Source organism: Bradyrhizobium sp. CCBAU 11434, assembly GCF_028128895.1.
Classification (GTDB): domain Bacteria; phylum Pseudomonadota; class Alphaproteobacteria; order Rhizobiales; family Xanthobacteraceae; genus Bradyrhizobium; species Bradyrhizobium zhengyangense.
Genome location: NZ_LBJX01000102.1, coordinates 167508 through 280767, shown reverse-complemented (window position 1 = coordinate 280767; position 113260 = coordinate 167508). Strand labels below are relative to the sequence as shown.

General features: G+C 64.6%; 109 protein-coding genes and 2 tRNA genes (2 of these 111 only partly in view). 63 read left to right on the top strand and 48 right to left on the bottom strand.

Annotation, left to right across the window (positions count from 1 at the left end; all coding sequences use genetic code 11):
• From nusA to pnp, 7 genes are all read left to right on the top strand, one after another.
• Positions 1 to 472, top strand: partial view of a transcription termination factor NusA gene (nusA, locus tag XI06_RS38610; RefSeq protein WP_128948735.1) — the 3' portion only. 1139 nt of this gene lie to the left of the window's left edge; the window shows 472 of its 1611 coding nt (coding positions 1140-1611); its start codon lies off the left edge, out of view; it ends in the stop codon at positions 470 to 472.
• Positions 473 to 495: 23 nt separating this feature from the next.
• On the top strand, positions 496 to 1179 hold the full coding sequence (locus XI06_RS38605; protein ID WP_237860628.1) for an RNA-binding protein: 684 nt from the start codon (positions 496 to 498) through the stop codon (positions 1177 to 1179).
• Positions 1180 to 1249: 70 nt separating this feature from the next.
• Positions 1250 to 3940 carry a translation initiation factor IF-2 gene (gene infB / locus XI06_RS38600; protein ID WP_271607718.1) on the top strand — a complete coding sequence of 897 codons (2691 nt, stop codon included), beginning with the start codon at positions 1250 to 1252 and terminating at the stop codon, positions 3938 to 3940.
• 156 nt (positions 3941 to 4096) lie between these two features.
• Complete coding sequence (gene rbfA, locus XI06_RS38595) at positions 4097 to 4552, top strand: 30S ribosome-binding factor RbfA (protein WP_237871816.1); 456 nt, start codon at positions 4097 to 4099, stop codon at positions 4550 to 4552.
• Entirely contained in the window at positions 4549 to 5664 is a 1116-nt protein-coding gene (truB, locus tag XI06_RS38590) for a tRNA pseudouridine(55) synthase TruB (RefSeq protein ID WP_237860635.1), read from the top strand. The genes rbfA and truB overlap by 4 nt, the downstream gene beginning before the upstream one ends.
• A gap of 2 nt (positions 5665 to 5666) precedes the next feature.
• Positions 5667 to 5936: a 30S ribosomal protein S15 gene (gene rpsO, locus XI06_RS38585; protein ID WP_028133641.1), complete on the top strand. Its 270-nt coding sequence runs from the start codon at positions 5667 to 5669 to the stop codon at positions 5934 to 5936.
• A gap of 377 nt (positions 5937 to 6313) precedes the next feature.
• A complete protein-coding gene (gene pnp / locus XI06_RS38580; RefSeq protein WP_237860637.1) occupies positions 6314 to 8470 on the top strand; it encodes a polyribonucleotide nucleotidyltransferase in 2157 nt (718 codons plus the stop codon).
• A gap of 80 nt (positions 8471 to 8550) precedes the next feature.
• Here pnp and katG read toward each other — a convergent pair whose 3' ends face one another.
• Entirely contained in the window at positions 8551 to 10710 is a 2160-nt protein-coding gene (gene katG, locus XI06_RS38575; RefSeq protein WP_271607717.1) for a catalase/peroxidase HPI, read from the bottom strand.
• A 113-nt stretch (positions 10711 to 10823) separates the two neighbouring features.
• Between katG and XI06_RS38570 the strand changes: the two genes are divergently transcribed.
• The 3 genes from XI06_RS38570 (at position 10824) to XI06_RS38560 (ending at position 12884) form a co-directional block, all read left to right on the top strand.
• Positions 10824 to 11750: a hydrogen peroxide-inducible genes activator gene (locus XI06_RS38570; protein ID WP_128948741.1), complete on the top strand. Its 927-nt coding sequence runs from the start codon at positions 10824 to 10826 to the stop codon at positions 11748 to 11750.
• Positions 11751 to 11826: 76 nt separating this feature from the next.
• Complete coding sequence (locus XI06_RS38565) at positions 11827 to 12291, top strand: GNAT family N-acetyltransferase (RefSeq protein WP_271607716.1); 465 nt, start codon at positions 11827 to 11829, stop codon at positions 12289 to 12291.
• Positions 12288 to 12884, top strand: coding sequence for a glutathione S-transferase family protein (locus XI06_RS38560; RefSeq protein WP_237860645.1), 597 nt, complete (start codon positions 12288 to 12290; stop codon positions 12882 to 12884). The genes XI06_RS38565 and XI06_RS38560 overlap by 4 nt, the downstream gene beginning before the upstream one ends.
• On the opposite strand, the gene fabI is transcribed toward XI06_RS38560, so the two are convergent.
• From fabI to fabA, 3 genes are all read right to left on the bottom strand, one after another.
• Positions 12881 to 13681, bottom strand: coding sequence for an enoyl-ACP reductase FabI (gene fabI / locus XI06_RS38555; protein ID WP_237860647.1), 801 nt, complete (start codon positions 13679 to 13681; stop codon positions 12881 to 12883). The two genes, XI06_RS38560 and fabI, sit on opposite strands and share 4 nt — an antisense overlap.
• Before the next feature lie 139 nt (positions 13682 to 13820).
• The gene (fabB, locus tag XI06_RS38550; protein WP_271607715.1) at positions 13821 to 15044 is read right to left on the bottom strand and encodes a beta-ketoacyl-ACP synthase I; all 1224 of its coding nucleotides are present in this window, start codon (positions 15042 to 15044) and stop codon (positions 13821 to 13823) included.
• Between the two features lie 40 nt (positions 15045 to 15084).
• On the bottom strand, positions 15085 to 15606 hold the full coding sequence (gene fabA, locus XI06_RS38545; protein WP_271607820.1) for a bifunctional 3-hydroxydecanoyl-ACP dehydratase/trans-2-decenoyl-ACP isomerase: 522 nt from the start codon (positions 15604 to 15606) through the stop codon (positions 15085 to 15087).
• A 351-nt stretch (positions 15607 to 15957) separates the two neighbouring features.
• Here fabA and irrA point away from each other — a divergent pair, with 351 nt between their 5' ends.
• Positions 15958 to 16446 carry an iron response transcriptional regulator IrrA gene (gene irrA, locus XI06_RS38540; protein ID WP_237860651.1) on the top strand — a complete coding sequence of 163 codons (489 nt, stop codon included), beginning with the start codon at positions 15958 to 15960 and terminating at the stop codon, positions 16444 to 16446.
• Positions 16447 to 16484: 38 nt separating this feature from the next.
• On the opposite strand, the gene XI06_RS38535 is transcribed toward irrA, so the two are convergent.
• Complete coding sequence (locus XI06_RS38535; protein WP_237860653.1) at positions 16485 to 17015, bottom strand: SH3 domain-containing protein; 531 nt, start codon at positions 17013 to 17015, stop codon at positions 16485 to 16487.
• A gap of 326 nt (positions 17016 to 17341) precedes the next feature.
• Here XI06_RS38535 and XI06_RS38530 point away from each other — a divergent pair, with 326 nt between their 5' ends.
• Positions 17342 to 18343, top strand: coding sequence for a 2-hydroxyacid dehydrogenase (locus XI06_RS38530; protein ID WP_237860655.1), 1002 nt, complete (start codon positions 17342 to 17344; stop codon positions 18341 to 18343).
• A gap of 37 nt (positions 18344 to 18380) precedes the next feature.
• Positions 18381 to 19217, top strand: coding sequence for a hypothetical protein (locus XI06_RS38525; RefSeq protein ID WP_237860657.1), 837 nt, complete (start codon positions 18381 to 18383; stop codon positions 19215 to 19217).
• Between the two features lie 3 nt (positions 19218 to 19220).
• On the opposite strand, the gene XI06_RS38520 is transcribed toward XI06_RS38525, so the two are convergent.
• A complete protein-coding gene (locus tag XI06_RS38520; protein ID WP_237860659.1) occupies positions 19221 to 20030 on the bottom strand; it encodes a HesA/MoeB/ThiF family protein in 810 nt (269 codons plus the stop codon).
• 89 nt (positions 20031 to 20119) lie between these two features.
• Here XI06_RS38520 and XI06_RS38515 point away from each other — a divergent pair, with 89 nt between their 5' ends.
• Both XI06_RS38515 and XI06_RS38510 read left to right on the top strand, forming a co-directional pair.
• Positions 20120 to 21481: a serine protease gene (locus XI06_RS38515; RefSeq protein ID WP_271607714.1), complete on the top strand. Its 1362-nt coding sequence runs from the start codon at positions 20120 to 20122 to the stop codon at positions 21479 to 21481.
• Between the two features lies 1 nt (position 21482).
• Positions 21483 to 21995: a hypothetical protein gene (locus XI06_RS38510; RefSeq protein WP_237871823.1), complete on the top strand. Its 513-nt coding sequence runs from the start codon at positions 21483 to 21485 to the stop codon at positions 21993 to 21995.
• Between the two features lie 6 nt (positions 21996 to 22001).
• On the opposite strand, the gene ggt is transcribed toward XI06_RS38510, so the two are convergent.
• Positions 22002 to 23681: a gamma-glutamyltransferase gene (gene ggt, locus XI06_RS38505; protein ID WP_271607713.1), complete on the bottom strand. Its 1680-nt coding sequence runs from the start codon at positions 23679 to 23681 to the stop codon at positions 22002 to 22004.
• Between the two features lie 244 nt (positions 23682 to 23925).
• Between ggt and XI06_RS38500 the strand changes: the two genes are divergently transcribed.
• A complete protein-coding gene (locus XI06_RS38500) occupies positions 23926 to 24666 on the top strand; it encodes a ParA family protein (RefSeq protein ID WP_271607712.1) in 741 nt (246 codons plus the stop codon).
• A gap of 264 nt (positions 24667 to 24930) precedes the next feature.
• Here XI06_RS38500 and mutM read toward each other — a convergent pair whose 3' ends face one another.
• The gene (mutM, locus tag XI06_RS38495; protein WP_271607711.1) at positions 24931 to 25812 is read right to left on the bottom strand and encodes a bifunctional DNA-formamidopyrimidine glycosylase/DNA-(apurinic or apyrimidinic site) lyase; all 882 of its coding nucleotides are present in this window, start codon (positions 25810 to 25812) and stop codon (positions 24931 to 24933) included.
• Positions 25813 to 25893: 81 nt separating this feature from the next.
• Between mutM and ubiE the strand changes: the two genes are divergently transcribed.
• From ubiE to trxA, 15 genes are all read left to right on the top strand, one after another.
• Positions 25894 to 26655: a bifunctional demethylmenaquinone methyltransferase/2-methoxy-6-polyprenyl-1,4-benzoquinol methylase UbiE gene (ubiE, locus tag XI06_RS38490; RefSeq protein ID WP_271607710.1), complete on the top strand. Its 762-nt coding sequence runs from the start codon at positions 25894 to 25896 to the stop codon at positions 26653 to 26655.
• Positions 26652 to 28226 (top strand): 2-polyprenylphenol 6-hydroxylase, encoded by a 1575-nt coding sequence (ubiB, locus tag XI06_RS38485; RefSeq protein ID WP_237860673.1) that lies wholly within the window; start codon positions 26652 to 26654, stop codon positions 28224 to 28226. Before ubiE ends, ubiB begins: the two co-directional genes overlap by 4 nt.
• Positions 28227 to 28297: 71 nt before the next feature.
• Positions 28298 to 29758: a bifunctional phosphopantothenoylcysteine decarboxylase/phosphopantothenate--cysteine ligase CoaBC gene (gene coaBC / locus XI06_RS38480; protein WP_271607709.1), complete on the top strand. Its 1461-nt coding sequence runs from the start codon at positions 28298 to 28300 to the stop codon at positions 29756 to 29758.
• Positions 29755 to 30213 (top strand): dUTP diphosphatase, encoded by a 459-nt coding sequence (gene dut / locus XI06_RS38475; RefSeq protein ID WP_237860677.1) that lies wholly within the window; start codon positions 29755 to 29757, stop codon positions 30211 to 30213. The genes coaBC and dut overlap by 4 nt, the downstream gene beginning before the upstream one ends.
• Positions 30214 to 30329: 116 nt before the next feature.
• A complete protein-coding gene (locus tag XI06_RS38470; RefSeq protein WP_271607708.1) occupies positions 30330 to 30728 on the top strand; it encodes an MAPEG family protein in 399 nt (132 codons plus the stop codon).
• A 3-nt stretch (positions 30729 to 30731) separates the two neighbouring features.
• Complete coding sequence (locus tag XI06_RS38465) at positions 30732 to 31442, top strand: SDR family NAD(P)-dependent oxidoreductase (protein ID WP_271607707.1); 711 nt, start codon at positions 30732 to 30734, stop codon at positions 31440 to 31442.
• A gap of 25 nt (positions 31443 to 31467) precedes the next feature.
• Positions 31468 to 32145, top strand: coding sequence for a cupin domain-containing protein (locus tag XI06_RS38460; protein WP_237860684.1), 678 nt, complete (start codon positions 31468 to 31470; stop codon positions 32143 to 32145).
• Positions 32146 to 32155: 10 nt separating this feature from the next.
• Positions 32156 to 32755 carry a TetR/AcrR family transcriptional regulator gene (locus XI06_RS38455; protein ID WP_237871839.1) on the top strand — a complete coding sequence of 200 codons (600 nt, stop codon included), beginning with the start codon at positions 32156 to 32158 and terminating at the stop codon, positions 32753 to 32755.
• A gap of 188 nt (positions 32756 to 32943) precedes the next feature.
• Complete coding sequence (locus XI06_RS38450; protein WP_237871841.1) at positions 32944 to 35448, top strand: sensor histidine kinase; 2505 nt, start codon at positions 32944 to 32946, stop codon at positions 35446 to 35448.
• On the top strand, positions 35445 to 36977 hold the full coding sequence (gene tsaE, locus XI06_RS38445) for a tRNA (adenosine(37)-N6)-threonylcarbamoyltransferase complex ATPase subunit type 1 TsaE (RefSeq protein WP_237871843.1): 1533 nt from the start codon (positions 35445 to 35447) through the stop codon (positions 36975 to 36977). The genes XI06_RS38450 and tsaE overlap by 4 nt, the downstream gene beginning before the upstream one ends.
• An 89-nt stretch (positions 36978 to 37066) precedes the next feature.
• Complete coding sequence (locus XI06_RS38440; RefSeq protein WP_237860693.1) at positions 37067 to 37384, top strand: PilZ domain-containing protein; 318 nt, start codon at positions 37067 to 37069, stop codon at positions 37382 to 37384.
• 125 nt (positions 37385 to 37509) lie between these two features.
• Positions 37510 to 38232, top strand: a complete 723-nt coding sequence (locus tag XI06_RS38435) for a nucleotidyltransferase family protein (RefSeq protein WP_237860695.1) — start codon at positions 37510 to 37512, stop codon at positions 38230 to 38232.
• Positions 38233 to 38322: 90 nt separating this feature from the next.
• The gene (addB, locus tag XI06_RS38430) at positions 38323 to 41466 is read left to right on the top strand and encodes a double-strand break repair protein AddB (RefSeq protein ID WP_237871845.1); all 3144 of its coding nucleotides are present in this window, start codon (positions 38323 to 38325) and stop codon (positions 41464 to 41466) included.
• Positions 41460 to 44969, top strand: coding sequence for a double-strand break repair helicase AddA (addA, locus tag XI06_RS38425; protein WP_271607706.1), 3510 nt, complete (start codon positions 41460 to 41462; stop codon positions 44967 to 44969). Before addB ends, addA begins: the two co-directional genes overlap by 7 nt.
• Before the next feature lie 69 nt (positions 44970 to 45038).
• Entirely contained in the window at positions 45039 to 45359 is a 321-nt protein-coding gene (gene trxA / locus XI06_RS38420; protein WP_007598398.1) for a thioredoxin, read from the top strand.
• 53 nt (positions 45360 to 45412) lie between these two features.
• Here trxA and XI06_RS38415 read toward each other — a convergent pair whose 3' ends face one another.
• The 6 genes from XI06_RS38415 to trpA all read right to left on the bottom strand — a co-directional run bounded on the left by XI06_RS38415 (position 45413) and on the right by trpA (position 50393).
• Complete coding sequence (locus XI06_RS38415; protein ID WP_237860701.1) at positions 45413 to 45889, bottom strand: MarR family winged helix-turn-helix transcriptional regulator; 477 nt, start codon at positions 45887 to 45889, stop codon at positions 45413 to 45415.
• Complete coding sequence (locus tag XI06_RS38410) at positions 45886 to 46311, bottom strand: SRPBCC family protein (protein WP_237860703.1); 426 nt, start codon at positions 46309 to 46311, stop codon at positions 45886 to 45888. Before XI06_RS38410 ends, XI06_RS38415 begins: the two co-directional genes overlap by 4 nt.
• 79 nt (positions 46312 to 46390) lie before the next feature.
• Complete coding sequence (locus tag XI06_RS38405) at positions 46391 to 47131, bottom strand: metallophosphoesterase family protein (RefSeq protein ID WP_271607705.1); 741 nt, start codon at positions 47129 to 47131, stop codon at positions 46391 to 46393.
• A 33-nt stretch (positions 47132 to 47164) separates the two neighbouring features.
• Positions 47165 to 48508: a bifunctional folylpolyglutamate synthase/dihydrofolate synthase gene (locus XI06_RS38400; RefSeq protein ID WP_237860706.1), complete on the bottom strand. Its 1344-nt coding sequence runs from the start codon at positions 48506 to 48508 to the stop codon at positions 47165 to 47167.
• On the bottom strand, positions 48505 to 49446 hold the full coding sequence (gene accD, locus XI06_RS38395) for an acetyl-CoA carboxylase, carboxyltransferase subunit beta (RefSeq protein WP_237860709.1): 942 nt from the start codon (positions 49444 to 49446) through the stop codon (positions 48505 to 48507). Before accD ends, XI06_RS38400 begins: the two co-directional genes overlap by 4 nt.
• 110 nt (positions 49447 to 49556) lie before the next feature.
• Positions 49557 to 50393 (bottom strand): tryptophan synthase subunit alpha, encoded by an 837-nt coding sequence (trpA, locus tag XI06_RS38390; RefSeq protein ID WP_237860711.1) that lies wholly within the window; start codon positions 50391 to 50393, stop codon positions 49557 to 49559.
• Positions 50394 to 50465: 72 nt separating this feature from the next.
• Between trpA and XI06_RS38385 the strand changes: the two genes are divergently transcribed.
• Positions 50466 to 50810, top strand: a complete 345-nt coding sequence (locus tag XI06_RS38385; protein WP_237860713.1) for an endonuclease domain-containing protein — start codon at positions 50466 to 50468, stop codon at positions 50808 to 50810.
• Between the two features lie 79 nt (positions 50811 to 50889).
• Here XI06_RS38385 and trpB read toward each other — a convergent pair whose 3' ends face one another.
• The 8 genes from trpB to aroA all read right to left on the bottom strand — a co-directional run bounded on the left by trpB (position 50890) and on the right by aroA (position 58897).
• Positions 50890 to 52107 (bottom strand): tryptophan synthase subunit beta, encoded by a 1218-nt coding sequence (gene trpB, locus XI06_RS38380; protein ID WP_237860715.1) that lies wholly within the window; start codon positions 52105 to 52107, stop codon positions 50890 to 50892.
• Entirely contained in the window at positions 52104 to 52763 is a 660-nt protein-coding gene (locus XI06_RS38375; RefSeq protein ID WP_237860716.1) for a phosphoribosylanthranilate isomerase, read from the bottom strand. The genes trpB and XI06_RS38375 overlap by 4 nt, the downstream gene beginning before the upstream one ends.
• 65 nt (positions 52764 to 52828) lie before the next feature.
• Complete coding sequence (locus XI06_RS38370; RefSeq protein ID WP_237860718.1) at positions 52829 to 53221, bottom strand: lipopolysaccharide assembly protein LapA domain-containing protein; 393 nt, start codon at positions 53219 to 53221, stop codon at positions 52829 to 52831.
• Positions 53222 to 53291: 70 nt separating this feature from the next.
• Positions 53292 to 53597 carry an integration host factor subunit beta gene (locus XI06_RS38365; protein WP_007598410.1) on the bottom strand — a complete coding sequence of 102 codons (306 nt, stop codon included), beginning with the start codon at positions 53595 to 53597 and terminating at the stop codon, positions 53292 to 53294.
• Between the two features lie 182 nt (positions 53598 to 53779).
• Positions 53780 to 54760, bottom strand: a complete 981-nt coding sequence (gene sppA / locus XI06_RS38360; protein WP_271607704.1) for a signal peptide peptidase SppA — start codon at positions 54758 to 54760, stop codon at positions 53780 to 53782.
• A gap of 190 nt (positions 54761 to 54950) precedes the next feature.
• Complete coding sequence (gene rpsA / locus XI06_RS38355) at positions 54951 to 56657, bottom strand: 30S ribosomal protein S1 (protein WP_254127247.1); 1707 nt, start codon at positions 56655 to 56657, stop codon at positions 54951 to 54953.
• Positions 56658 to 56924: 267 nt separating this feature from the next.
• Positions 56925 to 57563, bottom strand: coding sequence for a (d)CMP kinase (cmk, locus tag XI06_RS38350; RefSeq protein WP_237860722.1), 639 nt, complete (start codon positions 57561 to 57563; stop codon positions 56925 to 56927).
• Entirely contained in the window at positions 57560 to 58897 is a 1338-nt protein-coding gene (gene aroA, locus XI06_RS38345) for a 3-phosphoshikimate 1-carboxyvinyltransferase (RefSeq protein WP_271607703.1), read from the bottom strand. The genes cmk and aroA overlap by 4 nt, the downstream gene beginning before the upstream one ends.
• A gap of 160 nt (positions 58898 to 59057) precedes the next feature.
• Between aroA and XI06_RS38340 the strand changes: the two genes are divergently transcribed.
• The 3 genes from XI06_RS38340 (at position 59058) to XI06_RS38330 (ending at position 60026) form a co-directional block, all read left to right on the top strand.
• Complete coding sequence (locus tag XI06_RS38340; RefSeq protein ID WP_128959501.1) at positions 59058 to 59465, top strand: TIGR02300 family protein; 408 nt, start codon at positions 59058 to 59060, stop codon at positions 59463 to 59465.
• A gap of 90 nt (positions 59466 to 59555) precedes the next feature.
• Positions 59556 to 59631: transfer RNA gene (locus tag XI06_RS38335), tRNA-Ala, on the top strand.
• Between the two features lie 158 nt (positions 59632 to 59789).
• Entirely contained in the window at positions 59790 to 60026 is a 237-nt protein-coding gene (locus XI06_RS38330; protein ID WP_237860726.1) for a GIY-YIG nuclease family protein, read from the top strand.
• A 7-nt stretch (positions 60027 to 60033) separates the two neighbouring features.
• On the opposite strand, the gene XI06_RS38325 is transcribed toward XI06_RS38330, so the two are convergent.
• Entirely contained in the window at positions 60034 to 60492 is a 459-nt protein-coding gene (locus tag XI06_RS38325; protein WP_237860728.1) for a MarR family winged helix-turn-helix transcriptional regulator, read from the bottom strand.
• A 158-nt stretch (positions 60493 to 60650) separates the two neighbouring features.
• On the opposite strand from XI06_RS38325, the gene XI06_RS38320 reads away from it, so the two are divergent.
• The 11 genes from XI06_RS38320 to XI06_RS38270 all read left to right on the top strand — a co-directional run bounded on the left by XI06_RS38320 (position 60651) and on the right by XI06_RS38270 (position 72330).
• Positions 60651 to 61076, top strand: coding sequence for an organic hydroperoxide resistance protein (locus tag XI06_RS38320; protein ID WP_237860730.1), 426 nt, complete (start codon positions 60651 to 60653; stop codon positions 61074 to 61076).
• A 171-nt stretch (positions 61077 to 61247) separates the two neighbouring features.
• Positions 61248 to 62450, top strand: coding sequence for a CaiB/BaiF CoA transferase family protein (locus tag XI06_RS38315; RefSeq protein WP_271607702.1), 1203 nt, complete (start codon positions 61248 to 61250; stop codon positions 62448 to 62450).
• Between the two features lie 219 nt (positions 62451 to 62669).
• Positions 62670 to 63986, top strand: coding sequence for a sn-glycerol-3-phosphate ABC transporter substrate-binding protein UgpB (gene ugpB / locus XI06_RS38310; protein ID WP_271607701.1), 1317 nt, complete (start codon positions 62670 to 62672; stop codon positions 63984 to 63986).
• Positions 63987 to 64052: 66 nt separating this feature from the next.
• Positions 64053 to 64934: a sn-glycerol-3-phosphate ABC transporter permease UgpA gene (gene ugpA / locus XI06_RS38305; RefSeq protein WP_237860736.1), complete on the top strand. Its 882-nt coding sequence runs from the start codon at positions 64053 to 64055 to the stop codon at positions 64932 to 64934.
• A 2-nt stretch (positions 64935 to 64936) separates the two neighbouring features.
• Positions 64937 to 65785 carry a sn-glycerol-3-phosphate ABC transporter permease UgpE gene (ugpE, locus tag XI06_RS38300; protein WP_271607700.1) on the top strand — a complete coding sequence of 283 codons (849 nt, stop codon included), beginning with the start codon at positions 64937 to 64939 and terminating at the stop codon, positions 65783 to 65785.
• A 4-nt stretch (positions 65786 to 65789) separates the two neighbouring features.
• On the top strand, positions 65790 to 66875 hold the full coding sequence (locus XI06_RS38295; protein ID WP_271607699.1) for a sn-glycerol-3-phosphate import ATP-binding protein UgpC: 1086 nt from the start codon (positions 65790 to 65792) through the stop codon (positions 66873 to 66875).
• A 233-nt stretch (positions 66876 to 67108) separates the two neighbouring features.
• Positions 67109 to 67534: an Hsp20 family protein gene (locus tag XI06_RS38290; protein WP_212235616.1), complete on the top strand. Its 426-nt coding sequence runs from the start codon at positions 67109 to 67111 to the stop codon at positions 67532 to 67534.
• A gap of 51 nt (positions 67535 to 67585) precedes the next feature.
• Complete coding sequence (locus tag XI06_RS38285; protein ID WP_128948788.1) at positions 67586 to 67858, top strand: DUF1150 family protein; 273 nt, start codon at positions 67586 to 67588, stop codon at positions 67856 to 67858.
• Positions 67859 to 68054: 196 nt separating this feature from the next.
• The gene (locus tag XI06_RS38280) at positions 68055 to 68717 is read left to right on the top strand and encodes a TetR/AcrR family transcriptional regulator (protein ID WP_271607698.1); all 663 of its coding nucleotides are present in this window, start codon (positions 68055 to 68057) and stop codon (positions 68715 to 68717) included.
• Positions 68714 to 71401 carry a molybdopterin-dependent oxidoreductase gene (locus XI06_RS38275; RefSeq protein WP_271607697.1) on the top strand — a complete coding sequence of 896 codons (2688 nt, stop codon included), beginning with the start codon at positions 68714 to 68716 and terminating at the stop codon, positions 71399 to 71401. The genes XI06_RS38280 and XI06_RS38275 overlap by 4 nt, the downstream gene beginning before the upstream one ends.
• Positions 71398 to 72330, top strand: coding sequence for an FAD binding domain-containing protein (locus tag XI06_RS38270; protein ID WP_271607696.1), 933 nt, complete (start codon positions 71398 to 71400; stop codon positions 72328 to 72330). The genes XI06_RS38275 and XI06_RS38270 overlap by 4 nt, the downstream gene beginning before the upstream one ends.
• Before the next feature lie 30 nt (positions 72331 to 72360).
• On the opposite strand, the gene XI06_RS38265 is transcribed toward XI06_RS38270, so the two are convergent.
• The 3 genes from XI06_RS38265 to XI06_RS38255 all read right to left on the bottom strand — a co-directional run bounded on the left by XI06_RS38265 (position 72361) and on the right by XI06_RS38255 (position 76075).
• Positions 72361 to 73899: an AMP-binding protein gene (locus XI06_RS38265; protein ID WP_271607695.1), complete on the bottom strand. Its 1539-nt coding sequence runs from the start codon at positions 73897 to 73899 to the stop codon at positions 72361 to 72363.
• 203 nt (positions 73900 to 74102) lie between these two features.
• The gene (locus XI06_RS38260) at positions 74103 to 75233 is read right to left on the bottom strand and encodes a DUF5938 domain-containing protein (protein ID WP_237860750.1); all 1131 of its coding nucleotides are present in this window, start codon (positions 75231 to 75233) and stop codon (positions 74103 to 74105) included.
• Positions 75234 to 75271: 38 nt separating this feature from the next.
• On the bottom strand, positions 75272 to 76075 hold the full coding sequence (locus XI06_RS38255; protein ID WP_237860751.1) for an SDR family NAD(P)-dependent oxidoreductase: 804 nt from the start codon (positions 76073 to 76075) through the stop codon (positions 75272 to 75274).
• A 278-nt stretch (positions 76076 to 76353) separates the two neighbouring features.
• On the opposite strand from XI06_RS38255, the gene XI06_RS38250 reads away from it, so the two are divergent.
• On the top strand, positions 76354 to 76992 hold the full coding sequence (locus XI06_RS38250) for a TetR/AcrR family transcriptional regulator (RefSeq protein ID WP_271607694.1): 639 nt from the start codon (positions 76354 to 76356) through the stop codon (positions 76990 to 76992).
• A gap of 15 nt (positions 76993 to 77007) precedes the next feature.
• Here the strand turns inward: XI06_RS38250 and ptsN are convergent, their stop codons facing one another.
• From ptsN to XI06_RS38210, 8 genes are all read right to left on the bottom strand, one after another.
• Entirely contained in the window at positions 77008 to 77469 is a 462-nt protein-coding gene (gene ptsN, locus XI06_RS38245) for a PTS IIA-like nitrogen regulatory protein PtsN (protein WP_008141251.1), read from the bottom strand.
• Positions 77470 to 77693: 224 nt separating this feature from the next.
• A complete protein-coding gene (gene hpf / locus XI06_RS38240; RefSeq protein WP_237860755.1) occupies positions 77694 to 78293 on the bottom strand; it encodes a ribosome hibernation-promoting factor, HPF/YfiA family in 600 nt (199 codons plus the stop codon).
• A gap of 84 nt (positions 78294 to 78377) precedes the next feature.
• Positions 78378 to 80003 carry an RNA polymerase factor sigma-54 gene (gene rpoN / locus XI06_RS38235; RefSeq protein ID WP_271607693.1) on the bottom strand — a complete coding sequence of 542 codons (1626 nt, stop codon included), beginning with the start codon at positions 80001 to 80003 and terminating at the stop codon, positions 78378 to 78380.
• Between the two features lie 90 nt (positions 80004 to 80093).
• The gene (lptB, locus tag XI06_RS38230; protein WP_237860761.1) at positions 80094 to 81107 is read right to left on the bottom strand and encodes an LPS export ABC transporter ATP-binding protein; all 1014 of its coding nucleotides are present in this window, start codon (positions 81105 to 81107) and stop codon (positions 80094 to 80096) included.
• A gap of 237 nt (positions 81108 to 81344) precedes the next feature.
• On the bottom strand, positions 81345 to 82064 hold the full coding sequence (locus XI06_RS38225) for an LptA/OstA family protein (RefSeq protein WP_237860763.1): 720 nt from the start codon (positions 82062 to 82064) through the stop codon (positions 81345 to 81347).
• A gap of 5 nt (positions 82065 to 82069) precedes the next feature.
• Entirely contained in the window at positions 82070 to 82795 is a 726-nt protein-coding gene (gene lptC / locus XI06_RS38220) for an LPS export ABC transporter periplasmic protein LptC (RefSeq protein WP_237860765.1), read from the bottom strand.
• A gap of 153 nt (positions 82796 to 82948) precedes the next feature.
• Positions 82949 to 83563 carry a ribonuclease D gene (locus XI06_RS38215; RefSeq protein ID WP_237860766.1) on the bottom strand — a complete coding sequence of 205 codons (615 nt, stop codon included), beginning with the start codon at positions 83561 to 83563 and terminating at the stop codon, positions 82949 to 82951.
• Between the two features lie 100 nt (positions 83564 to 83663).
• Positions 83664 to 84989, bottom strand: coding sequence for a UbiA family prenyltransferase (locus tag XI06_RS38210; protein WP_271607692.1), 1326 nt, complete (start codon positions 84987 to 84989; stop codon positions 83664 to 83666).
• Between the two features lie 256 nt (positions 84990 to 85245).
• Between XI06_RS38210 and XI06_RS38205 the strand changes: the two genes are divergently transcribed.
• Positions 85246 to 86517, top strand: a complete 1272-nt coding sequence (locus XI06_RS38205) for an MFS transporter (protein ID WP_271607691.1) — start codon at positions 85246 to 85248, stop codon at positions 86515 to 86517.
• A gap of 117 nt (positions 86518 to 86634) precedes the next feature.
• Here XI06_RS38205 and XI06_RS38200 read toward each other — a convergent pair whose 3' ends face one another.
• The 3 genes from XI06_RS38200 to XI06_RS38190 form a co-directional block, all read right to left on the bottom strand.
• The gene (locus XI06_RS38200) at positions 86635 to 86835 is read right to left on the bottom strand and encodes a type II toxin-antitoxin system RelE/ParE family toxin (RefSeq protein WP_237860772.1); all 201 of its coding nucleotides are present in this window, start codon (positions 86833 to 86835) and stop codon (positions 86635 to 86637) included.
• Positions 86836 to 87045, bottom strand: a complete 210-nt coding sequence (locus tag XI06_RS38195) for an addiction module protein (protein ID WP_271607690.1) — start codon at positions 87043 to 87045, stop codon at positions 86836 to 86838. It lies immediately after the preceding gene.
• A 230-nt stretch (positions 87046 to 87275) separates the two neighbouring features.
• Positions 87276 to 87362 (bottom strand) — tRNA-Leu (locus tag XI06_RS38190).
• Between the two features lie 138 nt (positions 87363 to 87500).
• Between XI06_RS38190 and XI06_RS38185 the strand changes: the two genes are divergently transcribed.
• A complete protein-coding gene (locus XI06_RS38185; RefSeq protein ID WP_237860776.1) occupies positions 87501 to 88466 on the top strand; it encodes a complex I NDUFA9 subunit family protein in 966 nt (321 codons plus the stop codon).
• Between the two features lie 42 nt (positions 88467 to 88508).
• On the opposite strand, the gene XI06_RS38180 is transcribed toward XI06_RS38185, so the two are convergent.
• The 3 genes from XI06_RS38180 to XI06_RS38170 form a co-directional block, all read right to left on the bottom strand.
• Positions 88509 to 89249, bottom strand: a complete 741-nt coding sequence (locus XI06_RS38180) for an SDR family oxidoreductase (protein WP_271607689.1) — start codon at positions 89247 to 89249, stop codon at positions 88509 to 88511.
• A gap of 3 nt (positions 89250 to 89252) precedes the next feature.
• Positions 89253 to 90578: an FAD-binding oxidoreductase gene (locus XI06_RS38175; RefSeq protein ID WP_271607819.1), complete on the bottom strand. Its 1326-nt coding sequence runs from the start codon at positions 90576 to 90578 to the stop codon at positions 89253 to 89255.
• 92 nt (positions 90579 to 90670) lie between these two features.
• Positions 90671 to 91477 carry an undecaprenyl-diphosphate phosphatase gene (locus tag XI06_RS38170; RefSeq protein ID WP_237860782.1) on the bottom strand — a complete coding sequence of 269 codons (807 nt, stop codon included), beginning with the start codon at positions 91475 to 91477 and terminating at the stop codon, positions 90671 to 90673.
• 169 nt (positions 91478 to 91646) lie between these two features.
• Here XI06_RS38170 and XI06_RS38165 point away from each other — a divergent pair, with 169 nt between their 5' ends.
• From XI06_RS38165 to XI06_RS38155, 3 genes are read left to right on the top strand one after another with little or no spacing between them, the layout of a single operon-like run.
• Positions 91647 to 92339 (top strand): glutathione S-transferase family protein, encoded by a 693-nt coding sequence (locus tag XI06_RS38165; RefSeq protein WP_237860784.1) that lies wholly within the window; start codon positions 91647 to 91649, stop codon positions 92337 to 92339.
• Positions 92288 to 93469 carry a tRNA epoxyqueuosine(34) reductase QueG gene (gene queG / locus XI06_RS38160; protein WP_271607688.1) on the top strand — a complete coding sequence of 394 codons (1182 nt, stop codon included), beginning with the start codon at positions 92288 to 92290 and terminating at the stop codon, positions 93467 to 93469. The genes XI06_RS38165 and queG overlap by 52 nt, the downstream gene beginning before the upstream one ends.
• Positions 93470 to 93513: 44 nt before the next feature.
• Entirely contained in the window at positions 93514 to 94302 is a 789-nt protein-coding gene (locus XI06_RS38155) for an acyl-CoA thioesterase domain-containing protein (RefSeq protein WP_271607687.1), read from the top strand.
• A 3-nt stretch (positions 94303 to 94305) separates the two neighbouring features.
• Here XI06_RS38155 and XI06_RS38150 read toward each other — a convergent pair whose 3' ends face one another.
• A complete protein-coding gene (locus XI06_RS38150) occupies positions 94306 to 94773 on the bottom strand; it encodes a nuclear transport factor 2 family protein (protein ID WP_271607686.1) in 468 nt (155 codons plus the stop codon).
• A 73-nt stretch (positions 94774 to 94846) separates the two neighbouring features.
• A complete protein-coding gene (locus tag XI06_RS38145) occupies positions 94847 to 95647 on the bottom strand; it encodes an alpha/beta hydrolase (RefSeq protein WP_271607685.1) in 801 nt (266 codons plus the stop codon).
• A gap of 251 nt (positions 95648 to 95898) precedes the next feature.
• Between XI06_RS38145 and infC the strand changes: the two genes are divergently transcribed.
• On the top strand, positions 95899 to 96438 hold the full coding sequence (gene infC / locus XI06_RS38140; RefSeq protein WP_148778009.1) for a translation initiation factor IF-3: 540 nt from the start codon (positions 95899 to 95901) through the stop codon (positions 96436 to 96438).
• Between the two features lie 62 nt (positions 96439 to 96500).
• Here the strand turns inward: infC and XI06_RS38135 are convergent, their stop codons facing one another.
• Positions 96501 to 96899, bottom strand: coding sequence for a hypothetical protein (locus XI06_RS38135; protein ID WP_271607684.1), 399 nt, complete (start codon positions 96897 to 96899; stop codon positions 96501 to 96503).
• A gap of 274 nt (positions 96900 to 97173) precedes the next feature.
• Between XI06_RS38135 and rpmI the strand changes: the two genes are divergently transcribed.
• Together rpmI and rplT are read left to right on the top strand one after the other, a co-directional pair.
• Complete coding sequence (gene rpmI / locus XI06_RS38130) at positions 97174 to 97374, top strand: 50S ribosomal protein L35 (protein ID WP_027535561.1); 201 nt, start codon at positions 97174 to 97176, stop codon at positions 97372 to 97374.
• 90 nt (positions 97375 to 97464) lie between these two features.
• Complete coding sequence (rplT, locus tag XI06_RS38125; protein ID WP_027561620.1) at positions 97465 to 97824, top strand: 50S ribosomal protein L20; 360 nt, start codon at positions 97465 to 97467, stop codon at positions 97822 to 97824.
• Between the two features lie 11 nt (positions 97825 to 97835).
• On the opposite strand, the gene XI06_RS38120 is transcribed toward rplT, so the two are convergent.
• Entirely contained in the window at positions 97836 to 98249 is a 414-nt protein-coding gene (locus XI06_RS38120; RefSeq protein ID WP_271607683.1) for a hypothetical protein, read from the bottom strand.
• Positions 98250 to 98399: 150 nt separating this feature from the next.
• Between XI06_RS38120 and pheS the strand changes: the two genes are divergently transcribed.
• Genes pheS through XI06_RS38105 form a run of 3 tightly spaced genes read left to right on the top strand, consistent with a single transcriptional unit; the run spans position 98400 to position 102677 of the window.
• Complete coding sequence (gene pheS / locus XI06_RS38115) at positions 98400 to 99482, top strand: phenylalanine--tRNA ligase subunit alpha (protein ID WP_271607682.1); 1083 nt, start codon at positions 98400 to 98402, stop codon at positions 99480 to 99482.
• The gene (pheT, locus tag XI06_RS38110) at positions 99479 to 101887 is read left to right on the top strand and encodes a phenylalanine--tRNA ligase subunit beta (RefSeq protein ID WP_271607681.1); all 2409 of its coding nucleotides are present in this window, start codon (positions 99479 to 99481) and stop codon (positions 101885 to 101887) included. The genes pheS and pheT overlap by 4 nt, the downstream gene beginning before the upstream one ends.
• Positions 101888 to 101906: 19 nt before the next feature.
• Complete coding sequence (locus tag XI06_RS38105; protein ID WP_271607680.1) at positions 101907 to 102677, top strand: sulfite exporter TauE/SafE family protein; 771 nt, start codon at positions 101907 to 101909, stop codon at positions 102675 to 102677.
• 4 nt (positions 102678 to 102681) lie between these two features.
• Here XI06_RS38105 and XI06_RS38100 read toward each other — a convergent pair whose 3' ends face one another.
• Positions 102682 to 104070: a flavin monoamine oxidase family protein gene (locus XI06_RS38100; RefSeq protein ID WP_271607679.1), complete on the bottom strand. Its 1389-nt coding sequence runs from the start codon at positions 104068 to 104070 to the stop codon at positions 102682 to 102684.
• A 189-nt stretch (positions 104071 to 104259) separates the two neighbouring features.
• On the opposite strand from XI06_RS38100, the gene XI06_RS38095 reads away from it, so the two are divergent.
• Positions 104260 to 105219 (top strand): YiiX/YebB-like N1pC/P60 family cysteine hydrolase, encoded by a 960-nt coding sequence (locus XI06_RS38095; protein ID WP_237860808.1) that lies wholly within the window; start codon positions 104260 to 104262, stop codon positions 105217 to 105219.
• 39 nt (positions 105220 to 105258) lie between these two features.
• Here XI06_RS38095 and XI06_RS38090 read toward each other — a convergent pair whose 3' ends face one another.
• Entirely contained in the window at positions 105259 to 105534 is a 276-nt protein-coding gene (locus tag XI06_RS38090; protein ID WP_007598521.1) for a metal-sensitive transcriptional regulator, read from the bottom strand.
• A 50-nt stretch (positions 105535 to 105584) separates the two neighbouring features.
• On the opposite strand from XI06_RS38090, the gene XI06_RS38085 reads away from it, so the two are divergent.
• Together XI06_RS38085 and nikR are read left to right on the top strand one after the other, a co-directional pair.
• Positions 105585 to 108041: a heavy metal translocating P-type ATPase gene (locus XI06_RS38085; protein ID WP_271607678.1), complete on the top strand. Its 2457-nt coding sequence runs from the start codon at positions 105585 to 105587 to the stop codon at positions 108039 to 108041.
• A gap of 180 nt (positions 108042 to 108221) precedes the next feature.
• Positions 108222 to 108671 (top strand): nickel-responsive transcriptional regulator NikR, encoded by a 450-nt coding sequence (gene nikR, locus XI06_RS38080; RefSeq protein ID WP_237871917.1) that lies wholly within the window; start codon positions 108222 to 108224, stop codon positions 108669 to 108671.
• Between the two features lie 167 nt (positions 108672 to 108838).
• Here the strand turns inward: nikR and XI06_RS38075 are convergent, their stop codons facing one another.
• A complete protein-coding gene (locus XI06_RS38075) occupies positions 108839 to 109783 on the bottom strand; it encodes a hydroxymethylglutaryl-CoA lyase (RefSeq protein ID WP_237871919.1) in 945 nt (314 codons plus the stop codon).
• Positions 109780 to 110955 (bottom strand): CoA transferase, encoded by a 1176-nt coding sequence (locus XI06_RS38070; protein ID WP_237871921.1) that lies wholly within the window; start codon positions 110953 to 110955, stop codon positions 109780 to 109782. The genes XI06_RS38075 and XI06_RS38070 overlap by 4 nt, the downstream gene beginning before the upstream one ends.
• A gap of 104 nt (positions 110956 to 111059) precedes the next feature.
• On the opposite strand from XI06_RS38070, the gene XI06_RS38065 reads away from it, so the two are divergent.
• Both XI06_RS38065 and XI06_RS38060 read left to right on the top strand, forming a co-directional pair.
• Positions 111060 to 111992: a LysR family transcriptional regulator gene (locus XI06_RS38065; protein ID WP_271607677.1), complete on the top strand. Its 933-nt coding sequence runs from the start codon at positions 111060 to 111062 to the stop codon at positions 111990 to 111992.
• Between the two features lie 182 nt (positions 111993 to 112174).
• Positions 112175 to 113260, top strand: partial view of an MFS transporter gene (locus XI06_RS38060; RefSeq protein WP_237860823.1) — the 5' portion only. Its footprint extends 330 nt past the window's final position; the window shows 1086 of its 1416 coding nt (coding positions 1-1086); it begins with the start codon at positions 112175 to 112177; the stop codon falls past the right edge of the window.

Here is a 113260-nt window from a genome sequence, read left to right as displayed (position 1 = left end):
GTCCGAAGGCTTCACCTCGGTCGAGGAACTCGCGATGGTGGACCTCAAGGAACTCGCCGGCATCGAGGGTTTCGACGAGGAGACCGCGCAGGAGCTCCAGAGCCGCGCCCGCGAATATCTCGATCAGCAGGAAGCCGAGATCGAAGCCCGCCGCAAGGAACTGGGCGTCGAGGACGCCGTGAAGGACGTGCCCGGCGTGACCTCGAAGATGCTGGTGAAGTTCGGCGAGAACGACATCAAGACGGTCGAGGACCTCGCCGGCTGCGCCACCGACGATCTGGTCGGCTGGACCGAGCGCAAGGAAGGCGGCGAGCAGACCAAGTTCGCCGGTGCGCTCGACGGCCTCGGTATCTCCCGCGACGATGCGGAAGCCATGATCATGCAGGCCCGCGTCAAGGCCGGCTGGATCACCGAGGCCGATCTCGCCAAGCCGGCCGAAGAGGCTGACGCGGCCGAAGATCAGCCGGCTTAAGGGCGAAGGAGAATGTCGCCCGGATGCTTGCCAGCACTGACAGCGAACTTGACCATGGACCGCGGGCCGAAAGGTCCGCGACCATGCGCATGTGCGCGGTCAGCCGCGAGGTCCGGCCGATCGACGAGCTGATCCGCTTCGTCGTGTCGCCCACCGGCGATATAGTTCCCGATCTCAAGCGCAAGCTGCCCGGGCGCGGCATGTGGGTGACCGCTTCGCGCGAGGTGGTTGCGGAAGCCGTGCGGCGTCACCAATTTAGCAAAGCCTTCAAGCGCGAGCTGCGCACTCCCCCGACGCTTCCCGCCGACATCGAGGCGCTCCTGGTCCGGAGCGTGGCCGAAGCCCTTGGAATTGCCGCCAAGGCGGGCCAGATCGTCGCCGGCTTCGGCAAGGTCGAGAGCGCCCTTAGGGAGGGCACGGTCGAGGTCCTGATCCACGCCAGCGACGGGGCCGCGGACGGAATCCGCAAATTGGACGTGCTGGCACGGCAAAATGCCGGAAATCGCGGTAACAGGCCGCAGATTCCCGTCATCAGCGCCCTGAAATCGGTAGAATTGGATTTGGCACTTACCCGGTCAAATGTGATACATGCTGCCCTGCTCGCGGGCCCGGCGAGCAAGTCATTCCTGTCACGTAGCCAGATGCTGGTCCGATACCGGATGGCGGACGCTGACAAGACTGCCGAAAAGCCCGGCCAGGATTTCTGAGAGACACGACGACCCGATAGGATGGTGCGGAAACGCACAACACTGAATAAATCAGGATTAGGACTGCTGAATGGTTGATACCAAGACCCCTGACGACAAGAAGCTGAGCGTTCCGAGCAAGACGCTATCGCTCAAGCCGCGCGTCGAAACGGGCACTGTGCGCCAGAGCTTCAGCCATGGCCGCAGCAAGCAGGTCGTGGTCGAGAAGCGCGGCAAGCGCCGTATCGACGGCACCCCTGAGCCGCAGGCCCCGACGGTTGTTGCAAAGCCGGCGCCGGCTGCGCCCACGCCCGCCCCGTCACGCCCGGCGCCGCCGCGCAACTCTGGCTCCGGCGTCGTGCTCCGCACGTTGACCGAGGACGAGCGCTCCGCTCGCGCCAGCGCGCTCGCCGACGCCAAGGTTCGCGAAGTCGAAGAGCGCCGCCAGGCCGAGGAAGAGGCCCAGCGCCGCGCCGTCCGCGAGGCCGCCGAGCGCGCCGAGCGCGAAGCCGCCGAATCCCGCCGCAAGGCCGAGGAAGAGCGTCATCGTCACGAGGACGAAGCCAAGCGCAAGGCCGAGACCGAAGCCAAGAAGCGTTTTGGCGAAGGCGAGCAGCCGGCAGCCGGCGCGCGTCCCGCCGCAGCAACTTCAGCCCCGGCGACCAGCGCGCCGCGCCCCGCGCCGACCGTGACGCGACCGGGAGCGACGACCGCCGCTCGCCCGGCCACCACCACAACCTCGCGGCCGGGCGGCCCCGTGGGTCGCGCTCCCGCCGTTGCTGCCGGACCGGACGAGGACGATGGTCCGCGCCAGATCCGTCGCGGCCCCGGTGGCGCCGCGCGTCCTGTGGTCGCGCCCAAACCCACCCATAAGCCTGGCCCGCAGAAAGAGCGCGGCCGCCTAACCGTCGTCACCGCGCTCAATGCCGACGAAGTGCGCGAGCGTTCGATCGCCTCGTTCCGCCGCCGCACCCAGCGCCTGAAGGGCCACGTCTCGAATGAGCCGAAGGAAAAGCTGATCCGCGAAGTGATCATTCCGGAAGCGATCACCATCCAGGAGCTCGCCAACCGCATGGCCGAGCGCGCGGTCGACGTCATCCGCATGCTGATGAAGCAGGGCGCGATGCACAAGATCACCGACGTGATCGACGCCGACACCGCGCAGCTGATCGCGGAAGAGCTCGGCCACACCGTCAAGCGCGTTGCCGCGTCGGACGTTGAAGAGGGCCTGTTCGACCAGGTCGACGATTCCACCGACACCGAGACGCGCTCGCCTGTGGTGACCGTGATGGGTCACGTCGACCACGGCAAGACCTCGCTGCTCGACGCGCTTCGTCATGCCAACGTGGTCTCCGGCGAAGCCGGCGGCATCACCCAGCATATCGGCGCCTACCAGGTTCTCTCGCCCGAGAGCGGCAAGAAGATCACCTTCATCGACACGCCGGGCCACGCCGCGTTCACCGCGATGCGCGCCCGCGGCGCCAAGGTCACCGACATCGTCGTTCTGGTGGTCGCGGCCGATGACGGCGTGATGCCGCAGACGGTCGAAGCCATCAACCACGCCAAGGCGGCACGCGTGCCGATCATCGTTGCCATCAACAAGATCGACAAGCCCGACGCCAAGCCGGAGCGCGTCCGCACCGAGCTGCTTCAGCACGAGGTGCAGGTGGAATCGTTCGGCGGTGAAGTCGTCGACGTCGAAGTGTCCGCCAAGAACAAGACCAATCTCGACAAGCTGCTCGAGATGATCGCACTCCAGGCCGACATCCTCGACCTCAAGACCAATTCGGAGCGTCCGGCCGAAGGCACCGTGATCGAAGCCAAGCTCGATCGCGGCCGAGGTCCGGTCGCGACCGTGCTGGTCCAGCGCGGCACGCTGCGCGTCGGTGACATCATCGTTGCCGGCGCCGAAATGGGCCGTGTCCGCGCGCTGATCTCGGATCAGGGCGAGACGGTGCAGGAAGCCGGTCCGTCGGTACCGGTCGAGGTGCTCGGCTTCAATGGTCCGCCGGAAGCCGGCGATCGTCTCGCGGTGGTCGAGAACGAAGCCCGCGCCCGTCAGGTCACCAGCTACCGCGCGCACCAGAAGCGTGAGAACGCGGCTGCCTCGATCTCAGGCATGCGCGGCTCGCTCGAGCAGATGATGTCGCAGTTGAAGACGGCGGGCCGCAAGGAATTCCCGCTGATCATCAAGGCCGACGTGCAGGGCTCGCTGGAAGCGATTCTCGGTTCGCTGGAGAAGCTCGGCACCGACGAAGTCGCCGCTCGCATCCTGCATGCCGGCGTCGGCGGCATCTCTGAATCCGACGTGACGCTCGCGGAAGGTTTTAACGCCGCGATCATCGGCTTCTCGGTTCGTGCGAACAAGGAAGCTGCTGCCGCCGCCAAGCGCAACGGCATCGAGATCCGCTACTACAACATCATCTACGACCTCGTGGACGACGTGAAGAAGGCGATGAGCGGCCTGCTCGCGCCGACCTTGCGCGAAACCATGCTGGGCAATGCTTCGATCCTGGAGATCTTCAACATCTCCAAGGTCGGCAAGGTTGCCGGCTGCCGCGTCACCGACGGCACCGTGGAACGCGGCGCCAATGTGCGCCTGATCCGCGACAACGTCGTCGTGCACGAAGGCAAGCTGTCGACGCTGAAGCGCTTCAAGGACGAAGTGAAGGAAGTCCAGGCCGGTCAGGAATGCGGCATGGCCTTCGAGAACTATCACGACATGCGTGCGGGTGACGTGATCGAGTGTTACCGCGTGGAGACGATCCAGCGCTCCCTGTAAGTCCAAATCTTACCGAAGCGCCCGGATCTTTTTGAGCTGAAATTGCGGGAGTGCGATGGCCGGATTTTTTCCGGCCATCCAGGCTCCATTCGTTTCAACAGGACAAATGACAATGCTCGTGTCCCAAACGCGGGCACGATGAGGTGATTTTCGACCATGCCGCGCCATCATCAGAAAAAGAGTTCCGCGCCCGGCGGCTCGCAGCGCCAGCTGCGCGTCGGCGAGCAGGTTCGCCACGCGATAGCCGATATTCTGGCGCAAGGCAGTGTGCATGATGCGGACCTCGAAGGTCACATCATCACCGTGCCGGAGGTGCGGATGTCTCCCGATCTGAAGCTCGCGACAATCTACGTGATGCCGCTTGGTGGACGCGACACCGAGCTCGTCATCACTGCGCTCGATCGCAACAAGAAATTCCTGCGCGGCGAAGTCGCGCGGCGCGTTAACCTGAAATTTGCACCTGACCTTCGCTTTCGCGTCGACGAACGATTCGACGAAGCGGAACGGATCGAGAAGCTTTTGCGAACACCTGCGGTGCAGAAGGACTTGGACAAGGATCTGGACAAGGATCTGGAACAGAATCCGGATTCGGATCGGGAAGAAGAACAATGATCATGGACCCCGCACACGGCACGATCGCCAGCGAAGAGCCCGATACGCGCGACGTGCAGAATAACTTTGCTGATGTCGGCGGCAACGCCCAGCCGCATCAGGAGGCGCGTCGCGTCAACAACGATCCGCGCGCGAACAAGCAGAAGGGCAATCAGGTGCGCCGCGATCGGCGCGACGTGCACGGCTGGGTCGTGCTCGACAAGCCGATCGGCATGACCTCGACGCAAGCTGTTGCCGTGCTCAAGCGCCTATTCAATGCCAAGCGCGCCGGCCACGCCGGCACGCTCGATCCGCTCGCCTCCGGCGGCCTGCCCATTGCACTTGGAGAGGCCACCAAGACGGTTCCCTTCGTCATGGACGGCCGCAAGCGCTACCGCTTCACCGTGTGCTGGGGTGAGGAGCGCGACACCGACGACATCGAGGGACAGGTCACTGCAACGTCGGACCAGCGCCCGACCCGTGAGGCCATCCTGGCCCTGCTGCCGCGATTCACCGGGGTGATCGAGCAGGTTCCGCCGCGCTATTCCGCGATCAAGGTCCAGGGCGAGCGCGCCTATGACCTCGCCCGCGACGGCGAGGTCGTGGAACTGGCGCCCCGCCCGGTCGAGATTCATCATTTAACCCTTGTAGATCAACCGGATAACGACCGGGCTGTGTTCGAGGCCGAGTGCGGCAAGGGAACCTATGTCCGGGCGCTCGCCCGCGATATGGGCCGGATTCTCGGCACTTACGGCCATATTTGCGCGCTTCGGCGGACCCTGGTCGGCCCATTCAGCGAAAATGACATGATTCCGCTGGATCAGCTGGAGGCTTTGTGCGATAGAGCCGCGTCCGGCGAGGGAAGCCTCGCCGACGCGCTGATGCCCGTTGAGACCGCGCTGGACGACATCCCGGCACTGGCCGTCACTCGGGCTGATGCGGCAAGGCTCCATCGGGGCCAAGCCGTTTTGTTGCGCGGACGGGATGCGCCCACAAGTAGCGGCACAGTCTATGTCACGGTGGCAGGCCGTCTTTTGGCGCTTGCTGAAGTTGGCAATGGCGAAGTCATCCCCAAGCGTGTGTTCAACCTGACCGGCTTGACTGCCTCAACCGGTCGCAACGAGAGAAATTGACGATGTCGATTGCCGCAGAACGCAAAGCGGAAGTCATCAAGACGAATGCCACCAAGGCCGGTGATACCGGTTCGCCCGAGGTTCAGGTCGCGATCCTGTCGGAACGCATCAACAACCTGACCAGCCATTTCAAGACCCACGTGAAGGACAACCATTCGCGTCGTGGCCTCTTGAAGCTGGTTTCGACCCGCCGCTCGCTCCTCGACTATCTGAAGAAGAAGGACGAGGCGCGGTACAAGGCGCTGCTCGAGAAGCACAACATTCGTCGCTAAGAGTTCTTGCGCGCGCCACTGGCGCGCGTTTTAGCGTGGTTTCGAGCGAAAGCGCTTATTTCAGGGTTTTTGATCGAGGCTCACGCGTACCGTCCGGTGCGGGCCAATGGTGCTTCGCATCCGGGAGCACGATCAGCGAAGACCGCGATTCGGTGTTCGCAGTCGTGCCGACTGACAGTCCAGCAGCAATCCGGCGGCTGGGCGCAACGGGCAAGGTGCCCGTATGACCCGAAAGGATGGACGCCATCCGACATCCAAAGACCATGGCAGGATCGCAGGACGCTGATCACCCGCTCCGATCAGCGTCCTGCAATCTTGACATGGTTTTTGTTTTTCGAGCCGTCCCTTCTTTCGAGAACCCATGAAAGAAGACCTCTATGTTCAATAAGCATTCAGTCGAAATCGACTGGGGCGGACGCCCTCTCAAGCTCGAAACCGGCAAGATCGCACGCCAGGCCGACGGCGCTGTGCTCGCCACCTATGGCGAGACCGTGGTGCTCGCCACCGTCGTCGCGGCGAAGGCGCCGCGTGAAGGCGTCGACTTCCTGCCGCTGACCGTCGACTACCAGGAAAAGACCTACGCAGCTGGCCGCATTCCCGGCGGCTATTTCAAGCGCGAAGGTCGTCCGACCGAGAAGGAGACGCTGGTCTCCCGCCTGATCGACCGTCCGATCCGTCCGCTGTTCGTCGACGGCTGGCGCAACGAAACCCAGGTGATCGCCACCGTGCTGTCGCACGATATGGAGAACGATCCTGACATCGTCGCGCTCGTGGCCTCCTCCGCCGCGCTGACCCTGTCCGGCGCGCCCTTCAAGGGCCCGATCGGCGCCGCCCGCGTCGGCTTCGCCAATGACGAATTCATCCTCAACCCGACGCTCGACGAGATGGTCGACACCCAGCTCGACCTCGTCGTTGCCGGTACCGCCGACGCCGTGCTGATGGTGGAATCGGAGGCCAAGGAGCTGAACGAAGACATCATGCTCGGCGCCGTGATGTTCGGTCACCGCCACTTCCAGCCGGTCATCAACGCGATCATCGAGCTCGCCGAGAAGGCCGCCAAGGAGCCGCGCGAAGTCACCGTCATCGACAACGCCGCGCTCGAGAAGGAAATGCTCGGCCTCGTCGAGGCGGAGCTGCGCACCGCCTACGCCATCCCGGTCAAGCAGGATCGCTACGCCGCGGTCGGCAAGGTCAAGGAAAAGGTGATCGCCCACTATTTCCCCGAAGGGCAGGAGCCAAAGTACGACAAGCTGCGCATCAGCGCCGTGTTCAAGGAGCTCGAAGCGAAGATCGTTCGCTGGAACATCCTCGACACCGGCAAGCGCATCGACGGCCGTGACAGCAAGACCGTGCGCAACATCATCGCCGAAGTCGGCGTGCTGCCGCGCGCGCACGGCTCGGCGCTGTTCACCCGCGGTGAGACCCAGGGCCTGGTCGTGACCACGCTCGGCACCGGCGAGGACGAGCAGTACATCGACGCGTTGTCGGGAACGTACAAAGAGACGTTCCTGCTGCACTACAACTTCCCTCCCTACTCGGTCGGTGAGACCGGGCGCCTCGGCGGCACCAAGCGCCGCGAGATCGGCCACGGCAAGCTGGCCTGGCGCGCGATCCACCCGGTGCTGCCGCCGCATCACGAGTTCCCGTACACGATCCGCGTGGTCTCCGAGATCACCGAGTCCAACGGCTCCTCGTCGATGGCTTCGGTCTGCGGCGCCTCGCTCGCGTTGATGGACGCCGGCGTGCCGTTGAAGCGGCCGACCGCGGGCATCGCGATGGGCCTGATCCTCGAAGACAAGCGCTATGCGGTTCTCTCCGACATCCTCGGCGACGAGGATCATCTCGGCGACATGGACTTCAAGGTGGCGGGTACCGAACAGGGCATCACCTCGCTCCAGATGGACATCAAGATCGAGGGCATCACCGAGGAGATCATGAAGGTCGCCCTCGGCCAGGCCAAGGAAGGTCGTATCCACATCCTCGGCGAGATGGCGAAGGCGCTCACCAACGCGCGCGCCGAGCTCGGCGAATACGCGCCGCGCATCGAGACCTTCAAGATCGCCACCGACAAGATCCGCGAAGTGATCGGCACCGGCGGCAAGGTGATCCGCGAGATCGTCGAGAAGACCGGCGCCAAGGTCAACATCGAGGACGACGGCACCGTGAAGGTCGCCTCCTCCGACGGCGAAGCGATGAAGGCCGCGATCAAGTGGATCAAGTCGATCGCATCCGATCCGGAAGTTGGCCAGATCTATGACGGCACCGTCGTCAAGGTGATGGAGTTCGGCGCCTTCGTGAACTTCTTCGGTTCGAAGGACGGTCTCGTTCACATCAGCCAGCTCGCGGCCAACCGCGTGCAGAAGACCTCCGACGTCGTCAAGGAAGGCGACAAGGTCAAGGTCAAGCTGCTCGGCTTCGACGATCGCGGCAAGACCCGCCTGTCGATGAAGGTCGTCGACCAGACCACCGGCGAAGACCTCGAAGGCAAGGGCGGCGAGGGCGAGAAGGCCCCGCGCGAAGCGGCCGGCGAGTAATCGCTCCAAGTCAACGTCAGAAACACGAAGGGCGGCCTTTCGGCCGCCCTTTTTGTTTGTCGCTTGCTGTGTTGTTGGCGTCACGCCGCGATGTCGAACCGGTCGAGGTTCATCACCTTGGTCCAGGCCTTGGCGAAATCCTTCACGAACTGCTCCTTGGAGTCGGACGTGGCATAGACCTCGGCGTAGGCGCGGAGTTGCGAGTGCGCGCCGAAGATGAGATCGACGCGCGTGCCGCTCCACTTCACCGCATTGGTCTTGCGGTCGCGCCCTTCGTAGGTGCCGTCGGCCGCCGGCGTCCATTGCGTGCTCATGTCGAGCAGGTTGACGAAGAAGTCGTTCGTCAGCGTTCCCACCTTGGAGGTGAAGACGCCGTTCTTCGACCCGTTCGCATTGGCGCCGAGCACGCGCAGACCGCCGACGAGCGCCGTCATTTCAGGTCCAGTGAGCCGCAGAAGCTGCGCGCGGTCGACGAGCGCCTCCTCCTGTTGCATGAACTGCTGACGCTTGCCGATGAAGTTGCGGAAACCGTCGGCCCGCGGCTCCAGCGGAGCAAACGAAGCTACATCAGTCTGCTCCTGCGACGCGTCCATGCGGCCCGGCGTGAAACCGACCTTGATGTCAACGCCGGCATCCTTGGCGGCCTTCTCGACCGCAGCAGTGCCGCCGAGAACGATCAGGTCGGCAAGCGAGACCTTCTTCGCACCAACGCTGAACTCCTTCTGGATCGCTTCGAGCTTGCCGAGCACCTTGGAAAGCTGGGCCGGCTGGTTGACCTCCCAGTCCTTCTGCGGAGCAAGACGGATGCGCGCGCCATTGGCGCCGCCGCGCTTGTCCGAGCCGCGGAACGTCGAGGCCGAGGCCCAGGCAGTTGAGACCAGCTCGGAGACCGACAGACCCGAAGCCAGGATCTTGGACTTCAGCGCCGCGATGTCCTGATCAGACACCAGCTCGTGGTTCACGGCCGGGATCGGATCCTGCCAGATCAGCGTCTCCTTCGGCACCAGCGGGCCGAGGTAGCGCTGGATCGGCCCCATGTCGCGATGAGTCAGCTTGAACCAGGCGCGGGCGAAGGCGTCGGCGAACTGATCGGGATGCTCGAGGAAGCGCCGCGAGATCTTCTCATAGGCCGGATCCATGCGCAGCGAGAGGTCGGTCGTCAGCATTGTCGGCCGATGCTTCTTCGACTTGTCGAAGGCATCAGGAATGATCGCGTCAGCACCCTTGGCGGTCCACTGGTTCGCACCACCAGGGCTCTTCGTCAGCTCCCATTCGTACTTGAACAGGTTCTCGAAGAAGTTGTTGCTCCACTTCGTCGGCGTCGTGGTCCAGGTCACTTCGAGGCCGCTGGTGATGGAATCACCGGCGAGGCCCGAGGCGTGCTTGCTCTTCCAGCCGAGGCCCTGATCTTCCAGCGCGCCCGCTTCCGGCTCGGGACCAACCAGCGACGGATCGCCCGCGCCATGGGTCTTGCCGAAGGTGTGGCCGCCGGCGATCAGCGCGACGGTCTCTTCGTCGTTCATCGCCATCCGGAAGAAGGTCTCGCGGATGTCCTTGGCCGCGGCGACCGGATCCGGCTTGCCGTTCGGGCCTTCCGGATTGACGTAGATGAGACCCATCTGCACCGCGCCGAGCGGCTCGGCGAGCTGGCGTTCGCCGCTGTAACGCTCATCGCCCAGCCAGGTGCCTTCCGGACCCCAATAGAGCTCTTCCGGCTCCCAGACGTCGGCGCGACCACCGGCAAACCCGAACGTCTTGAAGCCCATCGACTCCAGCGCGACGTTGCCGGCGAGCACCATCAGATCGGCCCAGGAAATCTTGCGGCCGTATTTCTGCTTGATCGGCCAGAGCAGCCGGCGCGCCTTGTCGAGGTTGGCATTGTCAGGCCAGGAGTTGAGCGGAGCGAAACGCTGCTGACCGGCACCGGCACCGCCACGGCCATCGGTGATGCGATAGGTACCCGCGCTGTGCCAGGCCATGCGGATCATGAGACCGCCATAGTGGCCGAAATCAGCGGGCCACCATTCCTGCGAATCCGTCATCAAAGCGGTGAGGTCCTTGATGACCGCGTTCAGGTCGAGCGTCTTGAATTCCTTGGCGTAGTCGAACGCCTCGCCCATCGGATCGGACAGGCTGGAATTCTTGTGCAGCATGTCGATGCTGAGATTGGTGGGCCACCAGTCGCGGTTCGCTGGCACGCGTTTGCCGCCCGAAAACGGGCACTTCGAAGTGTCGTCCATGAATACCTCCTCTGGTGGCGTCCGACTGCGCCATTGACCCGGTCAAACCACTGTAAGCGTCGCGAACGATCAGGGGAAGTTGACTTTAATGATCGCTGCGATAGGATTTTCTGATGATCAACCTGACGCTGCGCCAGCTGCGATATTTCGACGCATTGGCGCGCCACGGTCATTTCGGCCGCGCCGCGGAGTCCTGTTCCATCTCGCAGCCGGCGCTGTCGATGCAGATCAAGGAACTCGAGGAGGCGCTCGGCGGGCTGCTGCTGGAGCGCAGCGCCCGACAGGTCGCGCTGACCCGGTTCGGCGAGGAGCTCGCACAGCGCGTCCGCGACATCCTGCGTTCGGTCGATGAGCTCGGCGATTTCGCCCGCGCCTCGCAGGACCGTTTTGCGGGTCGGTTGCGGATCGGCATGATCCCGACGATCGCGCCGTATCTCCTGCCCAAGATCACCAAGAACCTGACGCGCATGCATCCGGAGCTCGACATCCGTGTGCGCGAGACGATGACGCCGCGGCTGATCCAGGAGCTGGTCGAAGGCCGGCTCGACACCGCGATCGTGGCCCTGCCGGTCTCCGAGCCCTCGCTCACCGAGGTCGCGCTGTTCGAGGAAAAATTCCTGCTGGTGCGGCCGGGCACGGATGCGGGCACTCCAGCGCCGTCGCGAGAGATGATGCGCGAGATGCGGCTGTTGCTGCTCGAGGAGGGCCATTGCTTCCGCGACCAGGCGCTGTCGTTCTGCAACATGCAGTCTGCGCCGCCGCGCGAGATGCTGGATGCGAATTCGCTGTCGACGCTGGTGCAGATGGTCAGCGCCGGCATCGGCGTCACCCTGATTCCGGAGATGGCGGTGTCAGTGGAGACGCGATCGGCGTCGGTCTCGCTGTCGCGCTTCCGCGACCCCGAGCCCTCACGCACCATCGGCATGGTCTGGCGTAAAACGAGCCCGCTGGCGCGGCAACTGCTGCAAATCTCCGAAGTGGTGTGCCTGTCCGCCGGCAAGGCACGCCCGCGGCAGGCCGCACGCGGCCAGAAGGCCTGAGGCTGGTATATTCCGAGACAGCTGGGATCATTGTAATGACATCCCCCGCGGCGGGGAGATCGAACCGAGAGCGCCAATGCCTGATCTAATCATCCGCCCCGCCCGTGCCGAGGAATATGACGAGATCGGCCGCGTCTGGATGGAGAGCTGGGTCTCGACCGGACTTGGCGAAGCGAGCGAATTCCTGCTGGCTAATTTGCGGGCGCGCATCCGGCGCGAGATCGAGAACGGCTCGAGCCTGTTCGTTGCCGACGACCATGGCACCATCGCCGCGATGCTCGCACTGCATCTGGCAAAGCTCTATCTCGACATGCTGTTCGTCGGACCCGCCTATCAGGGGCAATCGCTCGGCCGAAAGCTGCTCGCCTTCACGCGCACGCAAATGCCGGACGAGATGTATCTGCGTTGCGTCCGCGAGAACGAAAAGGCCTGGCGCTGGTACGAGCGCGAAGGCTTTGTGTTCGAGAAGGAGGAGATCGAGCCATCGAATGGGTTTATGATGAAGTATTATCGATGGAAGAAAAACGGAGGCCCGCCATGATCAGGCTCTATTGGTCGCCCCGCTCGCGTTCGTTCTCGACGCTCTGGCTGATGGAAGAGAGCGGGCTGCCCTATGAGCGCGTGCTGACCGACATTTCGACGGGCGCGCAGAAAGCGCCGGACTATCTGAAGATCAATCCGATGGGCAAGGTGCCGGCACTCAGCGACGGCGATGCCGCGCTCGGCGAAGCCGCTGCGATTTGCGCCTATATTGCCGACCGCTATCCGGAAACGAAGCTGGCGCCCGCGACCACCGACCCGCGCCGCGCGCGCTATCTGCAATGGCTGTTCTTCTCGCCCAGCTGCATCGAGCCGGCGATCATCCAGATCTTCACCAAGATCGAGGTGCCGACCTCGACCGCCGCCTGGGGCAGCGCGACGCAGGTCTTCGACGTACTGGAAGCGGCGCTCGAAAAGGGGCCGTGGATTCTCGGCGAGGAATTTTCCGCCGCCGACATCACGATCGGCGCGGGGCTGAATTTCGCGGTGCGCCTGTTCAAGATGGTGCCGTCGCGCCCGGCCTTCGACGCCTACATCGCGCGCTGCATGGCGCGTCCGGCGTTTCAGCGCGCGGAGAAGATTGCTGCGGGTTAGCCTTCGGCCTTCAAATCATCCGGCCGCGGCATCAGCACGATGTTGTAGCCGGAATCGACATAGTGGATCTCGCCGGTCACACCCCCCGAGAGATCAGACAGCAGATACAGCGCCGAGCCGCCGAGCTCGTCGAGCGTGACGCCGCGGCGGAGCGGCGAATGCTTCTGCATGAAGGCGAACATCGCGCGCGCCTCGCCGATGCCGGAGCCGGCCAGCGTGCGGATGGGGCCGGCCGAGATCGCATTGACGCGGATACCGCGCGGCCCGAAGTCGGAGGCGAGATAGCGCACCGAGGCTTCCAGCGCCGCCTTGGCCACGCCCATCACATTGTAATTGGGCATCGAGCGCTCCGAGGCGCCGAAGGTCAGCGTGATCATGCTGCCGCCGTCCGTCATCAGCTCGGCCGCACGTTTTGCAACCTCCGTGAACGAGAAGCAGGAGATCACCATGGTGCGCGAAAAATTCTCGCGGCTGGTGTCGGCGTAGCGGCCCTTCAGCTCGTTCTTGTCGGCGAAGCCGATCGCGTGGATGACGAAATCGAGCTTGCCCCATTTTTCGCGAAGCACGGCGAAGGTCGCATCGACGCTGGCGATGTCCTCGACGTCGCAAGGCAGCACCAATTCCACGCCGAGCGATTCCGCCAGCGGCTTGACGCGTTTGCCGAGGGCTTCGCCCTGGAAGGTGAAGGCAAGCTCGGCACCGTGGGCATGCAACGTCTTCGCCATGCCCCAGGCGATCGAATGATCATTGGCGATGCCCATGATCAGACCGCGCTTGCCTTTCATCAAACCTTCCATGGCCCGGCGGCTCCTTATCATTCCGACGTCATCGCCCGCGCAGGCGGGCAATCCAATATTCCAGAGACAGCAATTATGGGCCGAAATGCCGCGGCGTACTGGCTGCCCCGCTTTCGCGGGGCATGACAGTGTGCTGGCCTCACACGTCCATCCGGCTGAACACCAGCGTGGCGTTGGTGCCGCCGAAGCCGAACGAGTTCGACAGCACGGTGCCGATCTTGACGTTGTCGATGCGCTTGCGCACGATCGGCATGTCGGCGAAGACAGGATCGAGCTCCTGGATGTGCGCGCTCTCGCAGATGAAGCCGTTGTTCATCATCAGCAGCGAGTAGATCGCCTCCTGCACGCCGGTCGCGCCGAGCGAGTGGCCGGTCAGCGCCTTGGTCGCCGAGATCGGCGGGCACTTTTCGCCGGCGCCGAACACGCGACGAAGCGCATCGATTTCCGGCGGGTCGCCGGCCGGCGTCGAAGTGGCGTGCGGGTTGATGTAGTCGACCTTGGTCTTCACCGTCGACATCGCCATGCGCATGCAGCGCTCGGCACCTTCACCTGACGGCGCGACCATGTCGTAGCCGTCGGAGGTCGCGCCATAGCCGACGATCTCGCCGTAGATCCGCGCGCCGCGCGCCCTGGCATGCTCAAGCTCTTCCAGCACCAGCACACCGGCGCCGCCGGCGATGACAAAGCCGTCGCGGTTGACGTCGTAGGGACGCGAGGCGGTGGCGGGCGTGTCGTTATATTTGGAGGACATCGCGCCCATGGCATCGAACAGCACCGACAGCGACCAGTCGAGCTCCTCGCAGCCGCCGGCGAAGATGACGTCCTGCTTGCCGATCTGGATCGTCTCATAGGCATTGCCGACGCAGTGGTTCGACGTCGCGCAGGCCGAGGAGATCGAATAGTTCACGCCCTTGATCTTGAACCAGGTCGCAAGCGTTGCCGACGCCGTGGACGACATCGCCTTCGGCACCGCAAACGGACCGACGCGCTTCGGTCCCTTGGTGCGGGTGATGTCGGCGGCTTCGACGATGGTGCGAGCGGACGGACCACCGGAGCCCATGATGATACCGGTGCGAATGTTGGAGACTTCGTCAGGCGACAGACCGGAGTCCTGGATCGCCTGTTCCATCGCGATGTGATTCCACGCGGCGCCCTGTCCGAGGAAACGCATCGCCCGGCGGTCGACCACTGTCGAAGGATCGAGCGTCGGTGCACCTTGCACCTGCGAACGGAAGCCGAGCTCGGCATATTTCTCCGCCCGCGAAATGCCCGACTTCGCCTCGTAAAGGCTCGCAAGCACTTCCTGGGTGTTGTTTCCGATCGACGAGACGATACCCATCCCGGTGACCACAACCCGCCTCATGACAGCCTCGCCTAAATCGTTGTCTTCTTGGTAATGCGCGTTAGCCCAGGTTCACGCCCTGCTTGAACAGGCCGACTTTCAGATCCTTGGCGCGATAAATAATCTGGTCATCGACCGAAAGCCATCCATCGGCAATGCCGAGCACGAGCTTTGAACGCATCACGCGCTTGATATCGACGTTGTACACAACCTTGCGGGCCTCGGGCAGCACCTGGCCGCTGAACTTCAATTCGTTCAAGCCAAGTGCACGGCCACGACCTTCGCCGCCGGTCCAGCCCAGATAAAAGCCGACCATTTGCCACAGCGCGTCGAGGCCGAGGCAACCCGGCATCACGGGATCGTTCTTGAAGTGGCAGCCGAAGAACCAGAGGTCAGCCTTCACGTCGAGCTCGGCGCGCACCAGGCCCTTGCCGAACTCGCCACCATTGTCGTTAATTTCCGTGATGCGGTCGAACATCAGCATCGGCGGCAGCGGCAACTGTGCATTGCCGGGGCCGAACATCTCACCGCGGGCACATGCCAGCAAATCTTCGTATTCGTAACCGTTGCGCCTGTTCAGCATGCGGAAGCCTCTGTTTGAACCCCGATTGAGCGGCGTTTCTGGCAAAAATGGGCCCCATCCTGCTCGGAAGGCAACACCAATTGCCGTCCTCAGGCGCCAATACCGAGAGCCGGATCGGCCGCGGGCCGGGCCCCAATGCCTGGCCGCGCCAAAAATCGGTTGGGCGGAACCGCGCGCTCTCTAACACAGGCCTTTTCGGGTAGCAAAGCCGTCCCATGAAGGTAAAATGACGGAGCTCCAGGCCGGTTCCTCAGCTGATTAGAACCAGTCTAGTTGCGAGAAACTTGCATCTGCATCTATCTGTCCATATATTGCAGATAGAGAGTGTTCACGCGTGCCCGAATTCTGGAAATGAACGAAAACAACGCGATCCGTCACGACGAAGATGCCCATGCGGCCCTTCTGTCCGGCCGCCAGCCGGCCCTCACCGGCTGCCCCTGGCACGACGTCAACGAGATGCTCCAATCTGCCGGTCTGCGGCCGACGCGCCAGCGTATGGCGCTCGGCTGGCTGCTGTTCGGCAAGGGCGCGCGCCACCTCACGGCTGAAATGCTCTATGAGGAAGCGACGCTGGCCAAGGTCCCGGTCTCGCTCGCGACCGTCTACAACACGCTGAACCAGCTGACCGATGCCGGCCTGCTGCGCCAGGTCAGCGTCGACGGCACCAAGACCTATTTCGACACCAACGTCACCACCCACCACCATTACTATCTCGAGAACAGCCACGAGCTGGTCGATATCGAGGATCCGCATCTGGCGCTGTCCAAGATGCCGGAGGTGCCGGAGGGGTACGAGATCGCGCGCATCGACATGGTCGTGCGGCTGCGTAAGAAGCGCTGAGACTCACGCTCTGGCGTCGTCCCGGCGAAGCCAGCGCGTCAATTCACCTGCTCGTCCGCGTAGACGCCCCAGAGGCGCTCCTGCTGGATCCAGCCGTCAAAGCCGTTGCCGGTGACGTGGCACCAGCTGGTGGTGCATTTTTTCACTGTCGTCACGACACCGGCCTGGAGCTTTGCGGCCACCGCGCTGTCGGGATCGGCGTGGTCATAGATCGGCGCGAGGTCGTCCTTGTTTTTCATGGTGACGACCGCAGTGCGGCGGCCCGACAGCAGCGAGTGATAGACCCACCCCTCGGCGCCTTCGGAATCGCGCACCCGGCGCCAGTTTTCGAACTCTGCGGTGATTTCGACCGGCAGGCCGGCGCGGGTGTAGACCCAGGCCACGTCATTGTCCTTGGTCGGGCCGGCGCGGACGTTCACGTGATCCGATTTGAGGCTGACATAGCGCGGCACCGGCAGGCCGCTGGCGGTCTGAGGCGTGGTGTCCTTGGCCGAGTGCGAGGGGCCGACCGAGGCGCTCCACCAGGTGCAAACGAGCGCCATCACCGAACAAAAACGCCCCAACGCCATCAACCCGTCTCCTGTCGAAGACCCGGCTGAACCGGGCCCTCACCCCAAAATTCCAAACCCTGCCGCGCAACGCCCCTCTCCCGCCCCACGCGGGTGTTCCCGAAGCGCCAGCCCTGGTTCTTGTCTTGGCCCGGCCTTCTGCTAGAGAGGACGGACATCTGAACAACCAGTTTGCCCCGATTTTCCGGTCGGAAAGCGGGGCGATAGCTTGAAGGAAACGCCGGGGACGACACGGCAAAGGCAGTGTCGAACAACCGGGTTAATGAGGCCTCAACAGCCGGCCCTTGGCGACAAAGGCCGCCTGCAACGCCTCATGAGGGCAGGACATGTCGGTGAAGAAAAAGCCCCTCGTCGTCGTGACGCGCAAGCTGCCGGACTCGATCGAGACCCGGATGCGCGAGCTGTTCGACGCACGCATCAATCTCGACGACACGCCGATGTCGGCCGAACAGCTCGCCGAAGCCGCACGCACCGCCGACATCCTGGTTCCGACGGTCACCGACCACATCAGCGCCGACATCGTCAATCAGCCCGACTGCAAGCTGAAGCTGATCGCCAATTTCGGCAACGGCGTCGACAATATCGATGTCGAGGCCGCACATGCCCGCGGCATCACCGTCACCAACACGCCGAAAGTCCTCACCGAAGACACCGCCGACATGACCATGGCGCTGATCCTGGCCGTGCCGCGCCGGATGATCGAAGGCGCCTCGGTGCTGACGGAAGGAAAACCCTGGGCCGGCTGGTCGCCGACCTGGATGCTGGGCCACCGCATCGGCGGCAAGCGCCTCGGCATCATCGGCATGGGCCGCATCGGCCAGGCGGTCGCGCGCCGTGCCCGCGCCTTCGGTCTGCAGATCCACTATCATAACCGCCGTCCCGTCGCCCCGAAGATCGCCGAAGAGCTTGGCGCGACCTATTGGGAAAGCCTCGACCAGATGCTGGCGCGGATGGACATCATCTCGGTGAACTGTCCGCATACGCCGGCGACCTACCATCTGCTGTCCGCGCGGCGGCTGAAGCTGATCCGGAAAGACGCCTACATCGTCAACACCGCGCGTGGCGAAGTGACTGACGAGGACACGCTGATCAAGTTGATCGAAGGCGGCGAGATCGGCGGCGCCGGCCTCGACGTCTACGAGCACGAGCCCGCGGTCAATCCGAAGCTGGTGCGGCTTGCGAAGGCCGGCAAGGTGATCTTGATGCCGCATATGGGCTCGGCAACGATCGAGGGCCGCGTCGAGATGGGCGAGAAGGTCATCATCAACATCCGCACCTTCCTCGACGCCCACAAGCCGCCGGATCGCGTGCTGCCGAGCATGCTCTGAGGGCGCCGCGGTCCTCCCGTTGAAGAAGGGTTGCCGCATGGGCGCAGGGGACACGGAGCTGTCATCGCGCGTGACCCCTTCGCCGCAGCGAGACCATGTCCTCACCGTGTTGGCCGCCGGGCTTCTGGCGGCAACTCTTGCGGCGATCTGTCATGAAACGGTTGGGCACGGCCTGGGCTGCATTGCCGCAGGCGGTGACATCCAGTTGCTGACATCCATCTGGTTCCGCTGTCACGGAGCGACGTCGCTGACCGATGCAGGCGGCGCCATATCCGGCTTGGTGCTTGGCGGGCTGGTCCTCGCGCTGCCGATACGCGGCGTCCGCAACTCCGCGCTGAGGATGACGCTGTTCATGTTCGGCGCAATCAGCTTGCTGTGGGTAGCGGCCCAGCTCATCGCTCATCCTGCTCTTGATCGGGATGATTGGCACTTCATCGCAATGCGCTGGCACTGGCCCTTGGTCTGGCGTCCGTTGCTCGCCACTGTTGGCGTACTCTCCTACGTGGCAATCATGCGCTGGATCTCCTTGCTTCTTCGTGATCCAGCGGCGCCGAGCGCGCGTGCGATCTTTCTGGCCTATGTTGCGGCGACGATCTCAGCCGTGCTGGCCGGATGGATGTGGGCGCCCCTGCCCGCCCGCAGCGCCCTGGAAGGTCTTCTGACACTGGGCGTGGCGCCCATCGGCCTGCTAGTCGCGGCGGCACGCATCAACACAGACCATTCCGGTGGCGCCCCCATCGCAAAGTCGTGGCTCTTCATCGCCACGAGTTTGTTGGTGTTCGCAGCGTTCGCCCTGGTCCAGGGAAGGGGACTGGGGCCGCTCGCCGATTGTTCCGGGAGCCGGTCCGCACCGACGGAGAGGTGCGTGCTCTGAGCGTCACCCTCCGACGCGGTGGGCGCTGAGATCTGACATCACAGGCCCATCGCCATTGAGCGGATTGGCGGGATCGCGCCCATAGCGCAGCGTTTCGAAGCGCATCGCACGCGCATCGATCATCAGGAGGCGGCCGACCAGGCCCTCGCCGAACCCGACGATCTCGCGGATCGCCTCCAGCGCCATCATCGAGCCCATCACGCCCGCGAGCGCGCCCATGACGCCGGCCTCCGCGCAGGCCGGCACGGTGCCGGGCGGCGGCGCTTCCGGAAACAGGCAGCGATAGGTCGGATTGAATTCGCCCTGCTCGTTGGTCTCATGCGCGCGGATGGTGGTGAGCGAGCCGTCGAAGGTGCCGAGCGCCGCAGTGATCAGCGGCCGCTTCGCGAAGAAGCAGGCATCCGACGCCAGATAGCGCGTTGAGAAATTGTCGGAACCATCGAGCACGAGATCGTAATCGCTGATCAGTGCGAGCGCGTTGTCGGCATTGAGCCAGGTGGCATGGCCGACGAAGGAGACATGCGGATTGAGTGCTGCGATCCGCTCGGCCGCGCTCTCGACCTTGTGCCGGCCGATATCGGGCGTGGTGTGGATCACCTGGCGCTGCAGGTTCGACAGCGACACCACGTCGTCATCGACCACGCCGAGCGTGCCGACGCCGGCGGCCGCCAGATACATCAGAGCGGGCGCGCCCAGTCCGCCGGCGCCGATCACCAGCACCGAGGCTCGCTTCAGCGCAGCCTGGCCCGGTCCGCCGACGTCGCGCAGCACGATATGGCGGGCATAGCGTTCGAGTTCGTCCGGGCTGAGCAAGCTTTGACTCCTGAACCAGCGCAACATTGTTCGCGACCAACGAGATGTGCTTCAATGGCAGCGCGTTCAATGGGCTGGCTGGATTTGTCATGAGATCGATGCTTGCGGCAACACTGATGTTGGCGTCCGCCACAGGCGCCAGCGCCCAGATGACGACGCCACCGCTGCCCGGCGCCAAGCCGAAAGTGGTCCAGACTGTTCCGATCAAGCCGCCCGCGCTGCAAACTCCGTCGGAAACGGCCGACGCAATGGCGCAAGCCGAGCGGCTGTCGCTCCAGTCCGATCTCGCCTGGGTCGGCGAATATAACGGCGCTATCACCGGTGACGTCAGCTCGCGCATGGTCGATGCCATCAAGGAATACCAGAAGGCCAAAGGCGGCAAGCCGACCGGCGTGCTCAATCCGCAGGAACGCGCCGCGCTCGCCGAGACCGCACGGCGCAAGCAGGACAGCGTCGGCTGGAAAATCGTGACGGAAATGACCAGCGGCGCGCGGCTTGGCATTCCCGCAAAGCTGGTGCCGCAGCAGGCGACCGACGCCAACGGCTCCAAATGGACTTCGCCGACCGGAACCGTGCAGGTGCTGCTGAGCCGCCGCAAGGAGGCGAACCCGACCACAGCAAAACTCGCTGAAACCGAGAAGAAGGAGCCTGCGGGGCGCAAGGTCGACTATACCGTGGTGAAGCCCGATTTCTTCGTGCTTTCAGGGCTCCAGGGCCTGAAGAAGTTTTACGTGCGCGGCACCTTCAAGGGCGACGAAGTCCGCATCATGACGATCCTGTATGACCAGGCCATGGAGAACACGGTCGAACCGGTCGTGATCGCGATGTCGAGCGCGTTCAGTGCGTTTCCGTCGGGACCACAAGCCGGACCGCCGCCGCGCAAGACCGTCGAATACGGCACCGGCATCGTCGTCAGCGACGACGGCGCGATTCTGGCGGATCGTCTCGTCACCGATTCCTGCCTTGCCATCACCATCGGCGGCTACGGCAACGCCGACCGCCTCGCCGAGGACAAGGAGCACGACCTCGCGCTGCTGCACATCTATGGCGCGCGCGGCCTGAAGCCGCTCAGCCTCGCTGGCGGTGCGGCGAAGACGAGCGTCGATGTCGTCGGCATCGCCGACCCGCAGAACCAGGGCGGCGCAGCCGGCGTGTCGAGCGTCAAGGGCGCGCTGGCGCCGGCCACATCAAGCGATTCCGCGTTGTCGCCGCCTCCTGCCGTCGGCTTCTCCGGTGGCCCGGCGATCGACGGCGACGGCAAGTTCGCGGGTATCGCGCTGCTGAAGCCAGCGGTGGTCGCAGGGCCTGCGGCATCCATGCCAGCGTCACAGGCGGTGATGGTATCCGCGGAAGCGGTGCGCGACTTCCTGAAGGCGCACGCCATCACGGCGAACGGCACGTCGACGGACGCCAAAGCCGCCGTCGTTCGCGTGATCTGCGTGCGGAAGTAGCATGTTGTGGCGTCCAGTCCTCCTCTGCGCTGCAGTTTCGACCGGGCTGCTGAGCTTTCCGGCCTGGGCGCAGTCGCCGGCACTGCCGACGCCGAAGGTGGAGGAGGTGATGGTGAAGGTGGCGCTGCTGACGCTCAACGACGCCAATCTCACCGGCAACTACAACGTCCTCTACGCGAAAATGGCAGAACCGTTTCGGGAACGCTTCTCCGCTGACACGTTGAAGCGGGCGTTCAAGGCTTTCGCCGGACATCATATCGACGCCATCGCCGGCATGCCGATCGTGGCGACGGAAGATCCCCGGATCGCCGATAGCGGCGCGCTGTTGCTGCGTGGTTATTTCGATACGACGCCTTCGCGACTGAGCTACGAGCTGGACTACGCCATGTCGGAAGGCGAATGGAAGTTGATCACGATCGACGTCAAGGTGCGCTCGACACAGACCAATGCGAGCGCAACCGATCTGATTGCGCGCGCCGCCGCCGACCTCGAAGGTAGCGGCACACAAAAATAGCGGCCGTCAGGCGAGCCTGAACCGCACCCCGCCTCGCGCAAGCCCGCCCGATATCCCGATCGGCGTGCCGTCCGCGCGCCAGCAGGCGGCGCCGGTCATGGTGCCGTCGTCGTGGAAGGCGATGCCGTTCATGCCGCCGGCGACGGTTGCGACAGGCTGGACCTTGTGGCCGAGCGCCGTAAGTTTTGCGCACACAGCCTCCGGCACCTGCTGCTCGACTTCGAGCGCATTGCCTTCGGTCCAGACGCGGGGTGCCTCGACGGCTTCCTGCAAGGTCATGCCGTGATCGATCAGGTTGACGAGCGCCTGCATCGCGCTCGGGAAGATGCGTTTTCCACCGGGCAGGCCCAGCGCATAGCGCAGTTTTCCATCACGCAAAGCCATCATCGGTGACATCGAAGTCGTCACGCGCTTGCCTGGCGCCAGTGACAACGCGTGACCGGGCCGCGGATCGAACAGGTTCATGTAATTGTTGGCGATCGCGCCCAGACCCGGGATCATGATCTTGGCGCCGAACAGATTGTTGATGGTCTGCGTGGTCGCGACCACATTGCCGAAGCTATCCGCTGCCGTCATATGCGTGGTGTGCGCGCTTTCGAGTTGCGTCACACCGGCGCCAAAAGCCTGCGCACGCGACGGATCGATCATGCGGCGGCGCTCCTCGGCATAGGCCTTCGAGGTCAGCTTCTCCACGGGCACGCCGACATAATCAGGATCGCCGCTGGCCGCGGCGCGATCGGCGAAGGCGATCTTCAGGACCTCGGCAAGATAGTGGATGGTCTCTGACGTACCGAAGCCGAGGCCGCCGATGTCGTAACCCTCGAGAATGTTCAGAATCTGCGCGATGTGCACGCCGGAGGCCGCGGGCGGCGGCGGGCCGAAAATGGTCCAGCCGCGATAGTCGGCGCGGATCGGCTGCCGCTCGACCGTTTTGTAATTGGTCAGATCATTGCGGCGGATGAATCCGCCTGAATTCTCCATGTAGTCGACCAGGATGTCGCCGAGCGGCCCCTCGTAGAGAGCCTTCTCGCCGTGATCGGCGATAGTGCGCAGGGTCTCGGCATATTCTGATTGCACCGCGCGCGCGCCGACCTTGAGCGGCTCGCCACCAGGCAGGAAGACCGCCGCGATCGGCTTGTCCTTGCGCATCGTGGCGGCGCTCTCGCTGATGCATTCGTGCAAATAGGGCGTTACCGCATAGCCGCGCGCGGCGTGCTTGATCGCGGGCTGCATGACGTCGGCAAGCGACATGGTGCCGAATCTTTGTAGCGTCTCACACCAGGCTTTCAGTGAGCCCGGCGTCGCGACCGCTTTCGGCCCGTTCAAATTCTCGTTGCCCACGGTGTCGAACACGTCGTGAGCCGAGCCCGGCTTCGACGTGTAGGTGGTGTCGCGCACCGAAGCGGGCACGGTGCTCTGGCCGTCGATGACGCGATGGCTGCCGTCGGCGAGCCTGATATGCGCCATGCCGCCGCCGATGATGCCGACCATCATCGGCTCGACAACGGTCAGCGTGAACAGTGTGGCGATCGCAGCATCGACAGCGTTGCCGCCGGCCGCCAGCATCTCGGCGCCGGCGCTGGACGCCAGCGGGTGGTTGCTCACCACCATGCCGCGGCTCGAGACCGCCGGCATCTTCTGACATTCAAAGATCGTTGCCGTCCGGTCGCGCCAGTTTCCGCCCATGCCTGATGTCCTTCTTGTTCACGATAGCGAGCACATCACACGCAGGATTACGGGTCCAGTAATGGTACGGATTAGCTGGCATTCCTGATTCTGCCATCATCATTACCGTTGATTCGGACATCCGCGGTCCCCTTTGGATCGGGCAGGGCACGTCCTGAGCGAGAAGAGCTCAGCATCGAAAATGCGATGCACGTTCGCGTGGCGTTATCCCGAGACCCAAGCACTCCAAAGGATTCAACTCTCCATGCACACGATCGTACTCGCCACCCAAAAGGGCGGCAGTGGCAAGAGCACTCTCGCCATCGGCCTGGCGCTGGCTGCCAAGCAGGCCGGCTTCACCGTTCGCCTGATCGAGACCGACCCGCAGGGCACCCTGTCCAACTGGGCGCGCCGCCGCAACAACGACGATGTCGTCGTCGAGCCGATCTATCACGCCGCCGATTTCGCGCCGCGGCTGAAGATGCTGGCCGACAGCGGTCTCCAGCTCGCGATCGTCGACACCGCGGCCGGCCTGTCCGCCGTGACCACCGCCGCGATCCGTCACTCCGACCTCTGCCTGATCCCGGCCCGCCCGAGCGTCGCCGACATCGAGGCGACGGTCTCAACCGTCAGCGTCGCGCGCGCCTGGAAGCGCCCCTACAGCTTCGTGCTGAACCAGACGCCGATCCGCGGCCAGCGCATCGACAACGCCGCCAACACCCTCGCCGAGGAAGCCGCGCTCGATCTCGCCGAAGTGCTCGCCCGCCCGCTGATCGTGATGCGCAACGACCATCAGGACTCGCTCGCCTCGGGCCTCGCCGTCAGCGAGTTCGCGCCGAACGGCAAGTCGACCGAGGAGGTCCGCGGCCTCTGGCGCTGGATCGAGACCCGTCTCGAGCTCTCTGCCGGCAATCTCCTGATCGATCAGGTCCTCTCGGCAGCAGACGGAGTGCTGCATGCCGCCACCGAGCTGTCGGCGGACGAGACCCCAGTTCTGGCGTCCTGAGCGGGGCGATCGCTCAAGACCCGGACGGGCTCTTCGCCATCCGGTGAACGAGCCCAAGCGACGAAGCAATCCGGCCACCAGCCCGGCCGGATTGCTTCGCTTCGCGTTTTCAGGCGAGGACGAACGCGTCCCCGGCCAAAGATTTCCAAAACAACCCCATGCTCAGTAGAACCGGTCGCGACCCAAGCGAGCCGGTGGCGGCACGCAGCCGCCTGACCTGGCAGGCAAATTGCCGCTGCGCCAGCTTTCAGAGTGGTTGCAGCGTCACTTCTGACACTTCGGACACCAGAAGGTCGACCGGCCGTTCTGGGTGAAGCGCTTCACGGTGCCGCCGCAGCGCGGCGTCGTGCATGTCTCGCCTTCGCGGTCATAGACCTTGAAGGAATGCTGGAAATAGCCGAGCTCGCCGGAGGTCTGGCGATGGTCGCGCAATGACGAGCCGCCGGCCTTGATGGCATCGTTCAGCACGGTGTGGATGGCGCCGACCAGGCGCTTGGCATGATCCGTGGGCTCACCCTTCTTGCTCGAGAGCGTCGCGGCGATGCGGCGCGGCGACAAATGCGAGCGGTGCAGGGCTTCGCAGGCATAGATATTGCCGAGGCCCGCGACGACGCGCTGGTCGAGCAGCGCGGCCTTCAGATTCGTCTTCTTGCCTTCGCAGGCGCGCGCCAGCATCGCCGCGTCGAATTCATTGCCGAGCGGCTCTGGGCCGAGACCACGCAGCAGCGGCTCGTCCTCGAGCGCATTGCGCGCGATCACTTTCATGTAACCGAAGCGGCGCGGATCGTTGAAGACGATGTCCGCGCCGGAGGACATCCGAAACAGCACGTGGTCGTGCGCGGAGTCCTTGCCCTTGGGATAGTGAAACTCGCCTGATACGGCCACGTTGTCCGGCTTGATGACGCGAAACGAGCCCGACATGCCCAGATGCATCAAAAGCACGTCGCCGGAGGCGAGATCGGCCATGAGATATTTTGCACGGCGGCCGAGCCCCGTGACGATCTGTCCCTGCAGCCGGGCCACAAAATCGGGCTGGAACGGAAAGCGCAAATCGGGCCTGCGGGCCTCCGCAACGACGATTTTCGCACCCTCCATGACGGGCTGAAGGCCGCGGCGGACGGTCTCGACTTCGGGCAATTCAGGCATGGTCAGGCATTCACCTTATGAGGGCGGTGTGATAGCGCCATTGCGGCGGGCGGGCTATGGTCCGCCCAGTGGAGTAGAGTAATGGATCGGCCGGGCGAAACCACGCATTTTGGCTTCAAAGACGTTCCCCTGGGGGACAAACAGACGCTGGTGAACGATGTGTTTCACAGCGTGGCGTCGCGCTATGACCTGATGAACGATTTGATGTCCGGTGGCCTGCACCGGGTCTGGAAGGACATCATGATCAACACGCTCGACCCGCCCCGCAGCGACCGGCCGTTCGCGCTGCTCGACGTGGCCGGCGGCACCGGCGACATCGCGTTCCGGGCCGCCAAGGCGGCGGGCCCCGGCTTCCACGCCACCGTCTGCGACATCAATTCCGACATGCTCGCCGTGGGCCGCGAGCGTGCCGCCAAGCGCCATCTCGAGAGCCAGGTCGATTTCGTCGAGGGCAATGCCGAAGCGCTTGGCTTCGCCGACCGCAGCTTTGACGCATATACGATCGCTTTCGGCATTCGCAACGTGCCGCAGATCGACAAGGCGCTGCGCGAGGCCTATCGGGTGCTCAAGCCCGGCAGCCGCTTTCTCTGCCTGGAATTCTCGACGGTCGAGGTGCCCGGGCTCGACAAGCTCTATGACCTGTTCTCGTTCAAGGTGATTCCGCCGCTCGGCCGCATGGTCACCGGCGACGCGGAATCCTATCAATATCTCGTCGAATCAATCCGCAAGTTTCCGAAGCCCAACGCCTTTGCCGACATGATCCGCGAGGCCGGCTTCTCCCGCGTGAGCTGGCAGACCTTGACCGGCGGCATCGTCGCACTGCATTCGGGCTGGCGTTTGTGATCTCTGCCATCACCCACATCACGCGCCTGATCCGCGCCGCGTTCGTGTTTGCGCGCGAGGGCGTGTTCGGCGCCGTCGATCCGAGCCTGGTGCCGCCGCCCGGACAGCTTGCGCTGAAGCTGGCGCGCCTCGTCGAACGCCGCGGCGACAAGCACGGCCCGCGAATCTCGCGCGCGCTCACGCGGATGGGCCCGGCCTATCTCAAGCTCGGCCAATTCCTGGCGACGCGCCCTGATGTCGTCGGCTTCAACATGGCGCGCGATCTCGAAAGCCTTCAGGATCGCCTGCCGCCGTTTTCGCAAGCCGAAGCCGAAGCCGCGATCGCGACGTCGCTGGAACGGCCGCTGAAGGATATTTTCGTCACGTTCGGCCCGTCAGTGGCGGCCGCCTCGATCGCGCAGGTGCATCGCGGCGAGGTGATGCGCGACGGCATCCGCAAGTCAGTCGCGGTCAAGGTGCTCAGGCCCAACGTAGCCTCGCGCTTCCGCCGCGACCTCTCCGATTTCTTTTTCGTCGCGCACAAGGCCGAAGCCTATTCGGCCGAGGCGCGCCGGTTGCGCCTGATCGAAGTCATCAACACCATGTCGCGTTCGGTCGCGATGGAGATGGATCTGCGGCTGGAAGCTGCCGCGCTGTCGGAGATGGCGGAGAACACGGAAGGCGATCCTGATTTCCGCGTGCCCACCGTCGACTGGGATCGCACCACGCACAACGTATTGACGATGGAGTGGATCGACGGCATCGCGCTGAACGATCACAAGCGCCTGGAGGAGGCGCAGGTCGATTTGCCCGATCTCGGCCGCAAGGTGATCCAGAGTTTTCTGCGCCATGCGCTGCGCGACGGCTTCTTCCACGCCGACATGCATCCGGGCAATCTGTTCCTCGATGACGCCGGCCGCCTCGTCGCCGTCGATTTCGGCATCATGGGCCGGCTCGGGATGAAGGAGCGGCGGTTCCTCGCCGAGATCCTGCTCGGCTTCATCACCCGCGACTATCGCCGCGTCGCCGAAGTGCATTTCGAGGCGGGCTACGTGCCCTCGCATCACTCGGTCGAGAATTTCGCGCAAGCCATCCGCGCCATCGGCGAGCCGATCCACAACCGCACCGCCGAGGAAATCTCAATGGCGCGGCTGCTGACGCTGCTGCTCGAGGTCACCGGCCTGTTCGACATGACGACGCGGCCCGAGCTGATCCTGCTGCAGAAGACCATGGTCGTGGTCGAGGGCGTGGCGCGCGGCTTCGATCCCAAGCTCGACATCTGGAAGGTCGCCGATCCCGTGGTGCGCGAGTGGATCGAGCGCAATCTCGGACCGATCGGCCGGGTGCAGGGCGCGCTCGCCGGCGGCGGCGACCTCGCCAAGGTGCTGATGCGCCTGCCCGACATCGCCCAGCGCTCGGTTGCAGTGCTGGAGCAGCTCGAGACCTTGACGCGGGAAGGCATCCGGCTGTCGCCCGAGAGCATCGCTGCGATGGGGCGCAGCGAGGGCCGCAAGAACCGCTGGCGCACCGTGGCAGTCTGGATCATCGCCGTGACCTTTATCGGCATCCTGATCGCCGTCCGGAATCTGTGATCGCCAAGAGCTTGATTGCATTGCAATCAAACGGATGATAGCATCGCTATCATTCCGTGCTGGAGGGCGTCATGGCAAGCCTGACCATCCGTAAGCTCGACGATACCGTCAAAGCCTATTTGCGGCTGCGCTCGGCCAGGAATCATAGATCGGTCGAGGAGGAGGTCCGGGTCATCCTGCGGGAGCTGATCGAGGGCCGCGAGGAGCCGCTGACGCCGTTTTCTGCGCCGCCTGAAGCTTCCCCCGCGCCGGCGTCTCAGCGCTCCAGTGCCCTCCCTGAGGCCAGCGTCACCCTGATCATCGGTGGCGGGATCGCGGCCTTCAAGTCGCTCGACCTGATCCGCAGGCTGAAGGAGCGGCGCATCGAGGTGCGCTGCGTGCTGACCAAGGCCGCCGAGCAATTCGTCACGCCGCTCTCGGTCAGCGCCCTCTCCCATGAGCGGGTCTACAATGATCTGTTCGATCCCCAGAGCGAATTCGACGCCGGCCATATCCGCCTCGCCCGCGACTGCGATCTGATCGTGGTGGCACCTGCCACCGCCGATCTGATGGCGAAGATGGCCAACGGCCATGCCGACGATCTCGCCAGCGCGATCCTGCTCGCGACCAGCCGAAAAATCCTGCTGGCGCCGGCGATGAATCCGCTGATGTGGAACAACCCGGCGACCCGCCGCAACGTCGCGCAGCTGCAGCGCGACGGCGTGCTGCTGATCGGCCCCAATTCCGGCGAGATGGCGGAAGCGGGCGAAGCCGGCGTCGGCCGCATGTCGGAAGCGATCGAGATCGCTACCGCTGCCGAAAAACTGCTGCGGCCGCCGGTGCCGCGGCCGCTCGCCGGCAAGCGGGTGCTGATCACCGCGGGACCAACGCACGAGCCGATCGATCCGGTGCGCTACATCGCCAATCGCTCCTCGGGCAAGCAGGGCTTTGCCATCGCTGCCGCAGCGCGTGCCGCCGGCGCCGAGGTGATTTTGGTGAGCGGCCCTGTGGATCTCGATGATCCTCAGGGCGTCACCGTCAAGCACGTGGAATCCGCGCGGCAGATGCTGGAGCAGGTGCAATCAGCACTTCCCGCCGACATCGCGATCTTCGCCGCCGCCGTCGCCGACTGGCGCGTTGCCAATGAGGGCGAGCAGAAGCTGAAGAAGACATCGGCCGGCATGCCGCCATTGCAGCTCGTCGAGAACCCCGACATCCTCGCCACGATCTCAAAACTCGCCGACAAGCGCCCGCCGCTGGTGATCGGCTTCGCCGCCGAGACCGAGCATCTGATCGACAACGCCAAATCAAAACTCGCGCGCAAGGGCTGCGACTGGATCGTCGCCAACGACGTCTCGCCCTCATCAGGCGTGATGGGCGGCGACCGCAACACCGTGCATCTCATCGGCAAGAATGCTGCGAACAACGGCGAGATCACGGTTGATTCCTGGCCTGTGATGACCAAGGAACAGGTCGCCATCGAACTGGTCGCGCATATCGTGAAGAGCGTGGCCGACAAATCCGTCGACAAGTCCTTGGAGCCGGCCTCTTGAGCAGCAAAGTCACGGTCGAACTGCAGCGCCTGCCCCACGCGGAAGGCCTGCCGCTGCCGGCCTATCAGACCGCGGAGGCCGCCGGCCTCGATCTGATGGCGGCGGTGCCGGAAGGCGAGCCGATCACGCTCGCATCTGGGCAATATGCGCTGGTGCCGACAGGCCTTGCGATCGCCTTGCCGCCCGGCTTTGAGGCGCAGGTGCGGCCGCGCTCGGGTCTCGCGGCCAAGCACGGCGTCACCGTGCTGAACTCGCCCGGCACTGTTGATGCCGACTATCGCGGTGAGATCAAGGTGATCCTGATCAACCACGGAGAGGCGCCGTTCGTGATCAAGCGCGGCGAGCGCATCGCGCAGATGGTGATCGCGCCGGTGCTGCAGGCCGTGCTCGACCCGGTCGCGACGCTGTCCTCGACCGATCGCGGCACCGGCGGCTTTGGGTCGACTGGCCGCTAACCCCCGCTTCTCCCATTAGAACCCCGGCCTTCACGGACTCGCGAACGCACGCCGATTGACTCTACCTACTAATAGGTAGATAAATCGCGAGAGTTCCTAAAACCGGAGGAGAAGCCGTGACCATCGAGCTCTATTGGCTGACATTGACTGCACTCATGACGGCATTGTTCTGGGTGCCCTATGTCCTCAATCGCATCGTTGCCGTCGGTCTCGGCGGGGCGCTCGCCGGAGGCGCACCCGACAGCGGCAAGCTCGCGGACTGGGCGCAGCGCGCCATTCGCGCGCATGGCAACGCCATCGAGAATCTCGCCATCTTCGCGCCGATTGTGCTGATCGCGCATGTGCTCGGCATTTCGAGCGCGGCGACCAGGGCTGCCGTCGTGGTCTACTTCTTCGCCCGGCTCGCGCATTACGTCGTCTATGCGGCCGGCATTCCCGCCGCGCGCACATTGACGTTCACCGCGGGCTGGCTGGCGCAGATCGCTATCATCGCCAGCATCTTGCGCTGGATCTGAACGATGTCCGTCGTCAAGCGGCGCACATTGCTCGTCACCGGCATGGCCGAAGGCCTCGGCGCTGATATCGCCACGACTTTCGCGCAAGGTGGCTACGACGTGCTCGGCCTGTCACGGATCGGAAGCGGGTCGGAACGGATCGGCGCGTCGGTCGCGCGGGCCGGCGGCAGCTATACCCACCTGGCCTGCGATCTGACCAATGCGACCGACGTTCAACGCGCGCTGCAGCCCATTGGCGGAACCATCGACGTTCTCATTCACAATGCACAAGTCCTGATGATCCGGCCGTTCGGCGAAATTTCGCCGCAGGCATTCGAGGAGGTCTGGCGCGTTGCCTGCTTCGGCGCGATGCTGTCGGCGCAAGCCGTGCTTCCACACATGGCTGCGCGTCGGAGCGGCACCATGATTTTCTCGGGCGCCACGGCAGGCCTGCGCGGGGGCGCCAACTTCGCCGCTTTCGCGTCAGCCAAATTTGCGCTGCGCGGACTTGCCCAGGCGCTGGCCCGCGAATTCGGCCCGATGGGCGTTCACGTCGCCCATGTCGTGATCGACGGCTTGATCGACGCGCCCAAAACCGATCAGCGCTTCGGAGCTGCGACGACCGGCCGGATGGATGCGAAAGCGATCGCGCAGGCCTACCTCCAGCTCACGGCGCAGCCGCCGTCGGCATGGACCCAGGAGATGGACCTGCGTCCCTTCGCGGAAAAATTCTAGGAGACCGTCACTTCAGGAGAGTGTCATGGCGAATGATCGCATCAATGCCGACTTCACGCAGCGCGTCGTCATCCCGACCGAGACGATGCCCTGGATTCCCTCCCCGCAGGCGGGTGTCGAGCGCCGGATGCTCGACCGGATCGGCGGCGAAGTCGCGCGCGCGACCTCGCTCGTTCGCTACGCCGCCGCCAGCTCGTTTCCAGCGCATGAGCACGCGCTCGGCGAGGAGTTTCTGGTGCTGGACGGCGTGTTTTCCGATGAGCATGGCGACTATCCGGCCGGAACCTATGTCCGCAATCCACCGCACAGCCGTCACACGCCGCGGACCGCGCCGGGCTGCACGATCCTCGTCAAACTCCGGCAGATGGAGCCGAGCGAGAAGGACCGGCTGGTCGTCGACACCGCGCGCGCAAATTGGCGGGATGGCGGCCAGTCGGGCCTGGCTACGCTTCCGCTCTGCGTCATTCCCGGCAGGGAAGAGGTGGCACTGGAGCGCCTGCAGCCCGGCACGGCGCTGGAAGAGGTGGACTGCGCGGCCGGCGAAGAGATATTCATTTTGTCGGGCGACCTCCGTGACGCCCACGGCCAGTACGGCAAGGGGACGTGGATCCGGAATCCACCCATGTTCCGGCGTGCACTTGGCTCAAGTGGCGGCGCGATCTATTGGATCAAGCGAGGTCATCTGCGCCGGATGCCATCATGATGGGGACTGCATGACGACGACGGCGCCGAAGCCGAGATCCGAGACCGCCGAACAGATCCTCGATCTCGCCGAGACGCTGATCCAGACGCGCGGCTACAGCGCCTTCAGCTACCAGGACATCGCCGACGGTCTCGGTATCCGCAAGGCGAGCATCCACTATCATTTCCCTTCAAAGACCGATCTCGGCGTGGCCGTGATCGACCGATACGTGGCGCGCTTCGGCGATGCGCTGGCAGCAATCGGCGCCGATCAGGCGCAATCTTCGCTGGCGATGCTGGAGTTTTATCTCGAGCCTTATATCGGCTTCGCCAAAACGCCCGACCGAATCTGCCTGTGCGGGGCCCTGGCCGGCGAAATCCTGGCGCTGCCCCCGCAGTTGCGCTCTCGCGTCGACGGCTTCTTCCAGACCCATCAGGACTGGTTGACCGACATCCTCAAGCGCGGAACCCGCGGCGGCGAATTTGCGCTGGCGGCGCCACCGGCCAAGCTGGCGCGCTTCATCTTCAGTGCCCTGCAGGGCGCGCTTCTGGTGAAACGTGCCACGGGCGATGCGACGCAACTGCGTGACGTGATCACCGTGATGAAACTCCAGCTCACCGCCGGTTCCTGACCGACGCGAATCCGCCGAAATACGGGCCCATGGCGGCCCGACAGAGTTCGGCATCTGCTTTTTTCCCCCGTGAGATTCCTGTTCACGGTCTGGACTCTTACCGGTGGAGTCGCGGTGGGGGTATTGTCGTTTGATTCGCGCGCGACGGGGGTCGCCGCGAGGTCAATTCGTGCGGTCTTGGGGCAACTATGTCAGGCGTGATCGTGTCGATGCGTCGGACGCTGCTGTCGTGCACTTCGCTGGTGCGCAACAGCCTATTCGGAGGCGCTCTCGCAGCGCTGCTGCCGGCTGAGCCGGCTGATGCCGCCGACCTCGTCGACACACTTTCGATATTGCTGGATTTCAACCGGCAGGAGCTCGCGGTGCTGGCCACCGCGCTGGCTTTGCTTGGGTTCACGGTCGTGGCCGCGATCCTGTTGATGCGGACCCGTGTGCGCACCGCCAAGAACGAGGCGGCACTGCTGGGGCGGATCCGGGAACTCCAGCTGCAGACCGACCGCTTCGGCGCGCTTCTGTTCGCCGAGCCGCAGATCCTGATCTCCTGGCCGGCCGGCGACGATCGCGCGCAGATCTCGGGCGACATCGCCATGGTGCTGCCACGCGATTCGTCGCCGCAGCGCGTGCTCGCCTTCGGAACCTGGCTGCCGCCGGAACCGGCGCTGCAGATGGATCACGCCGTCGATGGCTTGCGCGAACGCGGCGATGGCTTCCAGCTCACGCTGACCACCGCCAACGGCCATACGCTGGAAGCGATCGGCCGCGCCATCGGCGGCCAGGCCATTGTCCGGATTCGCGAATTGTCCGGCCTACGGCGCGATCTGGCCGAGACCAATTTGCGCTACAAGGCGCTCTCCGACGAGACCGAGATGTTGCGCGGCTTCGCTGCCGCGGCGCCATGGCCGATCTGGGCCAAGGGCGAGAACGGCGCATTGACCTTCGCCAATCCGGCCTATGTCCGCGCGACGGACGCGACCAGCATCGCGGACGCCCAGGAGCGCAAGCTCGAGCTGCTCGACAGCTCCGACCGCACCGCCATGGAGCGCGGTCTGAAGGAGGCGGCTCACTTCACCTCGCGGCTGCCGATCGTGATCGGCGGCGAGCGACGCATGTACGACGTGCGTTCCGTCAATGTCGGCCATGGCAGTGTCGGTGTCGCGATCGACGCATCCGAAGCCAATGCCTTGAGCGCCGCGCTGGTGCGGATGGCAGAGGCGCATCGCCGCACGCTCGACCAGCTCTCGTCAGGCGTTGCCGTGTTCGACGGCCAGCGCCGGCTCGCCTTCTACAACGATTCCTACCGCCGGCTGTGGGATCTCGACCGCAATTTCCTCGACACCAATCCTGACGATTCCAGCGTGCTCGACCAGCTTCGCGCCGCGCGCAAATTGCCGGAGCAGCCTGATTTCCGCGCCTGGAAGGCCAAGCTGCACGAGGCCTATCGCGCGGTCGAGGCCGCGAAGGACACCTGGTACCTGCCCGACGGCCGCGCGCTCTCCGTCGTCACCACGCCGAACCCCGAAGGCGGCGTCACCTATCTGTTCGACGACGTCACCGAGAGCCTCGAGCTGGCCCGCCGCTTCGACGGCATGATCCGGGTCCAGCGCGAGACGCTGGACAGCCTCGCCGAGGGCGTCGCCGTGTTCGGCAGCAACGGCAAGGCGCAGCTGTTCAATCCGGCCTTCGTCCGGATGTGGAAGCTCTCGAACGATGCCATGCGCGAGGAGCCGCATATCCAGACCGTCGAGGGCTGGTGCCAACAGCTGTTCGACGATCCCGTGGTGTGGCGCCAGATCCGCGAGGCCATCACCTCGATCGAGAGCCGCGCCGACGTGCCGATCAAGCTCGAGCGCAAGGACGGCAGCGTGCTCGACGGCATGATCCGGCCGCTGCATGACGGCGCGACCATGCTGACCTTCCTCGACATTACCGACACCGAGAATGTCGAGCGCGCGCTGCGCGAGCGCAACGAGGCGCTGGAAGCCGCCGACCAGATGAAGGTGGATTTCGTCCACCACGTCTCCTACGAGCTGCGCTCGCCGCTCACCACCATCATCGGCTTCGCGCATTTCCTCAGCGACCCCTCGACCGGGCCGCTGACGCCGAAGCAGGCCGAATATCTCGACTACGTCACCAAATCGACCAATGCGCTGCTGGCGCTGACCAACAACATCCTCGATCTCGCCACCATCGATGCCGGCGCCATGAAGCTGGAGCTCGGCCCGGTCGACGTCAGCAAGACCATCGAGCTCGCCGCCGAAGGTATCCAGGACCGGCTCGCCACCGACCGCATCCGCCTCAAGGTCGAGATCGCGCCCGATGTCGGCAGCTTCATCGGCGACGAGAAGCGCGTCGTGCAGGTGCTCTATAACCTCCTCGCCAATGCGGTCGGCTTCTCGCCGCAGGATTCCACCGTCGGGATCAGCGCGCGCCGCACCGACCACAGCGTGGTCTTCATTGTGACAGATTCCGGACCTGGAATACCCGCCGACATGAAGGACAAGGTATTCAACTGGTTCGAAAGCCGCTCGCAGGGCTCGCGTCATCGCGGCGCCGGGCTCGGGCTGTCGCTGGTGCGCTCCTTCGTCGAACTGCATGGCGGCAAGATTCAGGTGGATTCGGTCGTCGGCAAAGGCACGGTCGTGATCTGCGACTTCCCGACCGACCAGGCGGCGCATCGCGACGCCGCCGAATGAGCGAACCCACCAAACTCTCCGTCGCGCTCCACAACGAGACGGCCACCGCGCAATTGATGGCCGACCTGGCGCTGCTGGTCGGCCCCGGCGACACCATCACGCTGACGGGCGATCTCGGCGCCGGCAAGACCGCCGCGGCGCGCAGCCTGATCCGCTATCTCGCCGGCGACGACGCGCTGGAAGTGCCGAGCCCGACCTTCACGCTGGTGCAGAGCTACGAGCTGCCGGCCTTTGCCGTGATGCATGCCGACCTCTACCGCGTCGAGGACGAGAGCGAGCTCGAGGAGATCGGATTGTCGCCGCTCCCGGATGCAACGCTGGTGCTGATCGAATGGCCCGAGCGGGCGCCATCGGCGATGCCTGCAGACCGCATCGACATCGCGCTGACGCACCGCCCGGCGCTGGGCTCGAATGCGCGCGCTGCCGATATCACCGGCTACGGCAAGAGTGCGCCCACCGTTGCGCGGCTGAAGGCGTTGCGCGAATTCCTCGACGCGTCAGGTCATCTCGACGCGACGCGCAAGCATATGCCGGGCGACGCCTCGACGCGCTCCTATGCGCGCCTGATCCGCGACGACGGCGGCGTCATCCTCATGAACTCGCCGCAGCGCCCCGATGGTGCAGCTATCTACAATGGAAAGTCCTACAGCGCCGCGGTGCATCTCGCTGAGAACATCAAGCCTTTCGTCGCCATCGACGAAGGTTTGCGCGCGGCAGGTATCTCGGCGCCGAAAATCCACCGTTGCGATCTCGACCACGGCTTTCTCATCTCGGAAGATTTCGGCAGCGAAGGCGTGATCGAAGGCGATCCGCCGCGGCCGATTCCCGAACGCTATGAGGCCGCGACCGACGTGCTGGCCGTGCTCCACGGCAAGACGCTGCCGGAGACGCTGCCGCTGGACGGGCAGACTTACACCATTCCCGCCTGGCACACCGATGCGCTGCTGATCGAGATCGGCCTGATGCCGGAATGGTATCTGCCCGATCGCAACGCGCCGCTGAGCAACGAGAAGCGCGCGGAATTCTTTGCGATGTGGCGCGAGCTCCTGAAGAAACCGCTGGCCGCGCCAAAGACCTGGGTCATCCGCGACTACCACTCGCCCAACCTGATCTGGCTCGCGGACCGCGCCGGCATGGCGCGCGTCGGCGTGATCGACTTCCAGGACACCGTGCTGGGGCCGCACGCCTATGACGTGGTGTCGCTGCTTCAGGACGCCCGCATCGATGTGCCCGAGAGCCTCGAGCTGACGTTGCTGTCGCGCTACATCAAGGCGCGCCGCAAGGATGATGCGAGCTTCGATGCGGCCGGATTCGCCGAGCTCTATGCCATCATGTCGGCGCAGCGCAACACGCGCCTGCTCGGCACCTTCGCTCGCCTCAACCGCCGCGACGGCAAGCCGCATTATCTGCGCCACCAGCCGCGGATCTGGACCTATCTGCAGCGCTCGCTCGCGCATCCCGCCCTCGCGCATCTGCGCGACTGGTATCTCGCCAACGTGCCGCCGCCGCAAAAGCCGCCTGACCGCTGAGCCGGAACCGGTTTACCGGCTGTTAGCCATCACGCCGGTATCATCGCCCGCGGGCCGCCGGACAAAGACGGGGCTGGAGCTTGAGGCAGATGGCGGTCAAGACGGATCATCGCGGGAATAGCAGGGTTGTTTTCGAACGCGGGATTTCGGCCCAGATGATGGGCATTGACGGCACCTGGCGTCGCGAATGCACCATGGAGGACGTCTCCGAGAGCGGCGCCAAGCTGACCATCGACGGCTCGGTCGAAGGCCTGCATCTGAAGGAATTTTTTCTGCTGCTGTCGTCGACAGGACTTGCGTACCGGCGCTGCGAACTGGCCTGGGTGAATGGCGACCAGATCGGCGTCAATTTCCTGAAAGTCGGCGACAAGAAGAAAAAGGCGCGGTCCACAGCCGTCGGGGCGTGACGGCAACACACGTCGCACAACCGTCACGGCGGGTGGCTAAGGCCGTTTGAGATGCGGTGCGGCCTATCCTGGTCCGTGTTAGGATTGCTGCAAACGCGAATGATCGAGGTTCGAGAAGGCTAGGCATGTCCGTCAAACCGACCAAAGCCATGGTGCTCGCCGCGGGGTTCGGCCTGCGCATGCGTCCGCTGACGGACAAGATGCCGAAGCCGATGGTGCCGGTGGCCGGCCAGCCGCTGCTCGACCACGTGCTCGACAAGCTCGCCCAGGCCGGCGTCACCGACGCGGTCGTCAACGTGCACTATCTGCCCGACCAGATCATCGAGCACACCGCAACGCGCCAGCATCCGCGCGTGACCATCTCGGACGAGCGCGACCAGGTGCTCGGCACCGGCGGCGGCGTGGTCAAGGCGCTGCCGCTGCTCGGCGACGCGCCGTTCTTCCACGTCAATTCCGACACGCTGTGGATCGACGGCGTCCGCTCCAATCTGACGCGGCTCGCGGAAAATTTCGACCCCGCAAGCATGGACATCCTGCTGCTGATGGCGCCGACCGCAACCAGCATCGGCTATAGCGGCCGCGGCGATTACGGCATGCTGCCCGACGGCGCCTTGCGCAAGCGCAAGGAGAAAGAGATCGTCCCGTTCGTCTATGCGGGCGCTGCGATCCTGTCGCCGAGGATCTTTGAAGGCGCGCCGCAAGGCGAATTCTCGCTGACCAAAATGTTCGACCGCGCCAATGAGCAGGAGCGCCTGTTCGGCCTCCGCCTCGACGGCGTCTGGATGCATGTCGGCACGCCAGATGCGGTGCACGCCGCGGAAGAGGCGTTTCTGGAGAGCGTGGCGTAGGGCGCGAACAGCGGGGACGATTTCGGCCCACCCATATCCATTTGAAGCCGCCTCCCTATATTGGCGCCTGATCCCCGAATCAGGCAGCTCATGCGCGTATTCAGCGTTCCCCTCTCAGTTCCGTTCCTGCGCACGATCGTCGCGAGCCTGCTCGACGGCCGGCTGGTCGAGGGATTCGAGGCGCGCAAGGAACCGGCGCGGCTGGCGGACGCCACGCTGTACTTGCCGACACGGCGTGCCATGCGCGTGGTGCGCGAGATCTTCCTTGAGGAAATGAGGACGGATGCCGTGGTGCTGCCGCGCATCGTTGCGCTCGGCGACATCGACGAGGACGAGCTCGCTTTCGCCGAGGAAGGCGAGCAGTTTTCCGGCGCGACGCCGCTCGAGATTCCGCCGCGGCTCGGCGAGCTGGAACGGCGGCTGACCCTGGCACAGCTGGTCGCGGCCTGGGCCAAGGGCCCGGTGCTGGCGCCGCTGGTGGTCGGCGGCCCCGCCTCGACGCTGGCGCTCGCCGGCGACCTCGCACGCCTGATCGACGACATGGTGACGCGCGGCGTCGACTGGGGCAAGCTCGACGGCCTCGTGCCTGACATGCTCGACCGTTACTGGCAGCACTCGCTTGATTTTCTGCGCATCGCGCGCATCGCCTGGCCCGCTCATCTCGCCGAGATCAACCGGATCGAGCCGGCCGCACGGCGCGATCTGCTGATCGCGGCGGAAGCCAAGCGGCTGACCGCGCATCCGCATGGCCCCGTGATTGCGGCGGGCTCGACCGGCTCGATGCCGGCCACCGCAAAATTTTTGCACGCGGTCGCCGCGCTGCCGCATGGTGCGGTTGTGCTGCCGGGGCTCGACACTGACCTGGACGACGATGCCTGGCGGATCATCGGCGGCAGCAGGGACCTGCTGGGCATCACCGAGAATCCCACCTCGAACCATCCGCAATATGCGATGCACGGGCTGCTCGAGCGCTTCGGCATCAAGCGCGGCGACGTCGAGATCCTGGAGCCGGCTGCACCGCATGGGCGCGATCTCCTTGCTTCCGAATCGATGCGGCCGTCCAGCGCAACCGAGAAATGGCATGACCGGCTGAAGCAGCCCGATGTGGCCGCGAGGATATCAGGCGGCATGAAGAACCTCGCCGTGGTCGAGGCGCCCAATCCGGAGATGGAGGCGCTCGCGATAGCCATTGCGATGCGCGAGGCGCGGCATCTGGACAAATCGGCGGCGCTGGTGACGCCCGATCGTGCGCTGGCGCGGCGGGTGATGGCCGCGCTGACGCGATGGGATCTCGCCTTCGATGATTCCGGCGGCGACGTGCTGATGGAAACCGCAGCCGGCGTGTTCGCGCGCCTTGTGGCTGAGGCCGCGACCAGGGGCTTGGAGCCGCCGACGCTGCTGGCGATGCTGAAACACCCGCTCTGTCGCCTTGGCCGCGCGAGCGGCGCATGGAAGGCTGAGATCGAGGACCTCGAGCTTGCGGTGTTGCGCGGCACGCGCCCACCGGCGAGCACGGGCGGCCTGCTGCGCGAATTCAACCGCTTTCGCGAGGAGCTGGCAAAGCTCTGGCGCCATGAAATCTCTGCGCTGCACGCCGCCGAGCCGCGGGCGCGTCTCAAGGCGGAAGATCTCGATCGCGTCCAGGCGCTGATCGAGGCGTTGCAGAGAGCCCTGGCCCCGATCGAAAGCCTGGCCTCGTCAAAACCGTTCGACTTTGCCGAGCTTGCGCATCGCCATCGCGAGATCATCATCGAGCTGTCGCGCGACGAGCAGGGCATTCCGCTTGCCTTCGAGGAGCGCGAAGGCCTCGCGCTCGCCGGCGCCTTCGACGATCTCCTGCGCGGCGGCACCACCAGCGGGCTGATGGTGCCGCTGCCTGACTATGCCGACGTGTTCCAGACGGCGTTCAGCGATCGCGCCGTGCGACGGCGTGACAAGCCCGGCGCACGCCTGCAGATCTACGGCCCGCTGGAATCGCGGCTGATGCAGGCCGACCGCGTCATCATCGGCGGACTCATTGAGGGCGTGTGGCCGCCGGCGCCGCGGATCGATCCCTGGCTTAGCCGGCCGATGCGGCACGAGCTCGGTCTCGATCTGCCGGAGCGGCGTATCGGCCTCTCCGCGCACGATTTTGCGCAACTGCTCGGCGGCGATGAGGTCATCCTCACCCATTCCGCCAAGGCCGGCGGCGCGCCGGCCGTCGCCTCGCGCTTCCTGCACCGGCTGGAAGCGGTTGCGGGCGCCGAGCTCTGGAAGGCGGCTGTCCGCGCCGGCGAGAAATACGTGCAGTTTGCAGGCGCGCTCGACCGGCCCGCCGAGGTCAAGCCGATCAAGCAGCCCGAGCCGCGCCCGCCGCGCGCGACGCGGCCGCTGAAAATGTCCGTCACCGCGATCGAGGACTGGCTGCGCGATCCCTACACGATCTACGCCAAATATATCTTACGGCTCGATGCGCTCGATCCGGTCGACATGCCGCTGTCGGCAGCCGATCGGGGCTCGGCCATCCACGATGCGATCGGCGAGTTCACCGAGACCTATGCTGCACATCTGCCCGACGATCCCGCCCGCGTGTTGCGCGCGATCGGCGAAAGACATTTCGCGCTGCTGATGGAGCGGCCCGAGGCGCGCGCGCTGTGGTGGCCACGCTTCCAGCGCATCGCACGCTGGTTCGGCGAATGGGAGACGGCACGGCGCGATGCGATCGAGGCGATCACAGCGGAGACGCGCGGCGAGATCTCGATCCGGCTCGACAATGAGCGCAGCTTCCGCCTTTCCGCCCGCGCCGACCGCATCGAGCGGCGCCAGGGCGGCGGCTACGCCATCCTCGATTACAAGACCGGCCAGCCGCCAAGCGACAAGCAGGTCCGCTTAGGGCTGTCACCGCAACTGACACTGGAAGCCGCGATCCTGCGCGAGGGCGGTTTCCCCGATATCGATGCCGGTTCGTCGGTGAGTCAGCTCGTCTATGTGCGCCTGAGCGGCAACAATCCTGCCGGAGAAGAGCGCATCGTCCAGCTCAAGATAAACAAAGGTGACGAGCCGATTCCACCGGACACTGCTGCCGCCGACGCAAGAGCCAAACTGGAGGCGCTGATCCGCGCCTTCGACGACGACAACCAGCCCTACACCTCGCTGAACCTGCCGATGTGGACCAACCGCTACGGCGCCTATGACGACCTCGCCCGGATCAAGGAATGGTCCGCGGCCGGCGGCCTGGGGATCGAGGAATGGTGAAGCTTCCGCGCCCCATCCCCGACGAAGTGCGCGCACGACAGGCGCGTGCGTCCGACCCGACCGCGTCGGCCTTCGTGTCGGCCAATGCCGGCTCGGGCAAGACGCATGTGCTGGTGCAGCGCGTGATCCGCCTCTTGCTGTCAGGCGTGCCGCCGGAAAAGATCCTCTGCATCACCTTCACCAAGGCCGCGGCCGCCAACATGGCCGAGCGCGTGTTCACCACGCTTGGACATTGGGTGACGCTTGACGATACCGGGCTCGATGCCGCGATCCGCGCCGTCGGCATCCCGCATCCCAGCGCAAAGCTGCGGCGGGAGGCGCGAAAGCTGTTCGCCTGTGCGCTGGAGACGCCGGGCGGGCTGAAGGTGCAGACCATCCACGCGCTCTGCACCCGCCTGCTCCAGCAATTCCCGTTCGAGGCCAACGTGCCGGCGCGCTTTGCTGTGATGGACGACCGCGACCAGACCGATATGATGGAGCGCGCCAATCTGAAGGTGTTTCTGGAGGCCGCGCGCGATCCTGACAGCGTCACCGGCCGCGCGCTGCTGACTGCGATGGCAAACGCCGCCGACGTCACCTTCAAGGAGGTCGTGCGCGAGGCGTGCCTGAGCCGCGATCACTTCATGGCCTGGACCGATGAGGCCGGCAATGCCGGGGCTGCCGCCGAACAGATGGCCGCTGTGCTGGGCGTGGATGCGAGCGACGGCATCGAGGACGTCGAGACCGAGATCCTCGACGGCCCGTTCCTGCCGCGGGTGCGCTGGGACGACATCGCCTTCGCGCTCGAGGACGGCAGCAAATCCGACAACGATCAGGCGAGCCGGCTCCGCGAGGCCAAGGCGTTTTCCGGCGCCGCGCAGGTCGATGCTTATCTGTCCGTCTTCCTCACCGACGACAAGCTGCCGCGCAAGGCGGTGCTGACCAAGAAATTCGGCGAGCACAATCCCTCCGTCGCGCGCCTGTTCGAGAACGAGGCGTCCCGCCTGTTTGGATTGATCGAGAAGCGCCGCGCGGTGACCATGCGCGACCGCACCGCGGCTCTGCTGCATATCGCGACCGCAGCCGCTGCGAACTACCGCCGCGAGAAGCAGGAGCGCGGCCTGCTCGACTATGACGATCTCATCGACAAGACTCTGGCGATGCTCGACCGCATCTCCTCGGGCTGGGTGCACTACAAGCTCGACCGCGGCGTCGATCACGTGCTGATCGACGAGGCCCAGGACACCAGCCCGCGGCAATGGGACATTGTCGCGCATATCATCTCCGAGTTCACGGCCGGCGAGGGCGCGCGCGAAGGCTTGAACCGCACGGTGTTCGCCGTCGGCGACGAGAAGCAGTCGATCTTCTCGTTCCAGGGCGCGGCGCCCCACGAGTTCGACGCGCGACGGCGCGAGCTGCACCGCAAGTTCACCGCGGCCGGGTTGAAATTCGATCCCGTGGCTTTCACTTATTCGTTCCGCTCGGGCGCCGCGATCCTGCACTCGGTCGACCACGTCTTCCGCGATCCCGCGATCTACAAGAGCATCCATTCCGTCGAGATCGGTCATCCCCTGCACAACGCGCTGGCCGATGCCGGCCCGAGCGTGATCGAGCTGTGGGATCTTGCCGAGGCGGACGACCGACAGGAGATCGAGGGCTGGCGCGCGCCGTTCGACGGCGTCGCCGTGACCAGCCCCGAGGTCAAGCTCGCACGGCGCATTCAGGCCGAGATCAAGCGGCTGGTCGAGAGCGGCACGCTGACGGGCCACGAGAACGAGCGACGCCCCTTGCGCTATGGTGACATGCTGATTCTTGTACGCCGGCGCGGCAATGCGTTCGACGCGGTGATCCAGGCGCTGAAGCACGCCGGCATTCCCGTCGCCGGTGCCGACCGACTGAAGCTGACCGAGCACATCGCGATCATCGATCTGATGAACCTGGCGGATGCGCTGCTGCTGCCGCAGGACGATCTGGCGCTGGCTGTGGCGCTGAAGAGTCCGCTGTTCGGCCTCGACGACGACGACCTGTTTCAGTTGGCCCATGGCCGCAAGGGATCGCTGCGTCGCGCGCTGGGCGAGCATGCGGCTGGAAACGAGAAATTCGCGACCGTGCTGCGGCGCCTGGAGGCCTGCGAGATGCGCGCGCGCGAGGAGACGCCGTTCGCCTTCTACGCCTGGCTGCTCGGCGGCGACGGCGGCCGCGCGCGCATCCTGCGCCGGCTCGGGCATGAAGCGAATGACGCGCTCGACGAATTTCTGGAGCTGGCGCTGAATTGCGAGCGCAAGGCACCTGCCTCGCTGCAAGGTTTTATGGCCTGGCTGCGCTCCGCCGATACCGAAGTGAAGCGCGACATGGAGATCACGCGCGACGAGGTGCGGGTGATGACCGTGCACGGCGCCAAGGGCCTCGAGGCCTCGGTCGTGTTCATGGTCGATACCACGTCGTCGCCCGCGGACTCGCAGCGGGTCCGGCTGATCAACGTGCCGCGCGGCAATGGCGGCGAGGTGGTGGTGTGGGCCGGGCGCAAGGCCGACGACCCAAAACCCGTCGCCGAGGCGCGCAAGGCAATGCTGGAGGAGACCGAGGACGAATATCGCCGCCTGCTCTATGTCGCGATGACGCGCGCGGCCGACCGGCTGATCGTCGGCGGCTGCATGCCCGGCAATATGCGGACGGTCCGCAAGCTGAGCTGGTACGACCTGATCGACACCGGTCTATCCTCCTCGGGTCTCGACAAGCAGACGATCGAGACACCGCTCGGCAAGGTGACCCGATTCGCGCGTGCCGAGGATGTTGCGGCGCTGGGCACACCGGCCGCAGCCGTGGACCAGACCATCACGCTGCCGGACTGGCTGCGCACGCCAGCGCCGCGCGAGACACTCGACGACGATCCGGTTCGCCCGTCCGGCCAGCCGGCCGAGGAAGGCCGCGCGGTCCGGTCAGGCGAATCAGTCCAGTCCCGCGCCCTGGCGCTGCAGCGCGGCACGCTGGTGCACCGGTTGCTGCAGTCGCTGCCTGACATCGCCGCCGAGCGCCGGCGCGAGGCCGCGCTCGGCTTCATGGCGCGCAATGCGGCCGACTGGACCGAGGCTGACCGCATCGTTTTGGCCGACAAGGTGCTCGCCTTGATCGCCGAGCCGCGATTCGCGCCGGTCTTTGCCGCGGGCAGCCGGGCGGAGGCCGCCATCGTCGGCAAGCTCGACCGACCGGGACGGCGGCCGGCGCTGGTGTCTGGGCAGATCGACCGGCTGGTGGTGACCCCATCAGAGGTTCTGATCGTCGATTTCAAGACCAACCAGACGGCGCCCAGGAGCGCCGCTGATGCCCCCGCCGCCTATGTCAGGCAGCTCGCGCTCTACCGGGCGGTGCTATCGCGGCTTTATCCCCAAAAGCCCATCCGCGCGGTCCTGCTCTGGACCGAGGCCCTTGAATATATGGAGATTTCGGCCCCCGCGCTGGACGCGGCGCTGGCATCCCTTCATCTCAGTGTGAGCGTCCTTGACCCGGCAAGGGGCCGTTCATAGGTTGGCACCATGATCCCGGGCGCGATTCCATGTCGCGCCGATTCTCTTTCAACCGAGTGAGGTACTCCAATGGCCGTTGGCAAGGTTTCCGATACCGATTTCGAAGCCGAAGTGCTCAAGGCGAACGGCCCCGTCGTCGTCGATTTCTGGGCCGAGTGGTGCGGCCCCTGCCGCATGATCGCACCCGCCCTCGACGAGATCGCCGGCGCGATGGGTGACAAGGTCAAGATCGTGAAGCTCAACGTCGACGAAAGCCCGAAGACCGCGTCGAAGTATGGCGTGATGTCGATCCCGACCCTGATGATCTTCAAGGGCGGCGAGATGGCCTCCCGCCAGGTCGGCGCTGCGCCGAAGGCGAAACTGCAGCAGTGGATCACCTCCGCGGTCTGATCCACGTCGCAGCGCGATGATTTTCCACAACGGCCGGCGCTTCGTCGGCCGTTTTATTTGCTATCTGCCTCAGTGCGCTCATTGCCTTCGATGAGCGCCTGAAACATCGCAACCAGCCGCTTGGTATCGGAGCCCAGTGGCGCAAAGAACGCAGCGTCGGCCTCCTCGACCGCCACGACCGCCTTGCGGGCAAGATCACGACCCGCCTTGGTGACCGAAATGGCCTTGGCGCGCGGATCCTCGGGATGATCGACCCGCTGGATCAGCTGCGCCGCTTCCAGCGCCCGCAGCACCTGCGACGTGGTCATTGGATCGACGCCGCAAAGTTGTGCGAGCCGCGCCTGGGTCAGCGTCTCGGACGTGGCGAACCACGTCGCCGTTGCCAGCAGCACGAATTGCGAATGGGTGAGCTCGTAGGGCTGAAGCGCCGCTCGCTGCCGCCGCTGCCACGCGTTCGAGATCTTCCAGAGCAGGAAGCCCGGGCTTTCGGCGGGGCCTGACAGACGTGTCGGAAGCGGCGGCTTCGTCATTGCGCTCCTCCGGCCAGTTTGGACAGGCTCGCGAGCACCTCGGGGAAATCGGCGGAAACGGCCGGGCCGATCTCGGCGGCCTGCGGCCCGCGGGCGTCGACCGCGTAAACGATACGCGTCCGCGCCGGGCCAAGCGGCTCGATGCGATGGGCGACGAGGATGGTGAGATCGCCCACCCGCGTTTCATCGACAAAGCAGACATTCTCGCGCACGTCGATCAGTTGCGAGCGCAGCGCCTCCTCGCCGGGCGGCTTCATGGTGAACCAGGTGCCTGATGCAAACGGCCCGTCGATGTCGATCTGCTCGATGCCTGCATTCCAGTTTTTCCAGCCGGAGACATTGCGAAAGATGCTCCAGATCGCCTCAGGAGAGGCCGTCGTCTCGATCGCGTATTCCGTCTGCCAGGTTGCTTCGTCGCTCATGGAATGACCTCCCTCAGTATGTACGCTTATAATAAGCGCGCATACTATCTGAGTCAACCCCATGACCCGATGAAGCCGTCTACTTGATCCACCCCGTCGCCAGTGCGTTCGCCAACTCCGGCTGATTGTTGCGGCGGGCGAGTGCGGCCATCGCTTCATGGTCGTAGGCGATCTGGCGAAAGGTCACCTGCCAGGCACCATCAATGAATTCGAGGATCGCGTAACGCGCGTGCGGCGTGCCGGCTTCGACGACGTGCGGGAACGGATGCTTGTCGCGATAGCCGGGGCTGCCGACGCTGCCAGGATTGACGATCAGCCTGTTGTCGCGAAGCCGTACGGCGCGGGCAAGATGGGTGTGGCCGCAGAGGATCAGCGACTGCGTGATTCCTTGCGCGAACTGCTCGATGCGATCGAGCGGCGACAGCGCGACGATACCGTCGGGATGGACGGTGTCGAGCCAGTAGATTTCATCATCCTCGGGGGTGGCGTGGCAGAGGAAGACCTGATCCCGAAACACGCGCGTCATCGGCTGCGCTTGGAGCCAATCAAGCTGCGCCGTGTTGAGCTGCGCGTGCGCAGGACGGTCCCACGAGCCCATCTTTTCCGGGGGACGGTCGAGCAGATAGCGGTCGTGATTGCCGAGCACATGCACGGCGTCGATTGGCATCAGGATCTCGATGGTACGGCGCGCATCGAGCGGGCCGCTCAGCATGTCGCCGAGATTGACGATGTCGGTGATCCCAAACGCGTGGATGTCAGCGAGCACCGCTTCCAGCGCGAGGTAGTTTCCGTGGACGTCGGCAATCGCGGCAAAACGCATCGCGCTCCCAATCTCTTATCGAAGACAAGACATCTATGCAGGAGGCGTGCCGTTGAGGCCGAGCACGTGACCGGCGAGATAGAGCGAGCCCGTGATCAGGATGCGCGGCGGCACCTCGTAGGCGAGCTTCGACAGCGAACGCAGCGCGGCCTGCGTGCCGGGCGCGATCTCGACACGCATGCCGAGGCTGCGGACGGCGTCCGCGAGGCGATCGACCGGCATCGCATTCTCGGTGTCGGGAATCGGCACCGCGATGATGTGACGGGTGAGGCCGGCGAAATTGGCCAGAAACGCCTTCGCGTCCTTGTTGGCCATCATGCCTGCGATGACGACCAGCGGCCGCGACACACGTTCCTCGAGATCGCCGAGCGCGGCGGCGGCGACGCGACCGCCCTCGGCATTGTGCCCGCCATCAAGCCAGATCTCGCTGCCCTGCGGTCCGAGAGCGAGCAGCTCGCCCGAGGTGAGGCGCTGCATCCGCGCCGGCCATTCAGCACCGACGATGCCGGCCTCGAATGCCGCCTGGTTGACCCTGAAGGTCTGGATCGCACGCAGCGTCGCAATGGCAAGGCCGGCATTGTCGAACTGATGGCGGCCGAACAGGCGCGGCGCGGCGAGATCCATCAGGCCGCGCTCGTCGGAATAGACCAGGCGGCCATGCTCCACATTGACGTGCCAGCTCTCGTTCGCGGCGAACAGCGGCGCCCGCATCTGCTTGGCCTGCGCCTCGATCACGGCCATCGCCTCGCCCGCCTGCTCGGCGCAAATCACCGGCACGCCGCGCTTGATGATCGCGGCCTTCTCGGCGGCAATCGAGCCCAGCGTGTTGCCGAGGAAATCCATGTGGTCCATGCTGACAGGCGTGATCACGCAGGCCGCGGGCGTATCGACCACATTGGTCGAATCGAGCCGGCCGCCGAGGCCGACTTCGAGCAGCACCGCATCGGCAGGATTTTGCGCGAACAACAGGAATGCGGCCGCGGTCTTCAGCTCGAAGACCGTCGCGGGCTCGCCCGCATTGACGAGCTCGACCTGTTCCAGCGCTGCGCGCAATTCATCGTCGGAGACGAGCACGCCGCCGCCGACGCGACCAAGGCGGAAGCATTCGTTGATGCGGACGAGATAGGGCGAGGTATAGGCATGGACCCGCAGGCCCGCTGCCTCCAGCGTGGCGCGCAGATATGCCACCGTCGAGCCCTTGCCGTTGGTGCCGGCGACATGGATCACCGGCGGCAGCTTGCGTTCGGGGTGGCCAAGCCGCTCGAGCAGGCGATGCATCCGCTCGAGCCCGAGATCGATGCGCTTCTGATGCAGGGCCGACAGCCGCCCGATCAACGCATCGAGCGACGCCTTCGCGCTGTCGGGGGACGCGTTCACGCGTGGGGCGCAGCTGGCGCTGTCTCGGCGGCCGATACGATCTGCGCCGGGCTGACGACGGGCTGCGTCGGCTTGGACGCGTTCTCCTGCGCCGGCGCCTTGGTCAGCAGGCGGCACAGCCGCGCCAGCGTCGGTCGCAGCTCGTGGCGATGCACGACCATGTCGACCATGCCGTGCTCCTTCAGATATTCGGCGCGCTGGAAACCTTCCGGCAGCTTTTCGCGGATGGTCTGCTCGATCACGCGCGCGCCGGCAAAGCCGATCAGTGCGCCGGGCTCGGCGATCTGCACGTCGCCGAGCATCGCATAAGATGCGGTGACGCCGCCGGTGGTCGGATTGGTCAGCACGACGATATAGGGCAGCTTGGCTTCGCGCAGCATCTGCACCGCAACCGTGGTGCGCGGCATCTGCATCAGCGACAAGATGCCTTCCTGCATGCGCGCGCCGCCGGATGCGGCGAACACGATGAAGGGCGACTTCTTCTCGACCGCGAGCTCGAGCCCGCGCACGATGGCTTCGCCCGCGGCCATGCCGAGCGAGCCGCCCATGAAATCGAAATCCTGCACGGCGACGACGACGCCGGCGCCTTCGAGCTTGCCGTAGCCGACCTTGATCGCGTCATTCAGATTGGTGCGCGCCCGCGCATCCTTGATGCGGTCGACGTACTTCTTCTCATCGCGAAACTTGAGCGGATCCGGCGTGACGTCAGGCAGAGCGACGTCGAACCAGGTCTCATTGTCGAAGATCGACTTCAGCCGCGCCACCGCGCCCATGCGCATGTGGTAGTTCGAGCCGGGAATGACGAACTGGTTGGCCTCGACGTCCTTGTAAAACACGAGCTGTCCGGAATCCGGGCACTTGATCCAGAGATTCTCCGGCGTCTCCCGCCGCAGCATGTTGCGGATCTTCGGCCGGACCACATTGGTAAGCCAGTTCATGGTTTGCTCCGATGTGCGAGCCCGCAGGGGATCGCCTGACGAGATATATGGCGGCCGGGCCTTTGCCCGGCAAGCTGCCGTGTCGCCCGCTTGGAAAGCGGAATTAAGGCCTATTCGGCCGCCTGCTTGGCGCCCTTGACGCCCTGGGCCAGGGCGGCGGCGAGCTCAGCCACGGCGTTAACGGTTTTGGCGGTCGCGCGGCCCTCGGAATCGAGACTGTTCTTGAGCGCGTCGACCAGCGCGGTGCCGACCACCGAACCATCGGCCTTCTCGGCAATGGCGCGCGCCGCCTCCGGCGTGCGGATGCCGAAGCCGACGCAGATCGGCAGCGCGGTATGCCGCTTGATGCGCGCGACTGCTTGGCCGACGGCATTCGCATCCGCCGCCGCCGCACCGGTGATGCCGGCGATGGAGACGTAATAGACAAAGCCCGACGTGTTCGTGAGTACCGCAGGCAGGCGCTTGTCGTCGGTGGTCGGCGTCGCCAGGCGAATGAAATTCAGGCCCGCCTTCAGCGCGGGAATGCAGAGCTCGTCGTCTTCCTCCGGCGGCAGATCGACGATGATCAGGCCGTCGACGCCTGACGTCTTGGCATCAGCCAGAAACTTGTCGACGCCGTAGATGTAGATCGGATTGTAATAGCCCATCAGCACCAAAGGCGTGATGTTGTCGTCCTTGCGGAAGCCGCGCACCAGCTCCAGCGTCTTCTTCAAGGTCGTGCCACCCTTGAGCGCGCGCAGACCGGCCGCCTGAATCGAGGGACCATCCGCCATCGGATCGGTGAAGGGAATGCCGAGCTCGATGACGTCGGCGCCTGCCTTCGGCAGCGCCTTGACGATCTCGAGCGACGTCGTGAGATCGGGATCGCCGGCCATCACATAGGTGACGAAGGCCGAGCGGCCCTGCTTCTTCAGCTCGGCGAAACGGGTGTCGATACGCGTGGTCATGATTCGGCGGCCGCTGTGCTATACCTCTCCCCTCCGGGGAGAGGTCGGCTGCGAAGCAGCCGGGTGAGGGGGATGGAGAGGTTCAAGTCGAGAGCACGAAGGCTCCGCGAGTCGCAGACAAGTGCCGAAGCAAAGCTTTGGCAGGCGCTGCGCAACCGGCAGCTTGCCCGTTGGAAGTTTCGCCGCCAGCATCCTGTTGATCGATACGTCGTCGACTTCGTGACGCTGGATGGAAAGCTCATCATCGAAGTTGACGGCGTCACGCATTCCAGCCCGACCGAGATCGAACGAGACAAGGCCAGAACCGAAGTCCTTGAAGCCTGCGGTTTCCTCGTCCTCCGAGTCTCGAACACGGACGTGTACGAGAATATTGAGGGCGTGCTTGAACTGATCGAAACCTCATTGAGGTTCGAGTGAGTGGAGAGACCCCTCACCCGGCTGCTTCGCAGCCGACCTCTCCCCGACGGGGAGAGGTGAAGAGAGTGCGACACGCGCCTCACTTGCTCTTGCCCTTCAGGATGTCGCCGACCTGCGGGACGTCCTTGTCGCCGCGGCCGGAGAGATTGACGACCATCAGGTGGTCTTTGGGCCGCTTCGGCGCGAGCTCCATCACCTTGGCGATGGCGTGCGCGGGCTCGAGCGCGGGAATGATGCCTTCGAGCTTGGAGAGCAGCTGGAACGCGGCGAGCGCCTCGTCATCGGTCGCGGAGAGATAATTGACGCGGCCGATCTCGTGCAGCCAGGAATGCTCGGGGCCGATGCCGGGATAGTCGAGGCCGGCCGAGATCGAATGCGCGTCCTGGATCTGGCCGTCGGCATCCATCAGCAAATAAGTGCGATTGCCATGGAGCACGCCGGGACGGCCGCCCGCGATCGAGGCCGCATGCAATTGCGTGAGCCCGTGGCCCGCGGCTTCGACGCCGAAGATTTCGACAGAGGGATCGTCGAGGAAGGGATGGAACAGGCCCATCGCGTTCGAGCCGCCGCCGATGCAGGCGACCAGCGAATCCGGCAGGCGTCCTTCGACCTCCTGCATTTGCGCTTTCGTCTCGTTGCCGATGATCGACTGGAAGTCGCGCACCAGCATCGGATAGGGATGCGGGCCCGCGACCGTGCCGATGCAATAGAAGGTGTTGTGCACGTTGGTGACCCAGTCGCGCAGCGCCTCGTTCATCGCATCCTTCAGCGTGCGCGTTCCGGACTGGACCGGCATCACCTTTGCGCCCAGCATCTCCATGCGGATCACGTTGGGCTGTTGCCGCTCGACGTCGACGGCGCCCATATAGACCACGCATTCCAGGCCAAAGCGCGCGCACAGCGTCGCGGTGGCGACACCGTGCTGGCCGGCGCCGGTCTCGGCGATGATGCGCTTCTTGCCCATGCGCCGCGCCAGCATGATCTGGCCGAGCACATTGTTCACCTTGTGCGAGCCGGTGTGGTTGAGCTCTTCGCGCTTGAGGTAGATCTTGGCACCGCCGAGATGTTCGGTGAGGCGCTCGGCGAAATACAGCGGCGAGGGCCGGCCGACATAGTTCTTGAGGTAGCCGTTCATCTCGGCCTGGAAGGCCGGATCGGCTTTGGCCGCGGTGTAGGCCTTCTCCAGGTCGAGGATCAGCGGCATCAGGGTTTCGGCGACGAAGCGTCCGCCGAAAATGCCGAAATGGCCGCGCTCGTCGGGTCCGCTGCGATAGGAATTTGGTTTGGCGATGTTCATCGAACGCTCAACTCTTGAGTGGCGCGCGCGGCGCGAATGAAGGCCTTGATCAGCTCCGGGTCTTTCACACCGGGAGTGCTCTCGACACCGGAGGACACGTCGACGCCGCCGGCGCGGGTGACGCGGAGGGCTTCCGCGAGGTTTTGAGTATGGAGGCCGCCCGAAACCATATACGGCAGATCAAGCTCCAGGTTTTCCAACAAGTGCCAGTCGAAGGGGGCACCGAGGCCGCCGGGCCGGGTCGCATCCTTCGGGGCACGGGCGTCGAACAGGATGCGGTCGGCGACTGCGGCATAGCCGGGCAGCACGGCGAGATCGGCTGCGGTCGCGACCGGCACCGCCTTCATCACCGGGCGGCCGAACTTCTGTTTGATGTCGCGCAAGCGCGCCACGCTCTCATGGCCGTGGAGCTGGAAGATATCAGGCGACAGCGCATCCATGATGTTGTCGAGCGTGGCATCGTCGGCATCGACGGTCAGCGCCACCTTGAGCGCGCGGCTTTTCACCTGCCGGCCGAGCTCGCGCCCCGTCTCCAGCGAAACGTGCCGCGGCGAGGGCGGAAAGAACACGAACCCCACCATGTCGGCGCCCGCGTCGAGCGCCGTTTGAAGCGTCTCGCGCGTGGACAGGCCGCAGATTTTGACGAGCAGGGACATGGTCTCAAAGCAAATTGAGGCCGCAAGTGGCGGCCGGGAAACGGGCTTTTCAGTTGGGGCCGCTTCTACAACGTCGCGCGCTGCTTGTCTCGCCCGATGGCCCCGTAAAGGCCTACCCCAGAGGGAACGGGGAGGCGCTGGGCCCCCGGCTTCGACGCGGCCGCCTGGGCCTGCAGCCCGGCCAATTCGCCCCTCGCGGCCCGGGCATCCGCCTCATGCCGGCGTGCGGCGCGGCGCCAGTGCCGCTGGCCGAACCAGACCGCGCAGCCGCCGACCACGACACCCAGCGCGGCCGTCAGGATCAGCAGCAGGAACAACGGAATGTCGCGCGACAGCGCCGGATCCTTCGCCATGAATGGATCGAAGGAGACGGTGACGTCATGCCGGTTGGCAGCCGCAAAGGTCACCAAGATCAGGACCAGCGGAGTCACGAACAGCCAGGTCAGAAATTTTCGCATCGGGTGTCGCTCGCCTTGAATCACCTGCCGCCGCATCGAACGGCGGTTCGGCTAAGCCCGGACGACAAACTTAATCGGGCGCGCCCGGATCCGGATGGTCGCGGTTGAGCCGCTCACGCATTTCCTTGCCGGTCTTGAAGAACGGAACGCTCTTCTGATCGACGGGGACATGGGCGCCGGTGCGCGGATTGCGGCCGGCGCGGGCGGGGCGATGCTTGACCGAGAAAGCGCCGAAGCCGCGCAGCTCGACGCGGTCACCGCGTGCGAGTGCCGCTACGATCTCTTCGAGAATCGCATTCACAATGTTCTCGACATCCCGCTGGTACAGATGCGGGTTGTGCTCGGCGATACGCTGAACAAGTTCGGATTTGATCATCGAGAGATAGGACCCGGAAGCGTGCGGATGACCATTTCCGTGAAAATGCCTTGATCTGTCAAGACGCTAAATGAAGGTTGAGCGTCGTGAAAATGCGTGACATTTGCCGAAAAAGCGGGCTGCAAGGCTACCCGCCTGACGGGAAAAAGGTCCGGAACTCGCGTTGTTCCTTCAGTTTCAGGTCAATTCGACGCAGCCGGTTGCCACAGGGCCAGCATTCCATCCAATCCGGCACGGTCGACCGCCTGCGCCAGGCCAATTTGCTCGATCTGATGCGCAATCGCGCTGAATCCAAGCGCTTCCAGCGTTACTGAGGCCGCCGTCTTGAGGAACGTCAGGTCGCCGAAGCGGGGCTCGAGCTTGTAATCGCGCACCGAAAGACCCTTCTTGACGCCCTTCTGCTCCTCGAGCCAGGCGACCGCAGTCTTCTCGTCGCCGAGCTGATCGATCAGCTTGAGATCGATCGCCTGGCGGCCGGTGAAGACGCGGCCATCGACGACTTTTTCGAGCTGCGTGTCATCCATGCCACGGCGCTGCTTCACCAGATCCTTGAACCAGGCATAGGAATCCTTCACCAGCGCATCCAGCGCGGCGCGCGCTTCCGGGCTGGTCGGCTCAAAACCGTTGGGCGCAGCCTTGAGAGGCGTGGACTTGACCTCCTCGACCTTGACGCCGACGGTCTTCAGCAGCTCCGAGAAGTTCGGAAACTGGAACAGCACGCCGATCGAGCCGACCAGCGAGCTCTGCTGGGCGATGATGTGATCGCTTGCGATCGCGGTGATGTAGCCGCCGGAGGCCGCAAGGCCTTCGACCACGACGACCAGCGGCTTCTTCGCCTTCAGACGCGTCAAGGAATCATAGAGCTGCTCGGAGCCGGCGGTGGTGCCGCCGGGCGAATTGATGTGAACGATCACGGCGGCGGCCTGCGAATTCTCCAGCCGCTCCAGCGCGTGCGTGCGCTCGGAATCGCTGCGGATCAGGCCATCGATCTCCACACGTGCGATTGAGCCTGCGGAGACGAAGCTGCCGCGCGCGCCGGGCGTTGCGATCAGCGCAAAGCCCGCGATCGCAGCGATCGCGATCAAAGCGGCCATCACGCGCCAGAACGTCAGCTTGCGGCGGATCCTGCGGCGATCGACGATGATGTCCGAATCGAGCGACATCGAGATATCTCCAAATGAAAGGCCGCTGACGTTGTGCCGTCACGACGTGACCATCAGCTTGTCTGGATACATCAATTGCGGCGCAATTTGAAGAAAACAAGGCCTCTGGCTGCGTAGCCCGGATGGAGCGGGCAACAAAAAAGCCCCGGCTTGCGCCGGGGCTTCGATGTCAGCGAAATCAGCGTTTCGCTTACTTGCTGTCGCGGTTCTTGAGCGCGGTGCCCAGGATGTCGCCGAGCGTCGCACCCGAATCCGAGGAGCCGTACTGCGCGATGGCTTCCTTCTCTTCGGCGACTTCGAGCGCCTTGATCGACACCTGGACCTTGCGGGCCTTCTTGTCGAACTGGATCACGCGGGCATCGACCTTCTCGCCGACGGCGAAGCGTTCGGCACGCTGGTCGTTGCGGTCACGCGCGAGCTCCGAGCGCTTGATGAAGGTCGAGAAGTCGGTACCGGCGATCTTCACCTCGATACCGCTTTCCTTCACTTCGAGCACTTCGCAGGTCACGACCGCGCCCTTCTTGACATCGCCCGGCTCGGCGAAGGGGTCGCCTTCGAGCTGCTTGATGCCGAGCGAGATACGCTCCTTCTCGACGTCCACATCGAGCACCACGGCCTTGACCATGTCGCCCTTCTTGTAGTTGTCGATCACCTGCTCGCCCGGAAGCTTCCAGTCGAGGTCGGAGAGATGGACCATGCCGTCGACGTCGCCCTCGAGGCCCAGGAACAGACCGAACTCGGTCTTGTTCTTGACTTCGCCCTCGACCACCGAACCGGTCGGGTGACCTTCGACGAAGACCTCCCAGGGGTTGCGCATGGTCTGCTTGAGGCCGAGCGAAATGCGGCGCTTGACGGAATCGACTTCCAGCACCTGCACGTCGACTTCCTGCGAGGTCGACACGATCTTGCCGGGGTGCATGTTCTTCTTGGTCCACGACATCTCGGAGACGTGGATCAGGCCTTCGATGCCCGGCTCGAGCTCGACGAACGCACCGTAGTCGGTGATGTTGGTGACACGGCCGGTGAAGCGGGCACCCAGCGGGTACTTGGCTTCGATGCCCTGCCACGGATCGTCCAGCAGCTGCTTCATGCCCAGCGAGATGCGGTGCGTCTCGTGGTTGATCTTGATGATCTTGACCTTCACGGTCTGGCCGATCGAGAGCACCTCGGTCGGGTGGTTGACGCGGCGCCACGCGATGTCGGTGACGTGCAGCAGGCCGTCGATGCCGCCGAGGTCAACGAACGCACCGTAATCGGTGATGTTCTTGACGACGCCGTCAATGACCTGACCCTCTTCGAGGTTCTGCACCAGCTCCTGACGCTGCTCGGCGCGGGTCTCTTCGAGAACCGTGCGGCGGGAGACGACGATGTTGCCGCGGCGGCGGTCCATCTTGAGGATCTGGAACGGCTGCGCGTTGTTCATCAGCGGCGCAACGTCGCGGATCGGACGGATGTCGACCTGCGAACGCGGCAGGAAGGCAACGGCACCGTCGAGGTCGACGGTGAAGCCGCCCTTGACCTGGTTGAAGATGACGCCCGTGACCTTCTCGTTGTTCTGGAACGCCTTCTCGAGCTTGCCCCAGCTCTCTTCGCGGCGCGCCTTGTCGCGCGACAGCACGGCTTCGCCGAGGGCGTTCTCGATGCGATCGAGGAACACCTCGACCTCGTCGCCAACCTTGATCTCGCTCTCACGGCCGGGGCCGGAAAATTCGCGCAGGGCCACGCGGCCCTCGGTCTTCAGGCCGACGTCGATGACGGCCATGTCCTTTTCAATTGCAACAACCTTGCCCTTGACGACCGAGCTCTCCTGCAGATTGCCACCTGCGAAGGACTCGTCGAGCATCGCGGCGAAATCGTCACGCGACGGGCTATAGGTATCAGCGGAAGTTGAAGCCATTTGTTCTCCAGTTGCGGATGTCTTGCCGGCCGTTGGGTTTTTGGGCGTATCGGACGCGCAGTGTCGGAAGGTCCACAAAACCTTCGAGCGACCGCTCGTTGCTCCGGTCCAAAGACCAGAACAGCGGAAGCGGGCCGGCTGGGCCCGCACGTTCGATACGTGGAAATCTTGTGTCCGGAGCCTGGATCGCGTCGGTCCCAGAGCAGGGACCGAGAGTATCGACCTCAAAGAGCGGGAGCGGGCGCTTCCTCCAATGACATCCGCGGCTTAACCCCGCGAACGGCCCGCTCGGACGGCCTCGATAATGTCGATGGCGGCCCGGACGCCGCCTTCTATATCCAGTTGGGAGTTATCAAGCAAGTAAGCATCTGCGGCCGGTTTTAAGGGCGCAATCGGCCGGTTCTTGTCCCGTTCGTCGCGCTGGATGATGTCGGCCAGCACGGCCGCCTCGTCTGCCTCCTCGCCCCGCGCCCGCGCCTCCATGGTGCGGCGGCGGGCCCGGACCCTGGGGTCGGCCACGACGAAGATCTTCACGTCGGCATCGGGGCAGATCACGGTTCCGATGTCCCGTCCGTCCAGCACCGCGCCGGGCGGATCGGCGGCGAATTGCCGCTGGAAGTTGACCAGGACCTCGCGAACCCTCGGGATGGCCGAGACGATGGACGCGCCCTCGCCCGCCTTCTGGGTCTTCAGGGCGGGATTGCCGAACCTTTCCGGATCGAGTTCCAGGGCGGCCTGCACCGCCGCGGTCTCGTCCCTGAGATCATGGCCGGACTCCATCAGGGCGTAGGCGACGGCGCGATAGATCACGCCGGTATCGAGATGACGGTAGCCATAGTGATGGGCAAGGCGCTTGCCCAGCGTGCCCTTGCCCGAAGCCGCGGGTCCGTCGATGGCGATAATCATGAAAACTCGGCCCCAAGGGAACGCATCATCGGAATGAAGTCAGGGAAACTTGTGGCAATGAAGGCGGTGTCGTCGACAGTCACCGGCTGGTCGGAGGCGCAGCCCATCACCAGCGCGGACATCGCGATGCGGTGGTCCATATGGGTGGCAACAGTACCGCCGCCGGGGACATGGCCGCGACCCTCGACGATCAGATCGTCGCCGGAGATGGTGACCTTCACGCCGTTGACGCGGAGCATCGCCGCCGTGGCCTCGAGCCGGTCGGATTCCTTGACGCGCAGCTCCTGCAGGCCCCGCATGATCGTGGTGCCTTCGGCAAACGACGCTGCCACTGCCAGCACCAGATATTCATCGATCATCGAAGGCGCGCGCTCCGGCGGCACCTCGACGCCGCGCAGCTTTGAGGCACGCACGCGCAAGCGCGCCATCGGCTCGCCGGCATCGCCGCGCACTTCGCTTTCCTCGATGGAGGCGCCCATTTCGCGCAGCGTCGTGAACAGGCCGGTGCGCAGCGGATTGGTCATGACATCGGAAAGAACGATGTCCGAGCCTTCGACAATCAATGCCGCGACGATCGGAAAGGCGGCTGACGAGGGATCAGCGGGCACGATGACGGTCGCGCCATGCAGTTCGGGCTGTCCAACCAGCGTGATGCGGCGGCCGTGAGCCCCCTCGGCGACCGAGGTGATGTCGGCGCCAAAATGCTTCAGCATCAGCTCGGTGTGGTCGCGGCTGGCCTCGCTCTCGATCACGGTGGTGATGCCCGGCGCGGCGAGGCCCGCCAGCAGCACCGCCGATTTGATCTGGGCCGAGGCGACCGGGGTCTTGTAGGTGATCGGCAGCGGATCGCGCGCGCCCTGGATGGTCAGCGGCAGGCGGCCGCCCTCGCCGCCAGAGACGACCTTGGCGCCCATCTTTTCGAGCGGATCGAGGATCCGGCGCATCGGGCGACTGCGCAGCGAGGCATCGCCGTCGAAAATCGCTGAAATCGGGCAACCGGCGACGGCGCCCATGACCAGCCGGCAGCCGGTACCGGAATTGCCGAAATCCAGCGCCGCCTTGGGCTGGGCGAAGCCGCCGACACCCACGCCGTTCACCTTCCAGGCGAAATCGCCGGTGCGCTCGACCTTGGCGCCGAGGGCCTGCATCGACTTGGCGGTGTTGAGGACGTCCTCGCCCTCGAGCAGGCCCGTAATGCGGGTCTCGCCGACCGCCAGCGCGCCCAGGATGAGGGCGCGGTGGGAGATCGACTTGTCCCCGGGCACCCGTACTTTTCCGGTCAGGGGACCGCTTGAGCTCGACTTCAGGGGTGTCGGCTTGTCGGAATGGGTCAAGATTGTGTCCTTGGATGCGCCTCGGAGGCTGGCGGGCACCTACCACATGGTCTCCCCGCCGTCACGAGCATGTCTTTCTCTCGTAATGCGCTATTGACAGCGGGCCGCCAACTAGCCAAGTGAAGCACCGCTTTTCAGACATTCCCAGGATTCCTCTGCCGTGGCCAAGTCCGAACTCGGAACCAAACGTATTTGCCCGACCACGGGCAAGAAGTTCTACGACCTCAACAAGAATCCGGTGATCTCGCCCTATACCGGCGAAGTTGTGCCGATCGCGCCTGTGGCGCCGGCCCGGATGCCTCGCGGCGCCGAAGCCCGTCACGCAGCAGCCGCCGATACCGCGCCGGAGCCGGCGGAGGTCGAGGAGGTCTCGCTGGAGGAGGCTGATGCCGAGGAGAACACCGGCAAGGTCAAGGCCGTCGTTCCCGAATCCGAGGACGATATCGAGGTCGACGAGACCCTCGACGACGACGATGACGATGATTCGACCTTCATTGCCGACGAAGAAGAGGGCGATGAGGACGTGACCGACATCATTGGCGATGTCGGAGGTGATGAAGAGACTTGAGATCAGTCCTGATCTGTGAAAAAGGGTGCACCGCGCGAGTCGAAAGGCTCGCCGGTCGGGAGTGATCCCCCAGGATCATCCCAAGGTTAAGGGGCCATAGCTCAGCTGGGAGAGCGCTTGCATGGCATGCAAGAGGTCGGCGGTTCGATCCCGCCTGGCTCCACCAGCCTTCGCTCGCTTCGCGAGCTTCGGCTCGGCAAGCCAACTCCGCTCTATCGTAGCGAAGCTAGCGAAGGCTGCCGCGGCGTAGCCCGGAGGGCGAAGCCGGGCTTCAGCGGATCGAAAGCGGGTGTAAGCTCTCCCTCGACAGCTGGGGAGCGTGCCGTGAAATACGTCTACATCCTTGAGAGTCTTGATTCCCTCCACTGCTATGTCGGAATCACCGACGACCTGCGTGCTCGTCTGACAAAACATAATGCCGGCGAGGTGCCCCACACATCAAAGTACGGGCCATGGCGCATTGAGACCTACCTTGCGTTCAGCAATGAGAAGCAGGCCTTCGCATTCGAGAAGTGCCTGAAGTCAGCGTCCGGCCGCGCCTTCGCCAAGAAGCGCCTCTGACTTGTCCCTACTCCCCAATCACCGCATTCAACCGATCCCTCAGCGCGACGATCTCGTCCTTCATCGCGACCAGCTCCGACACCGAGCAGTCCGAGGCCGCCAGGATCGACTGCGGCACGCTGCGCGCCTTGTCCTTCAACGCATGGCCCTGCGGGGTCAGCGCGATCAGCACCCGACGCTCGTCCTCACTGCTTCGCGTGCGCTTGACCAGATGGGCGGCCTCCAGCCGCTTCAGCAGCGGCGTCAGCGTGCCTGAATCAAGAAACAGCTTCTCGCCGATGTCCTTCACCGGCACATCGTCGCGCTCCCACAGCACCAGCATCACCAGATATTGCGGATAGGTCAGGCCGAGCCGGTCGAGCAGCGGCTTGTAGACGCGATTGAAGGCGTGCGCGGCAGAATAGACCGCGAAGCAGATCTGGTTGTCGAGGCGTTGCGGATCGAGGGTCGCTGATTTCCGGGCCATAGAGAATCTCTCGAGACTGACCCGCATTGTGGGACCGGGCGGGCCCACATTCAATTGCGAACAATTAAATGTGAGGCACGCCAATTTCAATTGCACGCAATCTAATTGTTTGCAATACAGATCGCACCCCAACCCGAAGTCCCCCTGAGGAGACGAAAATGTCCGTGAACGTCCTCTACAAGACCAGCGCAAAAGCCACCGGCGGCCGCGACGGCCATGCTGCGACCCTCGACGGCGCACTCGACGTCAAGCTCACCACGCCGAAGGAGCTCGGCGGTGGCGGCGGCGCCGGCAACAACCCCGAGCAGCTGTTTGCGGCCGGCTATGCCGCCTGCTTCATCGGCGCGATGAAGTTCGTGGCCTCGCAGGGCGGCCCGAAGGTTCCCGCTGATGCCTCCGTGACCTCGACTGTCGGCATCGGCCCACGCGCGGCCGGCGGCTTCGGTCTCGACATCGACCTGGCCGTCTCGCTGCCGGGCCTGTCCCGCGCGGACGCCGAGGCGCTGGTCGAGAAGGCGCACCAGGTGTGCCCGTACTCCAACGCGACGCGCGGCAATGTCGACGTTCGCCTGACGGTCGTCTGACCCGACGGTGAATTGGCTGGCCCGGGATCCCCCTCGGGCCGGCCGTTACCGCGAGATTTCCCACGCCGCGGGATTGCGCCGCGACGCATACGCCCCCACGCGACAAGCCATTGCTGGCGCGTTCGAACCTCGCTAGGCCTGTGATCAATATCGACACAGGGAAGCGAAGGCATGACTGAAGCCGTTTTGGGCGCAATGAGCGGGCTGCGCGTCATCGATCTCACGCGCGTACTCGGCGGTCCCTACTGCACCCAGATCCTCGCCGACCACGGCGCCGACGTGATCAAGGTCGAGCCGCCCGCCGGCGACGAGGTGCGCGACTGGGGTCCTCCCTTCCACGACGACGACGCGGCCTATTTCATCGGCATCAACAGAAACAAGCGCTCGATCGGACTCGACCTCGCGTCCGAAGGCGGCCGCGTCGTGCTGCTCAAGATGCTGGAGACGGCCGACGTCCTGATCGAGAATTTCAAGCCGGGCACGCTGGAGAAATGGGGCATCGGCAACGATGTGCTAGCCCAAAGATTTCCGCGCCTCGTGCATTGCCGGATCTGCGGCTTCGGCGCCGACGGCCCGCGCGGCGGCAATCCCGGCTATGACGCCATCATCCAGGCCATGACCGGCATGATCGCCGCGACGGGGTCGCCCGAGAGCGGCCCGATGCGGATCGGCGTGCCGCTGGTCGACATCACCACCGGCCTTTACGCCGCGATCGGCATCCTGATGGCGCTCTCCGAACGGCAACGCTCAGGCAAGGGCCAGTTCCTGGAGACGACGCTGTACGAAACCGGCCTCGCCATCATGCATCCGCACACCGCGAATTATTTCATGCATGGCAAGCCGCCCGGTCTCACCGGCAACGAGCACCCGAACCTCGTGCCGTACGCGATCTTCTCGACCAAGACCGACGACATCTTCATCGGCGTCGGCAATGACGGCACCTTCCGCAAGCTCGCCAAGGAAATCGGCAAGCCCGAGCTCGGGACCGATCCGCGCTTTGTCCGCAACAAGGACCGCATCGCCAACCGCGAGGCGCTGCGCGCCGAGCTCGCCGCGGTGTTCAGCCAGCACGAGGCCGAGCCGCTGTGCAATCGCCTGCTCGCTGCGGGCCTGCCCGCGGGCCCCGTGCAGAAGATCGACCAGGCGCTGACCAATCCGCACACTATCGCGCGCGGCGATGTCATCGAGAAGGACTGGTACAAGGGCGTGGCCTCGCCGATCCGGCTCGACCGCAGCAAGCCGAGCCTGCGCCGGCTGCCGCCGAAGTTCAGCCAGCATTCCCAGGAGGTGCTGGGCGAGTTCGGCTACTCAAAGTCGGAGATCGACGCGATGGTCGAGAGCGGCGTGGTCTGCGGGCCCGAGCGCAAGCGCTAGGGCCCCTGACCTCCTCTGGCGCTATGATGCCGCAGTGCGGCGCGGGCATCGGTGTGCACCGCGAACGGCTGTGGCTGCGCGCGGCGCGTTCGCCTATTTGATGGCTTCCCTTTTCCAGCGCTTGCCGCTTTCGTTTCGGCCGCTTACACAGTCATGTGAACGTCATATGGCGCTGCTAGCGCAAGCGCTTCATTATTGACGGCTGAGGGAGGTTTCTTGATGGCTCTTCGATTCTTTGGGGCGGCTGCCACTGTTGCAGTCGCTGTCGGCATGACGGCTTCGCCGGCGCTGGCCGTGACTGAAATCCAGTGGTGGCACGCGATGACCGGCCCCAACAACGACGTCGTGGTCAAGCTCGCCAACGATTTCAACGCATCGCAGAGCGACTACAAGATCGTTCCGACCTTCAAGGGCAGCTATGCCGACACACTGAATGCCGGCATCGCAGCGTTCCGCGCCGGCAACGCACCGGGCATCATGCAGGTGTTCGAGGTCGGCACTGCGACCATGATGGCCGCCAAGGGCGCCATCAAGCCGGTCTCCGACCTCATGAAGGAGCAAGGCGAGAAGTTCGACCCGCAGTCCTATCTGCCGGCCATCACAGGTTACTACTCGACCGCAAAGGGCGAGATGCTCTCGTTCCCGTTCAACTCGTCGAGCATGGTGATGTGGGCCAATCTCGACGCACTGAAGAAGGCCGGCATCGACGCGCCGCCGAAGACCTGGCCCGAGGTGTTCGCCGACGCCAAGAAGCTGCACGCAACGAGCCCGACCTGCGGCTTCTCCTCGAGCTGGATCACATGGGGCCTGATCGAGCAGTTCTCGGCCTGGCACAACATTCCGATCGGCACCAAGGCCAACGGCCTTGACGGCTTCGACACCGTGCTGAACTTCAACAACCCGCTCGAGACCAAGCTGCTTGAAAATCTCGTCGAGCTTCAGAAAGACAAGAGCTACGACTATTCCGGTCGCACCAATACCGGCGAAGGCCGCTTCACTTCAGGCGAATGCGCGCTCTACATGACGTCGTCGGCCTTCTATCCGAACGTCAAGGCGAACGCGAAGTTCAACTATACGGCCGTTCCGATGCCGTATTTCCCGGATGCCAAGGATGCACCCCAGAACTCCATTATCGGTGGCGCCTCGCTGTGGGTGATGGGCGGCAAATCGAGCGAGGAATACAAGGGCATCGCGAAGTTCTTCACTTTCCTGTCCGACACGGATCGTCAGGTTTATCTGCACGAGGTCTCCGGCTATCTGCCGATCACCAAGGCGGCCTACGACAAGACCAAGGCGTCGGGCTTCTATGAGAAGAACCCGATCCTGGAAGTGCCGTTGAAGGAGCTCACCAACAAGCCGCCGACCGAGAACTCGCGCGGCCTGCGTTTCGGCGGAATGGTGCAGATGCGCGACGTCTGGTCCGAGGAGATCGAGGCTGCACTCGCCGGCAAGAAGTCTGCCAAGGATGCGCTCGACGCTGCCGTCTCGCGCGGCAACCAGATGCTGCGTCAGTTCGAGCGGACCGCGACCAAGTAGGACCTCATCAGTCGTGGCTGTGGATGGTCCGCAGCCACGACTCTCAGCGAGTGAGGCGGGGGCTTCATGGAGAACCGGGCGATCTTTCCAGGCAGGCTGCTCGCCTGCCTCCTGGTATTTCCGCAGCTTGCGGTCTCCCTGATCTTCTTCTATTGGCCGGCTGCGCAGGCGCTCTGGCAATCGTTCCTGGTGCAGGATGCCTTCGGGCTCTCGACCGAGTTCGTCTGGTTCGAGAACTACGTCAACCTGCTGAAGACTCCCGAATACTATCACGCGATCGGCACGACCTTCTTTTTCTCGCTGCTCGTCGTGTTCTTCTCGCTTGCGATCGGCCTGCTGCTCGCTGTCATGGCGAACCGCAACATCGCTGGCGTGCAGATCTATCGCACCTTCCTGATCATTCCCTACGCGGTCGCGCCTGCGGTGGCGAGCGTGCTATTCATCTTCATGTTTCAGCCCGGGCTCGGCATGATCGCGCGCGCTTTGCAGCGTAACGGCATCGATTGGAATCCAGTGCTCAACGGCAATCATGCCATGATCCTGATTGTCATCGTCGCCGTCTGGAACCAGATCAGCTACAATTTCCTGTTCTTTCTCGCCGGCCTGCAGTCAATCCCGAAGAGTGTGATCGAGGCCGCTGCGATCGACGGCGCGAGGCCAATGCGGCGGTTCTGGACCATCGTCTTTCCGCTGCTGTCGCCGACGACGTTCTTCCTGATCGTCGTCAATATCACTTACGCCTTCTTCAACACGCTCGGCATCATCGACACCGCAACCGAAGGCGGCCCGAACGGCTCCACCTCAACGCTCGTCTACAAGGTTTTCCTGGACGGCAAGGCCGGCTCGGACCTCGGCGGCTCGGCCGCGCAATCCGTGATCCTGATGATCATCGTCGTCGCGTTGACCGCGGTCCAATTCCGCTACGTCGAAAAGAAGGTCCATTACTGACAATGGTCGAGCATCGACGATTTGGAAATCTGTTGCCGCACCTGGTGCTGATCGCCGGCGTGATCGTGGTCGCTTTCCCGGTCTATCTCGCGATCATCGCCTCCACCCACGACAATTCCGTCATCGCCAACGGCCAGATGCCGCTCTATCCGGGCGGCCACGGGCTGGAGACCTACTGGAACACAATCATGTCCGGCACCGGCAAGACGACGCGCGAGCCGGTGGGCAGCATGTTGCTGTCGAGCTTGATCATGGCGGTTGGTATTGCGCTCGGAAAGATCGCGATCTCGATCATATCGGCCTACGCCATCGTGTTCTTCAACTTTCCCTTCAGGATGGCGACGTTCTGGACCATCTTCATCACGCTCATGCTGCCGGTCGAAGTGCGAATCTTCCCGACCTACAAGATCACGTCCGACCTGCACATGCTGGATTCCTATTCCGGCCTGATCCTGCCTCTGATCGCGTCGGCAACCGCGACGCTGCTGTTCCGGCAGTTCTTCATGACGGTGCCGAAGGAGCTGGTCGAGGCCTCGAAGATGGATGGAGCAGGTCCGATCCGCTTCTTCTTCGATACGCTGCTGCCGCTCTCGGTGACCAACATCGCCGCGCTGTTCGTGATCCTCTTCATTTACGGCTGGAATCAGTATCTCTGGCCACTCCTGATCACGACGCGCGACGATATGCAGACCATCGTGATCGGCATCAAGAAGATCATCGATGTGAAGGACGCACTCACCGAATGGTCGGTCGCGATGGCCACCGCGGTGCTCGCGATGCTGCCGCCGGTGGCGGTCGTCGTGCTGCTGCAACGCCTGTTCGTCAAGGGCCTGATCGAGACGGAGAAATAGGCCCATGGCCAATGTTACGCTGCGCAACGTCCGCAAGGCCTATCCCAACGGCTTCGAGGCCATCAAAGGCGTCGATGTCGATGTGGCCGACGGGCAGTTCTGCGTGCTGGTCGGTCCTTCGGGCTGCGGCAAGTCGACCCTGCTCAGAATGGTAGCGGGGCTCGAAACCATAACCTCGGGCGAGATCAACATCGGCGGCCGTGTCGTGAACCAGGTCGAGCCGGCCGACCGCGACATCGCGATGGTGTTCCAGAACTACGCGCTCTATCCGCATATGAGCGTGTTCAACAACATGGCCTACGGCCTGCGCAACCGTGGCATGAAGGAAGCCGAGATCAAGACCCGCGTCGAGGAGGCCGCACGCATCCTCGAACTGGGGACGATGCTCACCCGCAAGCCAGGGCAGCTCTCCGGCGGCCAGCGCCAGCGCGTCGCCATGGGCCGCGCCATCGTGCGCCAGCCGAAGGTGTTCCTGTTCGACGAGCCGCTGTCCAACCTCGACGCCAAGCTGCGCATCTCGATGCGCGTCGAGATTCGCAAATTGCAGCGCCGGCTCAACGTCACCTCGATCTATGTCACCCACGACCAGCTCGAAGCGATGACGCTCGCCGACATTCTCGTGGTGATGAATGGCGGCCAGGTCGAGCAGGTCGGCAATCCGCTCGCGATCTACGAGAAGCCGGCGACGACTTTCGTCGCCTCCTTCATCGGTGCGCCGCCGATGAATCTGATGTCGACACGCCAGGACGAGATCAAACCGCAGCTCGGCGGCAGCGCCGGCGAAGCCGGCATCCTCGGCATCCGGCCGGAAGATCTCGCCATCACCGACCAGACGCCATCGGGCGGTGTTGCACTGTCGCTGACGATCGACGCGATCGAGCGCGTCGGTGCAGAAACCTTCGTTTACGGATCGCGTGCGCAGGATCAGCAGGGCGTCGCGACAAATCCGGGCGAGTTGCCGCCCGGCGAGGTGATCGTGCGCATCCCCGGAACCGAAGCGCCGGCCATCGGCCAGAAGATCCGTGTCGCCGCAGTCCGCAACAAGCTGCATCTTTTCAGCGGCGACGGACGGAAGCGGATCGAGATCTGATCGGTTCCAGCCCCGATCGGCGAAAACAACCCCATGCACAGTAGAAGGCGGTCTGTTTTCATTGGGATAAATCGCCCGAAAAATCCACATCGCGCCCCGACGTCGCAAGCAGTGAATCCACACCCCCTGCTACGTGCTTGAACCCACACGGGGATATGCCCATATTGCTGACCAAGGGGTGCCTTGATCGGGCCCCGAAACACCAAAGTCGCTTCGAGAGGACTTTGTAAACTATGTCTCGTGTTCCCACGCTTTCCAGTCCGTTCCTTCTGGGCTTCGACGAGATCGAGCGCGTGCTCGATCGCGTCGTCAAAGGCGCCGACGGTTATCCTCCCTACAATATCGAGAGGTGCGGCGGCGCGGACAACCAGCCCGAGCGTCTGCGCATCACGCTGGCGGTCGCCGGCTTCACCCGCGACCAACTCGATGTAACCATTGAGGAAAACCAGCTCGTCATTCGCGGCCGGCAGCAGGACGACAAGACCCGGCAATACATCCATCGCGGCATCGCCGCGCGCCACTTCCAGCGCACCTTCGTGCTGGCGGAGGGGATGCTGGTGCTGGGTGCGGATCTGAAGAACGGGTTGTTGTCGATCGACCTGGCCCGGCCTGAACCGGAGAGGATCGTTAAGACAATCGCTATCAATGAGCACGAATAATGGAACGAGTAGCGGACTCGACCGCTTAGTTTCGAGAGAGGAGTCGAGACCATGAGTGAAGGTCACGTTGCGTTCGAATACGAAGCCAAGAACGTCTCACCCGAGACGCTGGCAAACCTCGGCGAAGGCCATATCGCCTATGTGAAGCAGATCCGCTCCGAGGATGTGCCCGGCCTGTTCCCCGAAGCCCCGAAGATCGCGCCCGGCCTCAAGCTGTTCGCGCTCCACGCCGCCGACGGCACGCCGATCATGCTGACCGACAGCCGCGAAGCCGCGGTCGCCAACGCCTGGAGCAACGAGCTGCAAGCCGTCAGCGTGCACTGACACGCGCTTCGCGCGACTAGAGTTTTAGCGGGCATGCCTTCGCACGAAGGCGTGCCCGTTTCCATTTTGAGGTGATGTTTTCGCATCGCTATCGCGAGCCAACGGGAATTCGGCGATGTCCCTGCCCGCACGCGGGGGCGGCCTCGGCTCATGCGCGCGCGTGACCGTCATCAATCCGTGATTTGACATTTCATTCATGTTTGTCAAATCTGACAAAATGCAGGCCAAAGCCCCTCCCCAGGACCGTATCCTCGACGCCGCCATGCGCGTGTTCCGGCGCCACGGCTTCCGCCGCTCCTCGATCGAACAGGCGGCGGAGGAAGCCGGACTGACGCGGCAGGCGCTCTATCATCACTTCGCCTCCAAGGAGGCGCTGTTTCGCGCCGTGCTCGAGCGGCTCTACGAGCAGGGGCTCGCGGCCGAAATCGCGGCAGCGAAGGCGGCGGAAGAAGCCGGCCTCGCGCTTGCCGACATCCTGGTCGCCGAGATCGGCGCGCGGATGCAGTCGCTGCTCGCTTCGCTCAAGGACTCGCCCCATACCGAGGAGCTGTTTTCCGAGCACCTCGCGCAGGCGCGCGACCTCTACCAGAGCTATGCCACCCGGTTCGCCGACGAGATCGCCACCACGATCGCGCGGGTGTGCCGCAAGCGAAAGCTCACGCTCGCAAGCGGCGTCAACGTGCGCGAGCTCGCGCGCTGCGTCGAGATGGCGGTCCACGGCACCAAATCCGCTTTCCCGTCCATGCAGCCGCTCGAGGCGTTCCTGAAACAGCTCGAGACCATGCTGCGCATGCTGATCGCCGGCGCGATGGCGCCGTCCGCGAAGAAGTCCCCACGCAAAACGGGAGTTCGAAAATGACCACCACGATCATCAATGGAAGGCCTCTGGCGTTACCCGACGATCCGGACGCGCTCCTGGTCGACGTGATCCGCGATGGCGGCCTCACCGGCACCAAACTCGTCTGCGGCTCCGGCGTCTGCGGCGCCTGCACCGTGCTGCTCGACGGCACGCCCGTCGTGAGCTGCCTGTTGCCGGCGCAGGCGGCCGCCGACAAATCGCTGACGACCATCGAGGGCATAGGTAGCACCGGATTGCATCCGGTGCAGAAGGCGTTCATGGTGCATGACGCCCTGCAATGCGGGTTCTGCACGCCCGGCTTTGTCGTCGAAGCCGCCGCCTTCCATGACAGCTGGCGCGCGACCAGGGGCGCGACGACACCCTCGCGCGAGGAGATCGCCGCCGCGCTCTCGGGACATCTCTGCCGCTGCGGCGCCTATGAAGGCATCTATCGCGCCGTCGCCGAAGCATGCTCGGGCCGCTTCGACGGCAACGATCCCATCGCGCCGCGGCTGGAAGCCCGCGACAAGGTGACGGGACTGGCGCGCTACACCGTCGACATCCACCATGACGGCCAGCTCGAAGGCGTCATCCTGCGCGCGCACGTCGCGCATGCGAGGATCACCGGGCTGGATCTGGCGCCGGCGCGCGCCATTGCCGGTGTTGCCGCGGTCGTTCCGCTGCTCGACGATGACAACATGGTCCGCTTCGTCGGCGCGCCGATTGCAGCCGTCGCGGCCAAGGATCGCCGCACCGCACTGAAAGCTATCGCCGCGATCACCTTCAAGCCCGAGCCTTTACCCGCGGTGATCGGGCTCGATGCAGCGCGACGCGACGATGCGCCCGTCGTGTTCGAAAAGAAGGACCGCAAGCGTGCCGGCAACGTGTCCGAGGGCGCCGGCGGCGCTCCGGTGTCGTGGAAGGGCAATGTGCGCGGGCCTTCGGCGCCGTTCTCGCAGAAAGCCAAGCAGGCCAGGAGCTGGCTTGACGAGGCGCGGGCGCAACGCAATCCGCTGCTGGTCGAGGAAACCTTCCGCGTCTCGACGCAACAGCACGCAAGCCTCGAACCACATGCCGCCGTGGCCAGGTTCGATGGCGATCAGCTCACCGTGCACATCTCGACCCAGGCCATTCACGAGAGCATGGAGAAGATCGCCAAGCGCTACGGCCTTCCGCACGACAAGGTGCGTGTGATCGCCGATCATGTCGGCGGCGGGTTCGGCTCCAAGGGCAGCGTTGGGCTGGAGACCATCGCCGCGATCGAGCTTGCGCGTGCCGCGAAGGCGCCGGTGCGAGTCGCCTTCGATCGCGAAGAGGAGCTTTCCGTCGCCGGCTATCGTCCGGCCGCCGAGATGAAGCTGTCCTTGCTGCCTTCGACGGAAGGCCGCCTCAAGGCGCTGTCGCTCACCGCGCATGCCGACACCGGCGCCGCCGTGAACTCGCTGATCGCCGGCCTGGCGCGGCTGATCTATCCGGCCGAAGCAAAAGAGCTCGTCGACTTCGACGTGCTCAGCAATTTGCCGCCCGGCGCGCCGTTCCGCGGCCCCGGCGGTCCGCCGATGTCGTTTGCGCTGGAGCAGGCGGTCGACGAGGCGGCGCTGCGCATGAAGGTCGATCCGATTCAGCTGCGCAAGCTCTGGGACCCCGATCCCAACCGCCAGCGATTGTACGACTGGGCCGCCGGCCTCGACGTCTGGAAGAGCCGCAAGCCGGCCGCCTCGCAGTCCGGCCGCTACCGGCGCGGCGTCGGCGTCGCAACCGGCTACTGGCTCTATCTCTGGCAGACCGGCTCCTCGGTCGAGCTCGCGGTCAAGGGCGGCCGCCTCGTCGCAAGCTGCGCGGTACAGGATATCGGCACAGGCACGCGCAGCGTGATCGCGAACACCGTCGCGAAAGCGTTCGATCTCGAGCCGCAGGATGTCGAAGTTCGCATCGGCCGCTCCAACCTGCCGCCCGGACCGGGGTCCGGCGGCAGCCGCGTCACCGCCTCGGTGGTGCCGCCGACGTTGCTCGCCATCGACAAGCTGAAAGCGGAAATCAAGCGCACCGCGTCTCGCACACCGGCTCCAGGCTCGAACGCGCCGTGGCGCGAGATGATCGCGGCTTCTCCCGACATCGCCGTGTCGGCGAAACGCCAGGAGGACGGCAAGCCGCCGCCCGGCGTGAGGCCCGCGCTGCACGAGGCCGGCCTCATGGGCCGGGTGTTCGGTTGGGTGCTGCGCCTGATGAACCACATGGTGGTCGGCGCCGGCGTGCCGAGCTCGGTGCAGGTGATGGAAGTCGAGGTCGATACCTGGCTCGGCCATGTGCGCGTCCTCAACGCCTATACGGGCCTCGCGATCGGCAAGCTCGCCGCGCCGACGCTGGCGCGAAGCCAGGCCGCAGGCGCGGTGATCCAGGGCATCGGCTACGCACTCTATGAGACGCGGGAGACCGATCCTTCGAGCGGCCACATCCTGAGCGGCAGCATGGAGGATTACCGCATTCCGGGGATTGCCGACATGCCGAAACTGGACGTGCATTTCGACGAGGCCGGTTTCGAGCATGTGCCGGGCGGCAGCGTCGGCATCGGCGAAGTCGCCACCGTGCCGACCTCGCCCGCGATCGCCAACGCCATCCGCGATGCGATCGGCGTGAGACTGACCGAAATTCCGTTCCGGCCGGATCGCCTGGTGGCCGCGCTGAAAGGGAGGGATGCAGCATGAGCGTCGCCGTCATGACTGCCGAGCCGACTGCCAAGCCCACGCCCGAATTCCGCGCCGGAGGCACCGACTTCAGCGAACGCCGCCGCAGCGGCGTGTCGCAGGGAATGCCGATCGATATCTCGGCCACCGGCGACAAGGCGATCACCTGGGACGCCGACGGAGCAGCCCAGATCGGTGCGTTGACCACCATCGCCACGATCGCGACGGACGCACGCATCGCCGCTGCCTATCCCGGTATTGCGGCGAGCGCGCAAGGCCTCGCCACGCCACAGGTGCGCCAGGTTGCAACGCTCGGCGGCAATCTCGCGCAGCGTTCGCGCTGCTGGTATTTCCGCCGGGCCGACATCGATTGCCTGAAGAAAGGCGGCAGTACCTGCCCTGCCCGGTCTGGCAATCATCTCTATGGCGTTGCCTTCGATCTCGGGCCTTGCGTCGTGCCGCATCCCTCAACCATGGCGGCGGCTCTGCTCGCCCATGATGCGACCATCACCACGGACCGGCGCAGCGGATTGACGATTGCCGGCCTGCTCGGCGACGGCTCGGTCGCGCACGCCGATCATACACTCGCAGCAGGCGAGATGATCAAGAGCATTGCGCTTCCTGCTCCGCTCGAGGGCGAGCGCGCTTCCTACAAGCGCGCGATCAGCCGGACCTATGCGGAATGGCCCCTGGTGGAACTCTGCGCCCGCGTCGTGATCGCCGACGGCAAGTTCCAGCTCGTGCGTCTCGCTGCCGGCGGCGTCGCGCCCGTGCCGCTTCGCCTCGCCGCCGCGGAAGTCGCGCTTCATGGCAAGATTGCCAATGCGGCATCGATCGCAGATGCAGCGAAAGCGGCGACCTCGGGCGCCAAACCATTGCCGATGACGGCCTACAAGCTCGATCTTCTGCAAGGGCTGATGCGCGATGTGCTGGAGCGGCTTTTGGATTAGCTGGTCGCGCAGGCGGCACCCCATCACGCTCTAGCCGCCTGAGCGACCCGCAAGCCGCGCGCGGATGTCAGGCTTCAGCACCTTGCCGACCTTGGAGCGCGGCAGATCGTCCCAGACTTCGATCTGCTTCGGTGTCTTGACGCTGCCGATCTGCTGCTTGACGAAGGCCGCCAGCGCCGTCGCATCGACGCTCTGGCCGGCGCGAGGCTGCACCACGGCGACGATCCGCTCGCCCCATTTCTCGTCCGGAAGGCCGATCACGGCACAATCCTGCACGGCCTCATGCGCCCGCAGCGTGTTCTCGACCTCGATCGAGTAGACGTTGAACCCGCCTGATATGATCATGTCCTTGGCGCGATCGACGATATAGAGGTAGCCGTCGTCGTCGATGTAGCCGATGTCGCCGGTGTGGTGCCAGCCATGCGCGGAGGCCTCCGCCGTGGCCTCTGGATTCTTGTAGTAACCCTCCATCACCAGCGAGCCGCGGACGACGATCTCGCCGCGCGCGCCTGATGGCAGCAGATTGCCGTCGCCATCCATGATCCCGGCCTGCACCAGCGGGCTGATCCGCCCGGCCGAAGCGAGACGCTGCATCGCGATGGTGCCGTCGGCGTTGTAATGCTCAGCGGGCGCCATCATCGAGATCATCATCGGCGCTTCGGTCTGGCCGAACAGTTGCGCCATCGGCCCGATGCGCTGGAGCGCTTCCGCGAGCCGGGCGGCCGAGATCGGCGCCGCGCCGTACCAGAAGCATTGCAGCGATTCGAGGTTGGCGGAGTCGAGCTTGGGATGATCGAGCAGCATATAGATCACGGTCGGCGGCAGGAAGGTGTGCGTGACACAGTAGCGCGCGATCAGATCGAGGAATTCGGCGATATCGGGGTGATGCATGATCACGATGCGGCCGCCGAGCGCCATGATCGGGAAACACAGCACGCCGGCCGCGTGGGTCAGCGGCGCCAGCGCGAGATAGACCGGACGTCCCCTGAAGGGATAGCCCATCAGCGTCAGCGCCGTCATGGTCTCGATGTTGCGGCCCGACAACATGACCCCCTTCGGCTTGCCTGTGGTGCCGCCGGTGCCGGGAATCATCGCGAGATCGTCGACGGTCTCGCGTTGATAGGGATCCTCCGTGAGGCCGGCGAGCCAGCTCGCGAATGAGGGCGCGAAGGGCAGCTCGGCATCGAGGCAGACGAGGACGCGCAGCTTCGGCAGCGCTGCTCGCATCGCCTCAACCATCGGCGTGAAGCTCGAATGAAACAGCAGCAGGCTGCAGTCGAACTGATCGAGGATGATGCGGTTTTCGGCCGCCTCGTTGCGGGGATTGATCGGGCACCAGACCGCGCCGGCGCGGGAAATCCCGAACACGCACGCAAACGCGACCGGATCGTTGCCAGAGAGGATCGCGACCTTCTCGCCGGGCGCGATGCCCGATCGATCGAGCCCGCGCGCGACGCGATAGCTCAGCTGCTGCACCTCGCGATAGCTGAGGTCGCGCCCGTCCATGGTCAGGCACGGCGCATCGGCGCCGAGCGAGGCGCCCTTGTCGAGATAGTCGATGAAGCGCATGGTCGCCCCCGAAGCATGTAGAGGTCAGGTTAGAGTCGCGCCGCGTCGTAGATCCACCTCTCCCTTGGGAGAGGTCGGCGCGCAGCGCCGGGTGAGAGGTTACGGTCTCGCGTTGAGCCGCGGCCCCTCACCCGATTTGCTGCGCAAATCGACCTCTCCCCGATGGGGAGAGGTAAGAAGGATCGCCGTCGCCGCCATGTCCCCTAATCGTGCACGGTCAGAACAGGCTTGCTGACCAGACCGAAACTGCGCAATTGCCCGAGCAGCTCGTGATGGCCGAAGGCCTGGCAGCCGGAGGCGAAGCCGACGCGCTTGGGCGGCTGCTGCAGCAGGTGCGCGGCGGCATAGGCCTGCAGCATTCCAGTCTGCTTGTAGTTGCTGTTGCCGTTGATGACGCAGTGCGCGCGCCCCAGCGGCCCAGAGGCATGCACCGAATCCAGCGACTTGTTGACGCGCGGGTTCTCGCGCGGCGGCATGGTGTTCATCACGCCGGCGGCGGTCTGCGCCAGCGCGGCGTAGCGGTCGTCGGGGTTCATGTCCTTGGTCGCGTCCAGCGCGGCGGCGACGATCTGCGGCACGCCCAGCATCAGTCCACGATTGAACACGCCGCCGAGCACCTTCACATTGGCCACGCGCGGATCGCGCTTGAACCAGACGGGATGCGAGGTGCCGCCCCAGGGCAACGCCAGCGCCAGCTCGTGCTGGCCGGGGATGGCGAGGTTGTAGAGGCCGGCATCGGGTTGATGCTCGACATATTTGTTCTGCTCCAGATAGTAGGCCTTGGCCATCGCGGCGTTGACCAGAATGGTCTGGGTCGAGGCGATGGTCGGGCTGCCGCCCCAGAACACGGCGATATCAAGCGTGTCGAGGCCAGGCGTCTCCAGGCACAGTTGGGCTGCGATCTCACCGGTGGTGTACATCTGCGCGATGCCCGGCGCGAGCAGCAGCCCGGCATTGGCGAACTTGGTGCCCCATTCCTGCTCGAGCGTGATCAGCCAGTCCTGCTCGCCTGTCGTGTCGGTGTAGTGGCATCGGGACGCCCAACAGGCCTGCACCACCTCGCCGCCGAACTTGGCGAACGGACCCACGGTGTTGAGCACAACCGAGGCGCCGTTGAACAATTCCGTCAGCGCGCTCACGGTGTGCGGCACTTCCACCACCTCGTAGTCGGCGGTCTCGATGCCGGCCACGTTCGCCTTCATCGCGGCGTTGAGCTTCTCGGCGCTGCGACCGGCCGCAACGAAGGGGATGTTGTATTCGCGCAAATATTCGCAGACCAACCGGCCGGTGTAGCCGGACGCGCCATAGACGATGACGGGCTTCTTCGCACTCATAGCTTTCCTCCGAAATGTTTGTTGTCAGGTTTTGCAGTTCACATGCCCATGCCGCCATCGACCGGCAGTCCGATGCCGGTGATGAAGCGCGCCTCGTTCGAGCACAGGAACACCGCGGCATTGGCGATGTCGCCGACCTCCGCGAGCTTGCCGAGTGGCGTCTGCTCCACCACCGAGCCGACCGCGGCGTTGACGTCGGGCGCGAGTCCGATCTTGACGATGTCGTTGGCGAGCTGCATGCCCATGTCGGTCGGAATCAGGCCGGGATAGATGCAGTTGACGCGCACGCCGAAGCCGAGCTTGCCGGCTTCCATCGCGCCGACCCGCGTCATGCGGTCGACCGCGGACTTCGTGCCGGAGTAGACGGCGATGCTCGGGAAGGCGATCGTCGCCGCGACGGAGGCGATGTTGACGACAGCGCCACCCTTGCCGGCCGGCCCGCCAGGCCGCATCGCGCGGAAGGCGTGCTTCATGCCGAGCACGGTGCCGACGATGTTGACGTCGCACATCCGCCGCGCGTCCTCGGCTCTGACCTCCGAGATCAGCGACGTGATCTCGATGCCGGCGTTGTTGATGAGGATGTCGTAGCCGCCGAGAGTGGCGACAGTCTTGGCCACCGCCCGCTCCCATTGCGCGTCATCGGTGACGTCGAGCTGGACGAAGCCCGTCGCGACATCTTCCTTGGCGATTGCGGCTGCGCTGGCGCGGCCGGCCTCCTCCAGAATGTCTGCGATCATGATCGAGGCGCCGGCTTGGGCCAGTGCCTGCGCGATCGCCGCGCCGATTCCCCTCGCACCGCCGGTGACCAGGGCTTTCCTGCCCGCAAGGCTCTTCCCATTCATGACGCACTCCTCCGTTGCTGGTGATTGATCGTGGGGCGCTATGCGCGCACCAGGTCGTTGGGCGCTGGCCATTTGGCCGCGCCCAGCGAAGCGTTCCTCCATGGTCGGACGTCTTGACGACTGTCCAAATTCTTGGTGCGAACCTCCGCCAGAATCTTGACACTTGTCAAGAACCAATTTGACAGTTGTCAAGGGAAGTGGTTGTGAGGGGGATGGAGCGATTCCGCTGACAACGCGGTATAAGTCGTTGAAAGAACGGGGTCTGAGGAAGGGACGCGATGGCGCGGCAGGTGACGGGAGCGGCCCGGCGTGTGGCCGATGCGGCCGAGGTGCTGCGCGACGAGAAGTTCAACGCGCGGCGCATCGAGCTTGCCGAGGCCGCGCTTGAAACGCTCGGAGAGCTCGGCTTCGCGCGCACCAGCCTGCGCAAGATCGCGCAGAACTCGGCCTTCACGCACGGCGTGTTCCACTATTATTTCAGCGACAAGCTCGACCTGATCTGCTGCTGCGTGCGCCACTACAAGGCGAAGTGCGTGACGCGGTATGACGAGGTCGTCGCGACGGCAACGAGCCGTGACGAATTGACGGAAGGTTTTCTCGCCAAGCTCGCAGCCACGCTGCAAAACGAAGCCCGCATGCACCGGCTCTGGTACGATTTGCGCTCGCAGGCGATGTTCGAGGCGGCGTTCCGCAAGGACGTGCTCGAGATCGACAAGAGCCTGGAAGCGATGATCTGGCGCATCGCCTCGCGCTACGCCGAATTCGGCCGCAAGCGGCCGGCGTCGTCGCCAGCCGCGCTCTATGCGCTGTTCGACGGTCTGTTTCAGAGTGCGCTGCTCAAGCACCTCGCGGGTGACAAGGCGGCTATCCCCGAACTGCTCGACGAAGTCCGGCGCCTGCTGCCGACGGTGTGCTGAGGCGAATGCGAGGCGTTACGCCGCGGTCGCCGGCGGCAGGGCCAGCACCGAATAGATCGCCTGGGCGTCGCGCGAGGCGCGCAGCTTCTTGGCGATGTCCTGATCACGCAGCAGGCGGGCGATGCGGGCGAGCGCCTTCAGATGATCGGCGCCGGCGCCTTCGGGTGCGAGCAGCAGGAACACGAGATCGACCGGCTGGCCGTCCATTGCCTCGAAATCGATCGGACGATCGAGCCTGGCGAACAGGCCAAAGATCTTCTCGAGCTTGGGCAGCTTGCCGTGAGGAATGGCGACGCCGTAGCCGACCGCGGTGGTGCCGAGCTTCTCGCGCTGGAGCAGCACCTCGAACACGGAGCGTTCGTTTTGTCCGGTCAGTTCCGCAGCCTTGGCCGCGAGCTCCTGGAGCGCCTGCTTCTTGCTGTTGACCTTCAATGCCGGGAGAATCGCCTCGGGAGCGACCAGATCGGTAATCGGCATGGAAGTGTTCCGGAGTGAATTAAACCGTCAGGTTCCGAATTGGCCGTCTCGATCAGATCGAGCCCGACCGGCGTCAAGAAGGTCAAGCAGGAGGAGGACTTAGCCCCGGTCCTGATGTGGGGCGCTTCTACTCCAACGCAATCCCGGTGCCAACTCCCGCGTGCGGCTTTGCAACGGTCATTGTTAAGACCTGTGGTTGATACGGGGTTGCCCCGGACACCGGTCTACCCCCCCGATTTGGTGCCTGGCGGGTCGATCCAGCCGACATTGCCGTCGGCCCGGCGGTAGATGATGTTCACCCGGCCGGAGGACCCATGCTGAAATACCAGGCAGGGTGCCCCGCTGAGGTCGAGTTCCATGACAGCTTCGCTGACCGACATCTGCTTCAGCGACGTCGTGGCCTCGGCGATGATCACGGGGCTATAGCCGGTGACCTCGTCCTCGTCGTCGCCCTCGCCGGGGGCCTCGAGCACGTAGGCGGTGGCGTCCATCGCGGCCAGCGCCGCGGAGGCGACATGGGCCTTGCGGGCCGAACGGTCCTTGAGCCGGCTCTTGTAACGCTTGAGGCGCTTCTCGATCATGATCAGCGCCTGGTCGGCGCTGGCATAGGCATCCTGCGCGTTCGAATCGGCTTCCAGCGTAATCCCGGAATCGAGATGCAGCGCACAGTCGGTGCGGAAGCCGAGGCCGTCCTTGCTGAGCGTGATGTGGCCGGAATAATTGCCGTCGAAATATTTACGCAGGACCTCTTCGGTCCGGTCGGTGACGCGGCCGCGAAGGGCCTCACCGACGCTAACGCTCTTGCCCGAGATCCGAAGAGTCATGTGATGCCTCGCTTGGTTCAATTGGCCTAGCTTGGATCGGTCGCGATGGGGGGAAGAGAGTAGCGCGATTTCGCGCCAGCGCAATCAGGCCGGTTCGGTGTTGCGGGAACGATCGGACATTGCGGTGGAAAGGACGTTACCAAGAGCGCTCTGCTTGTCGCGACGGCGTTGCACCGAGGACGGAATGCGCATGGCTTCGCGGTACTTCGCGACCGTGCGGCGGGCAATATCAATGCCCGAGGCGCGCAAGCGTTCCACGATGGTATCATCCGACAGGATCGCGGCCGGCACTTCCGAATCAATCAGCTGCTTGATGTGGTGACGCACGGCTTCGGCCGAATGCGCCTCACCGCCGTCAGCCGAGGCGATCGAGGCCGTGAAGAAATATTTCAATTCGAATGTGCCGCGATTTGTCGCCATGTATTTGTTGGCGGTGACGCGCGACACCGTGGATTCATGCATCTGGATGGCGTCGGCCACCGCCTTCAGATTCAGCGGCCGCAGATGCGCGACGCCATGGGTGAAGAAGCCGTCCTGCTGGCGCACGATCTCGGTGGCGACTTTCAGGATGGTGCGGGCGCGCTGGTCGAGAGCGCGCACCAGCCACGTCGCGTTCTGCAGTGCATCCGTGAAATACGACTTGTCGCCATCCTTGCCGATCTTCTTCGACAGCTCGGAATAATAGGTCTGGTTGACCAGCACGCGCGGCAGGGTGTCGCTGTTGAGCTCGACATGCCAGCCGCCGTCAGGACCCGGGCGGACATAGACATCAGGCACCATGGCCTGAAGCCGCGCCGAGCCGAACTTCATGCCGGGCTTGGGATTGAGCCGCCTGATCTCGCCGATCATGTCGGCGATGTCCTCGTCGTCGACGCCGCAAAGCTTGCGCAAGGACACGATGTCGCGCTTTGCGAGGAGATCGAGATGCTCGACGAGCGCCTGCATCGCCGGATCGTAGCGGTCGAGCTCGCGGAGCTGGATCGCAAGGCACTCGCTTAGGGATCGCGCACAGACGCCGGGCGGATCGAATTTTTGCAGCACGGCAAGAACGCCCTCGACGTCTTCTTGCGTTGCGCCAAGCCGCTCGGCCGCGCCGCCAAGATCGGGCGGCAGATAGCCGGCTTCGTCGACGAGGTCGATCAAATACTGCCCGATCATGCGCTGCGCCGCGCCGGTGAAGGCCACCGACAGCTGCTCGGCGAGATGGTCGGACAGCGTCATCTCTGCCGCGACGAAGGCCTCGAGATTGTAGTCCTCGTCGCCCGAGGCGCCGCCGCCCCATTCGGTATAGGTGGTCGGCGCGGCGTCCTGGGCGTTGCGTGCGGCGGCCTCGGCGGGCTCCTCGGAGAAGACGTTGTCCAGGCCCGTATCCAGGGTCTGCTCAATCTCGGCGCGGGAGCCGAGATCCTTGCTCATCCATTCTTCCTGGCCCGGCTCGAAGGCCTCGCCACTGCCGCCAAAGCCGTCGTCGGCGCCCTGATTGCCTGAATCGTCGCCATCATGGTCTCTGAACTGGCCGGATTCAGTCGGAGCTTCGCCGCCGCCCTCGTCGTTGGCCCGCTCCAGCAGAGGGTTACGCTCGAGTTCCTCCTCCACGAAGGTGGTGAGATCGAGATTCGACAGTTGCAGCAGCTTGATCGCCTGCATCAGCTGCGGCGTCATGACCAGCGACTGCGATTGCCGGAACTCTAATCTCTGCGAAAGCGCCATCTAACAAGAACCGTTCCCGAAAATTGGTCCGATTCTTGCTTATCTTAGTCCCGACCCGATGTACACGGCTTGACTAGACGGAAAAAAGGGCTACAGGCGGAATTCCTCGCCAAGGTAAAGGCGACGGACATCCGGATCCGCGACGATCTCGTCCGGGCTTCCCTCCGTCAGGATTTCACCGGCATAGACGATATAGGCGCGATCGGTGAGGCCGAGCGTCTCGCGGACATTGTGGTCGGTGATCAGGACGCCGATGCCGCGATTGGTGAGGTGGCGGACGAGGTCCTGAATGTCGCCCACCGCAATCGGATCGATGCCCGCGAAGGGCTCGTCGAGCAGCATGTAGTTCGGACGCGTTGCGAGCGCGCGCGCGATCTCGACGCGGCGGCGCTCACCGCCCGACAGCGCGATCGACGGTGATTTTCGCAGGCGCGTGATGTTGAATTCGTCGAGCAGCGAGTCGAGCTGCTGCTCGCGCTTCTTGCGCGAAGGCTCGACGACCTCGAGCACGGCGCGGATGTTCTGCTCGACGGTGAGGCCGCGGAAGATCGAGGCTTCCTGCGGCAGATAGCCGATGCCGAGCCGCGCGCGCTGATACATCGGCAGCTTCGTGACATCGTGGCCGTCGAGCTCGATCGCGCCGCGATCGGCCTTGATCAGGCCGGTGATCATGTAGAACACGGTGGTCTTGCCGGCGCCGTTCGGACCGAGCAGCCCGACGGCTTCGCCGCGGCGCACATAGATGCTGACGCCGCGCACGACCTGGCGGCTGCCAAAACTCTTTTCCACGCTATGCACAGCCAGGAAGCCGGGTCGCCGCAACAGTTGCGGCCCGCCCGTGCCGTTGGTCCTGGCATTGGACTTCGCACTGGATCTGGCCTGGGGAGGCGGGGCCGCCGCCGGCCTTGGCCGCGGCGGGGCCTCGACGCCATAGGGATCCGAGGCGTGCATGGGCTGCTCACGCGCGATCGGCGGCGCATCCCTGACAGGGCTCGGCATGAGCCCGCCGACGCTGTCGCCGAGCGCGGTGATGTCCTGACGGGCAAATCCTGGCCGGCCGCGCTTGGCGGGGCGCCGTCGGAACATGCTGAAAAGATCGACCATCCCCGCCTTCTAGCCTTTCACGACAATCTTGCACGACGATCGTGCGTGATCTCGCGATCTGCTGCACCGGCCCCAGCGATTCGCCGGCACAGCACAGCATGAGTGAAGGGATGTCTCATGCCCAGTGAAACACGCCCGAAAAGCGGCGAACCCCGCTTCGAAAGCCCGTGGGGTAGATACAATCTTGTCGGGCCGGCTTCAACCTGGCGGCCGCAAATTATTATATAAGCTATTGATTTACTTTGGTTTACCGGGGATCAGCGACGGCATCGCCGGGCCCGAGCCAGGCGTTGCGGGCGTCCCGCATTTCCCGTCCGAGCCGCCCTGGGACTGGATGAACAGACCCTGCACCTTGCCGCTGTCGGATTCCACCCGGGAGACGCCGGTGGTCATGTCGACCTTGAGGCGGTCGCCGCGCAGCACATTCTGGCACTGGGTCAGCACCACCTGGCCCCCAGACCCACCCAGCATGGTGATCAGGTTGGTCTTGGTGTCGAACACGGCGGTCTCGCCTGTCACCACCTGGTCCTTCTGGGTGACGACGACATTGCCACGCGCTTCCAGCCGCTTGATCGAGGAGGCGCCGCCGGGCCCCGGCGTCGCCGACTGTATCGGCGGCGCCGCCTTCGCGCCCTTGACGGGCGCGGCCTGCGGCGCTGGCTGCTTGTCGCTGCTGGATTCGTAGAACACCACCAGCGTCTTCGAGGTCATGGTGGTGTCGCCCTGCACGACCTTCACATTGCCGGAGAAGGTTGCTTCCTTCTTTTTGTCGCGCATTTCGAGCGCGGCGGCCTCGATCTGGATCGGCTGATCGCGATTCTGCGAAAAGCCCTGCATCGCGTTGGGCACACCTTGCATCGTGCTCTGCGCAACGGCTGCGCCTGTCGCGATGATCAGCGCAGAAGCTGCAATGATGGCGCGACGCTTGATGTCGTTGCGCGGGAAAACATCAATCATGAAAATCACTTTGAGTTCGCAGATTTGTTCTTCGACTTCGTCGGCGGTGGTGGTGGCGGCGCCGGCTGCTCGACGGGCGCATCGCCCGTGCTGATCTTGTCCAGATGCATCACCACATTGCCTTCGAAGCGGATGACATCGCCGCCTTCCGTGATGCGCAGCTTGTCGGCGGTCAGCGTGCCATTGGTCAATTTGACGTCGACATGCTCGTCCGAGGAGACCGTGCCCTTGTTCATGTCGACGAAGGCCGAGTTCAGCCGCGCCTCGTAGCCGGTCGAGGTGCGCACGAAGACATCCTTGTGCAAATCGAGCTGCTGCTGCTTGTTGTCGAAGCGGCCGGTGCGGGCATCCAGGAACACGGTCGACTGGTCTTCCATCAGCACCTTCGAGCGCAGATCGGCGAGATCGACATGGTCTGGATCGGTGATGTCCTGCGTCGCCGTCTTGGCCCAGAGCTCATACGGCCGCTGGTCCGTCGTGAAGCCGGACATGTGCGGCGACTCCATCGTGATCTTGGTGCCTGTCACCACGAGGTTTCCGGAATCGACCTTGATGGGGATCATGCTGAAGGGGTTGAGGAAGGTCGAGACCGCGACGATCGAGGCCATGGCCAGAACCACCGTCACCGGCACGGCGATGCGCAGAATCCGCACGAGGCGACTGTGGCGCGCCGCGCTGGCAAACTTCGCCGCAAGCGCGGCGTCGTAGGTGGGAAACTGGGCCGAATTCACCGCTGCTCCGGAGGCATCGCTTGCCTGGTCAGAAGGCTCCAATCGAGGGCGCCCCATTGTACCCGCGACCGCTGGAATATGCAGCCCGCGACAAACCGGTACGAAAGTGTCCGAAACGGGGCGGCAACCGTAACCTAGCGGCCGCTAAGATGTTCAGGAATGGGCGAAAATGTCCTCTTCCTCCCAGCCCTGGAGGTCGAGCAGGGCCCGGGTCGGCAGGAAGTCGAAACAGGCTTTTGCCAGTGCAGTGCGGCCCTCCCGGACCAGCATGGCATCCAGCCGCTCGCGCAGGGCGTGCAGGTGCAGCACGTCGGAGGCAGCGTAAGCCAGCTGCGGCTCGGTCAGGCTGTCGGAACCCCAGTCGCTGGATTGCTGCTGCTTGGAGAGATCGACATTGAGCACCTCGCGGACGAGGTCCTTGAGGCCATGGCGGTCGGTATAGGTGCGGGTCAGGCGGGAGGCGATCTTGGTGCAGTAGATCGGCCCGGTCATCACGCCGAAGGTCTGGTACAGCACCGCGACGTCGAACCGGGCGAAATGGAAGATCTTCGTGATCGCGGGATTGGCCAGCAGGGCCTTCAAATTCGGCGCGTCGGTGTGCCCCTTGGGTATTTGCACCACGTCGGCGCTGCCGTCGCCCGGCGAGAGCTGAACCACGCAGAGCCGGTCGCGATGCGGGTTGAGGCCCATGGTCTCGGTGTCGATCGCCACCGCCGAGGTGTAGCGGGAGAGGTCCGGCAGGTCACCGCGATGCAGGCGTACGGTCATGGCGTTTCAAACCCTCAATCGAATCGTCGGTCGGCAGCATAGGCTAATCGGATGGTCCGCGATTTAGCCATTAGGGACAGGCCGCGCAAGCAGCAACGGCTCAGATCGCCGCCAGCATGATGCAGACCATCGCCGCGACCGTGGCGCGGCTGGCGCCGTCACGGAAAGCGTAGATGATGGGATCATCAGGCATCTCGCGGCGATGCGCGATCATCAGGGCCCGGCCGAACCAGTAGAGCAGCAGCGGGGCGAGCAGCCACAGCATCCAGGGGCGGCTATAGAGCGGCGTCACCGCCGAGGACGAGACGTAGAGCGCAAACACCGTCACCGCATTCATCGCGCTCGCCGCTGCCATCGCGGCGATGATGTGCAGATCGCTGATGCGATAGTCGCGGTTGGAGGGATCGGCAAGGCCCTCGCCCTGGCGCATGCTGAGCTCGCTGAAACGCTTGATCAGCGCCAGCGAGGTGAACACGAACAGCGAGAACACCATCAGCCATTCCGACAGCACGACGCCGGCGGCGACGGCGCCGGCGACGATGCGCAGGCAATAGAGGCCGGCGAGCGTGACGACGTCGACCAGCATCTTGCGCTTGAGCACCAGCGAATAGGCGATGGTGGTGACGAGATAGGCGACGAGCACGCCGAGGAAGGTCAAGGAGATGCAAAGGCTCGCACCGAAGGCGAACAGCCACAGCACGGGAATCGCCGACAGCGCCGACGAGATCTTGAGGTCACCCGCAGCCAGCGCACGGTGGCGCTTGGTCGGATGCTGGCGATCGGCGGCGAGGTCGAGCAGATCGTTCATCAGATAGGCGCCCGACGCACAGGCCGAGAATGCCAGAAATGCCAGCAGCGTGGTGCCGAGTGTCGCGATGTTCACCTGATGCGCGGTGAGAACGGGCACGAACACCAGCGTGTTCTTGGCATATTGATAGAGGCGCAGCGCCTTCGCCCAGATTCGGAGGCTGGCGCGATCGCTGGTGACGTAGTCGATGCGCTCGATCGCGGCGCGGTCGAATGGCAGATTGTCACCGGCCGCGAGAGCAGCCGGGGTCACGACACCGTCGAAGCCGAGATGCGCCGAAATGCCAGCCGCCTGGTCGGCAAAGCGGCCCGCGACCAGAAAGACCTTCGCGCCCCGCGCCCGCGCCGCCAGCGCCCGGTTCAGCACATCGGCATCATAGGGAAGGTGGGCGTAGTCGAGCTTGGCGCGTGCCAAAACCTCCGTGAGTGCCGCCATGCCCGGACGTCCGCGCGCGCCGAAACGGGCCAGCATGCGGGCGGGGCTGGAGAACAGCGCCTCCATCAGCAATTCCGAGCGTAGCAGGGCGCCTTCGAGATCGATGACGAGGGTACGAGCCGGTGCCGCCGTCGCCTGCGGCGCGGCCTCACTCCGATCGTACTGCCAGGCAGGTTGCTCCATCCGAAAACGCTCTGACTTACCGCGACACGACCGACCCAAGGGCTAGCGGGGAGCGGGAAAAGGACGGCCGCGAGCCTAGGCGGCATTGGCTAAGGGCGGCTTAACCCTGCCGGCAAAGGGGCCGGGCTGCCGGCTGTTGCAGGGATCCCACAATCCGGCGCACGCTGGATATACCAGCGGAACCTGAGGCCTGCGCCCGTGGAAATCGGCGGCGCCCACCCTATCTGAGCCCGGTTTCTCATACGCATCAGGTGCCATGACAGACCAGACGCTCGCCGCGCCGATCGACGATCAGCATGAACGCCGGCGCGGCTTTTCGCGCTACCAGTCGCTTCTGGTGGCGCTGCTCGCCTTTGCGCAGTTCACGATCATTCTCGACTTCATCATCATGTCGCCGCTCGGCGCCATCATGATGCCCTCGCTCAACATCACGGCCGGGCAATTCGGCGTCGCAGTGTCGGCCTACGCGTTCAGCGCCGGATTGTCGGGCATCCTCGCCGCCGGCTTTGCCGATCGCTTCGACCGCAAGCGCCTGCTGCTGTTCTTCTATGCCGGCTTCACGCTCGGGACTCTGCTGTGCGCGCTGGCGCAGAATTATCATGTGCTGCTGCTTGGCCGCATCGTGACCGGCTTGTTCGGCGGCGTGATCGGCTCGATCGTGCTCGCCATCGTCACCGATTTGTTTCCTCTGCAGTTGCGCGGCCGCGTGATGGGATTTGTCCAGACAGCGTTCGCCGCGAGCCAGGTGCTCGGCGTTCCCGCCGGCCTGTTCCTCGCCAATCACTGGAGCTGGCATGTCTGCTTCTTTGCGATCGTCGGCCTGTCGATCCTGTCGATCGGCATCATCGCCTTCGCGATGGAGCCGGTCGATGCGCATCTGAAGCTGAAGCAGGACCGCAACCCGTTCCACCATCTGGTGGCGACGGTCAGCGAGCCGCGCTACACGCTGGCCTTCGCGGTCACGACCTTGCTGGCGACAGGCGGCTACATGCTGATGCCCTATTCCAGCGCCTTCACCGTGAACAATATCGGCATCGACATCGTGCATCTGCCGACGATCTACCTGGTCTCCGGCCTGTTCAGCATCGTCACCGGACCGATGGTCGGCCGCGCGGCCGACAATTTCGGTAAATACCCGACCTTCGTGTTCGGCTGCGCGATGACCGTGCTGATGGTGCTGATCTACACCCATCTCGGCCACGTCTCGCTGGTGACCGCGATCACCGTCAATGTGCTGATGTTCGTCGGCATCTTCTCGCGCATGATCCCGTCGCAAGCGATCATATCGGCGATCCCCGATCCCACCCAGCGCGGCTCGTTCAGCGCGATCAGCGCCTCGCTGCAGCAGCTCTCCGGCGGCCTCGGCTCGGTGCTCGCGGCCGCGATCATCTCGCAGCAGCCGGATGGCTCGCTGCTGCATTTCGAGCGGATCGGCTACGTCGTCGTCACGACCACGATCATCACGCTGGTGGCGATGTATTTTGTGCAGAAATCGGTGGCGGACCGGGCTGGGAGGAGTGTCGTCTGAGGGCGCCTAGCCGTGGTGGAGACGCTACGAGCGGCGCTTCCAAGTCAGGGGATCGCGGCTCGTGTGAAACACCGCAATGACATAAACAGCATCTTGCGTTTCACGAAACACAAGGATTTAGGGGAAACGTCGAAGCAAAGCGCGGCGCGCGTCCTTGTAGGCCAGCGGAAACTGCTTTGGATTGTCCGCGACCCGGATCAGCGCCGCGCGCAAGGCGTCCCGAAATTGCGGCACAACCTGCGGAGCGTGGGTGTCGTACCAGCTGACGGCATCGGCGAGGTCGCCTCGTGCCGCCTTCGTAAAAAGGATCTTGGCCACTTATCGCGACCGGCGATCAAGCTCGGCTTCAACATCTTCCCAGGGAATCGCTTCGCTGCGGTCCGCGTCAAAAGTCGCAAGCCGACGGTCGCGTTCAGCCTCCTGCGCCGGAGTCAGCCGCACGTCGGTCGCAGAGAGGCTGTCCCAGAGCTCGCCGATGAGGTCGAGCCGTTCCTTAGGCGTCAAACGACTAATGTCGAGCGTTGCCATCGTCCGAATCCCCTTGGCCCTTCGCCAACGAAATCAAAATCCTCACGAACCCGTCGATACCAATATCGTTGTTACCGCGACCAGCGGGAAGGGGGAGGCGTCTCCGAGCACAAATCGATTTATGGATCGATTCCGCAACATTGTTGCGCACCAAGCGCCTTTGGCGCCATCTCGGGTGACCGCTCGCCAACCTTGGGACTGCGCCTTGAGGGGCATCCACAAGGGATAAATGGTGCCCAGGAAAGGACTCGAACCTTCACGGCCGTTAAGCCACTGGCACCTGAAGCCAGCGCGTCTACCAATTCCACCACCTGGGCATGCCGTTTGGGGCACGGAGGCGGTTACTACGGTTCGGTGACGCCGTTGTCAATTCATGGTTCTGGATGCCGATTGCGCATCGCACACCGCCCCGATACAAGCCTGATATCTCGCACTCTTCCGCAGGAATGGACCCCATGGCATCGAATCTGGAAACTCTCGTCACGGTTTTCGGCGGATCGGGGTTTTTGGGCCGGAATGTCGTCCGCGCGCTTTGCCGGCGCGATTACCGGATCCGGGTGGCGGTGCGACGGCCGGAACTAGCCGGCTACCTCCAGCCCTCCGGCAAGGTCGGCCAGGTCCACACCATCCAGGCCAATTTGCGCTACCCCGGATCGGTCGAGGCGGCGGTGCGTGATTCGCATGTCGTGATCAATCTGGTCGGTATCCTCACCGAAGGCGGTGCCCAGACCTTTGACGCCGTTCAGGCCAAGGGCGCCGAGACCGTCGCCAAGGCGGCGGCCGCAGCGGGCGCCAGCCTGGTGCATGTCTCGGCGATCGGCGCCGACGCTGATTCGCCCTCGCACTACGCCAGGGCCAAGGCCGCCGGCGAGGCCGCAGTCAGCGCTGCCGTGCCGTCGGCCACGATCTTCCGTCCCTCCGTGATGTTCGGCCCCGAGGACCAGTTCACCAACCGCTTCGCGGCGTTGGCGCGGATGTCGCCGGTGCTGCCGCTGATCGGCGGCGCGACCAGGATGCAGCCTGTTTATGTCGGCGACGTCGCCACCGCGATCGCGGACGCCGTCGACGGCAAGGCCAAGGCGGGCGCGACCTACGAGCTCGGCGGGCCTGAGGTGCTGACCATGCGCGAGATCATCGAGGCGATCCTCGCAATCACCGATCGTGAGCGCACCCTGGTGCCGCTGTCGTTCGGGCTTGCCCGGCTCAAGGCCGCCTTCCTGCAATTCGCGCCGGGCGCGTTCAAGCTGACGCCGGACCAGGTCACGCTGCTCGAGCGCGACAATGTCGTGTCGGATGCGGCGAAGGCCGCAGGCCTGACGCTGGAAGGTCTCGGCATCACCCCGGATTCGCTGGAAGCGATCGCCCCGCAATATCTCTGGCGCTTCCGCCCGCAGGGGCAGTTCCAGCGCATGGGCGTGTAGGGATCTTTTAGGGAGCAGACCTCCGTCGCGGCGGCAACGTCGTCAAAACTTCAGCTTCTTGAACACTGCCTCCGGCAGCATCCTGATGATGAGCATCACGAGGCGCCAGATGCCGCTGACGTAAACGACGTCGGTCTTCTTCTCGACGGCATTGAAGATCGCATCGCCAACCACCGGCGCTTCGACGGTGAGCGGGCCGATCAGCTTCATGCCTTCAGTCATCTTGGTGCGGACGAAGCCCGGCTTGACGGTGACGACATGCACGCCGCCGCGGCTGGCGCGGGCGCGCAGGCCCGACAGGAAGGCGGAGAAGCCCGCTTTCGCCGAGCCGTAGACATAGTTCGAGGCGCGGCCGCGATCGCCCGCCACCGACGAGACGCCGACAACGGTGCCATTGCCGCGGCTCAGGAATTTTTCGGCGAACAGGCCGAGGATCAGCGACGGTCCCTCATAGTTGGAGCGCATGATCGTGGTGGCGTGGGCGAGGTCGCTCTCGGCCTTTTGCTGCACACCCAGCAATCCGACGATCGAGATCACGACGTCAGGCAAGACAGGAAGACCGGCGACGAAGCCGTCGAAAGACGCGGTGTCGAGCACGTCGAAGGTCCGTGTGCTCGCTTCGATGTTGTAGCGCGCGCGCAGGTCTGCGGCGTCAGGCTCGAGCGCGGCGGCATCGCGGCCTGCGAGACCGACATCGTAGCCGGCCTTGGCAAAGGCGCGCGCGGCGGCGCGGCCGATATCGGAGGAGCCACCGAGCACCAGAACTGACATGCGTGACGTCACGGCTTAAACCTCATCGAACAGGCGTTGTGACAATTTTGAGCGGATATTGCAGGCAGGATCGAGCGATTTGCGGATCGCCTTGAAGCGCGGCAGCGCCGGATAGCCGGCCTCGAATGTCGCGCGCGACTGGCGCGCATCCTTCGCCAGATAGAGCCTGCCGCCGGCGGCGACGACCACGCGGTCGATCTCGACGAGGAAATTCAGGATGTCGCCCTTCACCGGGAAATCCAGCGCGAGCGTATAGCCAGGCAGCGGAAACGACAGCAGGCCCTCGCCATGACCGAGCTTCTTCAGCACCGCGAGGAACGATGCATCGCCGCGCCTTGCGACGCGATCGAGGATGTCGCCGAGCACCTCGCGCGAGCCAGCTTCGGGGATCACGCATTGATGCTGGAGGAAGCCGCGCCGCCCATAGATGCGATTCCAGTCGCTGAGACTGTCGAGCGGAAAGAAATACGGATAGAGCGAGACCACACGGTCGCCGCCGGCGCGCCGCGCCCCCATGCGGTAATAGAGCTCGTTGAAGGCGCCGATGCTGTAGCGATTGAGCGTGATCGACGGCAGGTCGAGGGGCACCGCGAGCCCGGGAGCCTTGCCGACGGGAAACACCGCGGCGCCTTCGGCAAGCTCGTCCCTGCCGGCGTGCTCCCCGAGATAGATCAACGAGCGGCCAAGGTTACGCCCGCGCGCGACGCAATCGATCCACGCCACCGAATAGGTCGCGGAATCGCCGGCCTCGAGCGCACGCATGGCGGCATCGAGATCGGACGCGGATATCACCCGCTCGCGGATCCAGCCGGTCTCGACAGAGCGCAGCCGCATCGTCGCTTCGAGAATCACGCCGGTGAGGCCCATGCCGCCGACGGTCGCAAAGAAGGCATCGGAATTCTGCTCGCGCGAGACTTCGATGGTCTCGCCTTGCCCGGTGCGCAGCAGAATGCTGTCGACATAGCGGCCGAAACCGCCCTCGCAATGATGGTTCTTGCCGTGCACGTCGGCAGCGATGGCACCGCCGACCGAGACGAAGCGCGTGCCCGGCACCACGAAGGGCAGGAAGCCGCGCGGGCCAAAGGTATCGATCAGGTCGGACAGCAGCACGCCGGCTTCGAGGCGAATGCGGCCCGTCGTCGGATCGAACGACCTCACCCGGTCGAACGCCGTCATGCCGATGGTTCTGGCAGCACCGATCGCGGCATCGCCATAGGCGCGGCCATTGCCCCGCGCCACGGAGCCGGCAACGACAGCCTCTCCCACGGCCTCGAACGACCGCGGCCGCAGCATTTCGGTATCGACGACCGGGAAGCGCCCCCAGCCGCTGACGAGGGTCATCATACAGCTCCGTTGCAGGGCGCGCGCCGCCCTGCCCCGCAAACTGCCTAGCGGTCAAAAGCTGATATTGCGTTGAGGCCCGTCAGCAAAGGTTAATGGCCCAGCGCCAGCGCGATCAGGCCGAGCGTGCCGACGATGACGCGCCACCAGGCGAAGACCACGAAACCGTGGCGAGTGACGTATTCCAGGAAACTCTTCACCACGATGATCGCGGTGATGAACGACACCACGAAACCGATCGCGACGATACCCATGTGGTCCATCGTCATCTCGGCGCGGCTCTTGTAGAAATCATAGGCGAACGCGCCGATCATGGTGGGGATGGCGAGAAAGAACGAGAACTCCGCCGCCGCCCGCTTGTCCGCGCCCAGAAGCATCGCGGCGACGATGCTGGCGCCGGAGCGCGACACGCCCGGGATCATCGCCACGCACTGCGCGATGCCGATATAGAGATACGTCAGCAGCGGAAACTTGGTGGCATCATGCTCGCGCGGCTTGAGATCGAGCCTGTCGACCCAGAGCAGGATGGCGCCGCCGACGATCAGAGAGAAGCACACCACCCACGGATTGAACAACATGCTCTTGATGTATTTGCCGGCGATGAGGCCGACGACGACAGCGGGCAGGAACGCCACCAGCACGCCGATCACGAAGCGGCGCGCATAGGCATCGCCCGTGAACATGCCGATTGCGACGTCCCACAGCTTCTTGAAGTAGAGCCCGACGATCGCGAGGATCGCACCGAGCTGGATCAGAACCGTAAACGAATCCCAGAACGCACCCTCGCCGAGGCCGAAGAAGCGCTCGGCCAGCAGGAGGTGGCCGGTCGAGGACACGGGAAGGAACTCGGTCACACCCTCGATGATGCCGAGGATCACTGCCCGTATTGCATCTGACATATTTACGGTCCATTTCCGCTGGAAAAGCGGGGCTCTTCTCGCCTATTCGCCCCTCGCTCGCAATCGCAAAATGCGCTAACGCGCCCTTGCCTCGCTCATTTGAAGGACTAGTGTGGCGCCGCACAAACATTGATGGATTCTTAAGCACCATCAAATAGTCAAAGGCTTCATGTTTACGCTGTTTCATCATCCGTTCTGCCCGCATTCGCGCTTCATCCGCCTGATCGCGGGCGAATACGGGCTCGAACTGAAGCTCGCCGAGGAGCGCAGCTGGGAACGGCGCGAGGCATTTCTGCTGCTCAACGCGGCGGGCACGACGCCTGTCCTGGTGGACGACGAGCAGCCGCCGATCCCGGGTGCGGCCATCATCGCGGAGTATCTCGACGAGGCCTATGGCGCCGAGATGGGACCCAAGCGCCTGATGCCTGAGACGATCGCCGAGCGCGTCGAGGTGCGCCGGCTGATGGCGTGGTTCAACGAAAAGTTCTTCGAGGAAGTCTCGCATCCGCTCGTCACCGAGCGGATCTACAAGCGCTTCATGAGCGAGGACAATGGCGGCGGCCCGCCTTCGGCCGACGTGATGCGCGCAGCCAAGGCCAATGTGCGCTATCATCTGGCCTATATCGGCTGGCTGGCGCAAACGCGTAACTTCCTCGCCGGCGACCGGCTCACTTACGCGGATCTCGCCGCCGCGGCGCACCTCTCGGCGATCGACTATCTCGGCGACGTGCCATGGAGCGAGGACGACGCAGCAAAGGCGTGGTACGCGCGGGTGAAATCCCGCCCGTCGTTCCGCCCGCTGCTGAGCGAATGGCTGGCCGGCGTGCCGGCGTCGCGGACCTACGTGGACCTGGATTTCTGACGACCGATCCGACTGAACTGAAGGCGGCCCTGACGCGCGAGTCGCGCGCGCTCGGCTTCAACTGTATCGGCATCACCGAGCCAGGCACGATCGAGACGGCCGGCGCGCATTTTCTCGAATTCATCGCTGCCGGCGGCCATGGCGACATGGACTGGCTCGCGAACCAGCCGGAGCGGCGCGTCGATCCGCGCGGGCTGTGGGCCGACGTGCGCAGCGTGATCATGCTCGGCGTCAATTACGGCCCCGACCAGGATCCGCTCGCGATCCTGAAGCAGCGCGCGCACGCCGCGATCTCGGTCTATGCGCAGGGCGACGATTATCACGACCTCATCAAAAAGCGGCTGAAGGCGCTGGCGCGCTGGCTGGTCGCGACTGCGCCGTGCGAGGTCAAAGTGTTCGTCGACACCGCCGCGGTGATGGAGAAGCCACTGGCGCAAGCTGCGCATCTGGGCTGGCAGGGCAAGCACACCAATCTCGTCTCACGCGAATTCGGCTCATGGCTGTTTCTCGGCGCGATCTACACCACGCTCGAACTGCCGCGCGATTCCGCCGAGATCGATCATTGCGGCTCGTGCCAGGCGTGCCTCGACATCTGCCCGACCGCCGCGTTTCCCGCGCCTTACAAGCTCGATGCGCGGCGCTGCATCTCGTATCTGACCATCGAGAACAAGGGGCCGATCCCGCAGGAGTTTCGCAAGGCCATCGGCAATCGCATCTATGGCTGTGATGATTGCCTTGCGGCGTGTCCCTGGAACAAGTTCGCGCAAGAGGGGCGCGAAGCAAAACTCGCCGCGCGGGATGAGTTGCGTGCGCCCGGTCTTGCTGAACTTTCACGGCTCGACGACGCGGCGTTTCGGGCGCTGTTCACGAAGTCACCGGTGAAGCGTATCGGTCGTGATCGCTTCTTGCGCAATGTGCTGATCGCGATTGGCAACTCCGGAGAAGTTGCGTTGGCGGCGGAAGCGCGGCGATTGCTCGATGATGCGAGCCCGCTGGTGCGTGGCGCTGCGGTATGGGCGTTGGGGCATTTGCTGCCACCGAATGATTTCGCGGAAGCAAGGGCAACTGCTCTCGCGAATGAGCGCGACGAGAGCGTCTGCGAGGAATGGCGAGCCGCTTCCCAGACTTGATTTCCCTGCGCGTTCCCGCAAAGTCGCGCGCCATGACAACAAACATGCCTTTCTTCACCCGCGAGGGCGATACATTCCATCCGACGGAAGTGGCCAACGGCCCCTGGGACCCGAAATCGCTGCACGGACGCGTCATTATCGGTCTGCTCGGCTTTGCCATCGAGGAGCGCCATTCCGGCCCTGAATTCGTGCCGGCGCGCTTGACTGTGGACATGTTTCGGCTGCCGACCATCGACAAGCCGATTGAAGTGACGACGCGGCTCGTCCGTGATGGGCTGCGCATCCGCGTGGTCGAGGCGGAGTTCATTTCCGGCGGCGTCAGCATGGCGCGCGCCTCGTGCCAGCTGCTGCGAAAGACGCAGAATCCGGACGGCAATGTCTGGTCCCCGCCGAACTGGGACGTGCCGAATCCGTCGGACATTCCAAAGCCCACCGATCCCAGGCTCGGCATGAACGGCAAATGGACGACGCGGCCCATTGTCGGCCATATGGGCTCGCTGGGAGCGCGCCGGCTCTGGATGAGCGAGGTGCGCGAATTGGTTGCTGGCGTGCCGATGACGCCATTCGTGCATGTTGCCACGGGCGCTGATTTCGCGAGCCCCTTTGCCAATGCCGGCGACAAGGGGCTCGGCTACATCAACAGCGACGTCACGATCTATCTGCACCGCCTGCCGGTGACGAACTGGATCGGCTTCGAGGTGGTGAACCACCAGGCGACTGCTGGCGTCGCGATCGGCGAATGCTGGCTCTATGACGAGCAAGGCCCGATCGGCACCGCGACGGTCGCTGCACTGGCGCAGCGCAAGCCGATGGCGAAGGTGCCGCCGCCCTAGCCATCATTCCAAATGCCTTTGCATCTCCGGCCGCGCCTTCAGCTCCGCGCCCTGCTTGCCGACGATCTTCGCAATGCGCTCGGGTGCAAACTTCAGATCGACGAAGGCGGGCGCGGTGTTGGCGACCTCGTGATAGCTCACGATCTTGCCGCCCTTCAGCGTCATGATCGCGACGCCCTCGAACATTGCCCGCGCGCCGTTCGCGTCCGGCAGAGTCGATTTGTAGCTGAAAGTGTAGCGCGCATAGAGCGTGGTGCCGTCCGACACGGGATCGTGCATGTCCCAGCGAAAATCCGTCGCCGTGCGATAGAACCAGTCGTCGATCATCGCCGCGATTTTTTCGCGCCCTGCAAAGGCACCGTAGAACACGTCGTGATAGATGCCGTCTTCGGTGAAGAGGTCAGCGAAGGCACCACCGTTGCGCTGTTCGACGGCGTCGCAGAAGGCGCGCAGCATGGCGGTGGTGGTCATTGGCGATTCTCCTTCCCCATTCTCGGTCATGCCCCGGCTTCGCGGGCGATGACACCGAGTGCTGCGCAACACCTCACCCGATCTCCGCCACCGCGGCAAGAATACGCGCGATGTCTTGCGGGCGGGACAGGCGGTGATCGCCGTCCTGGATCAGGGTCAGCACGACGTCGTCGGCCGGCAGGCGGTGGGTCAAAGCAAACGCGTGCTGCCACGGCACATCAGGATCCTTCGCCCCTTGCAGGATGCGGACCGGACAGCCGAGATCGATGGCGCTGCCGAGCACGAGATGGTTGCGTCCCTCCTCGATCAGCTTGCGCGTGATCGGATAGGGCGTGCCGTCGCCATATTCGGACGGCCTGAGCCAAAAGCCCTTGGTCTCGATTTCCTGCTTCACCTCGGGCGAGAAATTCTTCCACATCAGTTCCTCGGTGAAGTCGGGCGCCGGTGCGATCAGCACCAGGCCCGCCAGCGAGGCCCTGCCGGAACGCTTCTTGATCTCGCGCGCGAGCAGCAGCGCCATCCAGCCGCCCATGGAAGAGCCGATCAGGATTTGCGGGCCGGTGCAGAAGCGCTCGAAAACCGCGACGCTGTCCTCGAGCCAGCTGCCGATGGTTCCATCGGCGAAATCACCGCTGGATTCGCCATGACCGGAATAGTCGAACCTCACGGCGGCGCGGCCATGCTCGCCGGCCCAGCCGTCCAGCGCCACCGCCTTGCCGCCCTGCATGTCCGACTTGAAGCCGCCGAGCCAGACGACGCCGGGCCCTTGACCAGCCCCTTGGCCGGCGCGATGGCGAACCGCGATCCGGCGCGCTGAGGGACCCTCGCCAACATCGATGAAGTCGAGCACGGCATCGGGAATTGCTGGGGTCATGGAACGTTTACTCTTGTTGTGAGGTTTGAGGTCCTGAGGCGCATTCCGCGAGGCAACCCTATCTTGGTATTGTCCCTTTGGGACGCTTGCGGAAGAGGGGCAAGGTGTCTATGTCGTGCACCGTGCCGATGGGCGTGACCAAAATGCCTCGCATTTGAGGGTTTTTCGCTCTCACACGGGCGACTTGCTTGCCGGCAAACGCATCTTCCTACAAAATAGCCGCTTCCTTTCACAGCTTTGGAGAACCACCCATTCGCCGTCCCAATAGAGCCCCAGCCCCTGCCGCCAAAGACGGGCCGCGCATCAATGATGATATTCGCAATGCGCAGATCCAGCTGATCGATCAGACCGGTGACAACAAAGGCACCGTCGAGACGATGCTTGCCATCAAGATGGCCCAGGAAGCCGGCATGGATCTGGTCGAGATCTCGCCAAATGTCAGCCCTCCCGTCTGCAAGATCATGGACTACGGGAAGTATAAGTATTCCGCCCAGAAGAAAGCCGCCGAAGCCCGCAAACGTCAGAAGACCGTCGAGATCAAGGAGATCAAGCTCCGCCCGATGATCGACGATCACGATTACGACGTGAAGATGCGCGCGATGCTGCGGTTCTTCGAAGAGGGCGACAAGGTCAAGATCACCCTGCGTTATCGCGGCCGCGAAATGGCGCACCAGGAGATCGGCACCAAGCTGCTGGACAAGATCAAGACCGACGTCGCCGAGCTCGCCAAGGTCGAGCAGGACGCCCGGTTCGAAGGCCGTCAGGTTGTCATGGTGCTGGCGCCTCGCTGACGCCGGCGCGCAAGAGCCGAAATTTCAACGGCCCGTCCGGATCTCCGGCGGGCCGTTTTTTTTCAGGCTCGCGAAGCCTGCCACGTGCCGCTGCACTGGTCGCCGGAAATGACACCCTTCCACGAGCCAGCCCCGGCTGCGCCGCCGAGCCGGCCGCCGCCGCTGGCGTGGGAGGCGCCGACCGACACCTGGACCGCGACGGCGCCGCCGCGATTGACAGTGCCGGAGACCCGGCCGCCGCCGGCCGACGACACCCGATTGCCTGTGACGGTGAAGGGGACGCTGTAGCCCGAGCTGCAGGCGCCCCGGGTGGTGGCGAAGGTGACATTCCAGACGCCGTCATAGCCACCGATGCGGGCATCGGCAGCCGACGGAACGGCGGCCGTGGCAAAAGTGGCGAAGAGCACAAGACTGCGCGGACGAGTGACAACAGACAAAATCGACTGGGAAAAATAGGCCATTTTGGTCCTGCTCCGGGCGATGCGGCTAGGAAATGAGAGTATCAATCCCGAATAGTCGGCGGCCAGGCTGCAACGGTTCATCGTTGCCAATTCGCCCGTTCTCTGTCATAAGCCCGGCCTTCATCGCCCGGCTGATTTAGGGCTGCCGTGGCGGTGTTTCGTGCGGGTTTCGCGCTTTGTCGCAAAAACCTGAGCACAATCAACGCTCTAACGAGCATTTTTGACGGCCAAGCCGCCTTCGCGGGCGGATTTCCTTGGCCATTAGGAGAGCCAAATGCCCAAGCTGAAGACCAAATCGGGCGCTAAAAAGCGCTTCAAGGTGACTGCCACCGGCAAAGTGATGTTCGCCCACCGCGGCAAGCGTCACGGCATGATCAAGCGGACGAAGAAGCAGATCCGTCAGCTTCGCGGCACCAGCGTGCTGTTCAAGACCGACGGCGATAACGTCAAGAAGTACTTCTTGCCGAACGCCTGATCGCGTCCAAGGACGTCGAAGATCATTGCCATCTCCGCCGCGTCGTTCGCGGCGATCCGAAAACAAAGTCATCTCTGAAGGATTTTTGTCATGTCTCGCGTCAAACGCGGTGTGACCGCCCACGCCAAGCACAAGAAAGTCTACAAGGCCGCCAAGGGCTTCTATGGCCGCCGCAAGAACACCATCCGCGCCGCCAAGCCGGCCGTGGAGAAGGCCCAGCAGTACGCCTTCCGTGACCGCAAGCGCAAGAAGCGCACCTTCCGCGCGCTCTGGATCCAGCGCATCAATGCTGCGGTTCGTCCGTTCGGTCTGACCTACAGCCGATTTATCGACGGTATGGCCAAGTCCGGGATCACCGTGGACCGCAAGGTACTGTCGGATCTCGCGATCAGCGAGCCCGCGGCGTTCCAGGCGATCGCCGAGAAGGCCAAGGCTGCGCTCGCGGCCTGATAAGGCCTGCGCTAGCGGGTCTTCTGGCCCGCAGCCTTCAGCGCGCGCTGCGAGTAGCGCTGGGCGACCTCCGCCCGGCAGAATGCCGTGAACGAGAGATACATGGTGCCGGACTTGTTCCGGTACTTGATGTCGCACGCGTGCATCTCGCGCTTGTAGGCCTGTGTCTGCGCGGCACTGAGGCCGGGCTTGAAGTCCGCCTCACACTTCTTTTCGACGGCAGCGCCGAGTTGGACGTCGCCGCTCGCGGTCAGCTCGCAATCTTTGAAGACCTTCATCGCGCTTTCGCAGCCCTTCTGGCTGCCGATGGTGTCGACGACCTCGTCCAGCGTCATGGATGTGTCCATGCAGACCATGGCGCGCGCAGGCGTGGCGGCGACCGACAGAACGACGGCCAAGACGGCCAAAGAGCATTTCGAAAGCATCGCAAGGGTCTCCTCGTATCCTGTCTTGGTGCCGGGTCCCCGCGCGAGGTTCAACCCAGCCGCTCAGAGCACGAATGACCGGCTTTTTGCTTGACGTTACGCCCTTCGGGCGGCGACAACCCAGCCGAATTTGGCAGCAAGGATTTGACTGTGTCCGACCTCGCAACGCTTGAAACATCCATCCTCGACCAGATCGCCGCCGCCGGCGATGAAGCCGCGCTCGAAGCGGTGCGCGTCGCAGCCCTCGGCAAGAAGGGCTCGATTTCGGCGCTGCTGGCCACGCTCGGCAAGATGTCGCCCGACGAGCGCAAGATGCAAGGCGCGGCGATCAACCATGCCAAGGACAAGGTCACCGGGGCGCTCGCCGCACGGCGCGACGTGCTGAAGTCCGCGGCGCTCGATGCGCGGCTCGCGTCCGAGACCGTCGACGTCACGCAGCCGCTGAGGGATGCTCAGGCTGAGGCCGGCCGCATCCATCCGCTCAGCCAGGTCTGGGACGAGCTGACCACGATCTTCGCCGACATGGGTTTCTCGGTCGCCGAAGGTCCAGACATCGAGACCGATGACTACAACTTCACCAAGCTGAATTTCCCGGAAGGCCATCCGGCGCGCGAGATGCACGACACGTTCTTCTTCCATCCGAAGGAGGACGGCTCACGCATGCTGCTTAGAACCCACACCTCGCCGGTGCAGGTGCGCACGATGCTGAGCCAGAAGCCGCCGATCCGCGTGATCTGCCCGGGCCGCACGTATCGCATCGATTCGGATGCGACCCACACGCCGCAATTCCACCAGGTCGAAGGCCTCGTCATCGACAAGCATTCGCATCTCGGCCACCTCAAATGGATCCTGCACGAGTTCTGCAAGGCATTCTTCGAGGTCGACCACATCAACATGCGCTTTCGTCCCTCGTTCTTCCCGTTCACCGAGCCGTCGCTGGAAGTCGACATCCAGTGCCGCCGCGACAAGGGCGAGATCCGCTTCGGCGAGGGCGAGGACTGGCTCGAGATTCTCGGCTGCGGCATGGTGCATCCGAACGTGCTGCGCGCCTGCGGCATCGATCCCGACGAGTACCAGGGCTTTGCCTGGGGCATGGGCATCGACCGCATCGCCATGCTGAAATACGGCATCGCCGATCTCCGCCAGCTGTTCGACAGCGACGTCCGCTGGCTGAGCCATTACGGCTTCAAGCCGCTCGAAGTGCCGACACTCGCGGGAGGGCTGAGCTCGTGAAATTCACCCTCTCCTGGCTGAAGGATCATCTCGACACCGACGAGTCGCTGGAGAAGCTCGCCGAGAAGCTCACCATGATCGGGCTCGAGGTCGAGAACATCGAGGACAAGGCGAAGGCGCTCAAGCCGTTCACCATCGCGAAGGTGATCTCGGCCGAGCAGCATCCCAATGCCGATCGCCTGCGCGTCTGCATGGTCGACACCGGGGACGGTGGCGCGCCGGTGCAGGTGGTGTGCGGTGCGCCGAATGCGCGCGCCGGGCTTGTCAGCGTGTTCTCACCGCCCGGCACCTACATTCCCGGCAAGGACATCACGCTTGGTGTCGGCACGATCCGCGGCGTCGAGAGTCGCGGCATGCTGTGCTCGGCGGCCGAGCTGCAGATCTCCAACGATCATGACGGCATCATGGAGCTGCCGGCCGACGCGCCTGTCGGCGCTGGTTACGCCGAATGGGCCGCGCTCGGCGATCCCGTGATCGAGATCAACCTGACGCCGAATCGGCAGGACTGCACCGGGGTGCACGGCATCGCGCGCGATCTCGCGGCTGCCGATATGGGCAAATTCAAGGACCCCGGCATCAAGCCGATCAAGGGCGAATTCCCTTGTCCCGTGAAGGTCACGGTCGAGGACGCCAATCTGTGCCCGGGCTTTGCCCTGCGCCTCGTGCGCGGCGTCAAGAACGGCCCGTCGCCGGAATGGCTGCAGAAGCGGCTGACGGCGATCGGGCTGCGCCCGATCAATGCGCTGGTCGATATCACCAACTTCATGACCTACGACCGCGCGCGCCCGCTGCACGTGTTCGACGCCAAGAAAGTGAAGGGCAACCTCGTCGTGCGGCACGCCCGCGACGGCGAAACGCTGCTCGCGCTCGACGGCCGCACCTACAATCTCGATCCATCGATCTGCGTGATCGCGGACGAGCACGGCGTCGAATCGCTCGCCGGCATCATGGGCGGCGAGGCCTCGGGCTGCGACGAGACCACCACTGACGTGCTGATCGAGTCGGCGCTCTGGAACGAGATCAACATCGCTCAGACCGGCCGCAAGCTCGGGATCAACTCCGATGCGCGCTACCGTTTCGAGCGCGGCGTCGATCCGGCCTTCATGTTGCCCGGGCTCGAGCTTGCCACCAAGCTGGTGATGGAGATGTGCGGCGGCACGCCGTCGGAGAACGTCGTGGTCGGCAAGACCTTCGGCGATGACCGCATCATCGATTTCCCTGTCACCGAGGTGAAGCGTCTTTCCGGCATCGAGGTGCCGATGCCGGAGATGAGGCGCATCCTGACCCATCTCGGCTTCATGATGGCGGGGCCCGGCCCCGTCGTGAAGGTCGCGGTGCCCTCATGGCGCTCCGACGTGCATGGCAAGGCTGATATTGTCGAGGAAGTCGTCCGCATCTACGGCGTCGACAAGGTGCCGATGACGCCGTTCGAGCGCGGTGAGGACGCGCGCAAATCGGTGCTGACGCCGCTGCAGCTACGCACCCGCCGCGCCCGGCGCGCACTGGCGAGCCGCGGCATGACCGAGGCGGTGACGTGGTCTTTCATCACGAAGACTGCGGCACAATTGTTCGGCGGCGGCCAGCGCGAGCTGGAAGTGGCGAACCCGATCGCCGCTGACCTCTCCGACATGCGGCCGAGCCTGCTGCCGGGTCTGGTCGCGGCCGCACAAGCCAATGCCGACCGCGGCTATGGTGACGTCGTGCTGTTCGAGGTCGGGCAATTGTTCAGGGGCGATCGCCCGCAGGATCAGTTCATGGCGGCGAGCGGCGTGCGCCGCGGCCTTGCGTCATCGGAAGGGCTGGGACGGCACTGGTCGGGCTCGGCGCAGGCTGACGTGTTCGACGCCAAGGCCGATGCGCTCGCCGTGTTGGCTGCGGCCGGCGCGCCGATGCAGGCACTGCAGATCGTCGCCGGCGGTCCCGCCTGGCTGCATCCGGGCCGCTCCGGCACGATCCAGATCGGGCCGCAGAACGTGCTCGGATATTTCGGCGAGATGCATCCGCGTGCGCTGGAAGCGCTCGGCGCCGACGGCCCGCTCGTGGTGTTCGAGGTGATCCTCGACCGCATCCCGGAAGCCAAGAAGAAACCGACCCGCGCCAAGCCGCTGATCGAGCTCTCGGCATTCCAGCCCGTGTCGCGCGACTTCGCTTTCATCGTCGACCGCACTGTCAAGGCCGGCGACATCGTCCGCACCGCGCAAGGTGTCGACAAGAAGCTGATCACCGGCGTGAACGTCTTCGACGTCTACGAGGGCAAGGGCATGGACGACGGCAAGAAGTCCGTTGGCATCGCGGTGACCATCCAGCCGCGCGAGAAGACGCTGACCGATCAGGAGATCGAAGCCGTTGCCGCGAAGATCGTGGCGGAGGTCACGAAGAAGACCGGCGGTACGTTGAGGGCGTGACGCCCTGGAATGACAGGGCATGAGTATCACCGACTTCCTCCCGAAGGACGTCAGTCTCACCATCGCGATGGCGCTTTGCGCCGTCGCTTTCGTTTCGGGCACCGCGCGCGGCTTCTCGGGCTTCGGCTCTGCGCTGATCTTCATGCCGCTCGCGAGCAGCATCGCAGCCCCGCGGCTTGTGGCGGCACTTCTTCTCGTCATCGACTTCGTTGCCGCCGCGCCGCTGCTGCCTGACGCCTGGCGGAACGCGGATCGCAAGGCGACCGCCGTGATCGTGCTCGGCGCGCTGGTCGGCGTACCCATCGGCACCTATTTCCTCAGCGTGCTCGAGCCCGTCACCACGCGCTGGATCATCTCCTGCTTCGTCACCGCGCTGCTGCTTCTGTTGCTGTCGGGCTGGCGCTACCGCGGCAAGGACCACGCCTGGCTCTCGGTCGGCATCGGCGGTCTCTCCGGCTTCTGTAGCGGCCTGGCGCAGACCGGCGGCCCGCCGATCGTCGGCTACTGGCTCGGCCGGCCCATTGCCTCGATCGTGGCACGCGCCAACATCCTGCTGTTCTTCGGCGCCTCGGATTTCTTCTCGATGGTCAGCTATGCCACATCAGGCCTGATCTCGCGCGAATCGCTCGTGCTTTCGCTGATCGTCGGCCCGGTCTATGCCATCGGCGTCGCTTTCGGCGCCTCGCTGTTCGGCCGCGCGAGTGAGACGGTGTTTCGCCGGATCTGCTACGCCCTGATCGCGATCGCGGTAATCACGGGGCTGCCGGTGCTGGACAAGGTGTTGCGCTAATCGCCTACCGCCGCGGCGCGCGCCGCCGCTTCGTCGATTGCGTCGGCACATCGGCCGGCTCGTCCTTCAGCGCGCCGATCTTGCGGAGCGCGGCGTCCGCGGCGCGCTCGCCGCTGTCCCAGGCGCCGTCGACGGTGCCCCACAACGTCTCATGCGTGGCTTCGCCGGCGAGGAACACATTGCCGATCGGCTCGGTCAAGATCTTTCGCGAGAGCTGGCCGCCGGGCGAGGACGCCGACATCGCGCCCATGACGTAGGGCGAAGCGTTCCAACGCGTCGCGACAGTCTTCTGCACGGCGGCCGCCGCTTCGCTGCCGAACAGTTTTGAGATCCATTCCTTCGCAAACGCCGTCATCGCGCTCTCGCCCTGCGCCGAGAGATCGCGGCCGAACGAGCCGCCGACGTCGATCGAGCACAGCGAAGAGCCGCCGATATTGGCATACATCAGTGCGGTGCGCGTGGAGTTGCTTTGCTCGATCAGGATGTCGTCGCGCGACAGCCCGAGCGGATTGCCCGGCAATTGCACCACGATGTGATCGTAGCTGCCGAGCGTGAGCTTGGACGCCGCATCCAGCGTGCGCTTGGGGATATCAGGCGCGAACTTGAACGCACCCGACATGAGCACGTTGGTCGAAACCGTGACGATGGCGGCGCGCGCGGCGATCTTGCCGGCTTGCGTCTCCACGCTGACATCGCGATTGCTCCAGACGATCCGGCTGGCCGGCGTCGAAAGCACTGTGGGCACCTGCTCACCGAGCTTGGCGATCAGGGTGCCCAGGCCCTGACGACAGGCGATCGGGGCGTTGCGGTCCTGCGCGCGCGCCTTGTCGATCGCCGACAGCTCCTTCAAATCCTTGCCGGCAAAGCCCGCGCCGAGCAAGAACTCCGCCGCGCCTGCCCAGTCGCCGAGATCCTTCGGCAGTACCGACGCACAGGACGTATCGAGCTTGCCGCGCGCGGCCTCGTCGATGGCCCTGTTGGCGCGCACCAGCGCCGCCAGAAACTCCTCGGTCTCGCCCGCGCGCGCATTGCGGCGACCGATGCGCATCTTCTGGCCCGACGGCGCGGGAGAAACATCGAGCCCGGCGCTACGCGCGAGCCGAATCATCGGATTGGTGTCGGGATTGTGCATCCAGCGCGCGCCGCGATCGAACGGCACGTCGAAGGTGACCGTATCCGTGATGCAGCGCCCACCGACCTGCGACGCCGCTTCCACCACCACGACCCTGCGATTGGCCGCCATGACGCGCCGCGCTGCAGCGATGCCAGCCGCACCCGCGCCGATCACGACAATGTCAGCCTCACGTGGCAAGGGCGCGGCCGTTGCGCGCAGGACCGGCGCTGCGGCAAAGGCCACCGACGCCGATAGGAAGCTGCGGCGCGTGATTGTCATGTCATGGTTTCCGGAGACTTGCGACGAACGGGAACAGCCCGCGAACCTTGCCGCATCTGATGTTGCGCAGCAACCATCATGGTGAATCAATCGTGCTTGAACTCACAGAGCCATGAACCGAATTGCAACAGGTTTCGACCATGATACAGATGTAAAGAAAAAGACGGCCAGAAAGGCCCGGGGGAGTTCATGGGGACGGTCCTAGATTCAGTCGGAAAGGTGATAGCCGCGTACCTCTCGAAAGAGGTGCCGGGCTATGAGCCGTTCACGCCCAGCGACCCTGAGCATCTGCGCGGCGTGATCCAGCCCGGCGACGTCATGCTGGTCGAGGGCAACAATCGCATCTCCGGCATCATCAAATATCTGACGCAGTCGACCTGGTCGCACGCCGCGCTCTATGTCGGCCCGGTCGAAGGTGCGGTCGAGCCCGACGGCGAACCGCATGTGCTGATCGAGGCCAATATCGGTGAGGGCGTCACCTCGGCGCCGCTGTCGAAATATTTCCCCTATCATACCCGCCTCTGCCGTCCCGTCGGGCTGTCCTACGAGGACCGCAACACGGTCTGCCGCTATGCGATCAACCGCATCGGCTTCGGCTACGACACCAAGAACATCCTGGACCTGATGCGTTTCCTGTTCCCGCTGCCGGTGCCACAGCGCTGGCGACGGCGCATGATCGCGCTCGGCTCGGGCGATCCGACCAAGATCATCTGCTCGGCGCTGATCGCGCAGGCTTTCGACGCCGTGCGCTATCCGATCCTGCCGAAGATCACCAAGGCCGGCAGCCGCGCCGCCCGCCGCGAGATCCTGCACATCCGCGATTCCTCGCTCTACATGCCCCGCGACTTCGACATCTCGCCCTATTTCGAAGTGGTCAAACCCACCATCGTGCACGGCTTCGACTACACAGCCCTGCACTGGGCCGACAAGCAAAAGCCGCTCGAGGAGGTAGCGGGCTCATTCGGTGTGTTTCCAGAAGCGCTCCGTGCGCCGCCGCTCGTTCCTGAAGCGGTTGACGAAGAAGCGCAGGTTGAAGTTTCGACTGAGCAAGTGAGCGCCGATCCAGTCCCCGCGCGGTTTCCGCTGCTACAGAGGATCGCTGCGTATCGGCCTAGACGCCGTGGTCGCACGAGAGAGCGGGCGGCATAATCCGTTGTCGTCCCGTTACCACCGTCGAGACAGCCTCCCCTACCGCTCCGCCCGCCCGATCACCGCCATCAGCTCCGCGATCTTCTCGCGTTGATCCGCCTTGTCGCCGCTGGCAATCGCGTGCTCGACGCAGTGCGCGACGTGATCCTTCAAGACCTCTTCCTCGACCCGGCGCAGCGCGGCGCGCACCGCCGAGATCTGCGTGACGATGTCGATGCAGTAGCGGTCTTCCTCTACCATTTTCGAGAGGCCGCGAACCTGGCCTTCGATCCGGCCGAGGCGTTTTCCAACAGATGCCTTGATGTCCTTGCGCATGGGGCCTATATACCCCTACCGGGTATAGGTTTCAAGGCCGGAGTGCAGGAATGAGCGACGCGGATCACAGGCATCATCACGACCGGAACACACAATCCGGCTGCGGCTGTTCCGCAAAGGCGACCGCGCCTGCTCCCCAGCCCGCGGCTTCGTCCTGCTGCGGCGGGCACGGCGATCACGCCGACCATGCCCATCATCATGATCACGGCGGCGCTTCCGCCAAGGTCCTCGATCCCGTCTGTGGCATGAGCGTCGATCCCGCGACCTCCAAGCACCGCTTCGAGCACAACGGCGAGACCTTCCATTTCTGCTCGGCCGGCTGTCGCACCAAATTCGCTGCCGATCCCGCAAAATATCTTGCGAAGGAGAAAGCGCCCGAGACGGAGATGCCTGAAGGGACCATCTACACCTGCCCGATGCATCCGGAGATTCGCCAGGTCGGACCGGGCAGCTGCCCGATCTGCGGCATGGCGCTGGAGCCGGAGGTCGCGAGTCTGGAGACCGGACCCAATCCTGAGCTGGCCGACATGACGCGGCGCTTCTGGATCGGCGGCGCGCTCGCGCTGCCGCCCGTGGTGCTGGAGATGGGCGGCCATCTCGCCGGTCCGCACAACTGGATCGACCCGACGATATCGAACTGGATCCAGCTCGTCTTCGCCACCCCCGTTGTGGTTTGGGCCGGCTGGCCGTTCTTCGTCCGCGGCTGGCAGTCGCTGCTCACGCGCAATCTCAACATGTTCACGCTGATCGCGATGGGCACCGGCGTTGCTTATGTCTACAGCCTGCTCGGCACCATCGCGCCGCAGATTTTCCCCGACACCTTCCGCGGCCATGGGGGCGCCGTCGCTGTCTATTTCGAAGCAGCCGCCGTCATCACCGTCCTTGTGCTGCTCGGCCAGGTGCTGGAGCTGCGCGCCCGCGACGCGACATCTGGCGCGATCAAGGCGCTGCTGCAGCTCGCACCCAGGACCGCGCGGCGCGTCGATGCTGACGGCAGCGAGCATGAGGTCGAGATCGACACGCTGCATGCCGGCGATCGCCTGCGTGTTCGTCCCGGCGAGAAAGTGCCGGTCGACGGCATCATCCTGGAAGGACGCTCGTCGCTCGATGAATCCCTCGTAACAGGCGAATCCATGCCCGTCACCAAGGAGGTCGACGCCAAGGTCATCGCCGGCACGCTCAATCAATCGGGCAGCTTCATCATGCGCGCCGACAAGGTCGGCCGCGAAACGCTGCTGTCGCAGATCGTGCAGATGGTCGCGGATGCGCAGCGCTCGCGCGCGCCGATCCAGCGCTTGGCCGACCAAGTCGCCGGCTGGTTCGTGCCGACGGTGATCGCCGTCGCCATCGCTGCCTTCGTGGCGTGGGCCTGGTTCGGGCCGGAGCCGCGACTGGCCTTTGGTCTCGTTGCTGCCGTGAGCGTGCTGATCATCGCCTGCCCCTGCGCGCTGGGCCTCGCGACCCCGATGTCGATCATGGTCGGCGTCGGCCGCGGCGCGCAGGCCGGCGTCCTGATCAAGAACGCCGAGGCGCTGGAGCGGATGGAGAAGATCGACACGCTGGTAGTCGACAAGACGGGCACGCTGACCGAGGGGAAGCCCAAGGTGGTGGCGATCGTGCCGGCATCAGGTCTTGCCGAGAATGACATCCTTCGACTTGCGGCGAGCGTCGAACGCGCCAGCGAGCATCCGCTCGCCGACGCCATCATGCGCGCGGCGAAGGAGAAGCAGCTCGCGCTCGGTCAGGTCGAAGAGTTCGATTCGCCGACGGGCAAGGGTGCGACGGGCAAGATCGATGGCAAGAGCATCGTGCTCGGCAACGCAAAGTACCTGACCTCGATCGGCATCGACACCAAGGCGCTCGACAGTGAAGCCGAACGCCTGCGCGGTGACGGCGCCACCGTCATCAACATGGCTGTCGACGGCAAGCTTGCCGGCCTGTTCGCGATCGCGGATCCCGTCAAGGCTTCGACCCCTGACGCGCTGAAGGCGCTCGCCGACGAAGGCATCAAGGTGATCATGCTGACCGGCGACAACCGCACCACGGCGGAAGCGGTCGCACGGCGGCTCGGCATTGCCGATGTCGAGGCCGAAGTGCTGCCGGACCAGAAGAGCGCGGTGGTGGCCAGGCTGCGAAAGGCCGGACGCAGCGTCGCCATGGCCGGCGACGGCGTCAACGATGCGCCGGCGCTGGCCGCCGCCGAAGTCGGCATCGCCATGGGCACTGGCACAGATGTGGCGATGGAAAGCGCCGGCGTCACGCTGCTCAAGGGCGACCTCACCGGCATCGTGCGGGCGCGAAAACTGTCGCAGGCGACGATGAGCAATATCAGGCAAAACCTGTTCTTCGCCTTCATCTACAACGCCGCCGGCATCCCGATTGCCGCCGGCATTCTCTATCCCACCTTCGGCGTGCTGCTCTCGCCGATCATCGCGGCGGCTGCGATGGCGCTGTCCTCGGTCAGCGTGGTCGGGAATGCGCTGCGGCTGCGCGCGACGCGGCTGTGATAGTGACTGCTCTCCCTCTCCCGTTCTTGCGGGGAGAGGGCCGGGGTGAGGGGCTATCTCCACGGTTTCACTGCGAGTGAGACTCGCGGAGAGTCCCCCTCACCCGGAATTCAAGCTACGCTCGAATTCCGACCTCTCCCCGCAAGCGGGGCGAGGTAAGAAGCCCGCGGAGAGGATCTGATGCAGCGGATTACGATCACGATCGAGGACGATCTTTTGGCGGAGATCGATGCCGCGGCCGAGGCGCGCGGCTACCAGAACCGCAGCGAGATCATCCGCGACCTCGCTCGCGCCGGGCTTCAGCAATCAAGCGAGGACACCGCGCAGGGCGGCCCCTGCGTCGCTGGCCTCGTCTATGTCTACGATCACGCCGCGCGCGACCTCTCGAAGCGCCTGGTGCAGGAATTCCACGGCCATCACGATCTCGCGCTCGCAACCCTGCATGTCCATCTCGACGACTCCAATTGCATGGAGATGACGGCGCTGAGGGGCGATGCGACAGAAGTCAGGCATTTCGCCGATCACATCATCGCAGAGCGTGGCGTACGCTATGGCCGCGTGGTGATGATTCCGACGGGGGACGGGAAGCCGAAGGTGCGGAAGCACGGGCATGGCCATCGGCATGAGTGAGTTTGCCGCGAAGACGGTTGGGTGAGACGTATCTCACAACTCGTCCGGAATCGTAGGGTGGGCAAAGGCGTACTTGCGCCGTGCCCACGATCTCTCAATGATGGATAGAAGACGTGGGCACGCTTCGCTTTGCCCACCCTACGATACGCCACCGTCGAGAAAGAACCTCACGCCGCCTTCGCTCTCCCACCGGGCAAACCTGCCCGCGCCAAGCCTCCGTAAAGCTGTTCGTCCGGCATTTCCTCGCGCAGGATCTTACGAACGGCGATCAGCCGGTCGAGATCGATCCCGGTCGCAAATCCCTTGCTCTCGCACAGGAACACCAGGTCCTCGAACACGACGTTCCCGGTCGCGCCGGGCGCGAAGGGGCAGCCGCCGAGGCCACCGAGCGAGCCGTCGAGGATGCGGACGCCTTCGTCCAGCGCGGCGGCAGCGTTGGCGATGCCCATGCCACGGGTGTCGTGGAGATGGATGCAGATCGGCTTTGAACCTGCGAGCCTCACAGCGGCGCGCGACAGCTCACCGACCTGCTTCGGCCCGGCGTAGCCGACGGTGTCGGCGATCGCGACGAAATCGACGCCGGCCTCCAGGCATTTGTCGACCAGGCGCAGCACCTCCTTCGGATCGACCGCGCCGGTGATCGAGCAGCCCAGCGCCATCGAGATCGCTGCGTTCACCAGCGGCTTGTGGGCACTGGCATCGCGCAACTCGCAGAGCCGCTTGATGTTGGCGATCGCGGAGTCGCGCGACCGATGCGCATTGGCCTGGCTGTGCTCCTCGGTCGCCGACACTACCGAAGCGATCTCGCCAACGCCTGAAGCCAGCGCCTCGTTGACCCCGCGCTCGTTGAGCGCAAGCGCAATGCCGTGGGCCCCGCGCAGGCTCGCCACCGTTCCGATCACATCGCGGACATCGACGAATTGCGGAAAGGTCTTTGCCGGCAGGAACGAGCCGACCTCGAAATGCCTGACGCCGGCGGCATATTCCTCGCGCACCCAGCGCTGCTTGGCGTCGGTCGACGGAAACTTTTTCACGAGCTGGAGCCCGTCGCGCAGACCGACCTCGCGCAAGCTCACACGATCCGCGGGATAAATCGTCTCAATCCGGCTCATGCGCGCCTCCCAGCGGCTTTTGACGTGACGTCGTTGTCGTCGATCTCGGCACGCACGGCGGGGGTGTCGGCGCCGAGCGGCGCGACCTTCAGGCCCTCGCCAAAATAACTGCCGTTCCATTCGAGGGGCAGTGTCGGCACATGGAACGGCTTGCCGTCGGCGGTGATGTTGGTGACGAGCCCGCCGGGCCGCAGCACGTGCGGGTCGGTGAGCAGATCCTCGGGCCGGTTGATCGGCGAGAAACAGATGTTGAGGGCGTCGAGCTTTTGCGACAGCTCCGCCACGTCCTGCTGCCGGATGATCTCGGCCACGCGCGGAAGGATCCGTGGCCGCGCCAGGATGCGATCGGTGGTGGTGCGCAAGCTCGGGTCATCGAGAAACTCGCTCAGGCCGAACTCGCGGCAGAACGCCTGCCAATGGCCCTCGGTGACGACGCCGATGAAAATGCGGCCGTCACCGGCGGCATCGAAAATGTCGTAGATCGGCCAGGCATGCTCGCGCTCCGGCATCGAGCGCGGCTTGTTGCCGGTCATCTCGTATTCGACCATGTGCTGGGCGACCAGGAACAGGCAGTTCTCGAACAGGCCGATGCGGATGTCTGCGCCATCGCGCTTTCCCCCGCGCTTCTGATAGAGCGCGGCCAGGATCGCGATCACGCCGAACATGCCGCCCATGATGTCGTTGGCGGAGGAGCCGACGCGCTGCGGCTTCTCCTTCGTGCCGGTCATGGCGGCGAGACCCGACATCATCTGCACGACCTCGTCGAGCGCGGGACGATGCTCATAAGGGCCGGACAGGAAGCCCTTGTGGCCGGCGACGATCAGATGCGGATGCCGGCGGCGCAACTCTTCGGCGCCAAGCCCCTGCTTCTCGAGCAAGCCATCGCGAAAATTCTCCAGGAACACATCGGCCGTCGCGAGCAGCCGGTGCATGGTGTCGCGGTCCTTAGCCTTCTCGAAGTCGAGGACGACGCTGCGTTTGCCGCGGTTGAACAGCGGGAAGAACGCCGTGCCCATCCCGCCGAGGGAGCGGGTCTTGTCACCGGCCGGCGGCTCGACCTTGATGACCTCGGCCCCCAACTGCGCGAGGATCATGCCGCAGGTCGGGCCCATCACCATGTGGGTCATCTCGACAACCCGCACGCCTTCGAGCGGCAATCCGGTTTCGGCCATGCGGCACTCCTGTTCGTTGGTCTAAGAGACTAAGTCTTCACAAGCCTTCTTAAAAATATAATCTGTCGAAGAATGCCTTCGCAGTTCTAGAACGCTGGACCCCCATGGATTCGCGCCAGCTCCGCTACTTCATCGCCGTCTACGAGCAGCGGAACCTGTCGCGCGCGGCGGACCAGGTGAATGTCGCGCAATCCGCGCTCAGCCATCATATCTCGAATCTGGAGGCCGAGTTCGCAACGCCTTTGTTCGAGCGCAAGTCGCGCGGCATGGACCCGACCGCGGCCGGCGAGCGGCTCTACGAGCATGCCCGCATCATCCTGCGCGCGATGGCGGAAGCCGAGACCGAGGTGCGCGAGGGCGCGCGCGTCATCGCCGGCGAGATCTCCATCGGCATGGCCAATTCCGGCGTCAAGGCGATCGGCGTCGAGCTGATGCGCACGGTGCTGACCAAATATCCCAAGCTGAAGCTATCGCTCACCGAGAGCCTGTCGGGCGCGACGCTGATGCATCTGATGATCTCCAACGTCGATCTGGCGCTGGCCTACAATCCGCCCTCGGAGAAGGAGTTGATCACGGAGGCCGTGCTGGAAGAGGAGATGTTCCTGGTCGGCATTCCCAAGCTGGTCGGCAAGACCAAAACTCCGATCCGCTTCGAGGAGCTGAGCCGGCTGCCGCTGATCCTGTTGCGCTACGGCCTCGGCCTGTCCTCGCGCGCGCTGCTTGACGATCCCGTTCTGCTCAAGCGGTTGGAGGGCGGCGCCATCCTGCACGCCAACTCGATCACCGGCATGACCGGCGCGCTGGTGGAGGGGCTCGGCTGCACCATCGCGACAAAGCTGTTCGCGCGGGAGGAGCTCGCCGCAGGGCGCCTGGTCGCGCGCCGGGTGATCGACCCGAAACTGACCCGCACGCTCTATCTCTGCCGCCTGCGCAACCGCCCGATGACCTACGCGATGGAGGAGATGCGGCGGCTGATGCTGGCGCTGATCGCGGAACAGGTGCGCAGCGGCGGCTGGCAGGCGGAGCTGGTGGGGTAGCTACCTCCGCGACGGTAGTGCGCTCCCTCGCCTTCGAAAATCTCGAACGCTCCCATCGATATGTTCTTCTGGATTTCCACTCCTGACCCGCCAACATGGCGCGGTCCGGCAGAGCTTACCGAAAAACCTCAGAGATGAGCCGCCGGGAACCGCGCGCATCGCGCGCGCCACGGGAGGACGTCATGAGCGTTGTCGGCATCGACACAGGCTTCGAGCTCGGCGCAGCATCTTCAGGACCGGACGAGATCTCGCGGCGGCTCGAGGCGATGCCGGCGACGGGCCATGTCTGGAAGCTCGTCATCCTGCTCTCGCTCGGCGGCTGTTTCGAAATCTACGATCTGTTCCTCACCGGCTACATCGCCCCGGGCCTGGCCCGCAGCGGATTGCTGAGCACGACGACTCAAGCCTTCTTCGGCTTCTCCGGCATCGGCGCCTTCGTCGCCGCAACCTTTGCCGGCCTGTTCGTCGGCACCTTCTTCCTCGGTTTCCTCGCCGACCGTTTCGGCCGCCGCGCGATCTTCACCTATGCGCTGCTTGGCTATAGCGCGGCGTCGGTGATCATGGCCTGCCAGACCTCCTCGAGCGGCCTGTTGCTCTGGCGCTTCCTTGCCGGCATCGGCATCGGCGTCGAGGTCATCACCATCGACGCCTATATCACCGAATTGGTGCCGAGCCGGATGCGCGGACGCGCCTTCGCGGTGAACCAGGCGATCATGTTCATCGCCGTGCCCGTTGTCGCCTTCCTCGCCTGGTGGCTGGTGCCGCTCGCGCCCTATGGCGTCGATGGCTGGCGTTGGGTGGTGCTGATTGGTGCTGCCGCCAGCATGATCGTCTGGGTGCTGCGCTTGTTCCTGCCCGAGAGCCCGCTTTGGCTGGCGCGCCACGGCCGCACCGAAGAGGCGCTCCGGATTCTTGCAACGCTCGAAGCCAGAGGCGGCGGCACGGCGCCAGGCCCTTCAGCTTCGCTCGCCCGACCGGCCTCGCAGACGGCCGTGCACGTCGCCTTCGCCGATTTGTTCCGGCCGCCCTATCTCTCGCTCGTGGTCCTGTTCATGGTGTTCAACCTCTGCCAGGCCTTCGGCTTCTACGGCTTTGCCAATTGGGTGCCGACACTGCTGGTGGAGAAGGGCATCACCGTCACCAAGAGCCTGCAATATTCCTTCATCGTCGCCTTCGCCTATCCGATCGCGCCGCTGCTCGCCGCAAGCTTCGCCGACAAATTCGAACGCCGCTGGATCATCGCCGGCGCCTGCGTCGCCATTATCGTG

Bases quoted from the DNA above. Each gene is read 5' to 3' on its own strand.
- XI06_RS38605 (WP_237860628.1), top strand. From the start codon at position 496: ATGCTTGCCAGCACTGACAGCGAACTTGACCATGGACCGCGGGCCGAA.
- infB (WP_271607718.1), top strand. From the start codon at position 1,250: ATGGTTGATACCAAGACCCCTGACGACAAGAAGCTGAGCGTTCCGAGC.
- rbfA (WP_237871816.1), top strand. From the start codon at position 4,097: ATGCCGCGCCATCATCAGAAAAAGAGTTCCGCGCCCGGCGGCTCGCAG.
- truB (WP_237860635.1), top strand. From the start codon at position 4,549: ATGATCATGGACCCCGCACACGGCACGATCGCCAGCGAAGAGCCCGAT.
- rpsO (WP_028133641.1), top strand. From the start codon at position 5,667: ATGTCGATTGCCGCAGAACGCAAAGCGGAAGTCATCAAGACGAATGCC.
- pnp (WP_237860637.1), top strand. From the start codon at position 6,314: ATGTTCAATAAGCATTCAGTCGAAATCGACTGGGGCGGACGCCCTCTC.
- katG (WP_271607717.1), bottom strand. From the start codon at position 10,710: ATGGACGACACTTCGAAGTGCCCGTTTTCGGGCGGCAAACGCGTGCCA.
- XI06_RS38570 (WP_128948741.1), top strand. From the start codon at position 10,824: ATGATCAACCTGACGCTGCGCCAGCTGCGATATTTCGACGCATTGGCG.
- XI06_RS38565 (WP_271607716.1), top strand. From the start codon at position 11,827: ATGCCTGATCTAATCATCCGCCCCGCCCGTGCCGAGGAATATGACGAG.
- XI06_RS38560 (WP_237860645.1), top strand. From the start codon at position 12,288: ATGATCAGGCTCTATTGGTCGCCCCGCTCGCGTTCGTTCTCGACGCTC.
- fabI (WP_237860647.1), bottom strand. From the start codon at position 13,681: ATGGAAGGTTTGATGAAAGGCAAGCGCGGTCTGATCATGGGCATCGCC.
- fabB (WP_271607715.1), bottom strand. From the start codon at position 15,044: ATGAGGCGGGTTGTGGTCACCGGGATGGGTATCGTCTCGTCGATCGGA.
- fabA (WP_271607820.1), bottom strand. From the start codon at position 15,606: ATGCTGAACAGGCGCAACGGTTACGAATACGAAGATTTGCTGGCATGT.
- irrA (WP_237860651.1), top strand. From the start codon at position 15,958: ATGAACGAAAACAACGCGATCCGTCACGACGAAGATGCCCATGCGGCC.
- XI06_RS38535 (WP_237860653.1), bottom strand. From the start codon at position 17,015: ATGGCGTTGGGGCGTTTTTGTTCGGTGATGGCGCTCGTTTGCACCTGG.
- XI06_RS38530 (WP_237860655.1), top strand. From the start codon at position 17,342: ATGTCGGTGAAGAAAAAGCCCCTCGTCGTCGTGACGCGCAAGCTGCCG.
- XI06_RS38525 (WP_237860657.1), top strand. From the start codon at position 18,381: ATGGGCGCAGGGGACACGGAGCTGTCATCGCGCGTGACCCCTTCGCCG.
- XI06_RS38515 (WP_271607714.1), top strand. From the start codon at position 20,120: ATGAGATCGATGCTTGCGGCAACACTGATGTTGGCGTCCGCCACAGGC.
- XI06_RS38510 (WP_237871823.1), top strand. From the start codon at position 21,483: ATGTTGTGGCGTCCAGTCCTCCTCTGCGCTGCAGTTTCGACCGGGCTG.
- ggt (WP_271607713.1), bottom strand. From the start codon at position 23,681: ATGGGCGGAAACTGGCGCGACCGGACGGCAACGATCTTTGAATGTCAG.
- XI06_RS38500 (WP_271607712.1), top strand. From the start codon at position 23,926: ATGCACACGATCGTACTCGCCACCCAAAAGGGCGGCAGTGGCAAGAGC.
- mutM (WP_271607711.1), bottom strand. From the start codon at position 25,812: ATGCCTGAATTGCCCGAAGTCGAGACCGTCCGCCGCGGCCTTCAGCCC.
- ubiE (WP_271607710.1), top strand. From the start codon at position 25,894: ATGGATCGGCCGGGCGAAACCACGCATTTTGGCTTCAAAGACGTTCCC.
- coaBC (WP_271607709.1), top strand. From the start codon at position 28,298: ATGGCAAGCCTGACCATCCGTAAGCTCGACGATACCGTCAAAGCCTAT.
- XI06_RS38465 (WP_271607707.1), top strand. From the start codon at position 30,732: ATGTCCGTCGTCAAGCGGCGCACATTGCTCGTCACCGGCATGGCCGAA.
- XI06_RS38460 (WP_237860684.1), top strand. From the start codon at position 31,468: ATGGCGAATGATCGCATCAATGCCGACTTCACGCAGCGCGTCGTCATC.
- XI06_RS38455 (WP_237871839.1), top strand. From the start codon at position 32,156: ATGACGACGACGGCGCCGAAGCCGAGATCCGAGACCGCCGAACAGATC.
- XI06_RS38450 (WP_237871841.1), top strand. From the start codon at position 32,944: ATGTCAGGCGTGATCGTGTCGATGCGTCGGACGCTGCTGTCGTGCACT.
- tsaE (WP_237871843.1), top strand. From the start codon at position 35,445: ATGAGCGAACCCACCAAACTCTCCGTCGCGCTCCACAACGAGACGGCC.
- XI06_RS38440 (WP_237860693.1), top strand. From the start codon at position 37,067: ATGGCGGTCAAGACGGATCATCGCGGGAATAGCAGGGTTGTTTTCGAA.
- XI06_RS38435 (WP_237860695.1), top strand. From the start codon at position 37,510: ATGTCCGTCAAACCGACCAAAGCCATGGTGCTCGCCGCGGGGTTCGGC.
- addB (WP_237871845.1), top strand. From the start codon at position 38,323: ATGCGCGTATTCAGCGTTCCCCTCTCAGTTCCGTTCCTGCGCACGATC.
- addA (WP_271607706.1), top strand. From the start codon at position 41,460: ATGGTGAAGCTTCCGCGCCCCATCCCCGACGAAGTGCGCGCACGACAG.
- trxA (WP_007598398.1), top strand. From the start codon at position 45,039: ATGGCCGTTGGCAAGGTTTCCGATACCGATTTCGAAGCCGAAGTGCTC.
- XI06_RS38415 (WP_237860701.1), bottom strand. From the start codon at position 45,889: ATGACGAAGCCGCCGCTTCCGACACGTCTGTCAGGCCCCGCCGAAAGC.
- XI06_RS38410 (WP_237860703.1), bottom strand. From the start codon at position 46,311: ATGAGCGACGAAGCAACCTGGCAGACGGAATACGCGATCGAGACGACG.
- XI06_RS38405 (WP_271607705.1), bottom strand. From the start codon at position 47,131: ATGCGTTTTGCCGCGATTGCCGACGTCCACGGAAACTACCTCGCGCTG.
- accD (WP_237860709.1), bottom strand. From the start codon at position 49,446: ATGAACTGGCTTACCAATGTGGTCCGGCCGAAGATCCGCAACATGCTG.
- trpA (WP_237860711.1), bottom strand. From the start codon at position 50,393: ATGACCACGCGTATCGACACCCGTTTCGCCGAGCTGAAGAAGCAGGGC.
- XI06_RS38385 (WP_237860713.1), top strand. From the start codon at position 50,466: ATGGAGAGGTTCAAGTCGAGAGCACGAAGGCTCCGCGAGTCGCAGACA.
- trpB (WP_237860715.1), bottom strand. From the start codon at position 52,107: ATGAACATCGCCAAACCAAATTCCTATCGCAGCGGACCCGACGAGCGC.
- XI06_RS38375 (WP_237860716.1), bottom strand. From the start codon at position 52,763: ATGTCCCTGCTCGTCAAAATCTGCGGCCTGTCCACGCGCGAGACGCTT.
- XI06_RS38370 (WP_237860718.1), bottom strand. From the start codon at position 53,221: ATGCGAAAATTTCTGACCTGGCTGTTCGTGACTCCGCTGGTCCTGATC.
- XI06_RS38365 (WP_007598410.1), bottom strand. From the start codon at position 53,597: ATGATCAAATCCGAACTTGTTCAGCGTATCGCCGAGCACAACCCGCAT.
- sppA (WP_271607704.1), bottom strand. From the start codon at position 54,760: ATGTCGCTCGATTCGGACATCATCGTCGATCGCCGCAGGATCCGCCGC.
- rpsA (WP_254127247.1), bottom strand. From the start codon at position 56,657: ATGGCTTCAACTTCCGCTGATACCTATAGCCCGTCGCGTGACGATTTC.
- cmk (WP_237860722.1), bottom strand. From the start codon at position 57,563: ATGATTATCGCCATCGACGGACCCGCGGCTTCGGGCAAGGGCACGCTG.
- XI06_RS38325 (WP_237860728.1), bottom strand. From the start codon at position 60,492: ATGGCCCGGAAATCAGCGACCCTCGATCCGCAACGCCTCGACAACCAG.
- XI06_RS38320 (WP_237860730.1), top strand. From the start codon at position 60,651: ATGTCCGTGAACGTCCTCTACAAGACCAGCGCAAAAGCCACCGGCGGC.
- XI06_RS38315 (WP_271607702.1), top strand. From the start codon at position 61,248: ATGACTGAAGCCGTTTTGGGCGCAATGAGCGGGCTGCGCGTCATCGAT.
- ugpB (WP_271607701.1), top strand. From the start codon at position 62,670: ATGGCTCTTCGATTCTTTGGGGCGGCTGCCACTGTTGCAGTCGCTGTC.
- ugpA (WP_237860736.1), top strand. From the start codon at position 64,053: ATGGAGAACCGGGCGATCTTTCCAGGCAGGCTGCTCGCCTGCCTCCTG.
- ugpE (WP_271607700.1), top strand. From the start codon at position 64,937: ATGGTCGAGCATCGACGATTTGGAAATCTGTTGCCGCACCTGGTGCTG.
- XI06_RS38295 (WP_271607699.1), top strand. From the start codon at position 65,790: ATGGCCAATGTTACGCTGCGCAACGTCCGCAAGGCCTATCCCAACGGC.
- XI06_RS38290 (WP_212235616.1), top strand. From the start codon at position 67,109: ATGTCTCGTGTTCCCACGCTTTCCAGTCCGTTCCTTCTGGGCTTCGAC.
- XI06_RS38285 (WP_128948788.1), top strand. From the start codon at position 67,586: ATGAGTGAAGGTCACGTTGCGTTCGAATACGAAGCCAAGAACGTCTCA.
- XI06_RS38280 (WP_271607698.1), top strand. From the start codon at position 68,055: ATGTTTGTCAAATCTGACAAAATGCAGGCCAAAGCCCCTCCCCAGGAC.
- XI06_RS38275 (WP_271607697.1), top strand. From the start codon at position 68,714: ATGACCACCACGATCATCAATGGAAGGCCTCTGGCGTTACCCGACGAT.
- XI06_RS38270 (WP_271607696.1), top strand. From the start codon at position 71,398: ATGAGCGTCGCCGTCATGACTGCCGAGCCGACTGCCAAGCCCACGCCC.
- XI06_RS38265 (WP_271607695.1), bottom strand. From the start codon at position 73,899: ATGCGCTTCATCGACTATCTCGACAAGGGCGCCTCGCTCGGCGCCGAT.
- XI06_RS38260 (WP_237860750.1), bottom strand. From the start codon at position 75,233: ATGAGTGCGAAGAAGCCCGTCATCGTCTATGGCGCGTCCGGCTACACC.
- XI06_RS38255 (WP_237860751.1), bottom strand. From the start codon at position 76,075: ATGAATGGGAAGAGCCTTGCGGGCAGGAAAGCCCTGGTCACCGGCGGT.
- XI06_RS38250 (WP_271607694.1), top strand. From the start codon at position 76,354: ATGGCGCGGCAGGTGACGGGAGCGGCCCGGCGTGTGGCCGATGCGGCC.
- ptsN (WP_008141251.1), bottom strand. From the start codon at position 77,469: ATGCCGATTACCGATCTGGTCGCTCCCGAGGCGATTCTCCCGGCATTG.
- hpf (WP_237860755.1), bottom strand. From the start codon at position 78,293: ATGACTCTTCGGATCTCGGGCAAGAGCGTTAGCGTCGGTGAGGCCCTT.
- rpoN (WP_271607693.1), bottom strand. From the start codon at position 80,003: ATGGCGCTTTCGCAGAGATTAGAGTTCCGGCAATCGCAGTCGCTGGTC.
- lptB (WP_237860761.1), bottom strand. From the start codon at position 81,107: ATGGTCGATCTTTTCAGCATGTTCCGACGGCGCCCCGCCAAGCGCGGC.
- XI06_RS38225 (WP_237860763.1), bottom strand. From the start codon at position 82,064: ATGATTGATGTTTTCCCGCGCAACGACATCAAGCGTCGCGCCATCATT.
- XI06_RS38215 (WP_237860766.1), bottom strand. From the start codon at position 83,563: ATGACCGTACGCCTGCATCGCGGTGACCTGCCGGACCTCTCCCGCTAC.
- XI06_RS38210 (WP_271607692.1), bottom strand. From the start codon at position 84,989: ATGGAGCAACCTGCCTGGCAGTACGATCGGAGTGAGGCCGCGCCGCAG.
- XI06_RS38205 (WP_271607691.1), top strand. From the start codon at position 85,246: ATGACAGACCAGACGCTCGCCGCGCCGATCGACGATCAGCATGAACGC.
- XI06_RS38195 (WP_271607690.1), bottom strand. From the start codon at position 87,045: ATGGCAACGCTCGACATTAGTCGTTTGACGCCTAAGGAACGGCTCGAC.
- XI06_RS38185 (WP_237860776.1), top strand. From the start codon at position 87,501: ATGGCATCGAATCTGGAAACTCTCGTCACGGTTTTCGGCGGATCGGGG.
- XI06_RS38175 (WP_271607819.1), bottom strand. From the start codon at position 90,578: ATGACCCTCGTCAGCGGCTGGGGGCGCTTCCCGGTCGTCGATACCGAA.
- XI06_RS38170 (WP_237860782.1), bottom strand. From the start codon at position 91,477: ATGTCAGATGCAATACGGGCAGTGATCCTCGGCATCATCGAGGGTGTG.
- XI06_RS38165 (WP_237860784.1), top strand. From the start codon at position 91,647: ATGTTTACGCTGTTTCATCATCCGTTCTGCCCGCATTCGCGCTTCATC.
- queG (WP_271607688.1), top strand. From the start codon at position 92,288: ATGGCTGGCCGGCGTGCCGGCGTCGCGGACCTACGTGGACCTGGATTT.
- XI06_RS38155 (WP_271607687.1), top strand. From the start codon at position 93,514: ATGCCTTTCTTCACCCGCGAGGGCGATACATTCCATCCGACGGAAGTG.
- XI06_RS38150 (WP_271607686.1), bottom strand. From the start codon at position 94,773: ATGACCACCACCGCCATGCTGCGCGCCTTCTGCGACGCCGTCGAACAG.
- XI06_RS38145 (WP_271607685.1), bottom strand. From the start codon at position 95,647: ATGACCCCAGCAATTCCCGATGCCGTGCTCGACTTCATCGATGTTGGC.
- XI06_RS38135 (WP_271607684.1), bottom strand. From the start codon at position 96,899: ATGGCCTATTTTTCCCAGTCGATTTTGTCTGTTGTCACTCGTCCGCGC.
- rpmI (WP_027535561.1), top strand. From the start codon at position 97,174: ATGCCCAAGCTGAAGACCAAATCGGGCGCTAAAAAGCGCTTCAAGGTG.
- rplT (WP_027561620.1), top strand. From the start codon at position 97,465: ATGTCTCGCGTCAAACGCGGTGTGACCGCCCACGCCAAGCACAAGAAA.
- XI06_RS38120 (WP_271607683.1), bottom strand. From the start codon at position 98,249: ATGCTTTCGAAATGCTCTTTGGCCGTCTTGGCCGTCGTTCTGTCGGTC.
- XI06_RS38105 (WP_271607680.1), top strand. From the start codon at position 101,907: ATGAGTATCACCGACTTCCTCCCGAAGGACGTCAGTCTCACCATCGCG.
- XI06_RS38100 (WP_271607679.1), bottom strand. From the start codon at position 104,070: ATGACAATCACGCGCCGCAGCTTCCTATCGGCGTCGGTGGCCTTTGCC.
- XI06_RS38095 (WP_237860808.1), top strand. From the start codon at position 104,260: ATGGGGACGGTCCTAGATTCAGTCGGAAAGGTGATAGCCGCGTACCTC.
- XI06_RS38090 (WP_007598521.1), bottom strand. From the start codon at position 105,534: ATGCGCAAGGACATCAAGGCATCTGTTGGAAAACGCCTCGGCCGGATC.
- XI06_RS38085 (WP_271607678.1), top strand. From the start codon at position 105,585: ATGAGCGACGCGGATCACAGGCATCATCACGACCGGAACACACAATCC.
- nikR (WP_237871917.1), top strand. From the start codon at position 108,222: ATGCAGCGGATTACGATCACGATCGAGGACGATCTTTTGGCGGAGATC.
- XI06_RS38075 (WP_237871919.1), bottom strand. From the start codon at position 109,783: ATGAGCCGGATTGAGACGATTTATCCCGCGGATCGTGTGAGCTTGCGC.
- XI06_RS38070 (WP_237871921.1), bottom strand. From the start codon at position 110,955: ATGGCCGAAACCGGATTGCCGCTCGAAGGCGTGCGGGTTGTCGAGATG.
- XI06_RS38065 (WP_271607677.1), top strand. From the start codon at position 111,060: ATGGATTCGCGCCAGCTCCGCTACTTCATCGCCGTCTACGAGCAGCGG.